General features: G+C 33.7%; 102 protein-coding genes and 1 tRNA gene (1 of these 103 running past the window's edge). 28 read left to right on the top strand and 75 right to left on the bottom strand.

The window, feature by feature from the left end:
* The 3 genes in view from ACFOWM_RS12320 to ACFOWM_RS12310 are tightly spaced (at most 16 nt apart) and all read right to left on the bottom strand, a layout consistent with a single transcriptional unit that may run on beyond the window.
* Nucleotides 1-1,135, bottom strand: the 5' portion of a protein-coding gene (locus ACFOWM_RS12320) for an MFS transporter (RefSeq protein ID WP_379710578.1). The gene continues 95 nt to the left of window position 1, outside the view; 1,135 of the gene's 1,230 nt are visible here — the first part of the coding sequence; it begins with the start codon at nt 1,133-1,135; its stop codon lies off the left edge, out of view.
* Between the two features lie 3 nt (nt 1,136-1,138).
* Nucleotides 1,139-1,837 (bottom strand): DedA family protein, encoded by a 699-nt coding sequence (locus ACFOWM_RS12315; protein WP_379710576.1) that lies wholly within the window; start codon nt 1,835-1,837, stop codon nt 1,139-1,141.
* A gap of 16 nt (nt 1,838-1,853) precedes the next feature.
* Nucleotides 1,854-3,443, bottom strand: a complete 1,590-nt coding sequence (locus ACFOWM_RS12310) for a dicarboxylate/amino acid:cation symporter (RefSeq protein WP_379710574.1) — start codon at nt 3,441-3,443, stop codon at nt 1,854-1,856.
* Between the two features lie 136 nt (nt 3,444-3,579).
* Between ACFOWM_RS12310 and ACFOWM_RS12305 the strand changes: the two genes are divergently transcribed.
* Complete coding sequence (locus tag ACFOWM_RS12305; protein WP_379710572.1) at nt 3,580-5,076, top strand: amino acid permease; 1,497 nt, start codon at nt 3,580-3,582, stop codon at nt 5,074-5,076.
* A 162-nt stretch (nt 5,077-5,238) separates the two neighbouring features.
* Here the strand turns inward: ACFOWM_RS12305 and ACFOWM_RS12300 are convergent, their stop codons facing one another.
* The 3 genes from ACFOWM_RS12300 to ACFOWM_RS12290 all read right to left on the bottom strand — a co-directional run bounded on the left by ACFOWM_RS12300 (nt 5,239) and on the right by ACFOWM_RS12290 (nt 9,591).
* Nucleotides 5,239-8,193: a GH92 family glycosyl hydrolase gene (locus ACFOWM_RS12300; RefSeq protein ID WP_379710570.1), complete on the bottom strand. Its 2,955-nt coding sequence runs from the start codon at nt 8,191-8,193 to the stop codon at nt 5,239-5,241.
* Nucleotides 8,194-8,259: 66 nt separating this feature from the next.
* Nucleotides 8,260-8,730, bottom strand: a complete 471-nt coding sequence (locus ACFOWM_RS12295) for a single-stranded DNA-binding protein (RefSeq protein ID WP_379710568.1) — start codon at nt 8,728-8,730, stop codon at nt 8,260-8,262.
* Nucleotides 8,731-8,835: 105 nt separating this feature from the next.
* The gene (locus ACFOWM_RS12290; RefSeq protein ID WP_379710566.1) at nt 8,836-9,591 is read right to left on the bottom strand and encodes a helix-turn-helix domain-containing protein; all 756 of its coding nucleotides are present in this window, start codon (nt 9,589-9,591) and stop codon (nt 8,836-8,838) included.
* A 290-nt stretch (nt 9,592-9,881) separates the two neighbouring features.
* Between ACFOWM_RS12290 and ACFOWM_RS12285 the strand changes: the two genes are divergently transcribed.
* The 4 genes from ACFOWM_RS12285 (at nt 9,882) to ACFOWM_RS12270 (ending at nt 11,999) form a co-directional block, all read left to right on the top strand.
* Nucleotides 9,882-10,445 carry a DUF4256 domain-containing protein gene (locus ACFOWM_RS12285; protein WP_379710564.1) on the top strand — a complete coding sequence of 188 codons (564 nt, stop codon included), beginning with the start codon at nt 9,882-9,884 and terminating at the stop codon, nt 10,443-10,445.
* Between the two features lie 191 nt (nt 10,446-10,636).
* A complete protein-coding gene (locus ACFOWM_RS12280) occupies nt 10,637-11,539 on the top strand; it encodes a hypothetical protein (protein ID WP_379710561.1) in 903 nt (300 codons plus the stop codon).
* Nucleotides 11,540-11,571: 32 nt separating this feature from the next.
* Complete coding sequence (locus tag ACFOWM_RS12275) at nt 11,572-11,811, top strand: hypothetical protein (protein ID WP_379710558.1); 240 nt, start codon at nt 11,572-11,574, stop codon at nt 11,809-11,811.
* Nucleotides 11,812-11,867: 56 nt separating this feature from the next.
* The gene (locus ACFOWM_RS12270) at nt 11,868-11,999 is read left to right on the top strand and encodes a hypothetical protein (RefSeq protein WP_379710555.1); all 132 of its coding nucleotides are present in this window, start codon (nt 11,868-11,870) and stop codon (nt 11,997-11,999) included.
* A gap of 96 nt (nt 12,000-12,095) precedes the next feature.
* Here the strand turns inward: ACFOWM_RS12270 and ACFOWM_RS12265 are convergent, their stop codons facing one another.
* Complete coding sequence (locus ACFOWM_RS12265; protein WP_379710552.1) at nt 12,096-12,455, bottom strand: hypothetical protein; 360 nt, start codon at nt 12,453-12,455, stop codon at nt 12,096-12,098.
* Nucleotides 12,456-12,748: 293 nt separating this feature from the next.
* On the opposite strand from ACFOWM_RS12265, the gene ACFOWM_RS12260 reads away from it, so the two are divergent.
* Together ACFOWM_RS12260 and ACFOWM_RS12255 are read left to right on the top strand one after the other, a co-directional pair.
* Nucleotides 12,749-14,017 carry a competence/damage-inducible protein A gene (locus ACFOWM_RS12260; protein ID WP_379710549.1) on the top strand — a complete coding sequence of 423 codons (1,269 nt, stop codon included), beginning with the start codon at nt 12,749-12,751 and terminating at the stop codon, nt 14,015-14,017.
* Between the two features lie 128 nt (nt 14,018-14,145).
* Complete coding sequence (locus ACFOWM_RS12255; protein ID WP_379710546.1) at nt 14,146-14,553, top strand: acyl-CoA thioesterase; 408 nt, start codon at nt 14,146-14,148, stop codon at nt 14,551-14,553.
* Here ACFOWM_RS12255 and ACFOWM_RS12250 read toward each other — a convergent pair whose 3' ends face one another.
* The 6 genes from ACFOWM_RS12250 to ACFOWM_RS12225 form a co-directional block, all read right to left on the bottom strand.
* Nucleotides 14,554-14,988, bottom strand: coding sequence for a DUF6526 family protein (locus ACFOWM_RS12250; RefSeq protein WP_379710543.1), 435 nt, complete (start codon nt 14,986-14,988; stop codon nt 14,554-14,556).
* Nucleotides 14,989-15,073: 85 nt separating this feature from the next.
* Nucleotides 15,074-16,033, bottom strand: coding sequence for a sodium-dependent bicarbonate transport family permease (locus ACFOWM_RS12245; protein WP_379710540.1), 960 nt, complete (start codon nt 16,031-16,033; stop codon nt 15,074-15,076).
* Between the two features lie 68 nt (nt 16,034-16,101).
* Nucleotides 16,102-17,055 (bottom strand): L-threonylcarbamoyladenylate synthase, encoded by a 954-nt coding sequence (locus ACFOWM_RS12240; protein WP_379710537.1) that lies wholly within the window; start codon nt 17,053-17,055, stop codon nt 16,102-16,104.
* 76 nt (nt 17,056-17,131) lie between these two features.
* Nucleotides 17,132-17,422 carry a hypothetical protein gene (locus ACFOWM_RS12235; protein ID WP_379710534.1) on the bottom strand — a complete coding sequence of 97 codons (291 nt, stop codon included), beginning with the start codon at nt 17,420-17,422 and terminating at the stop codon, nt 17,132-17,134.
* Nucleotides 17,391-17,666 (bottom strand): hypothetical protein, encoded by a 276-nt coding sequence (locus ACFOWM_RS12230; RefSeq protein WP_379710531.1) that lies wholly within the window; start codon nt 17,664-17,666, stop codon nt 17,391-17,393. The genes ACFOWM_RS12235 and ACFOWM_RS12230 overlap by 32 nt, the downstream gene beginning before the upstream one ends.
* Nucleotides 17,667-17,676: 10 nt before the next feature.
* Nucleotides 17,677-19,113: an NADP-dependent isocitrate dehydrogenase gene (locus ACFOWM_RS12225; protein ID WP_379710528.1), complete on the bottom strand. Its 1,437-nt coding sequence runs from the start codon at nt 19,111-19,113 to the stop codon at nt 17,677-17,679.
* Nucleotides 19,114-19,200: 87 nt separating this feature from the next.
* Between ACFOWM_RS12225 and ACFOWM_RS12220 the strand changes: the two genes are divergently transcribed.
* Nucleotides 19,201-20,124, top strand: coding sequence for a LysR family transcriptional regulator (locus ACFOWM_RS12220; RefSeq protein WP_379710525.1), 924 nt, complete (start codon nt 19,201-19,203; stop codon nt 20,122-20,124).
* 209 nt (nt 20,125-20,333) lie between these two features.
* On the opposite strand, the gene ACFOWM_RS12215 is transcribed toward ACFOWM_RS12220, so the two are convergent.
* From ACFOWM_RS12215 to ACFOWM_RS12170, 10 genes are all read right to left on the bottom strand, one after another.
* A complete protein-coding gene (locus tag ACFOWM_RS12215) occupies nt 20,334-22,766 on the bottom strand; it encodes a T9SS type A sorting domain-containing protein (protein WP_379710522.1) in 2,433 nt (810 codons plus the stop codon).
* Between the two features lie 2,167 nt (nt 22,767-24,933).
* The gene (locus tag ACFOWM_RS12210; protein WP_379710519.1) at nt 24,934-25,623 is read right to left on the bottom strand and encodes a hypothetical protein; all 690 of its coding nucleotides are present in this window, start codon (nt 25,621-25,623) and stop codon (nt 24,934-24,936) included.
* 806 nt (nt 25,624-26,429) lie between these two features.
* Nucleotides 26,430-27,125, bottom strand: coding sequence for a LytR/AlgR family response regulator transcription factor (locus ACFOWM_RS12205; RefSeq protein WP_379710516.1), 696 nt, complete (start codon nt 27,123-27,125; stop codon nt 26,430-26,432).
* 306 nt (nt 27,126-27,431) lie between these two features.
* Nucleotides 27,432-30,524, bottom strand: a complete 3,093-nt coding sequence (locus tag ACFOWM_RS12200) for a triple tyrosine motif-containing protein (RefSeq protein ID WP_379710513.1) — start codon at nt 30,522-30,524, stop codon at nt 27,432-27,434.
* Nucleotides 30,525-31,183: 659 nt separating this feature from the next.
* A complete protein-coding gene (locus ACFOWM_RS12195; RefSeq protein WP_379710510.1) occupies nt 31,184-34,078 on the bottom strand; it encodes a hypothetical protein in 2,895 nt (964 codons plus the stop codon).
* 4 nt (nt 34,079-34,082) lie between these two features.
* A complete protein-coding gene (locus tag ACFOWM_RS12190) occupies nt 34,083-35,369 on the bottom strand; it encodes a hypothetical protein (protein WP_379710507.1) in 1,287 nt (428 codons plus the stop codon).
* A gap of 230 nt (nt 35,370-35,599) precedes the next feature.
* Nucleotides 35,600-38,065, bottom strand: coding sequence for a hypothetical protein (locus ACFOWM_RS12185; RefSeq protein WP_379710504.1), 2,466 nt, complete (start codon nt 38,063-38,065; stop codon nt 35,600-35,602).
* A gap of 160 nt (nt 38,066-38,225) precedes the next feature.
* On the bottom strand, nt 38,226-40,259 hold the full coding sequence (locus tag ACFOWM_RS12180; RefSeq protein ID WP_379710501.1) for a hypothetical protein: 2,034 nt from the start codon (nt 40,257-40,259) through the stop codon (nt 38,226-38,228).
* 27 nt (nt 40,260-40,286) lie between these two features.
* Nucleotides 40,287-41,369: a T9SS type A sorting domain-containing protein gene (locus ACFOWM_RS12175; protein ID WP_379710498.1), complete on the bottom strand. Its 1,083-nt coding sequence runs from the start codon at nt 41,367-41,369 to the stop codon at nt 40,287-40,289.
* Between the two features lie 11 nt (nt 41,370-41,380).
* Nucleotides 41,381-42,472: a hypothetical protein gene (locus tag ACFOWM_RS12170; protein WP_379710495.1), complete on the bottom strand. Its 1,092-nt coding sequence runs from the start codon at nt 42,470-42,472 to the stop codon at nt 41,381-41,383.
* Nucleotides 42,473-43,721: 1,249 nt separating this feature from the next.
* On the opposite strand from ACFOWM_RS12170, the gene ACFOWM_RS12165 reads away from it, so the two are divergent.
* From ACFOWM_RS12165 to ACFOWM_RS12145, 5 genes are all read left to right on the top strand, one after another.
* The gene (locus ACFOWM_RS12165; protein ID WP_379710492.1) at nt 43,722-44,288 is read left to right on the top strand and encodes an OmpH family outer membrane protein; all 567 of its coding nucleotides are present in this window, start codon (nt 43,722-43,724) and stop codon (nt 44,286-44,288) included.
* Nucleotides 44,289-44,967: 679 nt separating this feature from the next.
* Nucleotides 44,968-45,411: a hypothetical protein gene (locus ACFOWM_RS12160; protein ID WP_379710489.1), complete on the top strand. Its 444-nt coding sequence runs from the start codon at nt 44,968-44,970 to the stop codon at nt 45,409-45,411.
* Nucleotides 45,412-47,314: 1,903 nt separating this feature from the next.
* Entirely contained in the window at nt 47,315-47,779 is a 465-nt protein-coding gene (locus ACFOWM_RS12155; protein ID WP_379710487.1) for a hypothetical protein, read from the top strand.
* A gap of 20 nt (nt 47,780-47,799) precedes the next feature.
* Nucleotides 47,800-48,597 (top strand): 5'/3'-nucleotidase SurE, encoded by a 798-nt coding sequence (gene surE, locus ACFOWM_RS12150; protein ID WP_379710484.1) that lies wholly within the window; start codon nt 47,800-47,802, stop codon nt 48,595-48,597.
* Nucleotides 48,597-48,896 (top strand): hypothetical protein, encoded by a 300-nt coding sequence (locus tag ACFOWM_RS12145; RefSeq protein ID WP_379710481.1) that lies wholly within the window; start codon nt 48,597-48,599, stop codon nt 48,894-48,896. The genes surE and ACFOWM_RS12145 overlap by 1 nt, the downstream gene beginning before the upstream one ends.
* A 27-nt stretch (nt 48,897-48,923) precedes the next feature.
* Here ACFOWM_RS12145 and ftsY read toward each other — a convergent pair whose 3' ends face one another.
* From ftsY to rpmB, 4 genes are all read right to left on the bottom strand, one after another.
* Nucleotides 48,924-49,913 (bottom strand): signal recognition particle-docking protein FtsY, encoded by a 990-nt coding sequence (ftsY, locus tag ACFOWM_RS12140; RefSeq protein WP_379710478.1) that lies wholly within the window; start codon nt 49,911-49,913, stop codon nt 48,924-48,926.
* Nucleotides 49,914-50,021: 108 nt separating this feature from the next.
* The gene (locus ACFOWM_RS12135) at nt 50,022-50,192 is read right to left on the bottom strand and encodes a DUF4295 family protein (RefSeq protein WP_379710476.1); all 171 of its coding nucleotides are present in this window, start codon (nt 50,190-50,192) and stop codon (nt 50,022-50,024) included.
* Nucleotides 50,193-50,250: 58 nt separating this feature from the next.
* Nucleotides 50,251-50,433 (bottom strand): 50S ribosomal protein L33, encoded by a 183-nt coding sequence (rpmG, locus tag ACFOWM_RS12130; RefSeq protein WP_379710474.1) that lies wholly within the window; start codon nt 50,431-50,433, stop codon nt 50,251-50,253.
* Nucleotides 50,434-50,510: 77 nt separating this feature from the next.
* On the bottom strand, nt 50,511-50,747 hold the full coding sequence (rpmB, locus tag ACFOWM_RS12125; protein ID WP_379710472.1) for a 50S ribosomal protein L28: 237 nt from the start codon (nt 50,745-50,747) through the stop codon (nt 50,511-50,513).
* A 118-nt stretch (nt 50,748-50,865) separates the two neighbouring features.
* Between rpmB and ACFOWM_RS12120 the strand changes: the two genes are divergently transcribed.
* The gene (locus tag ACFOWM_RS12120) at nt 50,866-51,282 is read left to right on the top strand and encodes an OsmC family protein (RefSeq protein ID WP_379710470.1); all 417 of its coding nucleotides are present in this window, start codon (nt 50,866-50,868) and stop codon (nt 51,280-51,282) included.
* On the opposite strand, the gene ACFOWM_RS12115 is transcribed toward ACFOWM_RS12120, so the two are convergent.
* A complete protein-coding gene (locus ACFOWM_RS12115; protein ID WP_379710468.1) occupies nt 51,277-52,152 on the bottom strand; it encodes a DMT family transporter in 876 nt (291 codons plus the stop codon). The genes ACFOWM_RS12120 and ACFOWM_RS12115 overlap by 6 nt on opposite strands.
* Nucleotides 52,153-52,335: 183 nt before the next feature.
* Between ACFOWM_RS12115 and ACFOWM_RS12110 the strand changes: the two genes are divergently transcribed.
* The 3 genes from ACFOWM_RS12110 (at nt 52,336) to ACFOWM_RS12100 (ending at nt 58,225) form a co-directional block, all read left to right on the top strand.
* Nucleotides 52,336-55,407, top strand: coding sequence for a glycosyltransferase family 117 protein (locus ACFOWM_RS12110; protein WP_379710466.1), 3,072 nt, complete (start codon nt 52,336-52,338; stop codon nt 55,405-55,407).
* Nucleotides 55,408-55,549: 142 nt separating this feature from the next.
* Nucleotides 55,550-56,647, top strand: a complete 1,098-nt coding sequence (locus tag ACFOWM_RS12105; protein ID WP_379710464.1) for a vWA domain-containing protein — start codon at nt 55,550-55,552, stop codon at nt 56,645-56,647.
* Between the two features lie 48 nt (nt 56,648-56,695).
* The gene (locus tag ACFOWM_RS12100) at nt 56,696-58,225 is read left to right on the top strand and encodes a magnesium chelatase (RefSeq protein WP_379710462.1); all 1,530 of its coding nucleotides are present in this window, start codon (nt 56,696-56,698) and stop codon (nt 58,223-58,225) included.
* A gap of 39 nt (nt 58,226-58,264) precedes the next feature.
* Here the strand turns inward: ACFOWM_RS12100 and murB are convergent, their stop codons facing one another.
* Genes murB through ACFOWM_RS12085 form a run of 3 tightly spaced genes read right to left on the bottom strand, consistent with a single transcriptional unit; the run spans nt 58,265 to nt 62,529 of the window.
* Nucleotides 58,265-59,272 carry a UDP-N-acetylmuramate dehydrogenase gene (gene murB, locus ACFOWM_RS12095; RefSeq protein WP_379710460.1) on the bottom strand — a complete coding sequence of 336 codons (1,008 nt, stop codon included), beginning with the start codon at nt 59,270-59,272 and terminating at the stop codon, nt 58,265-58,267.
* 33 nt (nt 59,273-59,305) lie between these two features.
* Entirely contained in the window at nt 59,306-61,783 is a 2,478-nt protein-coding gene (gene priA, locus ACFOWM_RS12090) for a replication restart helicase PriA (protein WP_379710458.1), read from the bottom strand.
* A 5-nt stretch (nt 61,784-61,788) separates the two neighbouring features.
* Nucleotides 61,789-62,529, bottom strand: coding sequence for a lysophospholipid acyltransferase family protein (locus tag ACFOWM_RS12085; protein WP_379710456.1), 741 nt, complete (start codon nt 62,527-62,529; stop codon nt 61,789-61,791).
* Nucleotides 62,530-62,888: 359 nt separating this feature from the next.
* Here ACFOWM_RS12085 and rplU point away from each other — a divergent pair, with 359 nt between their 5' ends.
* The 4 genes from rplU to ACFOWM_RS12065 all read left to right on the top strand — a co-directional run bounded on the left by rplU (nt 62,889) and on the right by ACFOWM_RS12065 (nt 65,627).
* The gene (gene rplU, locus ACFOWM_RS12080; protein WP_379710454.1) at nt 62,889-63,194 is read left to right on the top strand and encodes a 50S ribosomal protein L21; all 306 of its coding nucleotides are present in this window, start codon (nt 62,889-62,891) and stop codon (nt 63,192-63,194) included.
* 49 nt (nt 63,195-63,243) lie between these two features.
* Nucleotides 63,244-63,510, top strand: coding sequence for a 50S ribosomal protein L27 (rpmA, locus tag ACFOWM_RS12075; RefSeq protein WP_379710452.1), 267 nt, complete (start codon nt 63,244-63,246; stop codon nt 63,508-63,510).
* A gap of 83 nt (nt 63,511-63,593) precedes the next feature.
* A complete protein-coding gene (locus ACFOWM_RS12070) occupies nt 63,594-63,878 on the top strand; it encodes a hypothetical protein (protein ID WP_379710450.1) in 285 nt (94 codons plus the stop codon).
* A 78-nt stretch (nt 63,879-63,956) separates the two neighbouring features.
* Nucleotides 63,957-65,627, top strand: coding sequence for a helix-hairpin-helix domain-containing protein (locus ACFOWM_RS12065; RefSeq protein ID WP_379710448.1), 1,671 nt, complete (start codon nt 63,957-63,959; stop codon nt 65,625-65,627).
* Here the strand turns inward: ACFOWM_RS12065 and ACFOWM_RS12060 are convergent.
* Genes ACFOWM_RS12060 through ACFOWM_RS12050 form a run of 3 tightly spaced genes read right to left on the bottom strand, consistent with a single transcriptional unit; the run spans nt 65,624 to nt 71,140 of the window.
* A complete protein-coding gene (locus tag ACFOWM_RS12060; RefSeq protein ID WP_379710446.1) occupies nt 65,624-69,355 on the bottom strand; it encodes a sensor histidine kinase in 3,732 nt (1,243 codons plus the stop codon). The two genes, ACFOWM_RS12065 and ACFOWM_RS12060, sit on opposite strands and share 4 nt — an antisense overlap.
* A gap of 3 nt (nt 69,356-69,358) precedes the next feature.
* A complete protein-coding gene (mazG, locus tag ACFOWM_RS12055) occupies nt 69,359-70,165 on the bottom strand; it encodes a nucleoside triphosphate pyrophosphohydrolase (protein ID WP_379710444.1) in 807 nt (268 codons plus the stop codon).
* 6 nt (nt 70,166-70,171) lie between these two features.
* Nucleotides 70,172-71,140 carry a DUF3667 domain-containing protein gene (locus ACFOWM_RS12050; RefSeq protein WP_379710442.1) on the bottom strand — a complete coding sequence of 323 codons (969 nt, stop codon included), beginning with the start codon at nt 71,138-71,140 and terminating at the stop codon, nt 70,172-70,174.
* A gap of 92 nt (nt 71,141-71,232) precedes the next feature.
* On the opposite strand from ACFOWM_RS12050, the gene ACFOWM_RS12045 reads away from it, so the two are divergent.
* Nucleotides 71,233-72,060, top strand: coding sequence for a hypothetical protein (locus ACFOWM_RS12045; RefSeq protein ID WP_379710440.1), 828 nt, complete (start codon nt 71,233-71,235; stop codon nt 72,058-72,060).
* A 71-nt stretch (nt 72,061-72,131) separates the two neighbouring features.
* Here the strand turns inward: ACFOWM_RS12045 and ACFOWM_RS12040 are convergent, their stop codons facing one another.
* The 3 genes from ACFOWM_RS12040 to ACFOWM_RS12030 all read right to left on the bottom strand — a co-directional run bounded on the left by ACFOWM_RS12040 (nt 72,132) and on the right by ACFOWM_RS12030 (nt 75,753).
* The gene (locus ACFOWM_RS12040; protein ID WP_379710438.1) at nt 72,132-73,541 is read right to left on the bottom strand and encodes an OmpA family protein; all 1,410 of its coding nucleotides are present in this window, start codon (nt 73,539-73,541) and stop codon (nt 72,132-72,134) included.
* Nucleotides 73,542-73,575: 34 nt separating this feature from the next.
* The gene (locus ACFOWM_RS12035) at nt 73,576-73,938 is read right to left on the bottom strand and encodes a septal ring lytic transglycosylase RlpA family protein (protein ID WP_379710436.1); all 363 of its coding nucleotides are present in this window, start codon (nt 73,936-73,938) and stop codon (nt 73,576-73,578) included.
* A gap of 78 nt (nt 73,939-74,016) precedes the next feature.
* Nucleotides 74,017-75,753, bottom strand: a complete 1,737-nt coding sequence (locus ACFOWM_RS12030; protein WP_379710434.1) for a L,D-transpeptidase family protein — start codon at nt 75,751-75,753, stop codon at nt 74,017-74,019.
* Nucleotides 75,754-75,793: 40 nt separating this feature from the next.
* Between ACFOWM_RS12030 and lpxB the strand changes: the two genes are divergently transcribed.
* Entirely contained in the window at nt 75,794-76,894 is a 1,101-nt protein-coding gene (gene lpxB / locus ACFOWM_RS12025) for a lipid-A-disaccharide synthase (protein ID WP_379710431.1), read from the top strand.
* Here lpxB and ACFOWM_RS12020 read toward each other — a convergent pair.
* A complete protein-coding gene (locus ACFOWM_RS12020; protein WP_379710429.1) occupies nt 76,891-77,055 on the bottom strand; it encodes a DUF6728 family protein in 165 nt (54 codons plus the stop codon). The two genes, lpxB and ACFOWM_RS12020, sit on opposite strands and share 4 nt — an antisense overlap.
* Before the next feature lie 92 nt (nt 77,056-77,147).
* Here ACFOWM_RS12020 and msrB point away from each other — a divergent pair, with 92 nt between their 5' ends.
* Both msrB and ACFOWM_RS12010 read left to right on the top strand, forming a co-directional pair.
* On the top strand, nt 77,148-77,621 hold the full coding sequence (msrB, locus tag ACFOWM_RS12015; RefSeq protein WP_379710427.1) for a peptide-methionine (R)-S-oxide reductase MsrB: 474 nt from the start codon (nt 77,148-77,150) through the stop codon (nt 77,619-77,621).
* Between the two features lie 34 nt (nt 77,622-77,655).
* Nucleotides 77,656-78,153 carry a nucleoside deaminase gene (locus ACFOWM_RS12010; protein WP_379710424.1) on the top strand — a complete coding sequence of 166 codons (498 nt, stop codon included), beginning with the start codon at nt 77,656-77,658 and terminating at the stop codon, nt 78,151-78,153.
* Nucleotides 78,154-78,228: 75 nt separating this feature from the next.
* Here the strand turns inward: ACFOWM_RS12010 and ACFOWM_RS12005 are convergent, their stop codons facing one another.
* The 7 genes from ACFOWM_RS12005 to ACFOWM_RS11975 all read right to left on the bottom strand — a co-directional run bounded on the left by ACFOWM_RS12005 (nt 78,229) and on the right by ACFOWM_RS11975 (nt 89,874).
* Nucleotides 78,229-78,942 carry an LOG family protein gene (locus ACFOWM_RS12005; RefSeq protein WP_379710421.1) on the bottom strand — a complete coding sequence of 238 codons (714 nt, stop codon included), beginning with the start codon at nt 78,940-78,942 and terminating at the stop codon, nt 78,229-78,231.
* A 76-nt stretch (nt 78,943-79,018) separates the two neighbouring features.
* Nucleotides 79,019-80,461, bottom strand: coding sequence for an amino acid permease (locus ACFOWM_RS12000; protein WP_379710419.1), 1,443 nt, complete (start codon nt 80,459-80,461; stop codon nt 79,019-79,021).
* 97 nt (nt 80,462-80,558) lie between these two features.
* On the bottom strand, nt 80,559-82,826 hold the full coding sequence (bglX, locus tag ACFOWM_RS11995; RefSeq protein WP_379710416.1) for a beta-glucosidase BglX: 2,268 nt from the start codon (nt 82,824-82,826) through the stop codon (nt 80,559-80,561).
* A 115-nt stretch (nt 82,827-82,941) separates the two neighbouring features.
* Nucleotides 82,942-83,793 carry a glycoside hydrolase family 16 protein gene (locus ACFOWM_RS11990; RefSeq protein ID WP_379710413.1) on the bottom strand — a complete coding sequence of 284 codons (852 nt, stop codon included), beginning with the start codon at nt 83,791-83,793 and terminating at the stop codon, nt 82,942-82,944.
* A gap of 61 nt (nt 83,794-83,854) precedes the next feature.
* On the bottom strand, nt 83,855-85,159 hold the full coding sequence (locus ACFOWM_RS11985; protein WP_379710411.1) for a PKD domain-containing protein: 1,305 nt from the start codon (nt 85,157-85,159) through the stop codon (nt 83,855-83,857).
* A 73-nt stretch (nt 85,160-85,232) separates the two neighbouring features.
* Complete coding sequence (locus ACFOWM_RS11980) at nt 85,233-86,750, bottom strand: RagB/SusD family nutrient uptake outer membrane protein (RefSeq protein WP_379710409.1); 1,518 nt, start codon at nt 86,748-86,750, stop codon at nt 85,233-85,235.
* A 28-nt stretch (nt 86,751-86,778) separates the two neighbouring features.
* Complete coding sequence (locus ACFOWM_RS11975; RefSeq protein ID WP_379710406.1) at nt 86,779-89,874, bottom strand: SusC/RagA family TonB-linked outer membrane protein; 3,096 nt, start codon at nt 89,872-89,874, stop codon at nt 86,779-86,781.
* A gap of 201 nt (nt 89,875-90,075) precedes the next feature.
* Here ACFOWM_RS11975 and ACFOWM_RS11970 point away from each other — a divergent pair, with 201 nt between their 5' ends.
* Nucleotides 90,076-92,976, top strand: coding sequence for a ligand-binding sensor domain-containing protein (locus tag ACFOWM_RS11970; RefSeq protein WP_379710404.1), 2,901 nt, complete (start codon nt 90,076-90,078; stop codon nt 92,974-92,976).
* On the opposite strand, the gene ACFOWM_RS11965 is transcribed toward ACFOWM_RS11970, so the two are convergent.
* From ACFOWM_RS11965 to ACFOWM_RS11820, 30 genes are all read right to left on the bottom strand, one after another.
* Entirely contained in the window at nt 92,967-93,185 is a 219-nt protein-coding gene (locus ACFOWM_RS11965) for a VF530 family protein (protein ID WP_379710402.1), read from the bottom strand. The genes ACFOWM_RS11970 and ACFOWM_RS11965 overlap by 10 nt on opposite strands.
* Before the next feature lies 1 nt (nt 93,186).
* The gene (locus ACFOWM_RS11960; protein WP_379710400.1) at nt 93,187-93,714 is read right to left on the bottom strand and encodes a DinB family protein; all 528 of its coding nucleotides are present in this window, start codon (nt 93,712-93,714) and stop codon (nt 93,187-93,189) included.
* Nucleotides 93,715-93,771: 57 nt separating this feature from the next.
* Nucleotides 93,772-93,844 (bottom strand) — tRNA-Ala (locus ACFOWM_RS11955).
* Nucleotides 93,845-93,932: 88 nt separating this feature from the next.
* The gene (locus ACFOWM_RS11950; protein ID WP_379710398.1) at nt 93,933-95,258 is read right to left on the bottom strand and encodes a citrate (Si)-synthase, eukaryotic; all 1,326 of its coding nucleotides are present in this window, start codon (nt 95,256-95,258) and stop codon (nt 93,933-93,935) included.
* A gap of 224 nt (nt 95,259-95,482) precedes the next feature.
* Complete coding sequence (locus ACFOWM_RS11945) at nt 95,483-96,577, bottom strand: LptF/LptG family permease (protein WP_379710396.1); 1,095 nt, start codon at nt 96,575-96,577, stop codon at nt 95,483-95,485.
* Between the two features lie 64 nt (nt 96,578-96,641).
* Complete coding sequence (locus tag ACFOWM_RS11940) at nt 96,642-97,868, bottom strand: BaiN/RdsA family NAD(P)/FAD-dependent oxidoreductase (protein WP_379710393.1); 1,227 nt, start codon at nt 97,866-97,868, stop codon at nt 96,642-96,644.
* An 8-nt stretch (nt 97,869-97,876) separates the two neighbouring features.
* Nucleotides 97,877-98,680 carry a type I methionyl aminopeptidase gene (gene map / locus ACFOWM_RS11935; protein WP_379710391.1) on the bottom strand — a complete coding sequence of 268 codons (804 nt, stop codon included), beginning with the start codon at nt 98,678-98,680 and terminating at the stop codon, nt 97,877-97,879.
* Between the two features lie 70 nt (nt 98,681-98,750).
* Nucleotides 98,751-100,085 carry a preprotein translocase subunit SecY gene (gene secY, locus ACFOWM_RS11930; protein ID WP_379710389.1) on the bottom strand — a complete coding sequence of 445 codons (1,335 nt, stop codon included), beginning with the start codon at nt 100,083-100,085 and terminating at the stop codon, nt 98,751-98,753.
* A 76-nt stretch (nt 100,086-100,161) separates the two neighbouring features.
* On the bottom strand, nt 100,162-100,611 hold the full coding sequence (rplO, locus tag ACFOWM_RS11925; RefSeq protein WP_379710387.1) for a 50S ribosomal protein L15: 450 nt from the start codon (nt 100,609-100,611) through the stop codon (nt 100,162-100,164).
* A gap of 75 nt (nt 100,612-100,686) precedes the next feature.
* Nucleotides 100,687-100,866 carry a 50S ribosomal protein L30 gene (gene rpmD / locus ACFOWM_RS11920; RefSeq protein ID WP_379710385.1) on the bottom strand — a complete coding sequence of 60 codons (180 nt, stop codon included), beginning with the start codon at nt 100,864-100,866 and terminating at the stop codon, nt 100,687-100,689.
* A 57-nt stretch (nt 100,867-100,923) separates the two neighbouring features.
* The gene (gene rpsE / locus ACFOWM_RS11915) at nt 100,924-101,442 is read right to left on the bottom strand and encodes a 30S ribosomal protein S5 (RefSeq protein ID WP_379710383.1); all 519 of its coding nucleotides are present in this window, start codon (nt 101,440-101,442) and stop codon (nt 100,924-100,926) included.
* Between the two features lie 38 nt (nt 101,443-101,480).
* The gene (rplR, locus tag ACFOWM_RS11910) at nt 101,481-101,834 is read right to left on the bottom strand and encodes a 50S ribosomal protein L18 (protein WP_379710380.1); all 354 of its coding nucleotides are present in this window, start codon (nt 101,832-101,834) and stop codon (nt 101,481-101,483) included.
* A 98-nt stretch (nt 101,835-101,932) separates the two neighbouring features.
* Nucleotides 101,933-102,487: a 50S ribosomal protein L6 gene (gene rplF, locus ACFOWM_RS11905; RefSeq protein WP_379710377.1), complete on the bottom strand. Its 555-nt coding sequence runs from the start codon at nt 102,485-102,487 to the stop codon at nt 101,933-101,935.
* A 105-nt stretch (nt 102,488-102,592) separates the two neighbouring features.
* Nucleotides 102,593-102,991, bottom strand: coding sequence for a 30S ribosomal protein S8 (rpsH, locus tag ACFOWM_RS11900; RefSeq protein ID WP_379710374.1), 399 nt, complete (start codon nt 102,989-102,991; stop codon nt 102,593-102,595).
* Between the two features lie 85 nt (nt 102,992-103,076).
* Nucleotides 103,077-103,346 carry a 30S ribosomal protein S14 gene (rpsN, locus tag ACFOWM_RS11895; RefSeq protein WP_379710372.1) on the bottom strand — a complete coding sequence of 90 codons (270 nt, stop codon included), beginning with the start codon at nt 103,344-103,346 and terminating at the stop codon, nt 103,077-103,079.
* Nucleotides 103,347-103,425: 79 nt separating this feature from the next.
* On the bottom strand, nt 103,426-104,001 hold the full coding sequence (gene rplE / locus ACFOWM_RS11890) for a 50S ribosomal protein L5 (RefSeq protein ID WP_379710370.1): 576 nt from the start codon (nt 103,999-104,001) through the stop codon (nt 103,426-103,428).
* Entirely contained in the window at nt 104,001-104,339 is a 339-nt protein-coding gene (rplX, locus tag ACFOWM_RS11885) for a 50S ribosomal protein L24 (RefSeq protein WP_379710368.1), read from the bottom strand. The genes rplE and rplX overlap by 1 nt, the downstream gene beginning before the upstream one ends.
* 103 nt (nt 104,340-104,442) lie before the next feature.
* Nucleotides 104,443-104,811, bottom strand: coding sequence for a 50S ribosomal protein L14 (gene rplN, locus ACFOWM_RS11880; protein WP_379710366.1), 369 nt, complete (start codon nt 104,809-104,811; stop codon nt 104,443-104,445).
* A gap of 88 nt (nt 104,812-104,899) precedes the next feature.
* Nucleotides 104,900-105,160 (bottom strand): 30S ribosomal protein S17, encoded by a 261-nt coding sequence (gene rpsQ / locus ACFOWM_RS11875; protein ID WP_379710364.1) that lies wholly within the window; start codon nt 105,158-105,160, stop codon nt 104,900-104,902.
* 21 nt (nt 105,161-105,181) lie between these two features.
* Nucleotides 105,182-105,391, bottom strand: coding sequence for a 50S ribosomal protein L29 (gene rpmC / locus ACFOWM_RS11870; RefSeq protein ID WP_379710362.1), 210 nt, complete (start codon nt 105,389-105,391; stop codon nt 105,182-105,184).
* Between the two features lie 64 nt (nt 105,392-105,455).
* The gene (gene rplP / locus ACFOWM_RS11865; RefSeq protein ID WP_379710359.1) at nt 105,456-105,875 is read right to left on the bottom strand and encodes a 50S ribosomal protein L16; all 420 of its coding nucleotides are present in this window, start codon (nt 105,873-105,875) and stop codon (nt 105,456-105,458) included.
* An 82-nt stretch (nt 105,876-105,957) separates the two neighbouring features.
* On the bottom strand, nt 105,958-106,743 hold the full coding sequence (gene rpsC, locus ACFOWM_RS11860) for a 30S ribosomal protein S3 (RefSeq protein WP_379710356.1): 786 nt from the start codon (nt 106,741-106,743) through the stop codon (nt 105,958-105,960).
* A 44-nt stretch (nt 106,744-106,787) separates the two neighbouring features.
* Nucleotides 106,788-107,243 carry a 50S ribosomal protein L22 gene (rplV, locus tag ACFOWM_RS11855; protein ID WP_379710354.1) on the bottom strand — a complete coding sequence of 152 codons (456 nt, stop codon included), beginning with the start codon at nt 107,241-107,243 and terminating at the stop codon, nt 106,788-106,790.
* Nucleotides 107,244-107,305: 62 nt separating this feature from the next.
* The gene (gene rpsS, locus ACFOWM_RS11850) at nt 107,306-107,575 is read right to left on the bottom strand and encodes a 30S ribosomal protein S19 (protein WP_379710352.1); all 270 of its coding nucleotides are present in this window, start codon (nt 107,573-107,575) and stop codon (nt 107,306-107,308) included.
* A gap of 53 nt (nt 107,576-107,628) precedes the next feature.
* Nucleotides 107,629-108,468, bottom strand: a complete 840-nt coding sequence (gene rplB / locus ACFOWM_RS11845; protein WP_379710350.1) for a 50S ribosomal protein L2 — start codon at nt 108,466-108,468, stop codon at nt 107,629-107,631.
* Nucleotides 108,469-108,532: 64 nt separating this feature from the next.
* Nucleotides 108,533-108,832, bottom strand: coding sequence for a 50S ribosomal protein L23 (rplW, locus tag ACFOWM_RS11840; RefSeq protein ID WP_379710348.1), 300 nt, complete (start codon nt 108,830-108,832; stop codon nt 108,533-108,535).
* A 31-nt stretch (nt 108,833-108,863) separates the two neighbouring features.
* A complete protein-coding gene (gene rplD / locus ACFOWM_RS11835; RefSeq protein WP_379710345.1) occupies nt 108,864-109,496 on the bottom strand; it encodes a 50S ribosomal protein L4 in 633 nt (210 codons plus the stop codon).
* A 2-nt stretch (nt 109,497-109,498) separates the two neighbouring features.
* Nucleotides 109,499-110,116 carry a 50S ribosomal protein L3 gene (rplC, locus tag ACFOWM_RS11830; protein ID WP_379710343.1) on the bottom strand — a complete coding sequence of 206 codons (618 nt, stop codon included), beginning with the start codon at nt 110,114-110,116 and terminating at the stop codon, nt 109,499-109,501.
* 102 nt (nt 110,117-110,218) lie between these two features.
* Entirely contained in the window at nt 110,219-110,524 is a 306-nt protein-coding gene (rpsJ, locus tag ACFOWM_RS11825; RefSeq protein ID WP_379710341.1) for a 30S ribosomal protein S10, read from the bottom strand.
* A 132-nt stretch (nt 110,525-110,656) separates the two neighbouring features.
* A complete protein-coding gene (locus tag ACFOWM_RS11820; protein WP_379710338.1) occupies nt 110,657-111,364 on the bottom strand; it encodes a head GIN domain-containing protein in 708 nt (235 codons plus the stop codon).
* 232 nt (nt 111,365-111,596) lie between these two features.
* Here ACFOWM_RS11820 and guaA point away from each other — a divergent pair, with 232 nt between their 5' ends.
* Both guaA and ACFOWM_RS11810 read left to right on the top strand, forming a co-directional pair.
* Complete coding sequence (gene guaA, locus ACFOWM_RS11815) at nt 111,597-113,132, top strand: glutamine-hydrolyzing GMP synthase (RefSeq protein WP_379710336.1); 1,536 nt, start codon at nt 111,597-111,599, stop codon at nt 113,130-113,132.
* 113 nt (nt 113,133-113,245) lie between these two features.
* Nucleotides 113,246-114,424 (top strand): ABC transporter substrate-binding protein, encoded by a 1,179-nt coding sequence (locus tag ACFOWM_RS11810; RefSeq protein ID WP_379710334.1) that lies wholly within the window; start codon nt 113,246-113,248, stop codon nt 114,422-114,424.
* The last annotated feature ends 919 nt before the right edge of the window (nt 114,425-115,343 follow it).

Here is a 115,343-nt window from a genome sequence, read left to right as displayed (position 1 = left end):
AACCAGCTTTTACATAGGTAGTAAAATGTTGTAACCCGTTAAAAATTAAAAGCAATAATGGTAGTGCACCCCTCACCATATTTGGGATAGTTGTAGCAGCAGTTGCTCGTAAGTTAGTGCCAAATTGCTCTGCTGCCATAGTAACAAATATGGCCCAAAAGCCAGTACCAAAGCCTAACGCAGCACATATCGCATACATTTGTGCGGCAGAACCACCCTCTTGTGTAAAGTAAAAACCTATAGCGATGATGGTGAAAATATAGAAAATGTACAATGCTTTTTTTCTACTTTGTAACCAATGACTTACCAAGCCAATAAGCACATCAGCCACTGCAATAGCCACATAGGCATACATGGTTGATTTTTTGGGTAAAATAGGTTCATCAATACCCATTTGTTCACCAAAATTATTTGAAAACGCTACTAAAATACCAATAACATACCAAGTTGGTAAGCCTATTAAAATAGCCAATATATATTTTTTAAAACGAGCTTTATTAGTAAAAAACATACTAAAATCACCTTTAGCAATGTGCATTGTTTTTACTTTTTCGTACATACCACTTTCAAATACAGCAATGCGTAAGAGTAACAAACAAAAGCCCAAACCACCCCCAATAAAATAACAAGTACGCCAATCAAAACACTGCGAAATAAAATAAGCCACTACAGCACCTGTTAAGCCAACGCCTGCCACTAAAGAAGTACTCAAGCCCCTTTTTTCTTTTGATGTTATTTCGCTTACCAAAGTAATACCTGCACCAAGCTCACCAGCCAAACCTAAACCTGCTACAAAACGAACCAACGCATATTGATGAGATGTTTGTACAAAGCCATTGATAATATTGGCTACACTGTATAAAATAATGGAACCAAAAAGTACACTCAACCGCCCCTTTTTATCGCCCATAATACCCCAAATTATACCTCCCACCAACAAACCCAACATTTGAATACTGATGATAAATTCACCTTCCGTTTTTATAGCATTGGCATCTAAACCAATACTCTTTAAACTATCTACCCGTACAATATTGAAAAGTAGTAGATCGTATATATCTACAAAATAACCCAAGGCTGCCACTAAAACAGCCATACTAAAAATACTATTAGTAGTAGTGTTTTGTTGGTTCATAAATTAATCTTGTGGAGGAGTGGCTTGTTTTGATTTACCAAATACCAATTTTAAAATAACGGGTGCAGTGGTGACTAATACAATACCAATTACAATAACTTCTAAATGTTCTTTTAAATCGAATTGATAGGTACTTAAAAAAAACTGTTGCAAATAATGCCCTGCAAATAACATTGTGAATACCCAAGCAAAACACCCTACTACATTATAAAAGCCAAACTTCGTTTTATTCATACCTACTATGCCTGCTACAATTGGGGCAAATGTGCGTACAATTGGTAAAAAACGAGCCATTACAATTGCACCACCACCATGCTTTTCATAAAAATCTTTCGCTTGGTGTAAATATTTTTTTCTAAAGAAAAAGGTATCTTTTCTTTCAAATAAAAATGGACCACTTTTGCGACCGAACCAATACCCAACATAGTTACCGATAATACCTGCCGCTGATATAAGTACACCTAAAATAACCAAGCTTAAAAATGAACCTGTGTTGTTAATGTGTAAACCTTTTGCCACTAAATCTTCGCTATAAATACCTGTTACAAATAATAAAGAATCGCCTGGTAAAAAAAAGCCAGCAAATAAACCCGTTTCAGCAAATACTACAAAAACAATAAACCACAAACCCCCATTTTCAATATACCATTGAGGTTGTAATAATTGTGTCCAATGAAAATCTAATAAAGCAACATCTATCATGTAAAAAAAATTAAAATTAAATATCGGATGGTGGTTGAGCTTCTGTTAAAGCACCTTCCATTTTACTTACTACTGCGGTAGCGATACTGTTACCAACTACATTGGTAGCGCTACGACCCATATCTAACAACGGATCAATACCCAATAACAACGCCAAACCAGCTTCTGGAATATTAAAAGTAGCCAACGTACCTGCAATAACTACCAACGATGCCCTCGGTACACCTGCAATACCTTTACTGGTAAGCATGAGCACCAATAACATACTTATTTGTGTAGCAATATCTAAATGAATTCCATAACTCTGTGCAATAAATAGCGATGCAAAAGTCATGTACATCATACTACCATCTAAATTAAAAGAATAACCCAGTGGCAATACAAAACTTACAATATTGTTTTTGCAACCAAAGCGTTCCAATTCTAACATCGTTTTAGGAAAAGCTGCTTCGCTGCTAGCCGTACTAAAAGCAATTAATGCAGGCTCTTTTATGCGTTTCACTAAATTCAACACACGTTTACCTATAAATAAACCGCCTGCTACAATTAACACTACCCAAAGCAATGCCAAACCAAAATAAAATTCACCAATAAAAATAGAGTAGGTTTTTAAAATTCCTATGCCTTGTTTAGCAATAATAGCAGCCATAGCACCAAACACCGCAAGTGGTGCAAATTTCATAACATAGCCTGTTACTTTTAAAATAATATGTGCAATAGCATCTAAAGCTCTTACAACAGGTGCTGCTACATCGCCCAATGCTGCTGCAGCTACACCAAAAAATAAAGCGAACACTACAATTTGCAAAATTTCATTTTTGGCCATAGCATCAACCGCACTTGCCGGAAATACATGATAGAAAAATTCTTTAATGCTTAATGCGGCTTTATCTACACCTGAGCTTGCGCCAACATCTGGCAACGGCAAATGCATGGCAATACCGGGTTGAAATATGTTTACCAATATTAAACCTAATAATAAACTCACTAATGATGCGGTGATAAACCATAACAGCGTTTTACCACCAATTCTACCCACAGCACTTATATCGCCTAACTTTGCAACACCCACTACCAATGTGGTAAATACCAATGGAGCTACAATCATTTTTATGAGTCGTAAAAATATATCTGCTAAAATGGTGAACCAATCAAGCTTTTTATCTCTTTCTTTTAAAACAATGGCTTTTTGTGCACTCAATAATGTTTGTTGCTTTACCAATGATTTGTAGGTAGGGTTGGTTGTATCTACCAACATCGCTATACTCGATTCAATTTTTTTGATTGAATCAGCCCATTTATTTACTGTAGCAAAATTGGCAGTTCCATTATCAGATTGTGTAATGCTTTTTTCAGCTGCTACTTTTTGTACGATAGCGGCTGTTTTTAAAGCTTGTAATTTATTGTAAGCAATGGTATCTGTTGGTGTTTCGTATTTTTTTAATTGGTCGTGCAAAAACTTTTGTTGTGCTTCGGCATTTGCTAGTTGCGTATTTTCATTACCTACATAATAAGTATTTAAAATAAAGCCCACCACAATACCGAGTACCAATGCAATACCAATGTAAAGCGTTAAATGATTACGTTTCGTTTCTTTTACCTGCATGCGCTATAGTTATATTTTGCAATATAGTATTTAATGCTTGTTGTACGAAAGTGAATTACAATTTTATATGTGGTATGATTTTATAAAGATTTATTACTTAATTTACCGTTTCATTTCACAAAAACTAAAAAACTTTATGAGTTTATTTGCTAAAAAATCGCTTGATCAAATGCTGTTGCAAGCAGCAGATGATGAAAAGGGTTTGAAAAGAACCCTTGGAGCTGGCAACTTAATAGCACTAGGTATTGGCGCTATCATTGGTGCCGGTTTGTTTGTAAGAACCGCTGCAGCTGCCGGACAAGCCGCTGGACCAGCCGTTACCATTTCATTTATTATTGCAGCTATTGGTTGTGCATTTGCTGGCCTTTGTTATGCTGAGTTTGCAGCAATGATTCCGATTGCCGGTAGTGCTTATGCTTACAGCTATGTAACCATGGGTGAAATTGTAGCTTGGATTATTGGTTGGGCACTTATAATGGAATATGCATTGGGTGCTGCTACCGTTTCTATTGCATGGAGCGAATATTTAAATAAACTTTTTGATAATCGAATACCGTACGAATGGTGCCACAGCCCGTTTGAAAGTTTTACCGACAGTGCTGGTATTTTACATTCAGGCATTGTAAATGCGCCTGCGTTATTAATATTGCTCTTAATTACGTTGTTACTTATTAAGGGTACACAAGAGAGTGCTATTTTTAATGCAATCATTGTATTTGTAAAAGTGGCAATCGTATTAATATTCATAGCTATTGGATGGCAGTTTATAAAGCCAGAAAACCATACACCATATTTTATACCTGCTGATACTGCATCGGTAACTGATAATGCTGGTAAAGTAATTGCAGATTATAGTGGATGGAACAAGCATGGTTGGGGTGGTGTATTAGGCGGTGCTGCAATTGTGTTTTTTGCATTTATTGGTTTTGATGCCGTAAGTACAGCAGCGCAAGAAGCAAAAAACCCTAAAAGAGATATGCCAATTGGTATTTTAGGTTCATTAGTAGTGTGTACCATTTTATACATTTTGTTTGGTCACGTACTTACAGGTGTAGCCAATTGGAAAGATTTTGTTGATCCAGAAAAAGGTAGAGAAGCATCAGTAGCTTATGCTATTAGTAACTTTATGACCGGTTATGGTTGGTTGGCTCAAGCCGTTACAGTTGCAATTTTAGCAGGATTTAGTTCTGTTATATTGGTAATGTTAATGGGACAAAGCCGTATTTTTTACACCATGAGTAATGATGGTTTAATACCAAAAGTATTTGGCGACTTACACCCTAAATTTAAAACGCCTTACAAAGCCAATTGGATATTATTCATTTTTGTTGGTTTGTTCGCAGGTTTTGTACCAGGCCATGTGGCAGGTGATTTAACCAGCTTTGGAACACTGTTCGCCTTCGTATTAGTAAGCTTAGGTGTTTGGATTTTAAGGGTTAAAGCGCCGCATATTGAACGTCCGTTCAGGGTACCGTTTGCACCTGTTGTATCAATATTAGGTGCATTAATTTGTTTAGCAATGATTGTTGGGCTTGATGTTCAAACCCTTACCGTTGCTTTCGCATGGATGATTTTAGGTATCATAGTTTACTTCTTATACAGTAAGAAACACAGTAAACTCAATCATAAATAAATAATTAAATATGAAAAGCCCCATCAAAAATGATGGGGCTTTTTTATTGGCGTAATTTACAGTACTATTTAACGAAGGTTCATTGTAACAATAAATTTACAATCCATACTACCTAAAATCAATCAACACAATGCTCTTTCAATTTTCAACACGATGAACGGCTTATTTTATTTCTATTTCATCAACAAAAATATGGGTATCACCTCCTGCACCTTCGTGCCAACTTGGTAACTTACCATATTGCAAAGCAGTTACCCGTACATACCTTGCCGAAGTAGGGTTACATTTTATTACTGCTGATTTTAATTGTGCCTCCAAATCTTCAATGGGTAATATATTTTGTAATGAACCTATGGTGGTAAATTGTTGTCCATCTAACGAAACCTCAACCTTTATTGCTTTTGGCATTACAATCCAAGCCCTAGTATCTTGCATAAAACCAATGGTTACTTCACTAATGTTAGTAGCCGTTTTTAAATCTACCATTGCACTAAAATCAGTTTTTTGATAACCCTGCCAATTACCTTTACGCCAATTGGTACTACCTCTTATACCATCAACCAAACCTTCAGCACCACCGGCATCATACATTTGTTCATATTTACTATTCAAAGTAACCGTCCAATTATTATCTATCTTCTTATAAATGGCTGTGGTTATTGCACTCGAATTGCCTTTATCATCAACAGCAATAGCTTTTAACGCCAAGCTCTTATTAATAATCAACTCATTTTTATAAACATCACTTTTTGTAGTAGGTACAGTTCCATCTTCTGTATAATAAATTGTACAATTAGGTTGTACAGTAGTAATAGCAACATTTTTATTACCTCTAAAACTTGTTCCTGCCCCCTCAATAATTGGGTTTATAACAAAACCATCCTCTTTAATGGTTGGTACCATGGTATTGGTAAAAATATTTGCTGACGCAGGCTTATCCGTCATACCAAAAACTAAAGTTGCACCCTTCATCATGTCTTTATAATCTATTTGCAAGTTATTAGTAGCAATGGTTTGGTTGGCGTTGTTTAATTTTATTTGCCCAACATAATAATTATTACCACTCAAATTATTGGCTTTAATAGTAAACGTTTTACCATTTTCTAAATGCACCAATACTTGCTCAAATGCAGGTGTTCCGATGTTATATAATGTTGTACCGGGTGTTACTTGGTAAAAACCCATAGCACTCAATACATACCAAGCACTCATTTGTCCACAATCTTCATTACCTATTAAACCATCTGGTGTGTTTTTATAAAACTCCGAACAAATTTGATGTACCAATTGTTGCGTTTTATTGGGCGCATTACAATAATTATACAAATAAGCGATATGATGACTCGGTTCATTTCCGTGTGCGTACTGACCAATTAACCCCGTAATATCACTTTGCTCCCTACCTGTAGTAGCAGTGGTAGTGGTAAATAATGTATTGAGTTGTTGCGCCATTTTATCAACACCACCCAACATTTTTATGTACGTACCAACATCTTGAGGCATATAAAATGAGTATTGCCAGCTGTTGGCTTCTGTATAATTATTGTTGACTTCTTTAGGGTCAAACGGACTTAACCAATCGCCATTTTTACGTGGGCGCATATAACCCAATTTACTATCAAATACATTTTTATAGTTTTGTGCTCTTTTTATAAAAGTGTTGTAAATACTGGTATTGCCCAATAACTTTGCTGTTTGTGCAATGCACCAATCATCATACGCATACTCTAAAGTTTTGCTCACACTCTCTTGCTCATCATCGCTTTGAATAACAGCTTGCTGCTTCAAAAAAGATAAACCAAAATGGTCCAAATTAGCACTATGTTGCATGGCTTGTAATGCCATGGCTGGGTTACCAATGTTAATACCCTTTGCATATGCATCAGCAATAACGGGTACACTATGATAACCAATCATACATTCCGTTTCGTTTGATGCTAGTTCCCAAACTGGTAACCTTCCACCCTCTTTATATTGCGTTAAAAATGTTTTGATATAATCTGTCGTTCGTTGTTGATCAACAATGGTATACAATGGATGTGCCCCACGGTAAGTATCCCACAATGAAAAAACAGAATAATATGTAAACCCAACAGCTTTATGAATATTATTATCCATGCCCTTATATTGCCCATCAACATCCATATTAATATTGGGTACTACTTCGGTATGGTATAAAGCAGTATAAAATATTTTCAATTTCTCCTTATCACCTTTCACTTCAATTTTACCAAGGGCTTTATTCCATTTTGCCATGGCGGCTAGTGTTGTTTTTTGAAAATCCCAGCCCGGTAATTCCGCATTTAAATTTCGTTTAGCACCTTCAACACTCACTGGCGATAAAGCTACTTTTACATAAATGTTTTTATCTTTTTTTAGATCAAATTGAAAAAATGCTTTGATATTTTTTGAATCAATTTCGTTGTTTACAGCAAGCGTTGTTAATTGCTCATTATTCCATAATCCTTTATTGATAATAGGTTTCGAAAACTTAATAACAAAATAAACGTACTGATTTTGTGCCCACGATTTACTGCGACGCATACCACTTACCGTATAGGCATCTTCAAGTTTGAGGGTTGAGGCTAAAACTTCATCTCTATGTTTTAAATCAATAATAATGGTGTTATCATCATCACTACTAAAAGTATAATGGTGCATACCTACCCTTTCAGTAGCTGTAAATTCTGTTTTAATATTGCCTTTGTTCAGCAATACGCTGTAGTAACCAGCCCAAGCTTGTTCGTTTTGGTGAGAAAAACTAGAACCATACACTTTATTGTCAGCACTTGGTTTGCCAGCCATAGGCATTAATAAAATATCACAATAGTCTGGTATGCCCGTACCGCTTAAATGGGTATGTGTAAACCCATAAATATATTGATCATCGTAATGGTAACCACCGCAACCATCCCAACCTTCTAAACGAGTATCAGGGCTTAACTGTACCATACCATGTGGTAAAGTTGCACCGGGGTAGGTATGCCCGTGCCCACCTGTACCCACAAAAGGGTTTACTAGTTTTGCATAATTTACTTGGGCAATTGCTGTGCAAGTAATAGCCACCAAACAACTTACCGTTACTAAACATTTTCTACAAAAAGTTGATATTATCATAATCATAAAAATAAAAAAGCTCCTCAAATTGAGGAGCTAAAGATAATTTATAAACTGACTTATTGATTAAAAAGGTAAATCATCATCTAAAGGCATATTTGCCGCAGGCGATGGTGCTTTATACGTTGGCGAAGCTGTACCACCAGCATTATTTACATTACCAGCATTTGAATTAGCGTAACTATTTTGGCTTTGCGTACCGCCACCACCTTGGTTTTCATTTCTACCTCCTAATAATTGTATATTTTGAACCCTCATGCGTAAAGTAGCCGCCACGTTTCCTTCTCTATTGGTATAACCTTCAGCCTCTGGAGCACCTTCAGCGTATACCATTTGTCCTTTCATTAAATAAGGTGCAATAGCGGTTCTTTCTGTCCAATAAGCACATTCAACCCAAGTTGTTTTTTCTTTTTGGTTGCCTTGGGCATCTTTATAACGCTCTGTATGCGCTACACTAAAATTGATAACGTTTTTACCGTTAACATTGTTAACAATGCAATCTTTACCAAGGTTTCCTACAATTTGTAATTTTACCATAACTGTGTTTTTTTAAAGTGTTGTATCTGTTTAATTGTTGTATTGAAATGCTTTAAGCGTTTAACGCCAGTTGAACTTGCGACAAATATAATTATATCATTAACATCAATTCATTTTCTTTTTAAGGGTACTTACTTGATCTTGTAGGTTGCTCACCAAATTAGCTAACGAGTTTACATCCCAACGTTGTTGCGAAGCCACTTTACCTATTACTACTTGTGCAGCCCACAACTCTACCACATCTTCAGCATTTACCAAATATGGTTGGTACGATGGGTTATCACTCACCAAATTCAACTTACCTTTTTGTTTAGGGTTACGCACTATACGTTTATAAACAATACCCTCATGTTTGCTTACCACTATGTAAGCGTTGTTGTTTTTTATATCATCTAACCCATTTACTTTTTCGCCAACAATTATGCTACCACTTGGTGTAGGCAACATACTATCACCAATAATTTCAAATGCCCTGTAATTACCGCCAGCTAGCATTGGTAAGGTAAACGTATTAAGCTCATCAATAAACTCTGCATCAGCATAGCCAGCTAAATAACCTGCTGCTGCTTTTACTGGTACAAAGTGAATCACATTACGTTCTTCTGCCGCCATCATTTTTTGGCGACGACGCTTCATCAAATAACTGCCCGATTCATTGCTCAGATCTTTCAAAAAAAGTTCATCTAAACTCAATTTAAACATATCAGCAATAATTTCTAATACGTCTAAACGAGGGTCAGCCCTTTCTTCTTCATAGGCGCCCACCAACGAACGCTTAATGCCCACTTTATTTGCAAATTCCTCTTGTGTCCACCCACGCAATTTGCGTAAATACTTCAGATTTAATCCTGCTTGTGACATAACAACTAATTTGATTAGCACAAATATACTAATTTATTTAGTTTTCCAAATTTTATTTTTAGGTCGTTTGTAAAGCCTTTTTTTCAAATAATAAATAATGGTAAGTTGAATGTGGGGCTGTCAACAACATAACCTATGGCAGCAGTTGTTCCGGCTATTCGCTGTACCTCCGCCGCTTGAGCGGCTTTGGTGCCGCTTCTATCCGGCAGCCTTTTGACAGTTGAACTAAACCTATAAGGTTTTTAAAACCTTATAGGTTTACATTTGTTATATAATTTCAATAAAACAACATGCCGCAACAACAAACCATTACAAAGCAACAAAAAGAGGCTTTACTACAAACGCTACAACAACGATTTCAAAAAAATATGCATCGACATAAAAATATCAACTGGACAAATGTTGAAGCAAAGCTAATAACCAATCCTACAGCATTATGGTCTATTTATCAAATGGAATTAACCGATGGCGAACCCGATGTTATTGATTACGATAAAAAGAACGATCGTTATTTATGGGTAGATGCTGCAACGGAAACGCCCAAAAGCAGGTGTAGCCTATGCTACGATAAAGCTGCGTGGGATGCACGTAAAGAAAATAAGCCCAAAGGCAATGCTGTTGATGCTGCAACGGCATTAGGTATTACATTAATAGATGAAACCACTTATAAAAAACTACAGCAATGCCAACCTGTTGATACTAAAACATCGAGTTGGTTGTTATCACCACCAGCCATCAGAAAATTAGGTGGTGCTATTTTTGGCGATAATAGGTACCAACAAGTATTTATTTACCACAATGGCGTACAATCATATTACGCTGGCAGAGGTTTTAGGGGGATGTTGTGGGTGTAGAGAATTGTGTAATACACTGTTTTATAAATTTTAAAAAATAATTCCTTCGAAAGTAAACACTAAAAATATTTTTTAAAATGTTACCATATGTAAAGGGTAGTTAGCATATTATCATATAAATTTAATTAATGAAATTAAAATCGTACCTCTTTCTTACATACATAAACATATCATATAAAATAGTTACAGTTGTGCTAACTTTTATATTGTTTTTATTAGCTACTAAACTGAAAGCACAAAAAAGCTGGACAAATAAATATACAGTAAATAAAAACTTTAAAGTAGGTGCTGTACAAGTATATGATGTAAATGAATTTTACAAAGTTGATAATATATTCTTTGGTAGAAAAGAAAATGTAAAATCAACAGTTTTTATCCAAGTAGTTGATACATTTCGAGGAGGGTATTTCATGCAATATCATACATTAATGAAGCAAAAAGATATTCAAAATGATTCAACCGCTTACATCATGAGTTTACTTATGAATAAAGTAAATTTTATTATGTATTTTAAAAATGGTGATTTTATTGTAGATTCTACTAGTTATTATAGAAATAATGAAAGTATAAAATCAATATGCGACTCTTTAAATAAATCGCCATTTTTTGGAGAAACTAATAAAGCTTTTATAAAAGAAATACAATTTGAAATAAAAAGAAATGATGGAATTCAATTTTTTTTAGGACCGCTTATATTGATACAACAATACTTTTCTAATTTTGAATATAAGGAGTTCCCGATCTATAGTTTTGTTTCAAATAATAACATTTTCAACAAAAAATTGTATACAGGAAAACTTACTACAATCTGGAAAAACACAAAAAAAGATGGTACAATTGTTTTACAAAATGAATTTACAGGTGACCCGGCTACCACAGCACAACATTATCAAAAAAAATATGAACAAGTACTGATTGATAAAAATATAAAATACCGTAAAAAAGATTTCCCTGATTTTATGCGGTACGAATCAACTACCATTTATAATACAAAAACACAAAATGCCTTTCCTATAAGGATATATAATAAAACTACTGGTGAATATTTATTTAGATTTGTCGAAAGAACAGAAATGAATGCATTGATTGAATAACTACTTCATACACTAAATATGATATACCCAAAATGAACGTTTATAATTATATCGATAAAAATAAAACAAGGGAATTACATTATTCTTACACTGAATTTAATAGCATCATTGAAAATGCTGGTTACAAACAAGAAAAAAATGGATTTTTACATCTTTTTTTTGATTGGTCAGTAATAAAACATTGGTCATTTGAATATGAATTATATAATGAAAATCAATTAACATCATATTTTAAAAATACTGACCCTGTAGTGAAAATACAAACTTTATAGTACGTCTTTCCGCAAATGAAAAGCTTGTTGAAATTAGTGCTTTGAACATAGCCTTTATGTTGGATGATTTAAACTACGAAACTGGTATGGGCTGGGAAGCAATCAGCACAGATGGTGCATACATAATGGAATTTTCAGATAGTTTCCAGAGGAGGGCAATTAGTAATTTTCAAATTATACCAAGCTAACTTACTGCCTAGTTATATTTCGTTACTTTACGAAACAACACAAATACTTATTTGTTTTTTGTAAAATGTTAGCCAATGTAACAGTAATACAAAAAATTATTCTTTTAATATAGTATCGATTTGTTTTAAAGTATTATCTAACTTTTCAATTATTTTTTTTGCTTTATTACCATCTATCGTAAATTTATTTACCTTATTGTAAATAATGATGGTATCGCCACTTCTATATTCTAAAGTTGTATTTTTTACATAGTTTGTTTTAACTACATCAAAGTAAACAGTACCCAAGGGATTTTTTTTAATAAAAACACTATCCGTTTTAAATAGTGTATTTTTTTTATCTAGCAGTAATATAGTCCCCACTTGTTCATTGGTAACCCTGCCAGCGACTTCGCCATTAATATATAAATTGGAAGATTGAAAATAATCATCTTGGTTAACATTTTTATACTTCAAAAAGAATTTAATTTTATTATTTTCAAAAAGACATCCACTTGTTGTGCTAATGAAGACACTAACAAAAAATATATGTACCAATTGATTAAAATTCATAGTTTAAAAAATCAGATCGTTTTTAAAATATATTTATAAAATTTAGCTCCGCTCACTCAAATCAAAAAAAGTCATTCAAAAAATTACCATCTATTTTTTATTTGAAGATAATATTTTGTGGAGCATTTCAAGTAAACTAGAATATTAATTTCGTTTTATACCTCGTTACCGTAGCTTTGTACCTCAACTTTCAAAGCATGATCAAAGCAGCTATCATCACCATTGGCGATGAGTTATTAATAGGACAAGTAATTGATACCAACAGCGCCTTTATTGCCCAACAACTCAACCTTGCAGGCTTTAGCGTAGCTAAAAGAGTAGCAGTTGGCGATGTGTACAATGATATTAAAAATGCCCTTGATCAAACAAAGCAAGAAGCCGATATCATTTTAATTACAGGTGGCCTCGGCCCTACTGCTGATGATATTACCAAACCTTTACTTTGCGATTATTTTGGTGGTAAAATGGTTGTAAACCAAGAGGCATTGACTTTTATTGAACACTTATTTGCAAATGTTTTTAAACGCCCTTTTACTGAACGTAATAAAAAACAAGCTGAAGTACCCGATGTGTGTACCGTTATTCAGAATAAAAAAGGTACGGCCCCAGGCATGGCTTTTTTTGAAGAAGTGAATGGTCGTAAAAAAATATTCATCAGCATGCCGGGTGTGCCTTTTGAAATGATGGCGATGATGACAGATGATGTGATCCCTCTTTTAAAGGAAACCTTTAACCCTTCAAAAATTGAACACCGTACGTTACTAACTGCAGGTATTGGTGAAAGCATGTTGGCAGATATGATTGAAGATTTTGAAACTGCCTTACCCACACATATTAAATTGGCCTACTTACCTAACTATGGTATGGTGCGTTTACGCCTATCAGCAACTTATAACGAAACCCCTAACGATACTACCGAAGTAGATACGCTGTTTAACACTTTACAAAACTTGGTGCATGTATATTTAGTGACGAATGTTGATGAAACCATGGAACAAACCGTTGCCAAATTATTAATAGCCAATAACAAAACGGTAAGCACCGCCGAAAGCTGTACTGGTGGCTATATTGCTCACTTACTTACTACCAAAGCAGGCGCATCAGCCTATTTTGAAGGCAGCGTAGTAAGTTATAGTTACCATGCTAAAGAAGCTTTGTTACAAGTAAACAACGATACTTTATTAACCCATGGTGCTGTAAGCGAAGCCGTAGTAATTGAAATGGCCAAAGGCACTTTGAAAAATTTGGGTACCCATTACACCATTGCTGTATCAGGCATTATGGGGCCAGGTGGCGGCATGCCCGATAAGCCTGTTGGTACCGTATGGGTTTGTGTTGGCAGCCAACAAAAATTAATACAACGTAAATTTGAATTTAGGTTTGATAGAGATCGTAATATTAAACTAACAGCACTCTATGCTTTAAATATGTTACGACAGTTTATATTAACAGATGATAGCAATTAAAAAGTTGATGGGCTCCGGGATAGCAGCGGCACCGCATCCGCCCCTGCGGTGCAGGTACAGCGAATAGCCCGAACAAATGTTGATGAACGCTCCTACAACCACAGCACCAAAAAATAAAAAAATATATTTTGTTTGTAACTGAAACACACATTAGAATTCACTACGCATTAACCGATCAAATGGGGGTAGTGTACCATGGACATTATGCCCAGTTTTATGAAATTGGCAGAGCCGAAGCCATAAGACAATTAGGCTATACCTATAAAGATATTGAAGCCATGGGCATTATTATGCCAGTGGTAAGCATGAGTAGTAAATTTTTACGTCCGGCTAAGTACGATGATTTAATTACCGTAAAAACGATATTGAATGCACTACCAACCGATCATAGCATAACCTTTAATTTTGAAATTTATAACAACGCTGACCAATTGCTGAATACAGGTGTAGTTACTTTATATTTTATGGAGGCAGCTACCATGCGTAGAACAAGTATGCCTACAGCATTATCAGAAAAACTGAGTGGATACTTTTAATTACACTCGGTAGTAATCACCCTTCCATTGCTGAATAGCAGCTTTAATTTCTTTAGGCGATAAATTTTCGGTAACGGCACGTTGTGCCAATGCTACCAACTCTTCATTAGGTGCAAACCGCAATGCTATAACTTGGCGAAGCGATAAACGATGGTCGTATAACTTTCCTGTAAGTACAAAATAGCGAAGGTTTTCTTCTGCACGTATGGCCCTATCTTGTGCTTTTAGTGCAAATGACCTTGATAAAAAAGCAACTAAAAACAACACCACACTTCCTAACAATGCAATGCTTGGTAACATAAGTCCTAAGCCTGCACTATAATGCCTATACAAACTAATAGTTGAACAAGTTATCATTGCCAATACCGGTATGAGTACACCATAATGAAAAATAGGCACTATTTGACTGTGGTTGCTAAAGTTTTGTTGTTTCATAATTGCTTTGGTAAAATGTAAACACTAATGTAAGTGTTAATTATGAAAGATAATAATGCTGATACAAGTTTGTTATGTACCAAAACTAAATATGCTGTACTACATACATATACAAAGGCATACCAATAGTGATGTTTACAGGAAAGCTAACAGCCAAAGCCATTGGTAAAAACAAACCAGGGTTTGCTTTGGGTACAGATATTTTCATGGCTGCCGGTACTGCAATATATGAAGCACTTGCTGCAAGTATAGCAAATATGAATCTATTTGAAACATCATCAGTTACAAAAGAACTTAAGAAAGCAAATACACAGCCGTTTAATAAGGGCATAAAAAATGCAAATAAAAATGGAAACCAACCAAATGAAAAAAATGCTTTTAAATGTTTGCCACTTGTAATACCCATATCTAATAAAAAAATGGCTAAGAACCCTTTGAATAAATCATTGGTAAAGGGTTTTATACCTTCTGCTTGTTTTGCATTTGCAAAAAAGCCTATTACCAAACTACCTAAAATCAGCAATACGCTACCGTTGGTAAATGAATGATGCAGTACTTGCTTTTTATTTGTTGTGGAAGAATCAATACTATATAAAGAAATTAATAACAAACCCATTATAATGGCTGGTGATTCCATCAATGCCATTACAGCTACCATGTGGCCATGCAAAACCATTTGTTGAGTTTCAATATAGGCAGCAGCTGTTACAAATGTTACGGCACTCACAGAACCATAAGCAGCTGCAATGGCACCTGCATTATAAATACCAACTGATTTTTTAACGATAAAAAAAGTATACAGTGGTATTACGATCGCTGCAAATAAACCAAATAGCATCGTATACAAAATGGTAGTATTAAAAGTTTCATGCGATAGTGCTTGTCCGCCTTTAAAACCAATAGCAAACAGTAAATACAATGAAATAAATTTTGAAGAATGTGCTGGAATTTCTAAATCACTTTTTACATAAACTGCTATTATACCTAATACAAAAAAAAGTAAGGCAGGGTTCGTTAAGTTTTCTGTTAACAAATGAAAATCCATAAATAAAATTTAAATCAATGTATAATAGAAGTGATTGTATTTGAAAATGACTTTTAAATGATATTATTTTAGGAGCGATAAGAAGCTCGTTCTAAGCGATCATTTACAGTAATACCTACACCATAGTTAGGTAAACGCTCTGCAATAATTACATCATAGTTTGCTGCATCTAATCGGTGCATGGCAGCATATAAATGATGGGCAGCTTCTTCTAACGAACCGTTTTTAGAAAGTACTTCACCACAAACATGAGCAAGGTTAGGCAATTGCCGAAATACCAATAAGCCTACTTTTAAATGTGTATATAATGAAAGTCCATAGGCCACATCTTCCATTAATACTAAAGGTGTTTTAGGTGCATAATGCGATGCTAACATCCCTGGCGCTTCAATACTCGTAGTATGTTTAGGAAGCATTGTAATATCACCTACAACTGCAGCTAAGGCCTCCATTGAAATGGCACCATGCCGGTATAAAACAGGTTGTTCATGTTGAAACCCAATTATGGTTGACTCAACACCCGCCGTACATTCACCGCCATCTAATATAATTGGAACACGTTCTTCAAAATAATGATATACATGCTGTGCGGTGGTTGGACTAATACTTCCAAATGGATTTGCACTAGGTGCTGCTAAAGGAAAATCAAGTTGTTGTAAAAGCTGCTGTGTTAAACCATGCTGCGGTACCCTCACAGCAATGGTTTGTTTGGATGCAGTTACGAACGATGAAATATTTGTTTGCTTTTGTAATACCAATGTTAAGGGACCAGGCCAAAACGCATTTGCCAAAGCATATGCAGTAGCTGGTATATTAGTGGCAACAGTTGTAAGTTGTGTAGCTGATGCTAAGTGTACAATTAAAGGGTTAAAAGTTGGTCTATTTTTTAATGTAAATATTTTTTGTACTGCCTCATCATCAAAAGCATTAGCAGCTAAACCATACACCGTTTCAGTAGGTATGGCTACAACACCTTTATGCTGAAGTACCTGTATAGCTTTATTAATATCAGTTGTAATCACTCATGTAATTTTTTAAGATGATGAAGTTATATTTCGCTTTATCATGCGCTTCATAAATGAATAGATTAATGCACTACTATGATATTGATGTTGGTTCAAATGAAATATCAATGGTAGCTTGAATGTTCACCGTACTTTGAGCAGCCTCAGCCTCATCCATCAGCTGCTTAATAGTTGCTAATGTTTCTTTTAACGCAGGCAACTTAGTAACTGCCATTGCATCATCAGTACCATAGCGCTCTTGTGCACTAAATTGTTTCATTGCATGAAAATCAATTTTTGCAGTGTACATGCTTGTTAAAATTGCTTTTGCTTCAGCTGCTGTAAATTGGTTGTTAATTAAGGTGTATACCGCTTGCTTTTTCATATTTGTTGCTTGTTTTTTTATGATGATGTAAAAATGAAATGACTGTTATAAAACTCAATGCTTCACATAAATGGGCAATAACTACATCTGTAAACATAAATGAAGCAATAAAAAAAGCACCTGCTACTATAACCTTAATTATCATAAAAAACCGCTTCAAAAACAATTCAGGTGCTTTTTGTTCTTTCGTATGTGTAGTTGTAATACTAAAATATTGATACTGTTTTGGTGCTATTTTTTTCATAACAAAATATTTATTGTCCTTGTCCTAATGAAAAAGCTTGTTTGCCATCAAACGAATACAAGTTTTCAGTTTTGATAATATCGATACCTGCCACCAAGGCTTTTTGTAAAAGACTGATAATATCGACCATTAACATGTTAGCCCCTGCAACAGGCTGTATGCGGCAGCGCCAGTGATCAGTACAAAAAGTTTCAGAAAAACCATTGGGCCATACCTTAATACCACGGTTGGTAATCATCACCAACTGTTGTGTTTGACTAATGATTGCTGCAATTTTCGATGCTAACATAGATGCATCATTACCCGACCAATGCACAAATAAATCAACCCCTTCTAACTGCTTTTTCATTGCTTGCTTACGCTCATATATAGGTAATTGAATGGGTAAGGGTTGATGTACAGATACAGCAGGTAAAACGGTAGGGGTTTGATGGAGATGTGCTATAACTGCTTCTGCAAAGGCTGCTGTTGTTACACATTGTTTACTAACACCTTCTTTATAAATATCAACAGTGTGTATACCTTTTTCAATAGTGGTAAGCCAAGCATGTTGTATGGTGGTAGCCACCTCATACTGACCAACATGATGGAGCATCATTACTGCAGCTTGTAGTAGGCCAGATGGATTTGCTTTATTTTGCATTGCAATATCGGGTGCTGAACCATGTATGGCTTCAAACATAGCACAGGTATTACCAATATTAGCGGAACCTGCCATACCAACAGATCCAGATATTTGTGCTGCAACATCACTCAAAATATCACCATACAAATTGGGCATAACCACTACATCAAATTCCTCAGGTGTTGCTGCTAATTTTGCAGCGCCAATATCAACAATTAAATGCTCTTTAATTATATGAGGGTATTCAACTGCAACTTCATTAAATACTTGGTGAAACAAACCATCAGTTTGTTTCATAATATTATCTTTTGTAAAACAACTTACTTTTTTACGCCCTTGCTGTTGTGCATACTCAAAAGCATAGCGTATAATTTTTTCGCAACCTGGCCTACTTATCAATTTTAAACACTGTACTACTTCATCAGTTTGTTGGTGTTCAATACCTGCATACAAATCTTCTTCATTTTCTCTAATAATCACTACATCCATAGTGGGGTGTTTTGTAAATACAAATGGATGTAAACTTTTGCAAGGACGAATATTTGCATACAACCCTAAAAACTTTCTGGTGGATACGTTTAAGCTTTTATATCCGCCACCTTGTGGGGTTGTAATGGGTGCTTTTAAAAACACTTTATTTTTTATGATAGTTTGCCAGGCATCATCAGCAATACCTGCTTTATTACCGGCTAAGTATACTTTTTCACCAATCGTAATTTCATCATATTGTAACGATGCGCCAGCTGCTTTTAAAATGGTTAATGTAGCGTCCATTATTTCAGGACCGATGCCATCGCCTTTAGCTATTGTGATTGTTGTCATGTATAATTTTTTTTGATGACGCAAAATTGTGGAGATTACATCATAAGTTTTTATTTATCTTTATTATACAATCCATAAAATATATTTATGAACTATACATTAAACCAACTTCAAATATTTTTAAAAATTGTTACAACACAAAGCGTAACAAAGGCTGCAGAAGCATTACACTTAACTCAGCCAGCCGTTTCAATACAACTAAAAAACTTTCAAGATCAATTTGAAATTCCTTTAACAGAAGTAGTTGGGAGAAAAATTTATATCACAGATTTTGGGAAAGAAATTGCAGAAGCAGCAGAAAACATCATTGCACAAGTGCACGAAATCACTAACAAAACCTTAGCTTATAAAGGACAATTAACAGGAAAACTCAAAATATCAGTAGTATCTACGGGTAAATATGTAATGCCTTATTTTTTGGCAGACTTTATAAAAATGCACCCTGGTATTGAATTAAATATGGATGTTACCAATAAAAACAAAGTGATTCAAAGTATTGAAAACAACGAAATTGATTTTGCACTGGTATCCATATTACCAAGTAAGCTACAAGTAGAAAAACTTAACCTGCTACAAAATAAATTGTACTTAGTGGGTAACACCCCTATTACTGCAAAATATAAAAACAATAAAAAAGAATTATTTAAAACACTACCATTAATTTTTAGAGAACAAGGGTCGGGCACTAGGCAAACGATGGAAAATTTTATAAACAGAAACCAACTTTCCATCATCAATAAATTAGAACTTACTTCAAATGAAGCTGTAAAACAAGCCCTGTTAGCCGGTTTAGGTTATTCCATTATGCCATTAATAGGCATCAGAAATGAGTTACATAATAAAGAGCTACACATTACTCCTGTGAAGGGGTTGCCCATTATTACTACCTGGAGTTTAATATGGTTAAAAGGCAAAAAACACAGTCCGGTGGCACAATCTTTTCTACAATATCTAAAAAAAGAAAAATCAAATATTGTACATCAAAAATTTAATTGGTACGAACAATATTAAGTTACATTTCAATAGAATCATTAATTGGTAACAATCCATTCTTTCAAAACAGTTAATTTTGAACTAGGTCAGTATTTTTAAAAAATAAAATAAAAGCAACTCTTCTTAGAAAACATTAAAACTACTCTTAAATTATTAAGCTTAAAAGCAAATAATCGTTTTAGATTGAAATAGTTTTATGAACAGTATTTAATTTGTTTTAATCATATTTATTTAATGTATACTTTGGTCAGTGCTTTGGTATGTTCCCCGTTTATCTGCACAAAATATATACCTGCAACCAATGAAGTGTTCATCGTAAAAGTTTTTATCTCGTTTAAACTATTTATGAACACTTGCTTTTGCATTACTACTTTACCATCCAAACTTATAAGTTTGAAAGTGTAATTGCCAACGCTATTTAAAAAATTTATACTGAGTATTTTATCATTTATAATAGTTGGATGAACACTAATTAAAGGTTTATTTTTTTGTTGCACTATTTTTACAATGTCGCTAAATTGTATTTGTCCATTAATATCAGTAGCCTTTATTCTATAATAGTTATTTGAACTAAGGGGGAAACTATCGATAAATAAATAATTGTAGCTTCCGTTACTATAGTATAAAGGTAATTGACTGTTTATAGGTAAAAAACCAGTTGAATGATCACTTCGTTCTAATTGATAATTTATTATTGAACGTTCATTAGCAATAGTAAAAGGAATGTAATGAGTATTATCTAAATTAACTTGTGCATCTATTTTTACAAAACTAAAAGGCACTATAGTGATTGCTTTAAATACAATCATAAACCTGTCTGCTGCTTTACTTGCAGCGTCAGCTGTAACTACAAAATCAACATTATTTTCATTTATTAAACTCAAAGGTATTCGTGTATTTAAAAATTTATCTACAAAAAAAGCATCAACATTTAAATGCTGTAATAAAATAGGGTTAATTGTGAATACATAACGGCCTAATCTGGTTCCGTTCAGGTTGAGCTTAATTATGTCTGTTTCAACGGGCATAGTTCTAGATTCAACAACTAGATTAATACTATTACTATTAATACAAAGGTTATCGTAGGTATTTGAAATTTTCTTCACATCGTAATTATCGATGTTATTATTAAAAGTATCATCAAATTTCAAAGAAACACCATCAGTAATTACCAGGCTATCATTACTATTTTTTATAAATAAACTAATATCCATAGTTGGTGTTAAAGCATTTTGCCTGCTTTCAACTGCCATTGCCCTACTAACCAAAGCACTTCCATTAATTTTATCTTGCTCTTTTATTGTAATACTACCACCAGTTACTGATTGTATAAAAAAAGCTTCACCGCTCTCAATAAAATTCTTTTTTTTTGCTGAACCGCCTGTTGTTATACCATTAAGCCAATATTCACCTGCAACCTGCACATAGTTTTCATAACCACCAACATTATACAATCCTACATTTTTAGGCTCCCAAATAGTAAACGCATCAACCACAGCAGTTTTTGTAATATTTCTAAAATCAATTCTTGATGCAAAAGGGTTACCTACTGACTGGAACCTATTTGCCAAAGTTGAAAAGCTTTGGTTATTCATACGAACATTACCCGTCATTCTTAAAGTTGTTGGACCAGTAGCAGCCCCTACTCCTACACTCCTATCACCACGTACAAATACAAAATATCCTTTATTGTTAGCAACAGGTATATTGGTAGCACTTATTTCAATCCAATTATTATTTATGTCATCGTAATATTTAAGAGATCCTCTTTGAGTATATGCATCTACCCCATTTACTCCAATAAGCCCAGGGCCGGTTATACGAGTACCATAACCCGTAGATGTTGTTATAGACGAATAATTTTCTCTCCACGATTGTGTTATTGTAGGAGAACTTAAAATTGTTATAGGGGTAGCCAAAAAGCGCCAAGCCAATCTAGGGAAAAGATACCTTTCTATGGTTACATTTCCTGAGATACTGTTTCCAGAAAGTGTATTATTATCAGTTATATCTGCGATTTGCGCCGTAACACTATCAGAAGATTTTATTGTTAAATAGCCACCACTAGATAAAATAGCATTACTTACATTTTTAAAAGCGAAAAAATTGATTAAGTCAACATTTTGAGCTAGTGTTAGTGAGGAAGGCTTGGCCATGATAAAATTATAAAAAACATTTTTTGGGGCAGTACCACTTATAATTGTTGGTGCTGAACCATTGAATAATAATGTTCCTTTCTGGTGATTAAATACGCCATTATTTACCCAATTACCAGCTATATTAATTGTATAATTTTGATCAAGTGGTTGCAAACCACCAATATTGTTATTTATAATAATGCTATTAAACTGTGGAGTATTGGTACCACTTATGAATTGAGTTGTACTGCCATTAAAACTAGTAGTACCGGCACCTGCAGGCATAGCTGACTTATTATTAATGAAGTTACTTGTGGTAAAAAAATTACCATTATTTAAATAATCTGTACCACTTATTGCGCTGTTTGTAAAAGGTATTGCTGTACCTACATTGCCACCTGAAAAAATATACAGGTTTCCAAAATTAGTAATGCCTTGTGCTACACAGGGTGTGATGTAATTTGATATAAATAAAACAAACAAAACAATTTTAATAAAGGGACTCAATATTTTTATTCTCATAACTATTTTATGTGATGGATTGCTATTTATTAAAGCGAACAACTTTTAAAAAATAATATGATGTTTTTATTAGTTTCATAGTAATAGACTTTTCACAAAGCCATAGGTAATTATGCTTTTGGAATATTATAAACATTTTTGCTCATCCACTCACAGGCTTTGTTATACTACAGCACATGTTATTTACAAACAATTTCTTTATACTCCGTTGAAATCAAAAACTATATCTTAACTATATCTGATAGTTCTGTCGATTAATTGTGATCTTTTAACTTTTATTATAATAAAACCAATAAGAACATTTGAATAAAAGATATCAGCAAATCATTTTAAAGTTTTTCTGTTTGATGATATTCGAATACTGAAATTATACAACTTATTTCACTTGGACTTCTTCAACTTGCAAGTTATGGATTAGTGATACTTATTCATATCATAATTATATTAAGAACAAATATACTATTGAGATGTTTTAGTTTGACAATTCAAAATTATTGCTATTTCTACTTTGTTTAGTAAGAATAAAAGTATTCTTTGTAGAGATTACATTTGATTTGTGAAAACACATTTTTTTCATTTTTGGTTTTCAAAAAATCTCAAAGCATATTTGTAGTAACGTACTAAAAACCACTAAAACTTAAATATTATATTCAATAATATAGTACAATTGATGGTAATTAAACTTATTTATCTAAAAGAAAGTAGATACAAATGAAGACATATCAAAATAAATTAAATCAAAAAAATATTTTTTAAATAAATCGCACTTTTCAAAATTTACATAATTATTAGTAATTCCTGGATCAAAATTAATTTTGACTTATAATATAGTTTTACACCACCCTACTTTTTTGCCAATTTTCTTTTCAAAAAGCGCCAACTTATTTAAAAGTTTTTTATCGTAGGCCATGAACATTTGATAATTTTTTTTGTTAGTTTTCATAATCAGTTATAGCCTAAGTAGTAATAAAAATCTTAGTGCTTATTTTGATAATCAGCATGACTATATGAATACTCTAAACTAGTATTATTATAAACATTATAAATACAGCTTCATAAAAAATTATTACTGCAATTATACTGGGAATGTAGAAACATTCCCAGCTTGCCAATTTTCCTATAAGGTTCAAACAAAACCTTGAAAACATGTATAAAATTATACAAATGAGCTACAGCATTTTTTTTATCAAGTAGCAATATCTACAAGTCCTTTATTTTTTTTGTAGAGTTATTAAAATGATTCTTAAACTGTTTATTTATTATTACAAAAAATTTTAAAATCATTATAAATCACTTCAAAATATCTTTTATAATTATTGAGAAATAAAATTATAACTAGGTTTCTGTTTACGTAGGGTGTAAAATAAAAGAATTGAGTTAGTGAGGTTTTTTGATAAATATCTTTAAACACGTACTGTTGGTATATGTCACCTATGTACAACAAATTAAAAAGTTTAATCTCTAGTTTAATTGTTAGTAACTCATTCGGTTGAAACTTGTGTATTGTACATTTTGTTATTCCGAAAAATTTTATTCTTGAAATACAAGTTACACCTTCATAAAAAGAAAATGTTTGATGACTTTCTACATCATTTAAAAAACCATTTTTTAAGTACAACAAAAAATTGTGAAATGCCGCTTCTCTCTCAGTATATAAAATTAATGTGCGAACTAATTTGTACTTTTTGTGCTTATTTTCATTCATGTATTGTAATAAAAAATAAATTTAAAAACCTAAAATAACGAGCACAGTAGTGCAAGTGATAAAAATAATATGGTAATAAAAAAAAACAATAACTCTTCAATGTTTACAAAACAACTGTGGTATTCTTTATTAATAAACATTTTCAATTTATTACTCAAAATATTAAACAAGCCTATCAGAATTTTAATCCCATTATATAATTATTATGTTCTTTAATTTTATTATTGCGATCAAACAGTAGCGTTTATTCAGCAATGCGTATACTTTAATTTTTAGAAAAATTAAGTTTACAATTTTAAATGCACCATATTATTGAACAGTGAAAATTTAGCGCCTATTTTAGTTATTAACATGAAGCATTTATTATCTAATAGTCAAAATGGTAATTATAAAAACAAGCCCTCATTGCTTTATAATTTACAATGAGGGCTTGTATTAAATCTAATTTTTAAACTTATAACATTATAATGTTTGGAAATACAATCTATATGCATTTTGACCAAACAACATGGCAAAAGCTGCAAGATTACTGTTTGCGGGCGTATTTACAAGATTTAATACAGGAATAGAATTGTATGCATATTGGTATGTTGAAGTAGCTGCATTAAAGGATCCCTGCAACAATTGTGTATTACTGCCTAATTGCATCGCATAAATTCTATAAGCTGTGCCATCATGAAGCATACTCCACCTCGACCAATCAGTATTTGCAGGAAAACCAGTAATAGCAATAGATGGAATTGACTGATAACCGAATTGATAGTTGGTACTGCCCGGTACATAAGCTGCCTGATATAATGTAGTTGGAAAACCCAACCGTTTTACATATAAACGGTAGTTGGCACCATCCCATAGCATAGCAAAACTATCCATATCTGCATCAGCTGGTATATTTATTAATGTTAAAACTGGTATTGAATTATGCCCATAAGCATAAGACGTTCCATCAAAACCAAACTGATAAAGGGTATTATTTGTACTACCTTTAAAGAAATATAAACGGTATGTGGTACCATCATTTAGCATGGCCCATCGGGTCCAATTAGTGTCAGCTGGGGCGCCTGTGATGGGAATATTTGGAATAGCCCCACCATAACCCCATTGATAATTGGTTGATCCCGGTACATAAGCAAATTGATTAAGACTTGGCATATTTAAAATTTTTAAGTTTTATTACCTACTCTTTTATGGCTTTTCGGTAACCGCCCATTTTAAAAATTATAAAGTGTAAAAAGAAATGAATTATTTAATTAAAATGAATAAGGCATTTTAATAATTAAGTAGACGAAAAGAACTAACCAGTTTTCTTAACTCCTAAATATTACCTTTTTGTTTTATGTAATATAGTTTTATAAGGAATAAAGTAAAACGCTCAATTTTTAAAAAGCCATTTTAATTTGTAAACTTTTTATTTAAGGTTTTTAAATAGATATGAAAAGGTTGTTAGACAAATAAATATTTACTACTTACTAAAATGCTTGATCAACTTTTTAGTATCACATTTTTAAAAATGCGATGAAGTATACTACAATTCAATGTTAAAAAAATGATTTTTTATTAAAAGGAGAAATATGGTGTACAGCATCATTCGTTTATTAGAAATTGAAATGATTGATAATTAGAACATCAGCACTTAATACAAAAATAAAGAGCTCTATTATTTTCTGAAATGCTTTAATGGAGATAAAGGCAGTGTTGCTTTTTGAAAACTTTATAATTATTAAGGTAGTTCTTGAACTTGTAAATCTTTAAAATAGGTAGATTATAATGGAAGTATAATTGAAAAAAATTAGCCTACTTAAATGAACATTAAGTATTATAAATACCAACAATTACTATGAAACTGCATGTATTTTACAAATCAGTTTCATTCATACATTTTAGAAGGTAAAACATTATTACTACCAGCTATCCAGCCTTTTATAAACAGTATTTAAAAATACTAAACAACATTTATGTTAAATGTATTTATCCATCCAGTCGTCTTTCTTAAATGTTGCCATATTGATGGTCATATCATTTTTAAATACAAAACTTGCATCTAAATATTTTTTATTGATACTAACCAAATTGGCTTGATTGATAATATATGTACGGTGTATTTTTACAAAATCAGGATTAGCAAGAAGAGTACCTGTATAAGTTTTTAAATTTTTACCACTAATAATGACTTTTTTATTAAGAAGAAAAAATTTTGTGTATGACCCGTCTGCCTCAACATAAACAATATCTTCCATTTGAATTACGTTAACTTGCTTTTGTGTATTTACAAAAATTCGCTTAGGAATTTCATGTAATAACGGAGCCTCTTCTTTCCTTTTTTTAAATCTATTTACTACTTCTCTGATGGCCAAAGTATCAAGTGGCTTTGTAATAAAATGCAACGCTTCAACATCAAAGGCATTAATAGCAAATTCTGAATGGCTACTTAAAAAAACAATTGTAATACCCATATTTTTAATTTGCTGTGCAAACCAAATACCATCTTTACCCTTCATTTCAACATCCACAAAAGCAATATCAGGCAAATTCATTGCACAGTAATCTAAAGCAATTTCTGCATTGTTAAAAACACCTAGTAGTTCTATTTCACTAAATTTAGCAGTTTCAACCTTAAAAATAGTCTGATCAATCTTTGAATCTTCTACATACATTACACGGATCATATTCAACAATTAAAGTTTTAAAACCAAGACGATTTGCACTATGAATTTGCAAAAGACCAATTTTATGCGTAATCATCACATATAATTTACTAAATGCAATTTGTGTTCAAGTTAGTTATTCATTTCTTGATTTTACTATTTACAAAAAAAAATAATATGCCAAATTTGTAAATATTAATTTTATATAATGAATATGCATTTTATCAAAACAAATTCATAAATAATAATAAATTTTATAGCATCATAACTCGTAACATATAAATTACTAATATTATTTTTATTGAGTTTTCTAATTTAAATTGTGATAGCGTTACGGATTTTTGTTGTGAATACAACAAAATTTTCTTCATAACTTAACTGTAGCTCTCCATTTATTATTTTAAGATAACGATTAACCATATATAAACCTAAGCCCATACCATCTCTTCCAGGCTCCCATTTTTCTTTTTGTGATAGTTTATCTGACAAGAATTTTAGTTTTATTAGATCAAGTTTTTTTGCAAAATTTTTAAATTCTATAATCAGGTCATCATTATCGCTTTTTATTACAATATCAATAGTAGTGTTTTGATCAGCATTTTTTATGCTATTATCTAAAAGGTTACGTATTATTAATCCAAGCATATCCTTATCAGATTTTATATCACTAATTACATCGTTAGTTAAATTTAATTTCAAATTAGATTGAGTGATAAAATCTGAATACGTCGCTGTAACCTCATTAAACAGAAAACGCACATCAAATTTTTTATAATCAGGTTTCATTCCCTTTGCCTGTAGTACAATACCCCATTGCAATAAATTAGTCAATAAAAAAGAGAGCCTTTTACCAGTAGCTGTAATTTCAAGCCCTATTTCTTCAATTGCTTTGTAATCACCTTGCTTGTACAAAAAAGTAATTGACTCTGCAATTTTTTGATAACTGTTAATAGGGCTCCTTAAATCATGTGCAATAATGCGTAATAACTCTTCACGGCTTTCCCGTACTCGGTTAGTTATATATATTTTTTGTCGTTGAAGAATATAAGCTATTAGTAATGATAACACTAAACCACTCAATAATAACCATATGAGTGTTGCCCACCAAGTTTTATACCATGGTTGTAAAATGGTAAAACTAAATGAAGCAGGTGTACACCAACCTGATCCATTTGATGAGGCGGCACAATAAAAAATATAATCTCCAGGGCTTAGGTTGTTGTAGGATACAGAATTTTGTTCTGTTGATGGTAGCCAGTCTTTATCAATTCCTTTAAGCCAATACCTATAACGTACACTCATACCATCAGGTTGTATACCTTCAAAATTAAAAGTGATAAAATTCTCATCATATTTTAACAAAACTGCATCAGGAAGAAATGAGTGTTTATTTTCATAACCTCGGCTCATCCAGTCAATATCTTGATTATAGAGTTGCACTTTTCTTAAAAGTATTGAAGGTTTTTTTAACGCCCATTTTTTTAAATCATCTTTATCAAATTCAAGCTTTAAACTGTCAAAAATAATCATGCCTCTACCGTCTGAATATAATTCCATCACTTCTGAATCTGTTAGCTTTAAACTCTGTATTACATCGTTTGAAATGGGAAAAATATTAGACTCAGCTGGTAACCATGGGTGATATATATAAACAAAAGAATTTAACCCACACCACATCAGTAGATTACCTTCATTATCAATTTTCATTAAATAAACTTCTCCTTCAGGTAAGCCATCTTCATGTTTATAGTGATGTACCATTTCTGCTACACCGAGTTTTGGGGTATATAAAATAAATAGTTCCCCTTGATCAGTTGCTAAATAGATGTATTTATCCCAAATTATTAATTGTGTTATTGTTAAGTCTAATTGTGGTATCAATGTTTCAAGTTGAATCACTTTGTTCTGAAATTCATAAGTAACTCCTTTCAACCCAGAAGACCACACTCCTCCCCACTTATCTATAGAAATACAATTGTGAGGAGAAAAAGATTTATTAGACAATGGTGTAATAATACCTTTATTATTTAAATAACAAGTACCATGACTCATGGTTGTAAAATACGTCTGTTTACCCGGTGGCTCAGATACATTTACTAAACGAATACTAGTATCACTCGTCGGAATGGGTGTGATTTTATTATTACTAATCCAGCCAGCCCCAATGGTTTTACCCTCCCTCCTTATAAAAACTATAAAACGACCATCTTCCCTTCCAGTTAATCCAAACAATTGTTCCTTTGGAAATTTGTTATTTTTAAAAAAAATTTTTTTTACTCTCGTTACAGGATCAATTGAAATAATATTTCCTGTAACTGCTTCTACATAGTATATGTGGCCTGTTTTATCTGTATAGGTGCCTATATATAAATTATTAAGTCTTTCGAATTTTTTTAACCGAAAAGGTTGCATAGTATATCGCCTGAATGTCGTTTCATCAGCATATTGCACCCAAAAATGATCATAAGAATCTAAATAAAATTCTTTTATACTAAGGTTGTTATAATTAACATTTATGGAGTCAATTATTTTATTGTTTTGTAAAGCATAAATATGATTACCACTAGCTACGTAAGCTTCATTTTTACTATTATAAAATACTCTTGAAAAAATGGATGTTGCTGTTGATAATTTATCGACAATCTCAAAATTTATTCCATTAAAAAAATAAATTTTATCTAGGCTTAACCAAAATCCGCTTTTTCCATTAGTGCCTTTACTAAACCTGTTTATTAAATTACTGGTCTTAATTGTTATAGGCCATTTTTTCAAAAACTTTTTTAAATCTGTTTCAAATATGCCTTCATTTGTACACAGAAAATAATGCTCTTTACATGAAATAATATCATAAATGTTTAATTCAAAAAGATGATTTAAAACTGAATCGTGAGGTAAAATTTTTAATTGCTCACCAGTTTTATAAAAATATAACCCTTTAGATGTTCCAAGTAAATAAGAAGCGCTATCCATTTCATATAATTCATGGACTCTAAAATTTTTAGGCTGATTCTTTATTTTAGAGAGATAACTCAACGTATCTCCTGTTAATTTGTAAAGCTGATTTTCAGTACTTACAACCAACAATTTTTTTGTGGTAGTAAGTAAAGCACTATTAATTGGAAAAGTAAGATTATCATTCAACAAGCGTAATCTTCTAAAAGTTTTACCATTAAATTCGTAAATTCCTGAATTACCCCAAATTAATGTTAACCCATCGGGTGTTTCAATTATATCTTTACATCCAGGAATTTGAAACTCTTTATAATCATAAAAATTGCGGAACCTATCACCAACTTGAGCTGTTCCCAAAAAAGGGAAAAACAAAAAACAAAAAAAATAAAAAATAAACTTATAATGTTTATCTAAACAAAATGTTTTACAACTAATTATTTTTCGAAAAGTTTTCATAATAAAGTTTTCTTTACTAAAATGAGTTAAAGTTTATTGTAGTAAATGCAAAAAGTATAATTAACCTGAATGAATAAATAGTTACAACACATGAAATACTTTTTCTTTATAAATAAAATTGAACGAATCTATTTTTACATATTACATTGGTATTCTTTTTTTGTCCGTTAAGGTTAAAAATTTTTAATTAAAAAGCTTTTTTTTCTGAATAATTTTATAGTGAAAGGCATGCCTTTATGAATATATGCTTTTATAATAGATAAACGCATATTTGTACTTCGATTGTTTTTGTAATAGTGATTTATAAAAACCAAACTTTATTATGATATAGCAATGTAGCTGGCTATTATAAGATAAATTTGATTCGCCAATGTATGTAAACATGTTGCACAATTGAATCTTAAATATTAATTCATTTAACTGCATTTATACTTAACTGCTTATTGGAATCAGTATTTTTAAATGTTTACTTGTACTTATTTACATGTATTACCTATCGTTATAAATTAAAATCATTTTTTTGATTGTTAATAGTTGGAAAGCTATTACTAATGTATCATTATATCTATATTTTATTGCTTACACTATATTGCGAATTATGAAGAAATTAGTTTCGTATTATTTTCCTTTAAACAGCAAATAAAAATGTTGATATTGAGCTATTCAACGTTATAGTATTTAGCTTGATTTCGCTCTAAAATAAGTCTCTCTACATTTGTTAAAGCAGTTTTAAATACCATTATTTCAGAAGTTGTTCCATAATCTAATATCCCATTAGCATCTGCAAATACGCTAAATCGATTCGATGTTCTTGTATCTATTGCTTTGGTTTTACTAGCCGCTAAATATCCGTTCACATAAATTTGTAACTTATTTTCAGAACTAGATGATCGAAATCCATTTATAGCAAACCCTGAATTTGCAATAGTAGGATTGTGAATTTTAAAGTTTTCTGAATTAAGCCAAACTAATTCAGATCTTACATTTACTGAGAACCTAAATCCTGGAGCACTACCAAGATCTAATACACCACCTACTGTAGCTCCTGTGTGTTCCTTCACCACATTCAAATAACAATCATCTATAAGTACTGGTGGGGATAATGCAGTACCGTCTAATCTTGATGTCCCATTTACAAAAATTCCTGGTTTACCATTTTTCTTTATAATAACACCATTTATTACAATAGCTGGTTGCATTGTTAAAGTGTTCATTACTAAATTATTACTTGAGCTTTGATTGTACCAGGTTTGTATATAACCATTACTTGATCCTACAAAGTTTAATAATGCAACTTCATCAAGAAAACCATTTGCTGTGAAATTAATATCCATTATTGCATTATCTGTACTACGCCTAACTTTTATAGCTGGTCCAATGTAATTTGAACGAAGTTTTCTTAATGAAAATGATGCGATAGGTTCAGTTGTTAATTTGTCTAATACAAACGTATTTTTTTCTAAACTCACCCACTGATTATTACTATATCCTTCAAACTCATAATTGGTTGAATTAAATCGAATAAATCCATTTTCAGCCATCACACTGTTGTTGCTATAAAGGCGTTTGCTTACTCTTCCATCATCAACATAAACTTTTATTTCATAATAGTTAACATCAATATTAAATGGCAATTGAATTTTAGGTTTTGCAACAAAAGGATTTGTATTATTCAAAAAAATACTACCCTCAGGTACAATCCAGTGATAGGTAGGAGAAGCAATTGCAGTTGAAAGGTTTAAAGCATTACCTGCAGGTTGCAACACAATTGAATTTTGAGAAGGTTGGTCTTTTATTAATGTTTCTACCACTACTCCATTAGATTTTATCTGAAGTTGGTTACTGTTATAATCTTGGTAAGCACAAATATCATCTGTTATTTGGCTTGTAATTGAATCCGTAACTCCATTTATTATAAATTGATTGGTGTAGGTAACATTTGGATCAAAATAAGTGATATCTAAAATATCCCCTTGTAGTGATTTGTATTTTAACCTGGGGTTACTTGAGGAATAATTTATGGTAATAATATTTGTATTTGCTTGTAAGGCATTAACATATTGGTTCATTTGTGAGGCAAAATCACCACTCCAAGCTGATGAAAGTTCAGTAGTTTCTAATATCCAGCCACCCTTCCGATTGTCTACCCATTGAAGATTGTGTATTGCATGTGAAGTAGTGTCCCATGTGTATGGTTCAATAGTTTTTATGGCAAACATCATGCTACCGGTATGGCAAACAATCCAACCATTTTTTTGCAATATACCTTTAAAAGCGTTTTTCGGAAAAGCATTGTATAACTTATAAAAAGTGTAATCTAAAGGCACATTCCATATACCAATTGCTGTACCCTTATATTGCATTACCCGTTGATAAGGATTGTCGCCACATCCAAAGCAATTAGGAATTGTTGGTTCACTTGGTCTACGTGGATTTTCTTGGCTTATGGTGAAATGGCAGTCTATGGTATCCGATTGCCAAGCTAAATAAGTGCGTTTTGATTCTTTCCAATTATAACTCTCATTAGGATCGCCGGCAGGCGTATCCCAGTTAGCCAAACCATAATTCAACGATTGGTAGGTCCGTTTAAAACCTAATCCCTTTTTAAAATAAGGATAAGTTTTGTTTTTACTACTTTCAATGATACTTGCCTTGGGTTGGGTATACCCTTGGTAATATAACCAAAAATTCATCACCTCAAGTCCTTTACCTTCATTAAATCCCTCGTAGTAAAATGGTTCATTTATTGTGCCAAATAAAACCCAGGCAAATGATCCTAGGCCTGATGCTCTCTTGAGTCCATCGCCAAGGTTATTCCAACTTTTTGAACGGGTAGGGTTAGCTATATATAATCCTTTATTGTACCCGGCATTAATTAATGCTAAACATGCTTGATAGGTTGAAAAAGCTTTTCTTTGTAAAAAATCATCTTTAGTATGATCCGATAACATTCTAAAAGGTCCTAAATTAGTCATGTAATAGATAGGCGCATCAATTTCTTGATTATTTAATAGAAATGCTTCATCTAGCATTCTGGCAAGTATACGCTTAGAAAAAAGTTGAATTTCATCATGGGTCCTTCCAGAAGCATCAACATAATCAGGCCATTCTTCACAGGCCAAATAGGCTGCGGCATGTGGCATAAGTGTTAGGTTATAGGTATAACCTCTTTCAAAATTAAAATCGATGCTTTGCATAAACAAACGAATTTTTAATTTTAAAGCATTATTGAGTTTTGGTTTACAAAGCAGATAGGTTTGCATAACTTGAAAAGTTGTAAAACCAGTATCAGCGTCACCTGCAATAGCTCTGTCTAAAAGTATGTTTAATTGGCTGTCAGCATAAGCTAGGTCTATATTTTTATAATAACGTGCTGCACAATAAACAAAGCCAGCCCTAGTTTCAATAGTATTTGCATTAAATACTCTAATTGAGGTTTGACTAATAATTGCCTCGGCACGTTCTTTATAAGTTGCGCCAGTTAAAACAGCAGTATTTTGGCTATAGGAAATTCTAAAACCGAAGAAAATAAAAAATAAAAATATATATTTCATGCTTTTAATTAAATATTACCCAAGTACTACCGTTGTAACCTTCATATTTTTGAAGGGTGCCATTATACCTAATCATGCCTACTTCAGGTGTAACAGGCCGTTCAGCCGAAGTACCAACAGGAACTTTCATTGCCGCTGTGCCACCAACATCTAAGGTTGTCTTTGGCTCGGGTGTGCCTATTCCAATTCTTCCATTATCAGCAATAATAAACTCTTTACCCACAGTTCTAGCAGTAACACCATCTGAAAGAGTTGAGAGTATAGTTTTTGAACCAACAAATTGCCACTTACTTTTGTCTGTTTTGTTGGCATTTTCTAGCCAGTTAGTACCGTTATAAACCCATATAGAATTTGTAGTGCTGTTGTATATTTGTAAGCCTGTAGCTGGAGCTATAATAGCTATCATTTGTGCTGTTGTGATTCTTGGGAAAAGTATTCCTTTATTGGTTGAATTAATATCCAAAATTGCTGTTGCATTCGGTGTACTTGTTCCTATACCCACGTTACCTTCCGAGCCAATCCTCATTTTTTCAGAAAAATTAGCAGCGTTATTAGAAGTTGCCCCTTTTTTTACAGTATAAAAGGCTAAACTTGTTCCATTTGCTGTTGATGAAAATGATTCTTCTGCTACAGCAGCAACTGCTGCTGAAGAACCAAGGAACGCAGTACCATCATGACCTGAAAAACGAAAAGAACCTAAAATTTCTCCGGCTGCTTGCGCAATAGGCTTTGTGATTGAACCACGGGCGCCTCTTACCCTAAGTGTTGAGCCAGAACCATTACCTGATCCATAATTATCAACATCAACAGTAATACCAGTTGCAGTTTGATTCACTACATTTAATTTTGCGTTAGATGTTGTGGATTCTGATCCTATTAATGTGTTTGCATTAACAATAAATTTTCCAGTACCTGTGAATGTTAAATCATATGATGCTTGCGTAACATTTCTATTTCCCGTTAATGTACCATCAGCATTATAAAATGTTTCTGGTGTAGCACTTGTTTTTACCCAAGTTGTGCCATTCCAATTCCAAAATCCAGTGCTAGTAATAAAATCATGTATACTGGTTGCATATACTAATGTACCTGCTTTAAGTCCATTTGTATTCATTGAAACAATTTGAAGCCCTGTTTGTTGAGTAACGGCAATACCAGCCTTTTCACCTACGGCATATGACAATTTATTAACGTCTAAGGTTGCTTTTGGATCATTATTTCCAATTCCAATTTGTGCATTTATAAAATTTGACACGAATAGCGCAAAAGCAAAAAAAAATATTTTCTTCATAAACATGTTTTAAGGAAATTGCTGAACATTGAATTTGTAAAATAATTTTTCAATGTGTGGTTTACTATTTTATGTAAAGTGGGTTGTTATTAAAAAAATAACTACACTGAAATAACAAACATTATTTGAAATGTTTAGGAATTGACTAGCAAGTTTTTGTTATAAAACCTTGATCATTTTTTAAACCTATAATGTTCAAAGGTTGTAAACATTGTTTATTAAAACTGTTTTTATATACGATACCAACTGCTGCCATCGCTAATAATTATGATACAACCTAATACTGGCGTTAAAGTAAAAATTGTTGGTGTATTGGTTTGATGATTAATGACGTTATCAATAATAACATTGTTCGTTGTTGACGTATTTCGAATGATGTACATGCGTCCAGGGTATAAACTTGCTGCTGGTGGAGAAAAATTACCTCCAGCCAACAATAATACAGAACTCTCATAATTATAGCTCGGAATACCTGTTGGTATTGGATTTTGAGGTGGTACATTAGATTCCGAAATTCTTATTTTATCTAAAATAGCACCAGAACTATTTTTTGCTATTGAGAGGCGGTGTGTACCTCTTGTAAAAAAACTTGTGAAAGAATTATTACCCCTGTTTAAAAAATTCCAAGCATATTGGTTAGAAACTCCCATGCTCCAAATGGTATACGGACTGTTATCAATACTCACCAAAAAAGAGTTTGACGAACTGCTAGTAAATAAACCCAATCCAAAAATTGAAAAATTACCGTCGAAAGGAATATTAAAGTCAAAATTTAATATATTTTCAGCTGCTGTCGCGTTAATGATGTTACCATTAGGGATCACAAATGAACCTGCAGAAGCATTAGAAGAATTACCTATAATCCAGTTAGGATTAACAACACTTTCTGCTTCTATATCAAGGTCTAAAATTTCGAAATTAATTACTAAATCCTCATACCCTGGATAGCTAACATTAGCAATATAAGAATCACCCATTCCATTTAAATAAGGAGAATTAAAAGTATTTGGTAAATTAAAATTTACGGCAGTTCCATTTTTAATAGGTACAATTGTACTGTTTGGTTTTACTTGAAACGTTTCATTAGACTCTGAAAAGTATTTGATGCTGCCATCTGCTAAAACTGAAACTACATTTAAAGCAATTGCATCTTTAAACGCCTGAAAACTTGAATAATCTGTTATGTTTGCAGTTTCAATAATTACAGGACTCCACATATCAGATAATGTATAATATTTACCATAACTTGTAACACTTTCTGTCAAAGTTCCTGATGCTACCCTAAATCCCACATAAGCTGTTGATGTTTTGCTGAACCACCAACCGTTTTGAAGCGATTTATTATTGTCAAGCTCACCACTTGAAACAAAAATACGAGTTCCTGTGCTATTAGAAGCCTTTTGATCTCTCCAGATTACGCTACAATTAATTCCGCCAAAACCATTAATTTCTGCATAACCAGTTTCTCTTCCTTGTGCTGTTCCAATACCATGTACTTTTATTTTAGCTTTATCTGTAGTATTAAAATCTACACCCATCACCCTATTTTGTGTTGCAATAGCTATAAAAGTTTGCGTAGGGTCATAACAGTGAGTACCGTGTGCATAATTATCAGTTATATAGGAAAACCTGAGCATACCACCGTTGCCACTAGAATTAAAACCAACATTATAAGCACCTGAAAAATTGCTGGGTAAATTTATGCCCCATGATGCTTGTACAGATGTAAAAGCAGGCTTGGTATTGAGTGCTATTGCTGATGTTATTTCAGGTGCAAAATAATTTGAAGTAGCAACAATTACTTGTGTAGGATGATTGCCACCCAAGGCTGTTGACCATCCCAAATTACAGTCAAAAGAATTTTTTGATTTACCATATTTCATATCTTTATCCTTGTAACATCGGGTTGCACCGCCCCCAACATCATTGGCAGTTTTAAGAAAACTAATTGCATTTTCTGCAGTGTATAAATCCAAATAATTTTTTGCCAAGCGTTTAACTATAAGATCACTAGACAAATCAAAAACATTAAGGTAACATGCTAAGGTATATTTTACATAGTTATCAGAATTTATTTCTACATCTAACCCTTTTTTTGCATGCTCCCTAAAATAATTTATAAAATATAAAACATAAGCGTCGTAATGTGCTCTAACAGTATTACCATCGGACAATATCAAACTCTCATTAGCAGGATTTTCTAAGAGCTTTTGACATATCAAATAGCAACATGATTTTTGAAACAAATTATGATTTTCACTATCCTTTATATACCACACTCCCGCCGTGGTTAAAGCTAAATTGGCATATGTATTCAAAAATAAAAGTTCCTTTTGAGCTAAACTCTGCTGAGCAGCACTTGACATTCTACTGTAATAAGTAGAATTTAAGTAGATACGTACAAGACTTAAATTCCAGAAATAACAATCACTTGTAAAAGTAGCATTAGCCTGATTTAAAATATAATTATCTGCTGTTTGCGTATTCTGATTAAGATAGTAACTAGATAAACAATAGGCTGAGTAACCTGGGCAGCCTGCATTAGGATCTGGATAAGGGTTGGCTAAATTATAAACAACAGTTGCATTTCGTTTGGCTGCTACACTTGCTTGTGACGGTATTTGTTGCGCTATCGTACAAGAGCAAATTAACAATCCAATAATGACACACAATAATTGGCTTAATTTACAATTCATACCTAAAAATGATGAAAAAATTGATTCTGTAAAAACGTACTGTACAAATAATAAATACCGATCACTTAAAATTTAAAGCACTGTTTTAATTTTATAAAAGAATAAAATATAGAGAAAGGCTTTTACTTAATAAAAGCCTTTCTTTTATTTGAACTAAAAGTTATTGTATTCTGTACCAGTTTGTACCATCACTTATGATCATTACAGAACCAATAGTTGGAGTGAGTATAAAATTAGCTGCTGTTGCGGCTGCAAAATCAATAATATTACTTACTATAACGTTTGCAGCAGTTGCTGTATTGCGAATAATATACATACGACCAGATACCGTGTTGGCTGCTGGCGGAGTAAATGTACCTGTAGCTAATAATATTACAGAACTATTTACACCTGTAGTTGCAGTAGATAATGCAAACGTTCCGTTTGTTTGTAGTGTACTTGATGGAGTTGTTGTTCCAATACCTACAGCACCACCATCAGTAACCATAGTTATTTTGTTAAACGCTAATGTGTTATCTGTATCAAAATTGATCATAACATCATTATTAGCACCCATAATTTTAAAATCTTTACCACCAAAAGTTGGTCTGAAAATTAAATTTGAATTTGCCCCAGTATTTTCTTGCACAAAATCCCAAGCACGTTCTATTCCTAAACGCAGAACGGTATTACCAGCACCACTCGATCTTACTTCTAAAGAAGGTGTTGCGGAAGTTCCGTCGGCAGGCACTACACCAATACCTACTTTACCTTCAAAGTAATTTCTTTTGGTACTGCCTTGCACATAAACCCCATACAAATTGGTAACGTTAGCAGTAGGGTTAAATGTTGAACGGAAATCATAATAATTTGAAATAGTACCGGTATAACCAGCGTTTAAAGTGGTAGCTGCATTAAACTGTGCAAAGTTGGTTATATTAGTAGTACTAGTATTAAATATTGAATTAGCATCAAAAGGATAATAATTTGTTATCGCACCACTGCCTGCAAAAGTAGCATAATTACTATATCCAGTAACTCCACCAATATTTGCAGGACCTGATACAGAAATATTGTTACCATAAACACCAATTCCAGAAATATTACCTGTTTGTGCAGAACCCACGAAAAGCTCATTAAAAACCCCATTGAGATTTGTAATACCGCCAGTCGAACCTAAATTTGTTTGAACGTTAACGCTACGAAGAAAGTTTGCACGAGAGGCATTATTCATTCTAGTCACAAACCTACCTGCTGCAAGATTGTTTACTATACCAGATCCGTTATGTATAACTTCTCCCCTTATAGTATAAAGTTGTGATAAACTTGTTGTGTGGTTTGGGTCTACTCTTAAAAGGCCCGCTACAGCTCCTAGTGCCCTGTTACCCGTTTCAGCTGCATCAACATATACCGTTGATGATAACAGATTGTTAAAGGTACTTTGAGAGGAAGAGTGCCTATAAAACTCATTGATTCTTGAATTATCTCCAAATAAATTAGCTGCATCTGTTGAAACATCAGGTGAATTAATACCTTTTACTTTTATACCGCCCCTATTAAAAAATACACTATCTAAATCAGGGCTTGTTAAAACAACTTCATTTGAACTGCTTGATTTGTTTTTCCAAATATTGTTATTTATGTTAGTTGTTTCTACCCAGGCTGTGCCATTAAAATACCAAAATGAATTGGTTGTTGTATTATAAATTTGTAAGCCTGTTGCAGGTGCTGCAATTAAATCACGTTGTGCACTAGTCATTCTTGGAAATAAAATACCTTTAGCAGTGTCTGCAATTTCAAATGCAGCAGACGATTCTGCCGCACCAGCTCCGGCTCCGGCTATTTGTAAACTTTTACCATTAGAACTGATTACTCTATTTGATTGTAACGTACCATTGCTATTGTAAATATTTGTGTTGGCAGCAGCATCTGCAATGCGAACCCACTTTGCACCATCGTTATAGTAATAACCAGGTGTTACATCCCCGGCAGTGGCCGTGTTATAAACCGTCATACCAGCTACATGGGCTGTTAACGGGGCAATGTTTGCCGTACCGGTAAGTGCAACCCTAGGAAGTAACAAGCCTTTATTAGAACTTTCAATTTCTAAAACGCTGCTTGGGCTTATAGTGGTTGGATTATCCCCAATTTTTACCTGCGCAGTAACAGATAAACATGAGGCAATTATTGAGCATAATAATATTATTTTTTTCATGTTGCTTTTTTTTGTCGTTTATTATTTTTAATTTTTTATGATTTTTTGGGTATCACCAATGGTATTGCCTAAAGCATCTACTACAGTTATGTAATACGCACCTTTCAAATAGGTATCTGTATTAATTAGTTTATTGTTCACACCTTTGTTGACAGCTATTGGTGTAGTAGAAATTAATTGACCAACTGAATTGGTAACCCTAATTGTACCCAAGCCTTTGTAACTAGTGTAGAAAGAAATGGTTGTATTCGCTTGCCTACTAACAGGATTCGGGTATACGAACATATAGTCACCTGGTTGACAGCTAATATTTAAAGGTACAATTGCACTATAGGAAAATGTTCCATCCAAGTCAATACATTTTATTCTGTAATAAGCCGTACGGTTGTTTTGTGAAACAATTATACTGTAATCGCTGTTAGTACCTTTTGCAGTGATATTTTCAACCGTTGTAAATTCAATCCCATCTTTACTAGATTCTATTTCAAAGTTTTTTGTATTTACTTCGTTTGAAGTTTTCCATGCAATAATTGCGTTACAGTTTTTCTCTGTAGCGGTAAACGATGTTAAACTTAAAGGAAGTGGTGCAAAACCTGTAGTACTAAAAGGGAATACGGAATTATCATTACCAACTAAATTATTAGTTGTTTGTGGCCCACTTGCTGAGCCCGGTGCAACTCCGGTTGAAAAAGCTACAGTAGCAGTAGGGCTATAAGTATTATTTGCTGTAACAGTAACATTAATTCTGAATTCAACAGCACTAGCTTCAGGTATCAAATCGGTACCATTACTAAAACGAATCGATTGTCCGGGCAATTGATTTGCCTGCCCCGGTGCATTAAAAACTAAATTCCACCCTGCTGGTAAATTGGGTTGTGCTGCGTTAAAACTAACCCCCGGCCCCACAGAAACGAATGGGCGAATTCGCCATGCACTCAAATCTCCTGGACCGTTATTACTGATGGTTACAACAATCTGGTGCAAATGACCAGGTGTCCAAGCGCTATTTTGTACACCATCTTGCATAGGCTGTACATCTATACCAATATCTTGTGCAAATGAGCAAAAGGTTAACAAAAAGCTACTTAAAGTTATTACGATATATTTCATGTTTATTTATATTAATTGGCGGTTAAAGTTTGAATTATAACATTGTTTGTTGTTAATAAATCACCACCACGAGTGGAAGTTGAAATGGAAGCTGTTAATGATTGAGAAGTATTAGCAGTAGTAGCTGGTTTTCTGGTGGCAATTAAACCTATTGTTAAAAGTCCGTTTGGAGTAACTGTTTGTGGACTTGGTATAGTAACAGTTATAAACGAGCCAGCCGAACGGAACAAATAGTCGCCATTATTGTGTGTTGTACCGCCACCCACGTTAGATATACCACTAACACCAAATTGATTCGTACCAGTTAATGTGATACCAGGTACTGTAATATTCCAACCACTTGGAACATTTATATTAATTTGGATAGGGGTTGCATCAGAAGGATTATTTGCAATTTCAAAAAGCGAAATAATTAAATCGTTGGTTTGGTTAGCACTAAAAGTTGAATTATCAACATCGATTGAAGGGGTTAATTCTGGAAAACCATCAGCAATACTACCAATACCTATGGCATCAATACCTGATTTCATAGTACCTATAATACTAGTGTTTTCAACATTTGATGAACTACCCATATTACCAAGTGCTATCCACTTATTTGTTGCTGCATCCCAACCCACCAATCTTAAATGCCCAGCAGGTGCAAAAGTGCTCAAGTTTGGCATACTAGCGGTTATCGCTAAACCATTACCACTGCCACTTATAGCTTGCCAATCCCATTGGCCAATAGTAGCAACTCTTTTGATTGAACCAGCTACAGCAGTAACATTGTGCAATGCATTACTATTTGTAGGGTCAGGTGTGGTACTAGGGTTACCTAAAATCCATGCAGTAGCATATACATCGGTGCTAGCGGTTGGGGCGCTTATTGATAAGCTACGTAAGTCGGTTCCACTACCCACTGGGAAAGTGAATGCTTCGTTACCATACTTTTTCATGTAACCATTAATATTCGCTGCATCTGATGCAGCTGTATATACAGCTCCGGGAAAATAAGCGCTGAAATAGCCAGGTGTAGCCGTACGAGCAGTATTCCAAGATTGGTTTGCTGATGACGCTAAATTAATTGTTCCAAAGTTCATGAACTCTGATACTGGAGCCACATAAGTACTTTGTGCAAACGTCAAAGTACTTACCCAAATTAAAATTAAAAAAAATAGTAGTTTTTTTATCATACTAAATGATTGTTTAAAAGTGAACGAATTTTTAAATTTTAAAAGACATTGGATTACTTTAAATGCATTAAAAATTAAATAACACATGAAAGATAGAGAGAGAAAAATGTAGGGGAATGTATGGTTTTGTAAAGATTTGATTTGATTTGTAAAAACCTCATTTATCTTAAATAAAATGCGCTAAGAATTTTATTTAAGATGAAGAGTGATGAAAAAAAATAAAGAAGTGAAAAATAAATGTAATGTTGAACGAATAAAATCTATTTCATACGTATAAAGTCTAAGTGAAATGATTTCAAAACTGCTTCAAAAAAAATATTCGGCCTATCAAACTAATACACTAGGTAACAAACTAAACAAAGCAGCATAAAATAGATAATATAAACATCTGTATCAACCGAATTAAAACTACAGTTCAAAAGCCTAAAAATAAATAGTGTATTAAAATAAATAGTTGTGTAGACGAACAAAAAAAAGAATCCAATTTAAAAAAGTTAACAACAATAATCTATTAAAATGAACATGTAAATACAACCGTACAATTAATTTGGTTACCAACACAAACGTATTGCTCAAGTTGATGTAACAAAAACTCTATGTAAAAAAATGACCTCAAGTAATGTAAAATGAATTTAGAAACTGAAATTCAAGAAAATTACTCACCAAAAAATAATTAAAATTCAAGTGTCGATTAATTCATTAAAATAAAAAAAAACGATTTTTAAGAACTAAAATAAAACTTCATGCAATAAAGAGTACTTGATTGATTTTATTATTATAGTTTCCATCACTAACACAAAATTGTACTAGTTACAATTTATATATCGTAAAATTTAAATTTTATGAAGGAACTTTTTTATATCAGTTAAAAAAAATAAAAAATTTAAAATGGGATATCTCATTTTTAAAACAATCAAAAAACTTTTAGTTTAAAAATCTTTTAAACTAAAAGTTTTAATCAGGAGCATACACAATAAGGAAGGAAGGGATAATTGTAATAACCCAATCAATAATTTTCAGTAAAAAACCAATAAAAATGAAAGTAAATCAAATAATTTTTAGGTAGTCTCCTATACAACACAATTATTTAAAAATTAATCACTATATAAATACTGGCAAAAGCTTGAAAAAAACAACAAAAGAATTGTAATCATCGCTCATTTATAAAAAAGTAAAAATGCACCTTAAACAAAATTTCTTATTGTTATTGATAATAGTTCCTTTATTAGCTAAATCGCAAAAAAATAAACCTGCAACGCCAAAAACAATTGCTTATATCGTTCAAACAGAAATATTAAAATCAGTTAAAGATTTTGAGAAAAATACGAAGGAAATAGATAGCCTAAAAAAATTATATGCTAGTGAAATTCAAGAAAGTGCAAATAAATTAGATGTAAAAATTACACTGCTTTTAAAGCCTTATGAAATTAGTAACAAAGAAACTATTGAAGCAATAAAATTAAAATTAAATCAAAACGATTCTGCAAAATTTGAATTGTACATTAAAGAGAATGAACTAATTCAAAATGCTTCAAAAAATTACGATTTAATGATTAAAACAATTTACGAACAAAAAGTGCAAACAATAATTAACAAAGTAAATGCGGCAATAGAAGCATATGCTAAAACAAATAAAATTGCGGTGGTATATATTTTAGAAAATATATCAGCAGGTTTGGCTTTTATCGACAAAGGCATCAATATCACTGATAACATAATTACAATCTTAGCATCGAAAAATTAAATTCTTATTTACACAATACACTTAATAATTATTACGATTTGTTTTTTACATAATTGAAAGGTTATTGTTTAATCAAATTGCTTAAATAATAAAAACTAATTAATATTTATAAAACCCAGCTTGATTGTATTTTGTAAATGACCCATTATCTAAATAAAAATTAGTTGAAACTGAAATCTATTTAACTGAACACACACATAATCAAGGCTATTCTCTTTAATCACTAAAAAAAGAATTAATACCTTCTCAATAAATATGGTCAACATAAATTATCCATTTAGTTATATGTAAAACTATATACTTACTATTTATGGTTTTTATTGTAATATTTTAATGAAATAGCCAATGTTTAAAATAGAGCAACAATAAAATTAAAATTGAAAAAATGATTTTTTTATGATTATATAAAACAAAACGCAGCTGATTACGACTTTATTTTATTTTTAAAATATAGAAAGTACTGTTTAGATAAGCTAAATCTATAAATTTTTAACACTTTTGAAAAGTAAAACAATACTTTACAAATCATATTTATGATTCATGAAACTTGGTGTAATTGCTGTAAAATACATCTAAATCATAGCTTAACTTGTAGTAAATATTACACAATATTTTAGTTTAATAATCAGTAAAAAGGGATGTAGTTACATCCCTTTTTAAAATTAAAAATCAAACCATTATGAACATAAAAAAATATGATATAGCAGTTACTATTTTTGATCAAAACTATATTTACAAAGTAGGGCTACAGTCAATTTTGTACGATAAGTACCTTAATAAAATAAAAGTAAAATTTAAACATACTGATGAGCTCTATGCAAAAGTTATTCTAACCAATATCGATGTCGCATTTGTGCACATCCCCCAAAAACATTCTTTCGAATGTATACAAAAATACCTACTCAACTTTAAAAAGTTAAATAAAAAAGTTAAGCTCATTGGCTACCTCGATAGTTATAAATTTGAAGTGGTAGAATATGCCCATGTTTTGTGTCTAGATGGCATCTTTTTGTTAAGCGACACTAAAGAAAAAATCTATTCATTACTACACCAATGTACCGCACATTTAAGAAATAATAAACCCAATAAAATTGACCTCATTGCAAAAATCAACAATAATTAAATACAAATTAGGACCATATGATTTTAAATGAATCACTATCAAAAGTAGCTATTATTGTATGCACAAATGCTACTTAAAATAAAATAGCGATATAAAATATAAGCTACTCAAAGCGTTCTTTCTCAAATAAGAAATATTTGTATGAATGCTATTAATATAATATATACAAAACCGAACTAAAAACTATGTTGCATGCATATTTAAGTATACAACCCGTAAATAGCATCACCGTGTTTAATGCAGGCATAGTGCTCACCTAAGGGTTTATAAGTGTATTATTAAAGCACGTTGGTATACATGTAACAAACAATTTCCCTAATGAAATTGCACAGCAATATGCAACACAATGCCTTTAATATATTGCTACAAGTATAAATAAAGTAGAAGAACCTTCATCCGCTTTATGCAAAGTATTATACGGTATAACATTATCTACACCAATACCTAGTAGTATACAAAATTGGGGATATAACCAACAATAAATAACCAGCTTTGAAAATACTATTATACAACAGCGGCCAATAATAGGTAATATAACGGTAGATACATTTATGGCCAGTTGGCTTATTATAAGAGGCCAACTAGCTGAAAAACATGATGGATAAGTATTGCAGATAGATAAGCATCCGTATGATGTGATGTTGAACAGTTATCCTATGTCATTTTCAATCATCAATTACTCTGCCATTTACAATCAAGTTTATTTCTAATTAAAACACTTGTAAAAGTTGCTTCACAATGCTTTTTATGCATAACATAAAAAAAGTGGTAACACATAGGTTTGTTACCACTTTCAAATCAAAATAATACGGTTTTTCATAGAGATAGCATTTAGAGCTATAATATCTGTTTGAAACCTAAAAAATACTGGATTAATATTCTTTTAACAGTATAAAATTAACGCATTTTTACACCTGTAAATCTTTAAAAAAAGATGCTTTTGTGAAGCACGCTATTTGTTTGTGAATCATAATTTTAGTTTTTGAAACAACTTTAATTACTATTTATAAAATTGATTAAAACTAGTTTTATGTAAAAAATCAAGCATTTTCTTACATACGAAATACAGTAACTTACACATTCGTTTGATTACACAATTAATGAAAGTAATTAAAGCTTCGGCTACCAGCTCCTGTGGCTTTTGTAATGTAATGTATAGCGACACAAAAAATTAACCAGGCATAGCTTACAGCTTTAATGCACAAATTACCAATACATTATACATGATCGATACGCCTACGAACAACAGCGTAATAGGTTGTTAGAAAATTAGAAGCCTTCTTTCATTACAGCTGATGCTATCATCGCTATTATAAGTGCTATACACTATAAATTATAATGGCAGCCAATACTGAAATTAATTTTGAAGCAGTCAACTTCTTTGCTATTAACTTATTAAGTGCTATTATGTACTATAAATAATAAAAGGTTTTACAAAGCATAAACAGCTTTTTAAAAACTAAGTTGCACACTTACATAACATGCTTATAAGCTACAATTTATCCATCATATTTTAATTTATTTTTATGTTTTCATATGGGATATATGAAACAATTAATTGACAAAACGGGGGATGTTTCTACATCTCCTTATTATGTTACTGATAGGTTTAAAAGGGTTTTTAGAGAATTTGGATTTAGAAGGGTTATGTCTATAACCCTTCTTCTTAAAAAAAGTTTTAATTATCAATCATAGTTTTTCATGCTGAAATTTTAGACAAATCAGCCAAAGGGGTTGTTTCTACTTCCCCTTTTTTTTTACAAAACAGCATTCAAAATTAACTACATCAAATAGGCAGGTTACTGCTGAGTGCTCCTTAATATTTCCAAAGTATTAATTTTTCTATCATTGAATTATTCAATGTTATCTTACCCACTTCACGTACTTTTGTAAAAATTTTTTTATGAATCATACTTTAATTACACACAGTATTTTACGTTGGGCAGTTTTAGTGTTAGGCTTGTGGACCATCATCAACGCTATTGCAGGTATTACAGGCAAAAAAGCATATACCAATAAGGATAATAAAGTGAACTTATTTTTTATGATCAGTTGCGATATCCAATTGCTATTAGGGCTTATTTTATATTTCAAAGGTGTATGGTTCAATGCATTGAAAGAAAATACAGCAGTCGTAATGAAAGATGCATCACTACGCTTTTTTGCAGTAGAACACATTACCATGATGTTGATGGCTTGGGTATTGGTACACGTAGCTCGAGTTATGGCGAAAAAAGCACCAACCGATGCACAAAAACACAAACGCAGTTTAATATTGTTTGGCGTAGCGTTAATAATAATTTTGGCAATGATTCCTTGGCCGTTTAAGCAACCTGGTATTGCTAGGGCATTGTTTCCTCAATTTTAATAAAAGCAATTTTTTATAGGATGGCAAAACAAAAAAAAGTGGTGGCTAAAGAGCAACCTATTATACTTATTACCAATGATGATGATATTACATCACCCGGTATTAAAGCCTTGGTTGAGGCGGTGAAAGATATGGGCCGAGTAGTGGTAGTAGCGCCTGATAAGCCACAAAGCGGTATGGGGCATGCCATTACCATTGGTTCACCATTGCGTATGCGTAAAATGGATTTATTTGGTGATATTGAAAGTTGGCAAACCAGTGGTACCCCAGTTGATTGTGTAAAATTAGCAGTAGATAAAGTATTGCACCGCAAACCAGATATTTGCTTAAGCGGTATCAACCACGGCGCTAACCACAGCATTAATGTAATTTATAGTGGTACCATGAGTGCTGCTATGGAAGCTAGTATTGAAGGCATACCAAGTATTGGTTTTTCAATGATGGATTATAGTTACGAAGCAGATTTAACTGCCGCAAAAGAAATTGTAAGAAAGATTGTAAAATCGGTCATCAAGAAAAAACTCGACAAGCACCTATTGCTGAACGTGAATATTCCGGGTGGACCATTAGAAAAAATAAAAGGTATCAAAATCTGTAAACAAGCCTATGCTAAATATGAAGAAGAGTTTGCAGAACGCATGGACCCACACAAAAAGAAATACTATTGGTTAACAGGTGAGTTTAAAAACTTTGATAAATCAAAAGATACCGATGTTTGGGCCTTGCAAAACAATTACGTTAGTGTAGTACCTGTGCAGTTTGATTTAACCAACTATAAATTAAAAGCACAATTAGAAAAAGCAAACCTCTTTAAATAATGTTTAAGAAAGATAATTTTATATACGGTTGTATATTAGGTATGCTAGCACCTATTGTAGGCTTACTCTTATTAAAATACTACAAATTTGGGATGCTTAGTTTTAAAGAGGTATTGCAATTTATATATTATCAACCAGGGCATGGTTTAATGACGGCTGGCTTAAGTGTTGCACTAATGATGAATGCACTCTTTTTCACCATCTATGTTAACGGTAAAAAAGATCAAACAGGTAAAGGCTTATTTGTATCAACCGTAGTGTACGGTGTAGTTATATTATTGATTAAATATTTGAGTTGATGCCGTTGGCACCAACTCAAATATTTTTTATAAAGAAAATAAGCCGTTTACAAACTGCTTACCATCAAACACTAATAAATCCTGGGCTTTTTCTCCTACCCCAATAAATTTTACGGGTATTTTAAATTGATCTGCAATAGCGATCACTACACCACCTTTTGCGGTACCATCTAACTTTGTAATGGTTAAAGCGGTTACTTCAGTTGCTGCTGTAAAATGCTTGGCTTGTTCCAAAGCATTTTGCCCAGTACTACCATCTAACACCAACATCACCTCATGCGGCGCTGCAGGTATTACTTTTTGAATCACTTTTTTAATTTTACTCAGTTCATCCATCAAATGAGCTTTATTATGCAACCTACCTGCTGTATCAATCAAAATAACATCAGCATTTCGAGCTACGCCACTTACTACAGTATCATATGCTACAGAAGCAGGGTCGCTACCTTGTTCACGTTTTACAATTGGTACACCTGTGCGTTCGCTCCAAATAGTGAGTTGCTCAACAGCAGCCGCCCTAAAAGTATCTGCCGCACCTAACAATACTGATTTTCCTGCTAATGAAAAGTTATGAGCCAATTTACCAATGGTAGTGGTTTTACCTACACCATTTACCCCTACTACTAAAATAACATGTGGATGATGGCCTTTCGGCAGTTCATAATTTTCATAAGTAGCATCAGCATCGCCCTTTACTAATAAAGCCTCAATTTCAGCCTTTAATATACCATTGAGTTCGGCGGTATTCAGATACTTATCTTTTGCTACCCTTAGTTCAATATTTTCAATAATTTTTACCGTCGTTTCAATACCCACATCAGCACTTACCAACGCATCTTCTAAGTTATCAAGCACATCTACATCAACTGTACTTTTGCCTGCAATGGCCTTGGTAATTTTCCCAAAAAAACCTTCTCTGGTTTTTTGTAAACCAGCATCAAGCGTTTCTTGTTGCTGTTTTTTACCGAATAATTTATCAAATAAGCCCATAATTGTTTGTTCAAATAATTGCTGCAAAAGTAGTTGTAAATTTTACAACTTTAAAACCATTTTGCAATAATGTAAACTAAAAAAGCCATTCCGATTGAAGGAACAGCTTTCTATAAAAATTTAAAGACGTGTATATTACTGAGCTAAATGCTCTTGAATTTTATCTTTGTGTACAATCGTTTCTTTGAAAGTATACGCACCAGTTTTAGGACTACGAACTGTACGAATTACTTTTGTCCAGTTTTTTGCATCTGCTGCTGCTTTTGCATCCTTGATTTTAGCGTTTTTTGAAGCTGCTTTTGCCATGGTATTTTAATTTAAAAAATTTGTAATGTTGATAATGCAGGGATTTAACCCAATAACATTATTTAATTTCTTTGTGTACAGTTACTTTTTTAAGAATAGGATTAAATTTCTTTAATTCCATACGCTCTGGAGTATTCTTTTTGTTTTTCGTTGTAATATAACGACTTGTACCAGGTTGACCACTAGTTTTGTGCTCTGTACACTCCATAATAACCTGTACTCTGTTTCCTTTCTTTGCCATTGTGCTTATTTGAAAATTTGAAAACTGAAGATTTGAAATACCAAACTCCGAATCTTCTCATTTACTGAATTAATTAGTTATATTTTAGAACCAGCTAAACGCATTTCTTTTACAGTTGCGTACAAACCATTTTTATTGATAGTACGAATTGCTTCTGAAGATACTTTAATGGTAATCCATTTGTCTTCTTCCGCTAAGAAATAACGCTTGGTTTGTAAATTTGGTAAAAATCTACGCTTTGTTTTAATATTAGAGTGAGAAACCTTATTACCGGTAATTGGTTTCTTTCCTGTAAGTTCACATACTCTTGCCATTGTCCTTAAATTTTGGACGGCAAAAGTAATGAATTTTATTGAATACCACACTGTAATTTTATTTTTTTTTAATTTTATCTGAAAATTACACTTAAATCATCTTCAAAAACTAAAAATAATGCAACAACATACAGTAAATACACACTTTAATGGTGGTATGCAATTTACGGCAAATGTGAGCAACCATGATGTATTGATGGACGCCACAGCTGAAGATGGTGGTAATGATAGTGGCGCTAGCCCAAAAAGATTAATGCTGGCGGCGCTTGCTGGTTGCACGGGTATTGATATTGTTTCTATTCTAAACAAAATGAAGGTAAGTTTTACTGATTTTGACATTCACATCGATGCCAACCTAACTGAAGAACACCCTAAAACCTATAACAAAGTCAATATTTTATACAGTATAAAACTAGCCGAAGCCGATCAACCAAAAATGGAGAAAGCCGTTACCCTATCGCAAGAAAAATACTGCGGCGTAAGTGCCATGTTTAAAAAATTCGCTACTGTAAATTGGCAAATAAAGTATTTATAAACGGGGCTTTTTTGGGGTTAATCGTACCATTTGCAACACAATCGCCATCATAATCAATAATACACCTATGTAAAAGGCGCCGTGAAAATTTTTGCTTTCCCCAAAAAATAAAAAAGCCAGTATAATACCATACAATGGCTCAAGGTTGTACATTAAGTTAATAGTAAAGGCCGATATTTTTTGTAATGCTTTCAACTGCAAATCAAAGCACAATACGGTACATATTACTGCTAACACCAATAACCATATGGTATCGGTTATCGTAGGTATGTAATAAGGCGCATCCGTTACTTGTAAATAAAAAGGTAACAAAACAGATAAAATCACAAAACCACCCAACAGTTCATAAAAGGTGAGCGTACGAGGACTGTACACCGTAACCAATTGCTTATTAAAAATGGGGAAAATAGCACTGCCTATAGCAGCCAATATACCATACACAATGCCCTGTGCAAATTGTGGGTGAAAATCAAAAATAATGTAAATGCCTATAATAGCCAGTAAGCCCAACAACAACTCCTGCCACACAAATGGTTTGCGTAAAATAAATGGTTCAAGCAAAGCCGAAAAAAAACCAGCAGCTGATAAACAAACCAATGCAACTGATATGTTGCCATATTTTACACTCCCATAAAACATTACCCAATGAAAAGCAATAATGCCTCCCACACCTGTCATTTTTAATAATGCTTTAGTAGGTAAAGCCACAAACTCTTTTTTGTAATACAACATGCCTGCTAATACCAATACAGTAATGAGCAGTCGGTACCAAACCAACAACCCTTCGTTTAACTGAATTAACCTCCCTAAAACGGCTGTAAATCCTGCTAAAAAAACAGCAATATGAAGTTGTATAAAAGCCTTTTTCATGCTAAAAAGTTACAAATATACTGTGCTGTTCATCAAGCCATTGCAAAAAATAATAAAATGGAATGTGCTATTCAAAAATGAGCAGTACTGTATTCAATAAAAAATTTTGCAAAAAAACCTTCCCATTTACCGCTCAACAGTAAACATACTTATATTTGCGACCTTATAACTAACTATTAAAACATGAATTTTAAACGCATCAACAACATTACAGGGTGGCTAATTTGCATTATTGCTTGTTCTGTTTACATCATGACTATGGAAGCTACCGGAAGCCTTTGGGATTGCGGTGAATTTGCTTCAAGTGCATACAAATTACAAATACCTCACCCGCCTGGTGCTCCTTTGTTTGTTTTAATAGGTAGAATTTTTATGTCGCCCTTCGACCCTGCCCATGCCGCAACAGGTATCAACCTTATGAGTGCATTGGCTAGTGGATTTACCATTTTATTTTTATTTTGGAGCATTACCCACTTTGCAAAAAAGTTGATATTGAAAGATGGTCAGCCATTAGACAATGGTAAAATTGTAGCCATAATGGGTGCTGGTATTGTAGGGGCGTTAGCTTATACCTTCTCAGATTCGTTTTGGTACTCAGCAGTTGAAGGCGAAGTATATGCTTTGTCATCTTTCTTTACAGCCTTGGTTTTTTGGGCGATGGTAAAGTGGGATCAAAACGTTACCGAAGAGCAAGAAGCTGGCGTTAAAGGCCGCTTTACCAAAGCTGATAGATGGCTTATTTTAATATTTTACCTCATGGGCTTATCAATTGGGGTGCATTTATTAAACTTACTTACCATACCTGCAATTGTAGTAATGTACTTTTATAGAAGGTATGAAGTAACGGCTTGGAAAACCTTTTTTGCTTTTATCATCGGTTGTATTATCACAGGTTTGGTACAAAAAGCGGTTATTCAATGGAGCATTAAAGGTGCTGGTAATATGGATATCCTTTTTGTAAATGATTTTGGTTTACCATTTTTCACTGGCTTTGCTTTCTTCTTCGTATTAGTAGCCGTACTCATTTATTTTGGATTACGTATTGCTGTTAAAAATAATTGGCAGTTTTTAAAATTAGGTTTGTGGAGCTTTGCCTTTATGTTATTAGGTTACTCTACTTACTTCACTACCATGGTACGTAGCAGTGCTGACCCATCGGTTGACATGTTCAACGTTGATAACCCTGTAAACTTAGTAGGTTATGTGAGCCGTGAACAATATGGCGATTGGCCAATTTTATACGGACAAGATTTTACTGCCCAAGTACAAGATTCAAAAGTTACCGATACTTACATTAAGAGCAACGGTAAATACGAAAAAAGTGGTCGTAAAGTAGAATATGTTTATGCACCTGAAGATATGCACTTCTTCCCTCGTATGTGGGATCAAAGCAACGACCAAGGCCATGCTGATTACTATGCTGATTTTGCAGGTATTGGAAAAGATAAACAAGGTCAATACGAACGACCACCAACCATGGGTGAAAACATTAGTTTCTTCATGAACTACCAAATTAATTGGATGTACTGGCGTTACTTCATGTGGAATTTTGCTGGTAAGCAAAACGATATTCAAGGGGTGATGATGGGCAATGTAAGAGATGGTAACTGGAAAACCGGTATCGGCTTTTATGACAACCTTCGTTTGGGCGATCAAGATAAAATGCCTGATAGTGTAAAGTACAACAAGGCCAATAACAAATTATTTATGTTGCCTTTAATTTTAGGCATTATGGGCCTCATTTATCAAATTAAAAAAGATAAAAGAGATGCATTGGTAGTGGGGCTTTTATTCTTCTTCACCGGTTTTGCCATTTGCTTGTATTTAAACCAAGCTGGTAACCAGCCACGTGAAAGGGATTACGCTTATGTAGGTTCATTTTATGCATTCGCCTTCTGGATTGGCTTGGGCGTTTTATATGTAAGAGAATTATTAATGGGTGCTATTAAAGATGGTAGAAACGCCGCTATTGCCGCTACCCTATTGTGTACATTAGCTGTACCTGTAATTATGGCTAACCAAGAGTGGGATGATCATGATAGAAGTCAAAAAACCATTGCCCGTGATTTGGCGATTGATTACCTCGAAAGTTGTGCTCCAAACGCTATTTTATTTTCATTTGGCGATAACGATACTTACCCGTTATGGTATGCGCAAGAAGTACAAGGTATTCGTAACGATGTAAGGGTAATTAACGCTAGCTTATTGGGTACAGATTGGTACATCAACCAAATGCGCTACAAAGTAAACCAAAGCGACCCTATTGATGTAATTTGGACCACAGCACAAATTGAAGGTTCAAATAGAGATGTATTGGTAAATGCTCCACAAAACGGCATCGACCCAAATAAACCAATGGATTTATATACAATGATGAAAGATTATGCAGGGAGTGATGATCCATCAAAACTATACAACGGGCAATACAATGTGTTCCCTACCACCAAAGTATTTATTCCGGTAGATACTAATTTGGTAAGAAAAAATGGAACATTAAATGCCAATGATGTGGCAGTACCTGCAGTAGCTTTTGAAATTCCTAAACGTCAGTTATACAAAAACGATGCTGCTATTTTAAACATCATTGCAGCCAATAAATGGAACCGCCCAATTTATTTCACCAACCCGTATGGTGAGCTAGGTTTCCAAAATTATTTACGTTTAGATGGTTTAACCTATCGCTTGGTGCCTTATGCTAATGGTAGCGGTAATGATGTAAACAATAGTTGGGTGGCTGATAAAATGATGACCAAATTTGCCTTTGGCGGTGCTGAAAAAAATGGAACTTATTTTGATGAAGAAAACCGCAGGCACTTAAACTCAATACGTTTAGCTTATGCACAAGCAGCTGGTAGTTTAGCTGATGCTGGTAGAAAAGATGAAGCTAAAAAAATGTTGAACAAATGCGACCAAATGATGTTAGAAAGTAACATGAGTTATGGTATGGTGAGCAGAAGCCAACAACAAAATCAAATTTCATTACAGTTTTTAATTGCTGCTTACAAAGCAGGTGATGATGCCCTAATTAAAAAAGTAACAGCAAGTTTAAAGAAAGATATGGAACAACAAGCTGCATACTACGAAGCATTACCTGATGAAAAGAGAGCAGCCATTAGCTACGAAGAAGAAAGAAATATGAATTTGTTGAGGGGTATGTTACAAATGGAACAACAGTTTAAAAATGTACCACAAGTAAATGAAAAACCCACCACCATTACAACACAACCCACAGAGACAACGCAACAAAAAAAATAAATTAAAAAGCCTTCGTAACTGAAGGCTTTTTTGTTAACAATACATGAGCAATTGTAACGAATGAAAATCGTAATTCGTAAAATAAAGCCACCTTTTATACAGACCTTTATACCGATTCAACTTCACAAAAAACAACAGCATTATGTTAGGATATCAATTTAAGAAGTTTGATGCCAGCGCTGATGAACCATCAGGCTTTGATAAACTTATGAAGATTTTTACGCAGTTGTTAACGTACACCAGCGGCGATTTCAATGAAGCTATGCAATGGCTCAACGAGTTAGATAAAGAGTATAAACTTACCGATGATAATTATGGTATAGGCGATTTTTTAGAAGACCTTAAAAACAAAGGCTACATTTCTGAAAACCCTCAAAATGGTGAAATAAAAATTACTGCCAAAACAGAACAAACCATTCGTAAAAGCAGTTTAGAAGAAATTTTCGGTAAACTCAAAAAAACCAAACAAGGCAACCACACTACTTTTAAACCTGGTGGTGCAGATGAAATTAATACCGATACAAGGCCTTACCAGTTTGGCGATACCATGGAGCAAATTGATTTTACCAGCTCTATACGCAATGCCCAAATAAACCACGGTATTGATAGCTTTCGTATGCAAGAAGATGATTTAGAAATTAGAGAAGCTGATTTTAAATCACAAACATCAACTGTATTAATGATTGATATTTCTCACTCCATGATTTTGTATGGAGAAGATAGAATTACACCTGCCAAAAAAGTAGCCATGGCATTGAGCGAATTAATCAAAACAAAATACCCAAAAGACACGTTGGATATTGTAGTGTTTGGTAACGATGCTTGGCCTATTGAAGTGAAAGATTTACCCTATTTACAAGTTGGGCCATACCACACCAATACCGTTGCAGGCTTGGAGTTAGCGATGGATATTTTACGCAGACGACGCAACCCCAATAAACAAATTTTTATGATTACTGATGGTAAACCTACTTGTTTAAAAGTAGGTAAACAGTATTATAAAAACAGCTTTGGTATCGATAGAAAAATTTTAACCCGTTGCATGAGCTTAGCCACCCAATGCAAAAAATTAAAAATTCCTATTACTACCTTTATGATTGCCAGCGACCCTTACCTTCAAAAATTTGTACAAGAGTTTACTGAAACCAATAATGGTAAAGCATTTTTTGCATCGTTAGATAAATTAGGCGCCTTCATTTTTAAAGATTTTGAAAGCGGAAAAAGAAAAACAGTATTTTAAAAACAGTTGTACATAACAAAAAATCATTTAAAAAAAGTAGTTATTATAATGAGTAATATCACAAGTATAAAAACACTCGGAGCATTAAAAAAAGCAGGGTACCAACCTAAATCAATTAAAGATGAAATAAGGGAGAATCTCATCAAAAAAATACAAGCAAAAGAAAATCCTTTTCCGGGTATTTTGGGTTATGAAGATACCGTAATACCTGATACAGAAAGAGCGTTATTGAGTAAGCACAATATGCTGTTTTTAGGCTTACGTGGACAAGCAAAAACCCGTATGGCAAGGCAAATGACTGATTTGTTAGATGAATATATACCCGTTGTTGCAGGGAGTGAAATTAACGATGATCCCTTACAACCTATTTCTCGTTACGCCATTGATTTAATTGAAAAAGAAGGCGACAATACGCCAATTGATTGGCTACATAAAAGCCAACGTTATGGTGAAAAATTAGCAACGCCAGATGTAAGTGTGGCTGATTTAATTGGCGATATTGACCCAATTAAAGCCGCTAATTTAAAACTCAATTTTGCTGATGAAAGGGTGCTACATTATGGTATTATTCCACGTAGTAACCGTTGCATTTTTGTAATTAATGAATTACCCGATTTACAAGCACGTATTCAAGTATCATTGTTTAATATTTTAGAAGAAGGTGATTTACAGATAAGAGGTTTTAAACTACGTTTACCGCTTGATATTGTTTTTGTATTTACGGCCAACCCCGAAGATTATACCAACCGTGGTAGCATTGTTACGCCGTTAAAAGATAGAATTGAAAGTCAAATTTTAACGCATTACCCTAAATCAATTGAAACGGCTTTACAAATTACAGCGCAAGAGGCCCGTATTAATGATGCTCAAAAAGCCATGGTATCAGTGAGTGATTTAATTAAACGCCTTATTGAACAAGTTGCTTTTGAAGCCAGGGATAGTGAATACGTTGATAAAAAAAGTGGAGTGAGTGCAAGGCTTACTATTGCCGCTTTTGAAAATGCGGTGAGTGCAGCTGAACGTCGTGGCATCATCAACAACGAAACCAATACACATGTATGGCTCAGTGATTTAACGGGTATTATACCCTCTATAACAGGTAAAATTGAATTGGTGTATGAAGGTGAACAAGAAGGCCCATACCAAGTATCGTACAACTTGTTAGAAAAAGCCATTAGAACACAGTTTAAACAATATTTTCCTGACCCAGAAACACTCAAGAAAAAGAGAAACAGCAAAGCACCTGCACTAGAAAACCCTTACAAAGCCATTATTAGTTGGTTTGATGCAGGTAATGCACTCAACCTATTTTTAGAAACTAAAGATGATGATAAAGTACAACTATTGTACAAAGTAAGTGGCTTGCATGCACTCGTTAAAAAACATTACAATAACCTCACCGAAAAAGAAACAGCTTTGTTGATGGAGTTGGTATTACACGGACTTTCTGCACACTCACTCATTAGTAAAAAAGTAATTGATGGTATAATTGAGTTTAAAGATTTGATGGGCAGTATGCTTAATTTAAGCAACGAACATTTTAATGAAGACGATTTTAATGAAGATGATTTTAATTAATAATAACAAAAAAGGCATCAATTATTGATGCCTTTTTTGTTAAACAATATTTACTTCTCGTTGTAGCATTACACCAAATTTTTGTGCTACCGATTCAATAATTTTTTCACTCAATTGCAAAATAGCATTGCCATCAGCATGGCCATAATTTACCAATACCAAGGCTTGTTGTGCATGGCAACCTGCATCACCCTCTCTATAGCCTTTAAAACCGCATTGCTCAATTAACCAACCAGCCGCTAATTTGGTTTGTTGATCATCTACCTTATACCCTACTATTGCAGGGAAAGTAGTTTTTAAACTTTCAAATTGCGCTGTTGGTACCGTTGGGTTTTTAAAGAAGCTGCCTGCGTTGCCTATCACCTGTGGGTCAGGCAATTTACTTTTTCGTATGCCAATAACGGCATCACTAATGGCTTTAATGCTCAAAGTTGTAACACCCATAGTTTGTAACGCTGTTTCAATAGCACCATAAGATGTATTGAAAATAGGCTGCTTGCGTAACCTGTACGTAACGGTTGTAATTACAAATTGATGCTTATATTTATTTTTAAAAACACTTTCTCTGTAACCAAATGCACAAGCTGCATTATTAAATGTTACCATCGTTTTATCGTGTAAGTGATACGCTTCTAAACTTTCGAATACATCTTTAATTTCAACGCCATACGCTCCTATATTTTGCATAGGTGATGCACCTACACTTCCTGGTATGAGTGATAAATTTTCAACACCAGCTAAACCATGCGCTATACAATACAACACAAACGCATGCCAACTAACACCAGCACCTGCTTTTACCCATACAAAATCATCATCTTCCTTCACCCTTTCAATACCAGCTATTTCATTCTTTAATACCAACCCATCAAAATGTTGGGTAAATAAAATGTTGCTACCACCACCCAATACCAATATATTGTTTGAATATGCTTCAAGTGCTGCTTGTAGCGTAGTTACACTATCAAATGCTGCAAAATATTTTGCTGTTACATCAATACCAAAACTGTTGTATTTTTTTAAAGAAAAATGTTGTTGCAACATCATGATTATATTTTTTAGACGATAGTATTTGATACTTTAAACAGGGTCAACATCTACCACCACCTGTACATTTTTAAAAGTTGTTTCGCTGTGTAAAAGGTTGATGTGGTTTCGAATAACTTTACGATACACACCACTTTTACCTGCTTCTTTTGGTAATTTAATCATAATTTCCATGAGGTATAAATTACGCAACCTGCCCACAATTGGTGCTGCTGGGCCTGTTATAAATTCTTTTAAATCTTGCGACAGCAACAGCGCCAAACGGTTTGCGGCACCATCAACAATAGTTTTATCTTTATGCTTTAAAGTGAGCATTACCACCCTACTAAATGGCGGATAAAAAAACTCTTTGCGTTTTTCAATTTCAATTTTAAAAAACTGTTCATAATTGTGTTGCTGTACTAAGGCTAAAATAGGGTGCTTCACATTTACAGCTTGTATCATTACTTTTCCTTGAGCTTCTTTTCTACCAGCCCTACCACTTACTTGTTCCATTAATTGAAAAGCTCTTTCATTGGCTCTAAAATCAGCAAAACTTAATAACCCATCAGCATCTAAAATACCCACCAAACCTACTTTATCAAAGTCGAGCCCCTTTACCACCATTTGTGTGCCTACTAAAATATCTAAACGTTGCTGTTCAAATAATTGAATTAAATTATCATGAGCTGTTTTTCCTCTAACACTATCAACATCCATTCGAGCAATTTTAAAATGAGTAAAATCATTTTCAAGCTGCTCCTCAATTTTTTCTGTACCAAAGTTTTTTTCTAACCAAGTGTTAGTGCCACAAGCCGGACAAGTAACCAACTTCGGATAAATACTTGCACAGTAATGGCAATGCATTTTGTTGCTATACTTATGCAAGGTTAACGACACATCGCAATGCGTACACTGCGGCAAATAACCGCATGTGCCACAAATAATATAAGGATTGTACCCACGCCTGTTTTGAAATAAAATGACCTGTTTATCGGCCTCAACCGTTTTTTGTATGGCCTCTTTCAACTGCGGACTAATCATTACCTTACCCTTTTGAACCACTTGAGTTGTATTGATTATTTCTATAGCAGGTAATTGTATACCACCAAAGCGCTCACTCAAAGTAACCAAGCCATACTTTTGTTGTTGGGCATTATAATAAGTTTCTAAAGATGGTGTGGCACTACCCAATAAAATTTTTGCGTTAAATAAAGAGCCGTAGTAAATAGCTGCATCTCTAGCATTGTAACGTGGTGCAGGGTCTTGTTGTTTATATGAAGCATCATGCTCCTCATCAACCAATACCAACCCTAAATTTTTAAATGGTAAAAAAAGGGCACTTCTTGCACCCAATACTATTTTTACTTCGCCGGTTCGTATTTTATTCCATAATTCAATACGCTCTTGGTTATTAAACTTACTATGATAAATGGTGATGTTACCACCAAAATGTTTTTGTAACCTTCTTATAATTTGTGCAGTTAAAGCAATTTCTGGCAGCAGGTACAACACTTGTTGACCAGCATTAAAATATTGCTCCATCAACTTAATGTAGAGTTGTGTTTTACCACTACCTGTAACACCATGTAACAAACAAACACTTTTTTGAGTAAATACTTGTTGCACTTCGGCAAGGGCTAACTGTTGCGCCGTACTCAGTTCAAAATCAATAAAAATATCTTTTGGTAAAGATTTAATTCTATCTACACTTCTACTTTCAACTACCAAAATGTGCTTTTCAACTAACCCTTTTAATTGTGCTGTGGTGGCTTGTGCTTTTTTAAGTAATGTTGATTGTACCACATCGCCTTCGGTTTTACTAAGGTGCAAATAAGCCAACAGTAATTCCATTTGTTTGTGAGCCCCTTTCCATTCGTTTAACAAAGGAGCAAGCTGTTGTTCGTTTGCATATTGTGGATGCAATAAAACGTAGTTTTCTTTCTTTATTTTGTATTTCTCATTCAGTTCTTCTCGTATAAAACAAACTTGTTTATCAATTAATTTTTTTATGGTAGGGTATACATGAGTAGCATCCATTATTTGCTGTACTTCTGTAATACTGAGCTCTAGCTTAAGTTGTAGGGCTTCTGCTATTAAATACTCTTCATCGCCAAGTGCACTAAAATCATCGCCAAAATCAGTGTTATATAGTAACACCGTTTCACTACTTAATTTAAAATTGGCTGGCAATGCCGCTGCCATTACTTCACCCTCTGTACACATATAGTAGTCGCTAAGCCATTGCCACAACTGCAACTGCTGTGGGTAAATTAATGGGGCATCATCTAAAATATTTAAAAGTGGTTTTGTTTTATAAGTAGGAGCATCGGTAACAATTGCTTTGATGATGCCTGCGTATTTTTTATTTTTTCCGAAACTCACTTCTGCCCTACTACCAACGGTAGCTATTGGTAATAAATGAAGGGGTATTTCGTAGGTATAAACAGTAGGTAATGCTAAAGGTAAAATAACCAATGCCCAATAACCAGATGTTTTATCAGCAAAATCAAATTCAGTGTTTGGTTGCATGGTTATTATTTTATCCAACTTGCTTGGTATTTTATTAAAGCATTTTCCATTGCAATATACACTTGTTGTTTGAGTGCTTCAACATCATTACCTGGTTGTATAGGTTCAAGAAAAACGGCTCTTGAAATACCGGGTGTCATTGAAAAAATACTATTGTAATGCAACCGATCGTATGCATCTAAAAATAACACTGGTTGAATAACGGTATTGGTTTCAACGGCAATTTTAAAGGCTCCATTGTAAAACGATTTGAGCGGTAGGTGGCTCATATTAAAAGTACCTTCGGGTGCTAGCACTACAGATATATTTTGTGCCAATACTTTTTTTAAGATGGCTACACTTTGTTGACGGGCAGCTTCGCTACTACGATCAACCATTACCGTTGCCTTTTTGTAAATGTAACCGAATATAGGTACTTTAGCCATTTCGGCTTTTGCCAAAATACGTATGGGTTGTTTACGAAAAGCCTTGAGTAAAAAAGGAATATCTATATATGAACAATGGTTAAAAACAAATATGGCAGCAGTGTTGGTAACTTTAGGTGCTTCAAAAATATTTTTGTGTGATATGCCCCAACAAAACAAAGCAACATCGGCCCATAACCTGCAAAGTGTATATATAATATTACCTCCTGTTATTTTACCAAATAAAGAAGCAATTATTACAAAAGGAAAAATAGCCAACATTACTATTATAAAAATGAGCAACACATATAAGCTATATAAATATTGAACAACTTTTTTCATGCACAAATGCCTTACTTTTAAAAGATTGTAAGCAGCGCAAATTTATGGGTGAATGGGTTGTAAATAAAAAGAAATGAATGAAGTAAAAATGATGCTTAATGATGCAAATGTTGGGTAAAATACGCCTGATTGAAGTGAATACCCCGGTGAGGCCGTGCAGCCTAGCTTTGTGCCGGTATAGCAACGAAAAGCAGGACCCATGGTGACAAATGATAAAAAGTTGGCGTACAAATCATTGATTTTGAACTTAAAATGAAATATTTTGGTGTTATATTTGGCAATATTTACAAGAAAGTTAAAAAACTTGTACCATTTTCTATAAAAACCCTTACCTTTGCCGTCCTAAATTCGGGTTAGATATGTTAGCAATAGTAAAAATAGCAGGTCAGCAATTTAAAGTAAAAGCAGGTGACAGCTTGTATGTACCGCACATTGCAGGTAAAGCTGGAGATTCAGTAGAATTTTCAGATGTACTTTTAACTTCTAACGGCAGTGATGTTGTTAGTGGTGCAGGTGTAAAAGCAGTTGTAAAAGCTGAAATCATTAACGACCTTGTTAAAGGCGAAAAAGTGATCGCTTTTAAAATGAAAAGAAGAAAAGGTTTCCGTAAAAAGCACGGTCACCGTACGCAGTACACTCATTTAAAAGTAACTGCAATTGCTTAATTGTTTTTGAAAAATTATTTCAAAACACAACATTAAAATTTTTTAAGAAATGGCACATAAGAAAGGTGAAGGTTCCGTAAAAAACGGTCGTGATTCACAAAGTAAAAGATTAGGCGTTAAAATATTTGGTGGCCAACCAGCATTAGCAGGTAACATCATTTTACGTCAACGTGGTACACAATACCATCCTGGTAAAAATGTAGGAGTTGGTAGAGACTTTACCATTTTTGCAATGACTGATGGATTGGTAGAATTTAAGAAATCAAAAGGTGATAAAACTTTTGTTTCTGTAACTGCTGTAGAAGCTACTGCTTAATTTTTTGTAAGTTTTTTTTGGTAGTAACAAAATAGTATTTATTTTTAAGTATTATTTACTAACCATATTTAAATTCAAAAAAAATGGCAACAGCAAAAAAAGCGGCTCCTGCAAAAAAAGCAGCGCCAGCTAAAAAAGCAGCACCTGCAAAGAAAGCGGCTCCTGCAAAAAAAGCAGCACCTGCAAAGAAAGCAGCTCCAGCTAAAAAAGCGGCTCCTGCAAAGAAAGCAGCTCCAGCTAAAAAAGCAGCACCTGCAAAAAAAGCGGCTCCTGCAAAGAAAGCAGCACCTGCGAAAAAAGCGGCACCTGCAAAAAAAGCAGCTCCAGCTAAAAAAGCACCTGCAAAAAAAGCAGCAGCAAAAAAATAATAATTTGCTCTTTATTGAAAAAGGTTCCGATAGTATCGGAACCTTTTTTATTTTGCACCTACTATAATTTTAATAAAAATGACCAATTACGAAATAGCCGATGCGTTTACATTGTTAGCTAAATTGATGGATATACATGGTGAAAATAGTTTTAAATCAAAATCGTATGCAAGTGCTGCCTTTGCCATTGAAAAATTACAAACACCATTAGCTGGGTTAGATGAAGCGGTAATAGCAGGCATAAAAGGTATTGGTGCATCATCAGCAAAAAAAATAATTGAGTTGCTACAAACCGGGCAATTATCGCAGTTAACGGCTTTAATTGCTCAAACACCTGAGGGCATCATTGAAATGATGCAGATAAAAGGTATTGGACCTAAAAAAATACACAGTATATGGAAAGAGATGGAAATAGAAACGATTGGCGAACTGCTATATGCTTGTAAAGAAAATAGGTTAAAACTATACAAAGGGTTTGGTGAAAAAACACAACAAAATGTATTAGAAACCATCACGTATTATTTAAACAATAAAGGCAGCTTTTTATACAGCCAAACCAAACAAGCGGTTCATGAAGTAACGCAGTATTTAAACCAACGTTTTAATGGTATACAAGTAACAATTACGGGTGATGTTGCCAGACAAATGGAAATTATTACTGCACTTGAGTTTGTTATTGAAAGCACTATTGATGTGATAAATGAACGTATTACTGTTGATCCAAAATTTAGTTTGGTTGAAACTACTGAACATTATAGTTTATGGAACACCCAAGCTGGCATACAACTAAAGTTTTACGCTGCTGCAAATAATTTTACTGAAACTTGTATTAAAACAAGCAGTAGTACTCATTTTTACGAGGCACTACAACATATTCATTCAAATGATCAACTCGTAACAAATGAAGCGACTTATTTTGAAAATAAGGGTTTGCCATTTATACCAAGTTTTGCTAGAGAAGATGCTCGAATATTAACCAACAAATCGCTTGAGTTTCAAAATATTGTTACTACTAAAAATATAAAAGGGCTCATACATTGTCACAGCAATTGGAGTGATGGCAATAATACCATTGAAGAAATGGCTTTAGCAGCCTTACAAAAAAATATGGAATATATGGTTATAACTGACCATAGTAAAAGTGCATTTTATGCACAAGGCTTACAAGAAGACCGTATTAAAGCACAGCACCAACAGATAGATGAACTCAATAAAAAATTACATCCATTCAAAATATATAAAAGTATTGAAAGTGATATTTTAAACGATGGAAGTTTAGACTATAGTGACGCCATACTTAGTACGTTTGATGTAGTGATAGCCTCAGTACATAGCAATTTAAAAATGCAGCAAGAGAAAGCTATGGAACGCCTTTTAAAAGCCATAGAAAACCCTTATACAACCATTTTAGGCCATATGACAGGCCGCTTATTATTAAGTAGACCAGGTTACCCACTCGACTTTAAAAAAATTATTGATGCCTGTGCTGCTAATAATGTAGTAATTGAATTAAACGCCAACCCTAACCGATTAGATATTGATTGGAGAGAAATACCATACGCTTTAGAAAAAAATGTATTGATTTCTATAAACCCAGATGCCCATAGTACAGATGGTATTGATGATGTGGAATATGGTGTATACGTTGCACAAAAAGCATTGGTTAATAATTCTCAAAATTTAAGTAGTTATAATGCTGCTGCTTTTGATGCCTTTGTAAACAATAGAAAAAGTTTGAAAAATATTTAAACAGCTGTAACAATGGGCAGTTGTACAAAAAAACTAGTACCCATTGCTGAAGTTTGGTAGTAAATAGAACCGCCAGCTTGCTCTACCATTCTTTTACACATAGCAAGCCCTAAGCCAGTACCTGAAGTTTTAGTAGTAAAGTTGGGTGTAAAAATTTTATGTTGTACAGCTTCACTAATACCAATGCCGTTATCGGTTATTTTTATTTGAACATTACTACCAATGATGGTTTCAGCAACATTTATTTGTGGTGTTGTACCTTGGGGAACGGCTTGTATGGCATTTAAAATTAAATTGGTTAAAATGCGATTTACATGCGTTTTATCTGCATAAACCATTACTTGCTGCTCAAGTATCATCCAACTAAAATGAACCTTACTATCGCCATTATACAGCTGCTTAATTGACGTTAAGGCTTCGTTTAGGTCAAAATATTCAGGATTGGCATTTTCAATATTTGCAAACCTGCTAAACTCTCCTGCTATTTGGCTTAAATGATCAATTTGTTCTACAAGTGTTCGAGCAACTTTAGCACCTAATTCCTTAATATTTGGTGCACCATTTTCAATTGCATTTTGCAGAAATTGCATGCTCAACTTCATTGGAGTGAGTGGATTTTTAATTTCGTGTGCTACTTGTTTTGCCATTTCTTGCCATGCACTCTCCCTTTCACTTTTAGCTAATGCCGCTGCACTCTTATCAAGATTAGCCAACATTTTATTATACTCTTTTACTAAAGCGCCAATTTCATCTTCTCTATGCCACTCAATAATTTCATTGCGTTTACCCAAATTAATACTTTTCATTTTTTCACTTATAAATGAAAATGAATTGGTGATACGATTGGTGATGATTAAAGAAACCAACCCTGCAATTAAAAATATAAAGGCATTAAGGTTGATGATGGTTACCAAAAAGTTTGAAATTTCTTCTTTTAATTTTGTTTGAGATGTGAAATAAGGAATATTCAAATACCCAACATCTTTACCAAACTGATTGGTTAATGGCATATAATCACTCACATAAGTTAACTGCCCAATATGCTCTTGCTGGTAAAATTGAATTTCTTTTTTATGATGCAAATGTGCATACGCCGTTGGGTTCATTTTAATACTAGCAATCCCTTTTTTGTAAGGCACTACAAATGATGATGCTTTTAAATCGCCATTTAAATCATAAATATTGATGTCAAGTCCGTATAAGTTAGCGATTGATGTAGCAATGGTATCTAATGCAGTACTATTATTATTATGATCACTATTGAAACGATTCAGTTGTAACATATCGAAACTAACTGTTCCAGACAATTTTTCTTCCATCTTTTTAATAGTACGACTTAAAGTTTCTTTGTTGTTGGTTTGATATCTATTTACAAAAAATAAAATAGTGGCGATACCAATAATTAAAAATGAAATTATACTAAAAAAGATAATGGTTCCGTGTATTTGATGCTTAATTGAAAGCTGTATTATCTTTTTAAAATTGATGAGCTTAAACCTTGTTTTCAATAACAATGCAACAAGCCATACAAATGCAGTTAATAATAAAAATGAAAGAAACAAATATGAAAATAACGTTATTAACTCAATTAATTGATTGTTTTGTTTAACGATGACTACATATTTATCGGCCCCAGCATTATACCATAATTCGTTATAATTACTATTGCTAAGCATTAAAAATTGCTTACCAGCAAAATGTTGATCTTGATACCTCGATGTAAATGCGTAATCGTTGTGACTGGCTATAAGCTTGCCTTTATCATAAATTGCGTAAGCATAAGTTGTGGAACTTTCAATTGAATTTATTTGTCCATTTGTAAACAGTTCTGGGTACAATACATCTGCATTGGTATTTCTTGGACTTATAACAATAAAAATATAACCCATTAAATTTCCATTATCATCCTTTATAATTTTTTGTGCGATGTAATTAAGTTTATCGTAACCAGCATCGTAATAATTTAACCCTTCAACTGCTGTGGGTTTTGATTGTGCTAAAAAAATACCTTCAATACTATTAAACAAAATTGGATCGTTGTTGTAAAGGGGCTTTCCTAATGCATCGTACACAAGTACTTTGGTATCATACGTATCGTTGTAGCCAGCAATATTATTTTGAATAATACTATCTCTAAACTTGTACGCTGTTTGTTCATTTTGCAATAAATAAAATTTAGTAGCCATTACATCCGCTCTAAATTCTGTTAAAATGGTATTGAGCAATACATCATTAATGGGATTTGCCTTTGCTGCAATAAGTTCTGCATAATGTTGGCGACGGTTTAATTCTTTTCTACCGTTTTCAGAAATAATTACCAATGAAATAGTAATTGAAAAAAAGAATAACCAAAACAACAATTTTGAAATAATTCTTTCGATTGACACACTACCAGTCAATTCAATTTTTAGCAACAATAAAAACAAAAGCAACCAAAAAAGTTCAAAAAATTCAAAGGCATCTGTAAGTGTACCTATCATACAACTCAGTAAAATCAACGCTTGTACAACTAATAATAAAAATACTTGAATATTGATAGTTGATAATTGTTGTATAAAAAACAATATTACTTTACAAGTAAAAAAGTAGGTGATGGCAATAAAACAGAGTACTAAAAAACCTATAACACTGTAAACATCAAGGCTGAAAAAATTAATGACATCAAATGAAATTTGAGAATCGGCCACCATGGAGCGGATGGTGTTTGAAACAAAGTAAGTAATGGCTAACAATAAAAAAGTAAATATGGATAATGCAATCCATTTTTGAACAACTGTTGTTGTTACAATTTTTATAGGATGTTTGGGTAAGTTATTTTGAATAAAATTGATGATAACAAAAAACAACAAAGCATTTATAAGCAAATCACCTAACGAACGTAAAATAAAACCGGCACCATAAATAGTAGGATCAAACAATTCAAAATAACGCCACATAAAAAAATCTACCAGTACATATGTAAGTACCCTTAAGCCGAGTAATGATGCAATTAAAAAACCAGTTGCTTGTAAAAAATTTTTATGTTGTAAAATATGATTTGTAATAAAATAAATAAAAATCAATAACGGTATTAATGCTAACAACCGCAACCAAACGGTGAGTTCATTGTTTTGTGTTTGAATGTTGGTATTACTATTTTTAACTGAAAACAAATACGTTCCTTTTGAAGTGGTAACGTTAGCTCCATCTTTATTTTCATTAATTTGAAATGATGCCCCACTTAAATGGGGTATTACAAAATCGTTTCTTAAATAATTGTTAGGAATACTGTATTGCCATTGCACCAATGATAAACCAATAATAATATTGCTACCTAAAGTTTGCTTTTGTACAAAGTAATAGCCATTACTTAAGAGTGCAAAAGTGTTTCCGTCAGCGCCATTAATAATAGTTGGTGTTGGTAATACTGTTTGCGTATTCCAAAAACGTAATTGTTTTTCATCTCCAATTTTAGCATAAACAAACAGTTTTGGTGTTGCTTTACTTTCGGGAATAGTTTTGTACCAACTTACAGCATTGTTAAATGCGGTTGAATCATTTAATAATGTTTGAAATGATTGCTCTTGTTTGTTGATATACTTTTGCAATGCAACTGCAAAATCGTGGTTAATAGTAGCGGCAGGTTGGGTTCGGTTGGTAAAAATAGATATACTCAGTAGCAACAGCGAAGCTAGCAACAGGTAAATATTATCCTTTACAATTTTATGTTTAAATATGGCTATACCCAATTTTTAAAATTGATTTGTACTTTTTTCCTTCAACTTTATTTCATTCCATAAAGCATCCATTTCACCTAAAGTCATATCATGTAATGCTTTATTTTGTGCAGCTGCGGCGGTTTCAATGGCTTTAAAACGTTTTATAAATTTTTGATTGGTACCTTCCAGCGCTGCATCAGCATCTACCTGCAAAAACCTTGCAAAATTTACTAATGAGAAAAAAACATCACCCATTTCATCAGCAATAGCATGTTGGTTTCCTGTTTGTATGGCTTCTTGTAACTCTGCCATTTCTTCGTTAACCTTTGCTAAAACTTGTTCCGTATTTTCCCATTCAAAGCCTACTGTTTTTGATTTTTCTTGTAAACGAATAGCTTTCACCATTGACGGTAATGAATTTGGTACACCTCCTAAAATAGATGTTTTACCTTCTTTCAATTTTAATTTTTCCCAGTTTTCTTTAACATCCGCATCAGTAACAACTTTTTTCAAATCTGCATCGGCTGATACATCACCATAAATATGAGGGTGCCTACTAACGAGTTTATCGCAAATACCATTAATCATTTCATCTAAACTAAACTGTTGTTGCTCATTACCAATTTTTGCGTAGAATACAATGTGCAACAATAAATCACCTAACTCTTCTTTAATACCTTTCCAATCGTTTTGATCAATAGCATCAACCAACTCGTAGGTTTCTTCAATAGTGAGGTGCCTAAGCGTTTGTATGGTTTGCTTTTTATCCCAAGGGCATTGCTCCCTTAGCTCATTCATTATAGTAACCAAACGCTCAAATGCTGTGCTATATGTATTCATTAATTATTATAATTTTAAGTATGATATGGCTCCGAAAACTATCATCATCAATGTTAAAATAATCATTAAGTAAAAAACTACTAAAATGATTTTAATGATTGTTTTAAAACGAGATTGTCCATAAAAGTTTCGTACTGCTTTATAGGTGTAGTAAAAAATCCAAAAGGTTGCAGCAATTTTTATGTAATGCAGCCAATGTAAATAATTATACCCTTCAACTTTTGATATTAGCATTATTACCAAAAAAATAATGTAGGCAAATACATACAAATGCACAGCAAAAATAGCATGTGCTACATAGTACCATTGTTTATTACGCCAATAAATTAGTTTTAAAAATAGGGCTAAAAAAGGCAGTGTAAAAATAAATAGCTGCGGCAGCGAATGGATAAAATTATCACTTAATTTTTCTGAATAACCACCTTCAACATTTTTATATTTCTCATCAAGCTGCAATTGCCTTCTTGTAATGAATTTATCAATTAAGCCATCATCTACTTTGCCTAGAGCATTCAATGAATCAAATTCAGCAAGATTTTTGTACTTTTTTTTACCATAAAAATTTATCCATTCAACATCATTGTTTTCTTTTTGAATACTGTCTATTATTTGTTGCTGTTGTGGTGGTACTTTGTTGTTGTTTTTAATTTCAAATGTCGGTATTATAAAAGTGTACAATATTAAAAAGAATAGGAAAGATGTAAATACGTATAACCTTATAGGATTAAGGTATGATTGTCGCCGCCCTGCAACATACTCACTCGATAAAAAACCTGGTTTAAATAATATATACTTGAGTGATATAAAAAACTTACCATCAAAATGGGTAATATCATTAAAGAAATGGGTGACTAAATGCCAAGCCGACTCTTGTGGCACCACATTTTCTTGTCCGCATACACTACAAAACCTGCCATGTACTTGGGCATTACAATTTAAGCAGTTCTTTTCTTTTCGTTCTTTTAAATGGCTCACAAAGTAATTTTGTTAAAAATAATAAACTTTATGTTGATGTTGTGAATAAACAAATATTGACTTTGTATTTTTACTTGAATAAAATTTATTAGATGTATAAAAGTATCATTATTGTAGGGCTATCATTGGGCTTTTCAAGCTTTGCGATGGGCCAATATTATTATAAAGATTTGTTGAGTAACAAACAAGTAGTTGCCGATTTAAAAGCTTACAAAGAAAACAAGGTTAAAAAAATTATCATTAAAAGTTATGAAGATGATGGTAGTGAAAGTGAGGGCTTTTTCTGCGAAAAAAAAATTACAAAAAATTACCAACAAACTGAATTATTTACCCGTGCAAACATAGCAGCTGCCTCTTTATTTACCTCTACTTTTAATGCTGATGGAGCATTACTTAGTACAAAAGATAGTTCTGATTTTGTTGTTTCATCCATATCTTATACCTACAATAGCGCAGGCCAAATTGAAACAATTACTTCAAATATTCAATCTAAAGATGATGATTTTGAAAGTACCATAACCGAAGTTCATAGGTATACTTACAATAACAATGTGCCTACTAAAATGACCATCATTAAAAACGGTAAAGACTATAACGAAATATATTTTGCTTTAGATGAAAAAGGAAATGTAGCTATAGAAAAAGATACTAAACTAGGAACTAAATTTTATTACTATTATGATAGTAAAAATAGACTTACAGATATTGTACAATCTACCGAATACACTAAAAAATTAAAACCAGATTATGTATTTGAATATAATAGTGCCGGACAAATAACTCAAATGACAGCAGTAGAAGAAGGTGGCACTAACTATTATGTATGGAAATATAATTATGAAAATGGTTTACGCACTAAAGAACGTTGTTATACTGATGAACGTAAACTAATGGGTAGTATTGAATATGAATATAAATAATGATTAAAAATTGTGATTAATAAAAAAGCCCTCGTTATAAAACGAGGGCTTTAAGTATTATTGAATAATTATTAGAAGTTTCTAACAGTCATTTCAGTTCTTCTGTTTTTAGCACGACCAGCAGCAGTTTTATTATCAGCTACAGGCTTTGTTTCACCATAACCAGTTGCTTTTAAACGGCTTTCAGCAATACCTTTGCTAACTAAGTAATTTTTTACTGCAGCAGCACGGTTTTCAGATAAAGTTTGGTTTTTATCATCAGCACCTTGAGCATCAGTATGTCCATCAACATCAATCAATAAACTTACATCAGCCTTTAATAAAGTTACTACTTCATCTAAAGATTTGAAAGACTTAGGTAATAATTTGAAGCTACCAGTCGAAAAGAATACATTTTTAGCCGCATAATTGATTTTTTCAACTACTTCTTTTGCAATTTCAGGACAACCTTGGTTGCTAGCAGGCCCTTTACGGGTAGGGCATTTATCTTCTTCATCGTTTACACCATCACCATCAGTATCAGGTATTGGGCAACCTTGGTAACGAGCCAAACCTTTCACTGTAGGGCATTTATCTTGTTCGTCGTTGATACCATCACCATCAGTATCAGGTATTGGGCAACCTTGGTATTTAGCTAAACCTGCAACTGTAGGGCATTTGTCATCACCATCAGCAATACCATCACCATCACGATCTGGGCAACCATTTAAAGCAGCTAAACCAGCAACATCAGGGCATTTGTCATCAGCATCTAAAACACCATCACCATCACGATCTAACACAACCGGTGCTGCAACAGGTAACTCTACAACTTTTGGTGCTTTTGCATCCGTAATATTTGAGGCTATACCAATTGAATGGTAAAAATGATACGCTCCATTTTCCGTAATTGGAATACGATATTGAGAATTAACCAATACAAAAACACCTGGATTTATTTTTAATTGAACCCCAGCACCAACTGGCGTAAAAGCACTAAAATAACTACTCCAACTTGTAGCACCTACACCCAAAGTTAAAAAAGGTGTAAACCTACTAGCGTCTGATAATAATTTGAAATTAGCAGTTGCAGCAGCTTCTACCAAAACTTTATCTTCACCTGAAATATTTTTAACAGTAGCTGATGTAGGATGCTTAAGCACAGCACCAGTAATGGTTGCAGCGAAATCAATTTTATCAGTAAAGCCTTGTAAATAGCTTAATGATAATGCTGCATTCATTTCTTTAATTTTAAATAATTGACTTTGGTTAATAACCGTTTCAAGGCTTTTTGTTCTGACGTTTGCAGCACCTTTATAATCAATTAAGCTAAAATGAGCAGCTAAGCTTGGCAATTTCTTATTATTGGTTTGAGCAAAACTAATCGCAGAAACGATTGTTGCTAAAACCAAAAGCATACTTTTCTTCATAATATCAGTTGTTTTATTAGAAGCCGCAAAAATAGCCGCTTTGTTTGAAATACTAAAATAAATTACACACATATTTAACGTTTAAGTGCATTAGTTGTGAATTACTTTAATTATAAGTATCAATCACTTCTACTTTAACTCTTGTTAAGCCAGCATTCACAAAATTGAGTGCAGTTGCAGCTTTTTTGGTTAAATCTATTAAACGTGTTGTTTTAGGGTGTAATCGATCATTAATAACAACTGTAATAACTTTACCATTCCGCAAATTTGTAACTCTTACTGTGGTGCCCAATGGCAAACTATTACATGCTGCTGTAAGTTGAGCATGCTTAAATTTTTGGCCAGATGCTGTTTTTCGTTCTTCAAATTTGGAGGCATAATAACTGGCCTCACCATATAATGTAGTAGAAGCTGTCGTTATTTTTAAAGTATCTGCTAAAATTTTGCTTTGTGGTACAACTTGCCCCATACAAGGTAACTGGATATAAAATAAAAACAATATAGAAAACGAGGATATAATCTGTAAGTTCATACAATACAACAGTATTTATTTGTTGGCAAAATATTTCTGTATGAGCTTTTTATCTTCTCCGTATATATCATCATAAAATTTTAAACTGCCTTTCAAATTTTCGCAGCTAAAATATTTTATAAATAGGGGGATTTTATTTTTTACATCAATGCGGTGTTTTTGTTTGGCGGCAATCCAATTACTAATAGAATCTGTATTATAACGAAGTGTATCACCTTTGGGCAACAACATACTATCATTTCTAACAATATAATTTGCTAGTTTTTGCCACTCCTGCACCCTTACACAACCGTGGCTTAACGAACGCATACCATTTTTAAATAAATAACGCTGATTGGTATCATGTAAATAAACCGAAAATGGGTTGCTAAAATTAAATTTAATAACGCCCAAAGCATTATCATCACCACTGCCTTGTTGTATTAAATATGGAATACCCTTGGTATATTTTGACCAATTTATATTTTCAGGGTTAATACGTTCGCCTTTGTTATTGAGTAAATACATGCCTTTTCTAGCAAGGTAATTTGGGTTGCGTTTTAAGCCCGGTAGCATATCTTTTGTGATAATGCTTGTGGGCACTGTCCATGTTGGGTAAATGATAATATCAGTTATTGCACTATTTAATAAAGGCGTTGGCGTTGTAGGTTTTCCACAAATTACTTTCGATTCAAATACTAATGTATCAGTGTCCCATACTTTTAAGTTATAGCTAGGTAAGTTTACCCAAATGTATTTAGTTGGCAACTTTTCGGGTAACATTTTATACTTATCTAAGGTAACGGCCAAGGTTTTAAACTTATACGCATCAGTTAAGTTTAGTTGCTTAACCACAGCATTACCAATTTTACCATCAACGGTTAACCCCTTTAATTGTTGGTACTTTTTTACTGTATTTGCCAATGCAGTTGAATCAGTTGGTGTTGCAATAGGCATGTTGGCTTCTGCCATGCGTTTTTTAAATTGTTGTAAAAAAGCCAGTGAATCTTTATAAGGGTAATTTAAAAAAGTATACGATTTTGTATCCATACTATCCACAAATTGCTTGATGCTATTTTTTAATAGTTTATAATCGGCAAGTTGTGGTTGTACATACGCTAACACAGTATCAACTGGGCTTCCAGCAATTATTTTATTAAAGTTAATAAGAAAAAAACTGGTATATGTTGATGTATCTTTTTTATAAGAAATACTATCTGGTACCAACCTACCTTGTTTTAAATCTTTCAAAATAGTGGCTAATGCATCACTTATTAACAAATCGGCATTTGCCCAAAGCACCGCATTGGTTCGCTGTACCGAATCTGCATCTAACCTATTTTTAAGCTGCATTATTTTTGTAAAAGAATAATCATTTTTAAATAAGCCTTGTAAAGCTGCTTGGTCAATATAACGTAATAATGCAGGTACTTGTGGTTGCCATTTTTCTTTGTTTGACCAAATGGGCGCATAGTCGTTTTTAGCGTAAATATGTTGCAATACTTGGTAGTAATTTAGTGTAGTGCTGTCAGATAATTGAACAATTGAGTCCGTAACATCTTCTAACAAATTTTTAATTTGCTGTTGCACCGCAACATTCATTTCATTTGGGTTAATTACAATATTTTCTTTGGGAGGCAATTTTTTACATTTACAAGCTACAGTACCAACGGTAGTTATTAGCAAAAAACTAAGTAATAATTTAGATAAAGGGTTCATAATATCAGTAATATTATTACATGAAGTTATATTTTCAAAACGAAATTCACACATTTAATAATTACTTTGCAACTAAATAGATGGGGCACCAATTATGAAATATTACATCATTGCAGGAGAGGCCAGCGGCGACCTACATGGCAGCAATTTAATTAAAGCATTGTTGGTGAATGATCCACAGGCTGAAATACGTTGTTGGGGTGGCGATAAAATGCAAGCTTCTGGTGCTACATTGGTGAAGCATTATAAAGATTTGGCTTTCATGGGTTTTATTGAGGTAGTTAAAAACTTACCCACCATTTTAAAAAACCTCTCTGCATGTAAAAAAGATATTGAAGTATTTTCACCTGATTTACTCATTTTAATTGATTACCCTGGCTTTAATATGCGAATTGCAAAGTGGGCTCACCTTAAAAATATAAAAGTAGCCTACTATATTTCACCACAAATTTGGGCCTGGAAAGAAAACCGGGTACATGCCATTAAAAGAGATGTGGACCGTATGATGGTAATATTACCTTTTGAAAAAGATTTTTATAAAAAATACAATATGGAGGTTGACTATGTAGGTCATCCTTTAGCGGAAGTAATTAATCAATGGAAAGCAGCCAACCCAAACATAAAAAAAGAAAATATTGTTGCCTTATTACCGGGTAGTAGAAAACAAGAGATTTTAGTTAAACTACCCATCATGCTTTCAGTCGCAGCGCATTTTCCTGATTATAAATTTGTAGTAGCAAAAGCACCAGGACAAACAGATGCTTTTTATGAAGCCCTTTTAAAACCGTACAGTAATGTTGATGCTGTAGCAAATAAAACCTATGAATTGCTTGCTACTGCAAAAGCAGCGTTGGTTACCAGCGGTACAGCTACATTAGAAACAGCGCTTTTTGGGGTGCCAGAAGTTATTTGTTATAAAGGAAGCTACATCTCATACCAAATTGCTAAACGTTTAATTAAAATTAAATTTATTGGTTTGGTAAACTTAATCATGAATAAAGAAGTGGTGAAAGAGCTTATACAACAAGATTTAAATGAACAAAATTTAGTAACTGAACTACAAACTTTGTTGCATAATGATGAACGTAAGCAACAATTACAACATGATTATGCATCGCTTTCACAATTGCTTAATGCCGGTGGACATGCATCATCCAACGCAGCAGCTATTATGTACAATATGGTAAAAAATTAGTGACGCAATAATTTTATTGCCAATACCACCATTGCAAACAAAAACAGCAAAATAGAAATTCTGTTAATGCCATGCATATATTTCATCCACTGGGTTGGATTGTCGTTGGGATCTTTTTTTACTAAAAATAAATACTGCCCTATCTGTCTCAAAATACTCATGTTATGTTGTATTAATTTTTTAGAAATAATGTTGCCGTAATTAAGTGAAACTATACACAGCTACAAAGCGTAAATTTACAAAAAGCCATAACATGAAGTTTTATTTAGCTACTATTTTACTAATCTCTATTAGTTTTTTCTGTAATGCGCAAGTAAATGAGCCCAATAAATCAAGCTATGCAGTTGTAAAAACAGCTGCTGAATGGAAAAAGCAATTAACGCCTTTACAATTTCAGGTTACACGTAAAAAAGATACAGAACGGGCTTTTAGTGGCAGTTATTGGAACAACCATGCCGCAGGTGTTTATAATTGTATTTGTTGCGATAAACCATTGTTTAATGCAGATACAAAATTTGATAGCGGTACAGGTTGGCCGAGTTTTTGGGCGCCTATCAGTTCTCAAAATATAGAATTGTTGAATGATAAAAGCTATGGCATGGTGCGAACTGAAGTTAACTGTAGTAATTGTGGTGCACATTTAGGCCATGTGTTTGATGATGGTCCCAAACCAACTGGTTTACGCTATTGTATTAATTCTGCATCATTACTATTTATTAAAAAGTAAGTAATAGGTATTTTTCCACAAAAGCTGATGCAGCATGCGTTATACGTACTTTCGCAGCATGAACAGTAAAGAAAAATTTATGATGGCTGCTGTTGAGCTATCAAAAAAAGCAATTGATAATAACGAAGGTGGCCCATTTGGTTGTGTGATTGTAAAAAATGGTGAAATTGTAGGCAGTGGCTACAACAAAGTAACCTCAACCAACGACCCAACTGCACATGCAGAAGTAGTAGCTATTAGAGATGCTTGTAAAAACCTACAAAGTTTTCAGTTAGATGATTGTGAAGTGTACACTTCATGTGAACCATGCCCTATGTGTTTAGGTGCTATTTATTGGGCAAGACCAAAAGCAATTTACTACGCCAATTCGAGGAAAGATGCTGCTGCTGCAGGTTTTGATGATTCAATGTTGTACGATGAAATTGCTAAAGATTATGATGAACGAAAAATACCCATTATGCAAATTTCAAATGAAAAAGCTTTGGCCATTTTTGAAGAGTGGAATATGATGGAACATAAAAAACAATATTAAAACATTTTAGAAAAGAAAAAGGGCGTAATAATTCAATAAACAAATCATTACACCCTTTTTTAATTTGAGTAATTTTTATTTCTCAAAAAACCACCATTGTCTTTTTTGTTTCACTTGTTTTAAGCCAAACTTTTCAATAGTATTTTCTTTTATATGCTGCACTGCTTCTTCAATTGAATCAGTAAACAAACACAAATCTAAATCTTCAGGTGAAATGGTTTTTTCGTTTTTCATCAATTCAATATGCGCTATAATTTCTTTATGGTAGGCTTTATCAAAAATAACCATAGGAAATTGGCTTACAGTTTTTGTTTGAATAAGGGTTAAGGCTTCAAAATATTCATCTAACGTACCAAAGCCGCCAGGCATTACTACAAATGCATACGAATACTTCATCAACAAATTTTTACGCACAAAAAAGTATTTGATGTTTACCCACTTATCTAAGTAAGGATTGTGGTGTTGTTCAAACGGCAACACAATATTGCAGCCCACACTTTTACCACCAACTTCTTTTGCACCACGGTTACCTGCTTCCATAATGCCAGGGCCTCCACCTGTCATAATTGTAAAACCCAATTTGGCTATTTCACCAGCTAATTGTTGTGCTTGCTTGTAATAAGGATGTTCTTCAGTAAACCTTGCACTACCAAAAATGGTTACACAAGGGCCTGCAAAATGGAGTGCCCTAAACCCCTTTATGAACTCTTTTAAAACACTCAACGCAAACTTAAAATCCTTCCACCTATTTTGAGGACCTTCTAAAAACTTTATTTCAGATTTAGCCATATATACCTTTTAAAAATGCTAAGGTAAGTATGCATTTGTTAATGATACATAAAAACCATGTTTTTGAAACTGTTTACTAGCTATTATTCTGACGCAATTTGCTGTGTTTTTTTCCGTATCCAAAATAAATTACAAAGCCAATGAATAACCAAACAAACAAACGTAACCAAGTATCAAATGGTAGTGAAATCATCATTGCCACACAGGTCACAATTCCTAAAATAGGCACTAAAGGCACAAATGGGGTTTTAAATGGTCGTGGCAAATTGGGTTCTTTTTTTCTTAAAATTAAAATACCAACACATACCATTACAAATGCTAGTAAGGTACCAATACTCGTCATTTCACCTACAACACTTATTGGTACAAAGCCTGCAAACAAACTAATGAAAATACTCAACAATATATTTGACTTGAAAGGTGTTTGAAACTTTGGGTGAAGGTTTGAAAATACAGGTGGTAACAACCCATCTTTACTCATAGAATAAAAAACCCTCGATTGCCCCATTAAATCAACCAATATAACAGATGTATATCCTATTAAAATAGCCACAATTACTGCTTGCGATAACCAAACGTATGGGGTATGTTGAATAGCGATGGCCACAGGTGCTGCACTATTTTTAAATTCAGTGTAATTGGCTAAACCCGTCATTACGTGAGCAAACAATACAAATAATAACGTACAAACTAATAAAGAACCTATAATACCTATAGGCATGTTGCGTTTAGGGTTTTTAGTTTCTTGCGCCATAGTTGCCACAATATCAAAACCAATAAATACAAAAAATACAACACCAGCTCCTCTAAAAATGCCACTCACACCAAATTCACCAAAGTTGCCTGTATTTGTTGGCACATATGGATGATAGTTTGCCGGATTGATATACTGCCAGCCCAAGCAAATAAAAATTATTACTACACCTACTTTCAATGAAACCACCAATAAATTAAATAATGCAGAGCCTTTGGTACCCCTTACAATAATGGCCGTAATTAAACTGATGATTAAAATAGCTGGCAGGTTTACAATACCATGTATAACAGAACCATCAGCTAACGTAATAGTTTCAAAAGGTGATTTTAGTAGTTGTGCAGGTAAATGAATATTGAATTTATCTAAAAACTTAACAAGGTATTGCGACCAACTGATGCCAACAGTAGCAGCGCCAACTGAGTACTCCAGCACTAAATCCCACCCTATTATCCAAGCAAATAATTCACCAATAGTGGCATAAGCATACGTATATGCACTACCCGATACAGGTACCATAGCAGCAAACTCTGCATAACACAATGCACTAAAGGCACAACCTACAGCAGCCACAATAAATGAAATGGTTACTGCCGGACCAGCATTATTGGCCGCAGCAATACCAGTGAGTGAAAACAAGCCTGCACCTATTATAACACCAATACCAATGGCCACTAAATTTACTGCTCCTAAACTACGTTTTAATGTATTAGCCCCAGTTGCTGCTGCCTCTTGTTGTAGTAATTGAATTGATTTTTTGAGCATAAAAAAAGTATACTTAATCTGTAAAAATTTAGTGGCAAAAGTAGCCATTTAAAGTCTACAAAATAAGTATACTATTGTAAAACTTAGTAAAGTTTAATTATTGAATAGTAAAGCTTGCTGTTAATCCTTTGTTAGATGAACCGCCTACCATAATATTAAAAGCCCCTGGTTCAACAACGAAGTTTCCTTCATTATTGTAAAAACCTAGCTCATTATTCGTTAATGTAAATTCAATGTTGGTTGATTGTCCGGCTTCTAAAGCAAACTTTTTAAAACCTTTTAATTCCTTTATTGGTCGTGCCACACTTGCTACAGGATCATTCAAATACAATTGTGCCACTTCTTCACCAGCAACAGTACCCGTATTTTTTACAGTAACTATTACCTTTATTTGTTGAGGGTTACTAGCATCAACTTTTAAATTACTATAATCAAAAGTGGTATAACTTAAACCAAAGCCAAATGGGTATAAAGGTGCGTTGCTTTCATCGGTATAATGCGACCAAAATACATCTGGCTTAACAGCTCCCCTACCAGTTGGTAATTGATTGTAATAAATAGGTAGTTGCCCTACACTACGTGGAAACGACATAGGTAATTTACCTGAAGGATTGTATGCACCAAATAATACTTGTGCAACAGCATTACCCGTTTGTGAACCTAATTGCCAAGCCTCTACAATAGCAGGTATATTGGCTGCACTCCATGGTAAAGCTAACGGACGACCATTCATTAATACCAAAACTATGTTTTTATTTACCTTATAAACTTCTTCTAGCAGGGCTTGCTGAACACCAGGTAAACCTATTTGTGTTCTACTTCTGCCCTCACCACTTTGAAAACCATGTTCACCTAAAACCATCACAACTACTTCGGCTGTTTTTGCCATTGCGATCGCTTCTTTAAAACCAGATTTATCTGTTTCATTTATTTTAACTTCCTCCGTAAAAGAAGCTTTGCCAACAATTACATCGGCCCCTTTAGCATATTTAAAATTATTGGTAAACCCTTTTAAACCTTCCAATACCGAAACTGCGGTATTATCATCAGAACCCAAGCGCCAGCTGCCTAACGGACTATTTTTATCGTTTGCCAGCGCACCAATAACCACTATATTTTTTTGTGATTTTTTGAGTGGTAACAAATTATTTTCATTCTTTAATAATACTATAGAACGCTTGGCCATATCTAATGAAGCAGCAATGTGTGCAGGGTTATAAATCATTTCTTTCTCCCTAGCAGCATTACAGTATTTGTAAGGATCATCAAACAAACCTAACTCATACTTTACAGTTAAAATACGACCAACTGCTTCATCAATCACTTTCATATCTACCTTACCAGCTTCTACCAATTCTTTGAGGTATGTTACATATGCGTATGATTCCATATCCATATCAGAACCGGCATTGGCAGCTAACATAGCGGCATCTTTTAAATCACTAGCAAAACCATGCGCTACCATTTCGCCTGCAGAGCCCCAATCAGACACAACGAACCCTTTATACTGCCAAGCACCTTTTAAAATATCTCTTTGTAAAAAACGGTTACCTGTTGCAGGTATACCGTTTACAGTGTTAAAAGAGTTCATAAACGATTTTACATCAGCATTGGCAACGGCTTTAAATGGTGGAAACACAACGTTATACATGGTGTTTGTACCTAATTCAATAGCATTATACTCTCTACCAGCTTCAGCAAAACCATAACCTGCAAAATGTTTAGCACAAGCAGCAATGGTATTATTGGCAGCTAAATCATCGCCCTGAAAACCTTTTACACGGGCAACACCAATTAATGAACCAAGGTATGGATCTTCACCAGCTCCTTCCATACAACGGCCCCAACGAGCATCTCTTGTAATATCAACCATAGGTGCAAAAGTCCAGTTAATACCCATTGCCGATGCTTCTGTTGCTGCTACTCTTGCGGATTGCTGAATAGCAATTAAATCCCAACTTGCAGCTTCAGCCAAAGGAATGGGACTTACTGTTTTCATACCATGTATAACATCAAACCCAAAAAGTAACGGAATACCAAGGCGACTTTCTTTCACAACAATTTCTTGTAACTTTCTTACATCTTCATTGCCTTTTACATTAAGCACAGCACCTACCAAACCCTTACGTAAATGATCATACTTTTGTTTGGCATTACCTTCTTTAGGTGTAGGGCCTGTTACATCCCAAAAGCCATTATATTGGTTCATTTGACCTACTTTTTCTTCGAGGGTCATTTTTTGGAGTAGGGCTTGTACCTTTTCTTTTATTACATTGGCTGGCGCCTGCGCATTTACATTAGAAAAAAAACTACCTCCTATTGCGAAAACAACAAGGCTATATTTTTTCAGCATAGATAACATCATAACTAATATTTTGAAAAAAATGTGACATTAAAAAGCGGAGGTATTCACTTAAAAAGAAAATACCATCCGCAATTTTAGACTATTGACTTATTAAAACCTAGCTCGGAACAATTAATTATTGCTCAATAAGTTTAAACACTTTAACATAATCAACCACCATACTTGTTGGGAATGCAGTGTTATCAATACCTTGAGCACCACCCCAATCGCCACCAACAGCTACATTTAATATCAAGAAAAATCTTTTATTAAATGGCCATGTAGTAAAACCGGTATTACCATTTACAAATTCAAAATATTGAACGTCATCAATATAACCTCTTACAGCATATGGAGTCCAATCAATTCTGTATTTATGAAAATCATCAGTAGCAGTAGGTATTACTTTTGATGCTGTTTTTTGAGTACCTCTCAAGTGGTTGTAGGCAGAAGTGTGTACACTTGCATGAATTTTATTAGGATCGAAACCTACATGCTCCATAATATCAATTTCGCCAGATGCAGGCCAGTTACCATAGGCAGCATCGCTATGCAACATCCAAATTGCAGGCCATGTACCTCTGCCTTTTGGTAATTTTGCTCTTACTTCAAAACGACCATATAAAAAGTCGCCCTTACCCTTAGTGATCATTCTAGTAGATGTATAATCTCTACCACCAAATGCTTCTTTTTTTGCAGTGATTACTAAGTTACCACCTGTAACACTAGCATTTGCGCCACTTGTGTAGTATTGTAACTCATTATTACCCCAACCGCTGCCACCGGTTTCGTAAGTCCATTTTGATAAATCAGGAGCAGTTCCTGTGTTAAAATTATCTTCCCACATAGGGGTAGTTTCAAACTGCCAGTTTTTATCAACAATTAATTCAGCTGGTTTTGCTGTTGGAATATCTTTTTTATCAGTACATGCAATAAGCACTACAGCTGATAACAAGAAAGTTGAAAAACGACCTGTGATTTTTTTCATGATTATATTTTTTATGATGTTTGCTTGAACTACATCTGTTAACAAATTAAACGCTATAAAATTATTGTGGTATTAATTTAAATTGAAATACAGTACCAGCACCATTACCTGCTCTCAACACCATTTTATTGGCACTTATTTCAATGATACGATATACGTTTTCGTTTGGTACATCAGTAGTACCAATAAATACAGTTGGAGGCGTATTAGGTAATTGCAAAGTAGCTAAACCAGCTACACCACCTGTTGTTGCCCCAAATGTGTAACTAATGTTGCTGTATGAACGATCACTACCACAACTATAATTAGGCGCTACGTTACCGCCATTAAATGTTGAACCATTTGAGTTGTATGTAATTTTATCAGCTGCGGTGAAAGTGTAGGTATCATCAGATTGGCAATTGCCATCTAACGGACCACCACCAAAATATTGTGCAGGATTAGCTTCAGTACCAACAATGATAGCATTTGCACCAGGTGTAGGATCAAGCTTCCAAGTTTTTGAACCACCACCAGTTAACAAGTTTTTAATATCGGCTAAAGTTAATACTGTTACTTTTCTAAATTTGAACTCCACCAATACGCCACCGTTGTTTTCTAACACTGCTCTCAACGTTAAAGTAGTAGGAGTATAATTTTGAACTGTGTAAGTATTGTTCTCAACGATATCAGTTGTACCAATAAAGGGCCTACCGTTACCAGTAGCTAACGGTGCTAAAATAATTTTTGGTAATTGATTTGGTTTAACAACTACTTTATATGAAGGTGCATTAGGCTTTGGAGCTTGGCAGCTGTAACCAGATTGTACATCAAAAGTTTGTCCGTTTGCTTCATAACCAAAAGTACCATCAGCATTAAATTTAAAAATATCATCTGCTTGGCAATTGGCTGCACCACCAGCGAAATAAACCTGTGTTGCATCTGGCGATAATACTTTGATAGCATCACCATCAGAGCTCCATGTCCATTCACCTAAAGAACAGTTGGTCAATTTGCTAAAAAAATCATTTGAACATGCATCTGTAACACCAACAACTTTTGTAATTGAATTATTACCATTTGTACCAACGGTAGTAAGTGTAACATTATAAGCACCGCCTATTCTAAATTGGTGAGTAGGACTTTTCTCTGCTGATAATGGTGTGTTATCACCAAAGTTCCATTGGTATAAAAACTCTTCTGAACTAGTATTTGTAAAACGAACCGTGTATGGATAAGGCAATGTATCGCTGGCAGGTGTTTGTAAAAAAGTAAACCCTGCTGTAGAAGCTGAACCTGATAATTCTAAATCAGATTTTTTACATTGTACCAACAACAACACCACTGCAATAGCTAGTGATGATAGTGTAAACAATTGCTTTTTCATTTTAATATTTTTTTTGTGAATGAAAAGTACAAGGTTTTTGATGCGATGTACTTTTCATAAGTTAATGTTGGTTTTAGTATCCGGTATTTTGTGTAAGGTTAGGATTTTTATCTCTTTCACCTTGAGGAATTGGCATAAAGCGGTGTTTTTGAGCACAATTGGTTTTACCTGCCGCTTGCATTACAGTAACGAAATAATTAGGATCTGGATGACGTAATAGATCGTACCAACGATGCATTTCAAAACCTAATTCTAATCTTCTTTCTTTATAAATAGCTGCTAACCACTGAGCATCACTTAAACCTGTAGGTAGTGCAGCAAGCCCTGCACGTGCCCTTATTAAATCAGCAGCAGGCTTACCTAAAGCAGGACCAGCAGCTTCAGCATAAATTAATAAAATTTCGGCATAACGCATAATAGGCACATTTAAAGCACTACGCCATTGGCCTGCATCGCCAGTTGTATTTTCAACAGGAACAAAGTATTTTCTAACATTAAACCCATTTGGAGAACCAATTAATGAAGCAGGCTGCGTATAAGCGTTATAGGTATCACCCGGTATCCAAATAGAACGATTTCTACGCTTATCAATAATGGTACTGTATGCTGGGCCTGTTTTTTCGTATTGATCAACAAAGTTTCTGGTTGGTACCGTAAAGCCATAGCCACCTTCTGGCACTATACCTTGTGAACGAGGGCCGTAAAAAGTGTTGATACAAGTACCTACACCATAAATAGTGAATGTACCGCCATCAGCTCTATATTGTACTTCAAAAACAGACTCTTTACCATTTTCATTTTCTAACTTAAAGTTATCAGCATAATCTGTCCATAAATCGTAACCGTACAAAGCTTTATTGTCAATTACTTCTTTAGCTTTTGTAGCTGCATTTGTTTTATCTCCTAATGTTAAATAAACATTGGCTAATAAACCTTTTGCTGCACCAGCAGTTGCCCGGCCTTTATCATTAGCACCATAAGTATTAGGTAATAATGTTTCGGCATCTTTTAAATCAGCAATGATTTGGTTGTATACAGCTGCACGTGGCGAACGTGCAATGGTTGAAGCTTCTGCAACAGTAATGGCAGTAGTATATAAAGGTACATCACCAAATAAACGTACTAAATGGAAATAGTACAAGGCTCTTAAAAATTTACCTTCACCTATACTCCTGGTTCTAATTGCAGGTGTCATTACAGGTACTTGAGGCACCCTCTCAATAACCAAATTGGCTCTTAACACACCATAGTAGCATTGAGCCCACATAATGTTAACAATAGGGTTAAATGATGTTAAGCTAAAATTATCAAGCTCAGCCGTTTCAGCACCATCGCCACCGCCGCCACCACCAAGGTCGGCATCGTCGCTCATAATATCACCTAAGTGCCATGCAGCACCACTGTAAATAGCTGAAAGTGGTGTATAGGTTGCATTTACAGCATTAATTGCATCTGATTCGGTTTTATAATAATTATCAACCGTTACGATTGGAATAGTTGGATCAATTTCCAACAAACTCTTTTTACATTGGGTAAATAGTATTACTACAACCAGCAATGTTATTAGTCGTTTTAAAAATATATGTGTCATTTTATAACTTTTTTAGTAAGATGATTGTTTAGAAATCAACAGTAATACCTGCAATAAATGTTCTTGCTTGTGGGTAGAAACCAATATCAACACCACCACCTACTTCTGGGTCGAGGCCCGAATAATTGGTTAATGTAACTAAGTTTTGCGAACTCACATATACTTGGGTACGTTTTAAGTTAGCTCTTTGTGTAAACTTAGCAGGTATATTGTAGGCTAAACGAATATTTTTTAAACGTACATACGTAGCATCTTCAACAAAGCGATCAGACACACGATTGTTTTGGTTTGGATCGTTAAGCGTAACCCTTGGCATGCTATTGCTTGTACCAGGGCCTGTCCAACGGCCAATAATATCGTTTGAATAATTACCATTACTTACGCCACCTTCAGTATACCAACGTGTAAAGTTCAACACTTTATTTCCTTGCGAACCTTGAATAAATACTGTTAATTCAAAATTTTTGTAATTGATAGTGTTGGTAAAACCAAAAGTAAAATTAGGGTTAGCATTACCAATATTAGTACGATCAGCATCGTTAATTACACCATCACCGTTTATATCTTTGAATTTAATATCGCCAGGTGCGGTACTTGTGGTAGGGTCAGTACCTGCAGTTTGTACGGCATGTGCTTTAATTTCATCATAGTTTTGGAAAATACCTTCTGTAACGAAACCATAGAAGAAACCAGCTGGTGCACCTTGGATGGTACGTAAACTACCACCGGTAATTCTAGCAAAACCTCCATCTAAAGGAGCCGATAACCCTAAAGATGTTACTTTATTTTTATAATAACTTACAACAGCACTTGAGTTCCAAGTAATTTTTTTTGTTGAAATAACATTTGCATTGAGCGTTAAATCAATACCCCTGTTTTGCAAAGTACCAGTATTGAATGGTACTGATTCATACGTACCAGATAAAAAAGGAGGTGCTACATATAATATTAAATCTTTTGAGCGACGTTGGTATACATCTAATGCAACATTAAGTTTTCCTTTAAAAATACCTGCATCAATACCTACGTTAAGTTGTTCATTTTTTTCCCATTTAATATCTGGGTTAAATGACCTACTAGGTGCTGCCCCAGTTACTAAGCCGCCAGAACCTGAAGAATTACCAAATGTATATTGAAACCCTTGGTTAATGCCTTGTAAATAAGTAAAAGGTAGTACGTTAGGGTTACCAGTATAACCAAAGCTAGCCCTTACTTTTAAATCATCAACCCATTTTACATTACGCATAAAAGGCTCTTGCGTTAAACGCCAAGCGGCAGATACTGATGCGAAAGTGGCAAATTTATTTTTGGGTGCAAAATTAGAGGAACCATCCCTCCTTAAAGAAATAGCAAAAAAACCTCTGTTGTCATAATCATAGTTAAGTCTACTTATATATGAGATTAAGCGATTACCAACACCATCTTCAGCACTATTACTAATTTGAGCAATAGTAGTTGGGTTAAATACTTGCCCGTTTAAAACTGGTATTTGTTGTGTAAAATTGCCTGCTCTGCTGGCATTCACATATGAATACCTATTTTCTTGAAAAGTATAACCTCCCAACGCAGTTACTTTATGTTTATTGGCAAAGTTTTTTTCATAAGTAAGTGTATATTCGGCTAAATAATCAGGATTAAAAGATTTACCTACACTATAACTTGTTTCTAGGAAAGGGCGACCACCTGATGAAGGTGTAGCTGGACGAAAATTATTATTTTCTTGATAACCGAAATCGCCACCAAATATAGCTTTAAACTTCAAACTTTTTACGATATCTATTTCAGCAAAAATATTACCCGAAACACGATATTTTACAAATTTGTTTTTAGGTACTTCTAACTGATATATTGGGTTAGGTTCGCTAAAACCATCAATATTACCATTACCACCTGCATAGCTACCATCCGCATTACGAGGTGAAACTGTTGGTGGTGTTGTTAGGGCTAGTAATACAACGCTATTAAATGGGTTATAAGTATCTGCACCATATTCAATAAACTTGTTCATGGTAAGAGAGTTACCCACTTTGATACGGTTGTTTACTTTAATGTCGCCATTGAAGCGAAGGTTAAAACGTTCAACATCAGTTTTGTAAATAATACCATCTTGCTTAAAATAACCTGCAGTAAAGTAGTAATTAGCTTTATCAGATCCGCCATTGGCAGATAAAGTAACACTTTGCATCGCAGCTTTTCTGAATATTTCGTTTAGCCAATTTGTACCTTGTCCATATTGACGCTCAACAGCATCAGGATCAGCTAATTTTGGTATAATTGGACGGCCACTAGCAATATTAGCTTCACTATTAATGATGGCGTATTGTTTTGCATTTAACATGGTTGGTAACTGCCATGCATCTTGAATACCTCTGTAAACATCAACCGTTAAGCCTGATCTTCCGGCTTTACCTCTTTTTGTAGTGATAATAACAACACCATTTGCCCCCCTTACACCATAAATAGAAGCAGCGGCTGCATCTTTCAATACATCTATTGATTCAATATCTCCTGTACCAAAGGAGTTTAAAATATTATCAGCACCTTGGTCTGGTAAGGGATAACCATCTAACACAATTAAAGGGTTGTTGGTACCTGTTAAAGAAGAAATACCTCTGATACGGATGGCCGTACCACCTGTACCACCTGGAGCACCACTGTTTTGAACAATGGTTACACCAGCTACTTTACCTTGCAATGCTTGGGCAGCATCAGCAACTGGTAATTTTGCAATTTCTTTTGCTCCAACTGTTGATATTGAAGTTGAAATTTCTTTACGTCTTTTAGAACCGTACCCTATTACTACTACTTCATCTAAGCCTTTACCTTGCTCATCCATCAGTGCATTAATGGTCGTTTCTTTTGAAATTCGATACGTTAATGGTGAAAATCCGGTAAAAGAGATTGAGATTGTGGTTCCTTTTGGAACACTTAGGGAGAAATTACCCTTGGCATCGGCCAGCGTAGATGTGGTTGTTTTTTCTGCAATTACAGTTGCGCCGGCTAGTGGTTCACCGGTGGCCTTATTTTTTACACTTCCGGTAACAGCTACATTTTGTGCTACGGCTTGGGTAATAAAACTTGCCAGAAAGATACTCACACATAATAATGTGAATTTAAATTTCATAAATCGTGTTTTGGTTAGTGAATAAATACCTTGGTCTTGGAAACATAAAAGTATTTCTTAATAAACCCACCAACAAATAATGTAGCACTACAATACTACATCATACAACACAAAAACTAGCTATTTAAGCTTAAAACCACTACATCAATACTACATCAATTAAAAATTTATTACCTTCAAACTCGAATTAACAAAAACATAATGAGGTTATTGATATTACTTTTAGTCGCACCTTTTGTTTCTTTCAGCCAAAACACTATTGGCTTACCAGATGTACTAAATTACTCCAAACAAACCTATGGAGCTGGGCTCCAAAATTGGGATATTCAACAAGATAAAAATGGGATCATTTATATCGCAAACAATGAAGGATTACTCACTTTTGATGGTAAATATTGGAATAATTATGCTTTACCTCAAAAAAGTAACGTACGTTCTGTTGCGATAGGTGTCGACAATAAAATATATGTTGGTGGGCAAGATGAGTTCGGCTATTTCTCTCCCGATAGTGCTCATTTACTTAAATTTCACTCACTTACGCATTTAATTCCAAATAAAGATCGCTCTTTTGGTGATGTTTGGGATATTGTGAACTACCAAAAAGGCATTTATTTTAGAACAATCAATAAAATATTTAAAATTGAAAACCAACGTTGTGAAGTATTTGAAGCGCCTTACGAATGGGCTTATTTAGGCGTTTGTAATGGCAAACTGTATGCACATGATTTTCAAAAAGGACTTTTACAATTTGAAAATTACCAATGGAAAACGCTGGCCACAATTAACATACTCCCTACCAATAACCCTGTAACTGCTATTTTAAGTTTACCAAATAACGAGGCAATAATAACTACCCTAAAAGGCGGCTTTTTTAAATTGAATAGTTTTAACAGCATTAGCCAAACTAACTTTAATAATAGTAATTTATTTGCAAGTGAAAGGGTGTATAACGCAACCAAAATAAATGATAAATGGATTGCTTTAGCTACCAATAATAGTGGTATTTACATTACGGATCATCAAGGCAATATTATTCAAAGTTTTTCAAAAAAAGAAGGGCTTCAAAACAACAACGTTCTCAGCATTTTTCTTGATAACCAACAAAATATTTGGTTGGGGTTAGATAATGGTATTGATTTAATATCATACAACAGCGCTATTAAACAAATTAATCCTTCAACTCAAGATGGATCTGGCTATGCCGCTAGTATTTTTAATAATAACTTATACATAGGTACATCAAACGGTTTATACCAAGTTACTTTACAATCCCTCACAGATTTAAGTTTTAGTAAAGGTAATTTTAGTGAAGTTACCTCAGTAAAAGGACAAGTTTGGGCCATTAACAATATCAATAATCAATTATTATTAGGCCACCACGAAGGAGCATTTACTGTTAATGCCAATACAGCGTTACCTATTACAAACAGCTATGGTTTTTGGAATTTTATACCAGCCAGCAATAATACCAATAGTAATATAATTGCTGCAGGTAATTATAAAGGGGTTGATTTTTTTGAAAACCAACAAGGCCGTTTTGTACCTATAGGTAAGGTTAACAATTTCAATGAATCATCTCGTTACATTGCAATTGATAAAAATGATGACATTTGGGTATCGCATCCCTACCATGGCATTTACAAACTCATTAAAAACTACAATTATAAGGTTGAAAGTTTTACAACTAAAAATGGTTTACCATCTAACCTCAACAATTTTATATTTAAAATTAAGAATGAAATTGTGGTAGCTACTGAAAAAGGTATTTTTCAAATAAATAGCCAAAATTTGTTTGAACCACACACCTATTTTCAAAAAATACTAGGCAACCAAAGCATTCGTTATTTAAAAGAAGATAATAATGGCAATATTTGGTTTATTCATGAAAAAACTTTGGGGGTAATAGATGTTAATGGCAAACAACCACAGGTTATTTATATACCAGAGTTAAACAACAAGTTATTGAGTGGCTTTGAGTGTATTTATCCTGTTAATGAAAACAATATTTTTTTAGGTAGCGAAAAAGGTTTCATTCATTTAAACTATCAAAAATACAAACAAAATACGCCTGCCTTACAAGTTCAAATAAGAAAAGTAAAAGTAACATCTACAGAAGAAACATTGCTATTTGGTGGTTTTTTTAATGACATCAATGCACTACAATTACAAGATGAAAACGATATACCTACCATAAAAGATGGATGGAAAGCCATGCAAATTCAATACACGGCAACGCTATTTGGCAACCAATCAAATTTGCAATATAGTTATCGTTTAAAGGGGTTCGACAATAGCTGGTCTGAATGGCTCAATCGTACAGAAAAGGAGTATACCAATTTACCTGCAGGCTCATATACATTTGAAGTAAAAGTTCGTAACAACTTAGGTAAAGAAAGTGATATTGCTAGCTACAGGTTCAAAATATTACCACCATGGTACCAAACTATTTGGGCAAGGTTATTTTATTTGTCATTATTTTTTGGTGCAGTTTACTTACTATTTAAATGGCAAAATAAAAAGTTTAAACAGCAACAATTAAAGTTTGAAGAAGAGCAAAAAAAATTATTATATATACACGAGCTTGAACTTAGTAAAACAGAAAGTGAACTAGTAGCCTTACGTAATGCAAAATTAGAAGCTGAAATAAATTTTAAAAATGCTGAGTTAGCATCATCAGCAATGCATTTGGTAAAAAAAGGTGAACTATTATCAAAAAGCAAAATTGAATTGGCTAGTGTAATGAAAACTGTTGATAACCCTCAAGCTGTTGCAGAATTGAAGCGAATGATAAAAACTTTGAGTGATGACGATAAAATAGATAAAGAATGGGAAAGCTTTGCCAAACATTTTGATAAAGTACACAGCGATTTTTTAGTGGCTTTAAAACAAAAGCATCAAAATATTACTCCAAATGAGTTGAAGTTATGTGCCTACTTAAGAATGAATTTAACAACCAAAGAAATTGCACAATTATCAAACATATCAGTAAGGGGTGTTGAAATTGGTAGATATCGTTTGCGAAAGAAATTACAAATACCTACAGAATTGAGTTTGTTCGATTACCTCATGAGTATAAAAATTAATGATATGCCTCAATCGTAATTGCCTAAAGCGTTAATATATAAGTCTTTTACTTTTTTACGAGCCCAAGGTGTTTTTCGTAAAAACTTGAGTGACGAATTAATACTTGGGTTTATTTTAAAACAATTGATATTGATGATTTGCCCCAACTCATCCCAACCAAAATGATGTACTAAAGCAGTTACAATAGCTTCTAGTGTTTTGCCGTGAAGTGGGTTATTTGGTTGCATATTAATTAATGTTATTTTTTTGATGTTCAATAATTTTTACTGTAACCCTAAGTTGCCCTAAATGACGCATGGTGTGCTCTGCCCCATGTACCAATAAACCAATAACAGTTGAAGGTAATTGCTGCCTACCCACACCTCTTGCTTCAGTTAAGGTATCAATATCAGTTTGTTTTAATTGAGCAATTGCTAGGTCAACTTGCTTATAAAATCTTTCTAACAATAGCATGGTTGTAACACCAGCTTGAGGTGCAATATCTTCATCGTATAATTGTTGAAATTGCTCATCTGATAATGGTAAGCCTTTAGCATAAGTAAATACCCTATCTAACACACCAGCTAAATGTTGTAAATGAAAAGCTGGCGATGCTACATTTGCAGGCCGTTTCCACAACCATGCATCATCGAAGTTTATAAAAAGTTCTTTTAATTCTTCTCTTGCTTGTAGTAATGCATGTGCAACTGGTTGCAATAAGGCTGGTACTTCAGCAATAGGACCACGTTGCCAAACTTCTAAAGGGTTATTCATCATAAAAATTTTTGAACATAGTAAAGGCTTTCAATGAATGAAAGCCTTTACTAAATATTGTGGAGAATAGCGGGTTCGAACCGCTGGCCTCTTGCATGCCATGCAAGCGCTCTACCAACTGAGCTAATTCCCCTTGTAAAATCTATTACAAATATATGGTGTAACAATACATAAAAAAATACCCTGAAATTGATCAGGGTATTTTTTGAATTTTATTAAATTTAATCACCCCACACTTCATCCTTACCTTCTAACCATTTTTTTACTAAATCGTTGGTGATTGATTTTGGACGTTCTAATGGGAAACCAAAGGCTCTATCCCAACACAAACTAGCCAATACACCTAGTGCTCTTGATACACCAAAAAGTACTGTATAAAACTCATACTCCACCATACCATAGTGTACTAATAATGCACCACTGTGAGCATCAACATTAGGCCAAGGATTTTTAATTTTTGCTTTGCTACCTAAAATAGGTGGCACAGCTTCGTAAATATTCCATACGGTTTGTACCAATGTATCATCAGCCATATGTTTTTTACCAAATTCCATTTGTGCTGTAAAACGTGGATCTGTTTTTCTCAAAACGGCATGTCCGTAACCTGGTACTACTTTACCTTCACTTAATGTTTTTTCAACATAAGCTGTAATTTGCTCTTTGGTAGGCGAATCAGTTCCAATTTGTTCACGTAATTCAAAAATCCACTTTATTACTTCTTGGTTAGCTAAACCGTGTAATGGACCAGCCAAACCGTTCATACCAGCTGCAAAACTTAAGTAAGGGTCACTCAATGCAGAACCAACTAAGTGTGTAGTGTGTGCCGATACGTTACCACCTTCATGGTCAGCATGTATGGTCATATACAAACGCATCAATTCTTTAAACCCTTCATCTTCATAACCCATCATATGAGCAAAATTACCTGCCCAATCTAGCAATCCATTTGGTTGAATGTGATCACCATTTTTATATTTTCTTCTGTATATGTATGCAGCAATACGTGGTAGTCGGGCAATTAAATCCATTGAATCATCAAAGGTTGCTTCCCAATAATCTTTTTTGTTCATGCCTTTTGCATAACGCTTTGCAAACTCACTCTCTGTTTGTAATGCCATAATAGCCACTACAAATTGGGTCATTGGGTGCGTACTAGCAGGTAAAGCTTCAATGGTTGCAAATACATGGTTAGGCACATGGCTGCGACGTTGCCATACACTGGTTAAATGATGTACATCATCTTCAGTTGGTAAATCACCTACTAACATTAAATAGAACAACCCTTCTGGCAAAGGCTCTGAACCGCCTGGTGCTTTTGGTAGTTTTTCTTGTAACTCTGGTATGGAGTAACCTCTAAAACGAATACCTTCTTGTGCATCTAACAATGAAGTTTCAGTAACCAAACCAGTAATCCCCCTCATGCCTTGATAAACTTGCGCTAAGGTTACTTCACCAATTTTTTTATCGCCATGCTCTTTGAGCATTTCTTTCATTTCAGCACCAACTTTGTCTGATTTTTCTTTGAACCTGTCTTTTATAATACCCATTTGTTATAGAATTATGTATGTAAAAGAATTTTTGAAGTTGAATTATTTAATAATTGAAATGACTCACAATTGTAGAAAAGTGAACCAATGCATTAATAAAAAACTCAATGCCTTAAAATTACGATGCTAATTTTTGGTAAACAAATCATTTGAAAAATAAAATAAAATTTTTCGTAAATGATAACATTTAATTTTATGGAGCTATGTTGTTGGTTGTTTCAATATTACTTTGCAGCACGTCTGTACAATACAAAAGCTAATATACCAAACAAAATATTGGGTAACCAAGCAGCTAAAAATGGGGTAAAATTTCCTTTGGTGGCAAACACCACTGAAAAGCGACTGAACAAAATATATGTCATACTTAATACCACACCAATAGCAATATGGGCACCACTACCCCCTCTAACTTTTCGTGATGCTAGTGTTGCGCCAATAATGGTTAAAATGATTACAGAGGCCGGTATAGCATCTCTATTATAACGCTCAACTAATAATGTACTGAGCATATCTGAACCTCTCACTTTTTCTCTTTTAATAAACTCATTGAGGTCGCTTGTAACCATTTGATCTTTCAAATAATTATCCCTACGTAAATCAATAGGTTTAAAATTATAATTGGCAAACTTTTCAGGTGTATTTACAACAAGCTCATCAATTGGTTGTATGGTACGTTCTGTAACTTCAACCAAGCGCCATTTATTTTTAGCCGTATCCCAATTAAAATTAGCAGCCCTTAAATTGAACAATAACTGATTGCCTTTGAATTTTTGATAGAAGAAACCGTTTCCTGTTTTTGAAATGGTATCATAACCACGTATACCTACATAACTATCTTTATCAATTTTAAAATATAAATTTTGTTTGTAAGATGTATTTTTTAAACCTTCAGCAGTATTTACATCAATGTATTTTTTTTCAAAATCGCCCCATTTTTTATTAGCATTAGGCACCACGTATTGATAGCCTAGCCATAGCAAACTTGCCAAAATAAAACCGCCAGCTAAAAACGGCATCAAAAACCTACGAAATGTTACACCACTGCTTAAAATGGCAATAACTTCGGAACGACCAGCCATTTTTGATGTAAAAAATATAACTGAAATAAATACAAATAATGGAAATAGCAATGCATCAATTCGAGGAATAAAACCAAAATAGTAATCAACCATTATACGATAGGCCGATAGTTGTGATTTGGTGAAGTCATCTGTTTTTTCGCTAATATCAACCACTACCACAATTGCAGTAAACAAAATAATACAGAAGAAAAATGTAGTAAGGTATTTACTTAGTATATACTTATCAAGTAGCTTCATAAAGTGCGAAAGTTACAACTGATTTTTATAAATTTTGATAGGTATTTCGTTAATTATTGTAATACTATTCTTTTGCGATGGCTTGGGCTGCAATCCAACTGGTTGTCCATGCGTTTTGAAAATTGAAACCACCAGTTACACCATCTATATTAATAACTTCCCCAGCAAAAAACAACCCTGTATGTAACTTACTCTGCATTGTATTTACATCTATTTCATCAGTAATTACACCACCTGCTGTAACAAACTCTTCTTTAAAAGTAGTTTTACCTTTCACTGCAAATTCATGTGCACATAAATTTTTTATGAGTTTGTTTTGTTCTTTCGATGGTAAATCTGCCCAGCGAATATCATCTTTAATAGCTGTTGTTTTTAATAGATATTCCCATAACCTCGATGGTAACCCAAATGGATTTCTATTTTGAATTTTTTGGGTTGCTAATTCAAAACGTAATTTCAAAAATTGATCTCTTAATGTATTTTCATTGTACGAAGGCAACCAATTAACGATAGCAGTGAAATCATAATTTTTTTCTGCCAATAATAAAGCGGCATGTGCTGATAATTTTAATATTGCAGGGCCACTCATACCCCAATGTGTAATAAGTAAAGGGCCATCACTTATATATTTTTCGCCAATAATTTTTACCTGAACTTGTTCTACCGTTAAACCCATTAAAGCAGTAATGGCATTACCTGGCATATTAAATGTAAATAAAGATGGTACAGGTGGAGCAATGGTATGCCCGAGTTTAGACAACCAATTAGTTTGTGACAATTTGGGAGCACCACCGGCTGCTACGCAAACATAATCTGTGGTAATATTTTGTGATGTGGTGGTTTCAATAACCCATTGTGTATCAACTTTACGAATAGCTGCAACATCGCAATTCATTTGTATTTGAACTTTATACTTAATGGCTTCATCTAGCAAACAATCAATAATAGTTTGCGAATTATTGGTGGTAGGAAACATGCGACCATCAGCTTCGGTTTTTAACTGTACACCCCTGTGTTCAAACCATTGAATAGTATCTGTAGTAAAAAAATGATGAAAAGCTTTTTTCAGAAAACTAGCACCTCTTGGATATTTCTTCACCATATCTGCAATGCTAAAACAAGCATGCGTAACATTGCAACGGCCACCGCCACTTACTTTTACTTTACTTAAAAGCTTCGATGATTTTTCTACGATGGTAACCTGTAGCTGAGGATTCAGCCTTGCAGCATTTACTGCACAAAAAAAGCCTGCAGCACCTCCTCCTATTACAACCAGTTTTTTTTGCTGCATATGCTAGTTTATGAATGACTCCAAAATAAATTAGGGTTAGCTTTTTCTGCTGCCTCAATAGCTTCGAATGAACTCAAAATATCAGGACCATTTTTAGTAACATGTACATCATGCTCAAAATGGGCTGAAGGTTTACCATCTTTTGTCAAAATGGTCCAACCATCTTCTAAGTGAACTACTTCTTTTACACCCATATTTATCATCGGCTCAATTGCCAACACCATTCCTTCTTTTAATTTTTCTTTTGTACCTCGTTTACCATAATTAGGCACTTGAGGATCTTCATGCATACTTCTACCCAAACCATGGCCCACTAAATCTCTTACCACACCATATCCATGCTTCTTTTCAGTATACTCTTGAATAGCAGCACCAATATCACCAATACGATTGCCTGCTCTTGCTTTTTCTATACCGATGTATAACGACTCTTTAGTAACCCTTAGCAATTGCTGAACATCAGCAGCAATAGATCCAATAGCGTAGGTATATGCACTATCACCATGAAAGCCATTTTTATAAATACCAATATCTAATGAAATAATGTCACCATCTTTAAGCGGTACATCAGTTGGGAAACCGTGTACCACTGCAGCATTAACTGATATACAAGTTGCGTATGGGTACCCATGGTAGTTTTTGAAAGACGGTGTGCCGCCATTATCTAGTATAAAGGTTTCAACAACTTTATTAATGTAATGCGGCGTTATACCTGCTTTTAATTCTTTAGCTATAACAGCATGCGCTTCGCCAACTAATAAGCAGCTATGGCGCATGATTTCAATTTCTTCTTTAGATTTTATATGAATCATAAAATGGTTAATTAAAACAAACCCTGACGTTTGTGACGCCAGGGCTGTTAATCATTTAATTAGTTTTATACTACATTCCTGATGGAACAGCTTGTCTGCCCTGCATTCTACCACTACTCATTAAGCCATCATATTGACGCATTAGTAATTGCGTTTCTATTTGTTGTAATGTATCTAAAACAACCCCAACCATAATTAGTAATGATGTACCACCAAAGAAGGTAGAGAAGTTTAATTGCATTTTGAATACTAATTGGAACAAACCTGGTAAAATACCTACCAATGCTAATAAAATAGCACCTGGCAAAGTAATTCTATCCATAATAGTACCAATATAATCAGCAGTTGGTTGACCAGGCTTAACACCAGGAATAAAACCATTGTTACGCTTTAATTCATCAGCCATTTGCTTAGGGTTGAAAATTAAAGCCGTGTATAAGAAAGTAAAGGCAATAACCGCAACTGAATAAATAATCATATACCAAACGTTGGTATGATCACTTAAAAATGCTTTTGAAGAACTGTTACCTAAACCAACTATAAAACCGATAAAGAATAAAATAGCTTGAGCAAAAATGATAGGCATTACACCTGCTGCATTCACTTTTAAAGGTAAAAAGTTACGAGCGCCACCAAACTGACGATTGCCTACAATTTGCTTTGCATAATTTACAGGAACTTTACGTGTACCTTGTACCAACATAATTAATCCCATAATAATAGCAATCAAGAAAACAAATTCAATTAATAACAATAACAAACCACCTGCACCCATGGTAATACGAGAATTAAATTCTTCTCTGATAGCTTGTGGGAGACGAGCTAAAATACCAACCATGATGATGATTGAAGTACCATTACCTAAACCTTTGTCAGTAATTTTTTCACCTAACCACATTACGAATAATGTACCTACTGTTAAAATAACTACTGTAGAAATCCAGAAGAAGCTACCATAAGCAGGTATTAAAGCTTCTGCATTTCCTGGGCTCTTTAAATAACCAATGTATGCTGCCGCTTGAAAAGCTGTTACAGCAACAGTTAAGTAACGAGTCCATTGATTGATTTTTTTTCTACCACTTTCACCTTCTTTTTGCACTTTAGCCATTTGAGGTACTAAAATGGTCATCAATTGCATAAAAATTGAAGCTGAAATATAAGGCATAATACCTAATGCGAATATAGAAGCTTTAGAAAAAGCGCCCCCCACAAAAGCATCTAACAAACCTAGCATACCACCTTTAGAGTTGTTACTTAAGTTTGCTAATTGGTTAGGATCAATACCAGGTAATACGATAAAAGAGCCAAGTCTGTAAATAAATAACAAGCCTAGTGTGAAAACTATTTTGCTACGTAATTCCTCTATGCTCCAAATATTTTTAAGTGTAGTTATAAACTTCTTCACTGAATTAATGTCGGTTTTTGTGATGCACTAAAAAGAAAAAAACGCATATTTAAATGCGTTAACAAATATCGGTAAATTATTTCACTATTTCAACAGTACCGCCTGCTGCTTCAATAGCAGCTTTAGCTTTTTCGCTAACTGCGTTTACTTTAAAAGTGTATTTACCAGTAATTTCGCCATTTGCTAAAATTTTCACTAAATCATTTTGGCCTATTAAACCATTGATGTATAAATTTTGCAAACTAAATTCAGTGATACCATATTTTTCTGCATAGTGATCAATTTTACCTAAGTTGATAGCTTTGTATTCTACACGATTAATATTTTTGAAACCACGTTTTGGTATTCTACGTTGAATAGGCATTTGACCACCTTCAAAAGCTTTTTTGCTTTTGTAACCAGCTCTACTTTGACCACCTTTGTTACCTTTTGTAGAGGTACCACCTTTACCACTAGCTTCACCACGACCAATTCTTTTTTCTTTATGCGTTGCGCCTTTTGCAGGCTTTAGAGTATGTAAATTCATGTTGCTTTTATTTTAAACTTACGCCCCGAAAGCATTCGGGGCTCGCTTTTGTTAATGTATAATTTGTTGAGACTATTAAGCTTCTTCTACTTTTACAAGGTGGCTCACTTTTGTGATCATACCTAAAATTTGAGGAGTAGCTTCTTTTTCTACTGTGCTATGCATTTTTTTTAAACCCAATGCTTCCATCGTTCTTTTTTGGCGTTCAGAACGGTCGATTACACTTTTTACTTGGGTTACTTTAATTTTTTTCATCACTAAGAATTTATATTGTTATCCAGCGGATAAATGTTTCTATAATGTGGTAATTGATTACCCGTTAAATACTTTCTTTAAAGAGATGTTACGAGTTCTAGAAACCTGCACTGGTTCTCTCAAACTTGCTAAAGCTTTTACAGTTGCTTTAACTACGTTTTGCGGATTTGCAGAACCTAAGTTTTTAGCTAAAACGTCAGTAATACCAGCACTTTCTAAAACGGCACGCATGCTACCACCGGCAATTACACCAGTACCATGAGCAGCTGGCTTTATTAAAACCTTTGCAGCACCTTCTTTACTTAATTGATCATGAGGAATTGTACCATGCATTACCGGAACTTTAATTAAATTCTTTTTTGCATCTTCAATACCTTTTGTAATAGCTTCTTGTACTTCTTTAGCTTTACCTAAACCATGACCTACAACACCTGCACCATTTCCTACAACAACAAGTGCAGAAAAGCTGAAAGCACGACCACCTTTAGTAGTCTTTACCACACGGTTAATAGCAACAACCTTTTCTTTTAATTCAAGGTCGCCAGCTTTCATTTTATTTACAATTACGTTTGACATTATTTCAATTTACTTATTTAGAATTTCGATACAGAAGATTAGAATTTCAATCCACCTTCCCTTGCACCTTCAGCAACAGCTTTAATACGACCATGGTAAATATAACCACTACGATCAAAAACAACTTTTTCGATACCTAATTCAATTGCTTTTCTTGCAATAGCTTCACCTACCATTTTACTTTTAGCAGTTTTAGCTACTTTTTGAGCACTGATATCTTTTTGTAAAGATGAAGCTCCTGTAATAGTAACACCTGTTGCGTCATCAATTAATTGAGCATAAATTTCAACGTTACTTCTGAATACAGATAAACGTGGAACAGATGAAGTACCACTAACTTTTTTACGAATGCGGTAACGTATCTTTTGTCTTGCTTGTGACTTATTGTTCATTATTCTTTAATTTATATTTCCGATACTGCCGGAAAAGATTTCTATTTTAAAATACTCGTTATAAATACAATACTTTTAAAAGTTTTGCAAAGTTACAACTATTTACCTGCAGATTTACCAGCTTTTCTTCTTAAAACTTCACCTACAAACTTAACACCTTTACCTTTGTATGGTTCTGGCTTACGTAAGCTTCTAATTTTAGCACAAACGGCACCTAAAAGTTGTTTATCAGTACTTTCTAAAGTGATAATTGGGTTTTTACCTTTTTCAGTAACAGTAGCTACTTTCAATTCACTTGGTACTTCTAATACAATATTGTGAGAATAACCTAAGGCTAAATCTAACAAATTACCAGTGTTAACAGCTTTGTAACCAACACCAACTAATTCTAATTCTTTTTTGAAGCCTTCAGTAACACCTTTAACCATGTTACTGATTAATGAACGATATAAACCGTGCATTGCTCTATGACGAATTTGTTCAGTAGGACGCTTTAATTCAAGTGTATTACCTTGTATATCTACAATGATATCTCTATCAATGGTTTGTTTTAATTCACCTTTTGGACCCTTAACAACTACTTCGTTGTCTTTTCCAACTGTGATAGTAACGCCTGCTGGAATTTCAACTGGCTTTTTTCCTATACGACTCATAATTTATAAATTGTGTGGTTACTTTTAATTGTTATTGACCGATTTCAGCCTGTATAGATGGCTTAATATTCAATCAACCACTATAATCAAAAACGAATAATTAGTTTAGTAAATATTGCAAAGCACTTCGCCACCTACATTTTGAATCTTTGCTTCTTTATCAGTCATTACACCTTTTGAGGTTGAAATGATTGCAACGCCTAAACCATTTTTAACTCTTCTAAATTCATCTGGTTTTGCGTAAGTACGTAAACCCGGACGACTAATTCTTTCTAAACTTTTAATAGCCGGTTGTTTCGTAACTGCATCATATTTTAATGCAATTTTGATGATACCTTGTTTATTATCTTCTTCAAATTTATATTTAAGGATATAACCTTTATCGTATAAAATTTCAGTGATACGCTTTTTCAAATTGCTAGCAGGTATCTCTACAATACGGTGATTAGCCATTTGAGCATTTCTAATTCTTGTTAAATAATCTGCTATCGGATCAGTAACCATTGTTTTCTTTGTTAAGTTTTTTAATAATATTTTACAATGCGATATCCTACTTCGTATATGTTATAATGAAGTTGGATGAGTAAAACTACCAGCTTGCTTTTGTTACACCTGGAATTTTACCTGCCAAAGCCATATCTCTAAAAGTAATACGGTTAACACCAAAGTGGCGCATGTAACCACGAGGACGACCAGTTAATTGACAACGATTTCTCAAGCGTACTGGAGAAGCATTTTTTGGTAAAGCATCTAATGCCGCATAATCACCAGCTTCTTTCAAAGCGGCTCTTTTTTCAGCAAATTTCGCTACAATGGCTTCTCTTTTTCTTTGCCTGGCTTCAATTGATTTTTTTGCCATATTATTTATTGTTTACGACTTTCAAATAAAGGCTAACTTCATTATTAACCACTACTGAAATAATCTATTCGTAATATTTTTAGTTAGAATTATTTTTGATGTTTTTGAAAGGCATACCTAATTCTTTCAACAATTCATATGCTTCTTCGTTAGTAGTAGCAGTAGTTACGAAAGTGATATCTAAACCAGTAATTTTATTTACTTTATCAATATCAATTTCTGGGAAAATGATTTGCTCCGTTACACCTAAAGTGTAGTTACCTCTACCATCAAAAGCTTTGTCATTGATACCTTTAAAATCACGAACACGAGGTAATGAAACTGCAACTAATCTGTCAAGAAACTCATACATTTTTTCACCACGTAAAGTAACTCTTGCACCAATTGGCATGTTCTTACGCAATTTAAAGTTTGAGATATCTTTTTTAGAATAAGTAGCTACTGCTTTTTGACCAGTGATGTTTGTTAATTCATCAATAGCTACATCGATTAATTTTTTGTCATTTACTGCGCCATTAACACCACGGTTTAAACAAATTTTGGTTAATTTAGGTGCTTGCATTACAGTTTTATAACTGAATTTCTTCATCAAAGCAGGTATAACTTCGTTTTTATACTTAGCTGCTAATCTTTGGGTTGTTGCTGTTGTGCTCATTAGTTAATTACCTCCCCTGATTTTTTTGTTACACGTATCAGTTTACCGTTTTCACGGGTGCGTTTAATTTTTGTTGCAGCACCAGCTTTTGCATCCCATAGCATTACATTACTAATAGCTATTGGCGCTTCCACTTTAACAATACCACCTTTGGTATTTTGTGCTGTTGGTTTAGTGTGTTTGGTTACGATGTTTACACCTTCTACCAAAACACGTCCTTTATCCAATATAACTTCCAACACTTTACGAGGCTTCTTTAAATCCTTATCATCACCTGTAATTACTACTACAGTGTCACCTTTTTTTATGCTGAACTTTGGTTTGAATCTTGTACTCATTTTATTATGTCGCTTTGCAGCTTTTTTTCTTTTGTTATACAGATGTTATGCACCTGCTAATAAATATTGAAAGTAATTATTGAAAACTCAATAATTAAGTGGCTTACAATACTTCAGGAGCTAAAGAAATAATTTTCATATATCCTTTATCTCTCAATTCACGAGCAACTGGGCCAAAAATACGTGTACCTCTTGGCTCGTCAGAATTGTTTAACAATACAACTGCATTGTCATCAAAACGAATATAAGAACCATCTTTACGACGTAATTTATTTACAGTACGAACGATAACTGCTTTAGTTACAGTACCTTTTTTGATACCACCTGCAGGCATAGCATCTTTTACAGTAACTACGATTTTATCGCCGATTTTAGCGTAATCTTGACCGCTATTTCCCAATACACGAATACAAAGTACTTCTTTAGCACCACTGTTATCCGCTACGTTTAGTCTGCTTTCTTGCTGAATCATTTTTTTATTTTTTAGTACTACGTACTTAGTATTTAGATGAATGTTTTGTTGTTATAAATGACGTATGTCCATTTACACGATACCAACATTACTTTACTTTCTCAATTACTTCAACCAATCTCCAACGCTTTGTTTTACTTAATGGACGAGTTTCCATTATTTTAACAGTATCACCTATACTGCACTCATTTTTTTCATCATGAGCATGTAATTTGGTAGTTTTTTTAAGGAACTTACCATACAAAGGGTGCTTTACTTTTCTTTCAACATTAACAGTAATGGTTTTATCCATTTTGTTGCTAGATACAACACCTGTTCTTGTTTTTCTTATATTTCTTACTATCTCCATTATTATGCGTTTTAAGGGTTATTATGCCCCGATCTGAGTTTTTCTAAGTTGCGTTTTAAGACGAGCAATATCTCTTCTCAATGCACGTATGCTTTGAGGATTTTCTAGAGGTGCAATTGCATGAGCAAAAGTTAATTTCTTCATGCGCATTTCATCTTCCTTAATTTTTACCTTAAGATCTGCTTCAGATAAACCTTGAAGGCTTTGAGCGAAATCGTGTTTTTTTGACATCATCTATTATTTGAACATTCACAATTATTGTTCTATACTGTATTGCTTACAGTAAACTTTGTTATTATCCTGAGTAATCTCTACTAACGATAAATTTCGTTAAAATAGGAAGCTTTTGTGCAGCTAAAGCAAATGCATTTTTTGCAATTTCTTCTGATACACCATCAGCCTCAAATAAGATACGACCTGGTTGTACAATTGCAGCCCAACCTTCTGGGTTACCTTTACCTTTACCCATCCTTACTTCAGCTGGCTTTGCAGTAATTGGTTTGTCAGGGAAAACTCTGATCCAAACATTACCTTCTCTTTTCATTGCACGTGTCATTGCTTGACGAGCACTTTCAATTTGTCTGTTTGTAAGCCAAACACTATCTAAAGCTTTTAAGCCAAATGTACCGAAAGCTAAGGTTGCACCACGTTTGGTATCACCTTTCATGCGACCCTTTTGCGTTTTTCTGTGTAAGGTTCTTTTTGGTTGTAACATCGTAATTCTATTTTTGATTTAAGATTGAAACATTGTTCAATCTAGTTCAACTGTTAATGTGTTATTTAATTTTACCGCAGTATTATCTTCTGCCACCGCCTCTTCTATCATCACCACCTCTTCCACCGCCACGTCTATCATCACCACCTCTTCTGTCATCTCTTCTTTCAAAACCACCTTGTCTTTCTTGACCATCATTTTTAGCACCCGCTAAAACATTCGGGTTTAAATCTCTCTTACCTAATACTTCACCTTTACAGATCCATACTTTGATACCGATTTTACCATAAACCGTTAAAGCAAATACGTTTGCATAATCAATATCCATACGTAAAGTGTGTAATGGCGTACGACCTTGCTTAATTTCTTCGCTACGAGCAATTTCAGCACCACCTAAACGACCACCTACTTTTACTTTGATACCTTCAGCACCCATTCTTAAAGCTGAGGCAATAGCCATTTTGATAGCACGTTTGTAACTAATACGGTTTTCTAATTGACGAGCAATTGTATCAGCAACAATAGCTGCATCTAACTCAGGACGACGTATTTCTAAAATATTGATTTGAACATCTTCTTTACCACATAATTTTTTCAACTCTTCCTTAATTCTATCAACCTCACCACCACCTTTACCGATGATGATACCTGGCTTAGAAGTATGAATGGTAACGATTAGTTTGTTTAATGTACGCTCAATAACAATTTTAGCAATACCACCTTTATTGATACGTGCATTTAAGTAATTTCTGATACGATCATCTTCAATTAACTTTTTTGCATAATCTTTTTTGTGAGCATACCAATTGCTATCCCATCCACGTGTGATTCCTAACCTTGCACCTATCGGATTTGTTTTCTGACCCATAGTATTTATTTAGTCCAACTGATTAAACAGAAGGTTCATTTATTTTATTCGGTTTCTGAATTTGCTTTTTTCTTAGTTGCTGTTTTTTTTGCAGCTGGCTTTTTAACAGCTACTGCTTTCTCTTCAGCTACGGCTACTTTTTTTGCTGGCTTTGCAGTTACTTCAGCAACTGTATCAACAAAAACAGTTACATGGTTGCTACGCTTACGTACTCTGTAACCACGACCTTGTGGTGCAGGGCGCATACGCTTGATAACTCTTGCACCATCTACATAAATAGTTTTAACTATTAAACCACTTTCATCAGCACCTTCGTTTTTAGCTTTCCAGTTGCTTATTGCAGAAAGAATAAGCTTACGTAAAGGAACAGACGAGTGTTTTGGATTGTGCTCTAAAACAGCTAAAGCCTTTTCTACCTTCATACCACGTACTAGATCAGCCAATAAGCGCATCTTTCTTGGTGATGTTGGTTCATTATTTAATTTTGCTACTGCTTCCATTTTTTTATAATTATTAGTTTTAAGTATGTGCTGATGTTATTAGCTTTTACTCAAAACCGCTTTTATCCTTTTTTGTTTGAGTGACCTCTAAAATTTCTTGTTGGTGCAAATTCACCTAATTTATGACCTACCATAAATTCTGTTACATAAACTGGAATAAATTTATTACCGTTATGTACTGCGAAAGTTTGACCTACGAAATCTGGAGAAATTGTACTTCTACGGCTCCAAGTTTTAATCACTCCTTTCTTTGTTTTACCTTCAGCCATTGCTATGATTTTTGCTTCTAGCTTAGCTTCGATATAAGGACCTTTTTTTAATGAACGACTCATGATATATATTTTTGTTTATTTCTCTATTACTAGAGCATTTTAACAATTAAAAATTACTTACTTAATTTCTTTCCGTTTTTACGTTGGATAATCATTTTATCTGATCCTTTACCACGAGTACGAGTAATTTGACCTTTTGCGTATTTACCTTTACGGCTACGTGGGTGACCACCTGAAGCTCTACCTTCACCACCACCCATTGGGTGATCTACTGGGTTCATCGCTACAGCTCTTGTACGTGGACGAATACCTTTCCAACGGTTACGACCAGCTTTACCTGCACTTTCCAAACTATGATCGCTGTTAGAAACAACACCTACAGTTGCATAGCAATTGATCAATACTCTTCTTAATTCACCACTTGGCATTTTAAGAATGGCATATTTTTCTTCCTTGTTACTCAATTGTGCTGATGTACCTGCACTTCTTACTAAAATACCACCTTGACCAGGTTGCATTTCAATATTGTGAACGTTGGTACCTAATGGCATGTTTTTGAACATTAATGCATTACCTAATTCTGGTACTGCAGCATCGCCACTAATTACAGTTTGTCCAACTTGTAAACCTGCTGGAGCAATGATGTAACGTTTTTCACCATCAGCATACGCTAATAAAGCGATAAATGCTGTACGGTTTGGATCGTACTCAATTGTTTTAACAGTAGCTGGTATATCTTTCTTATTTCTTTTAAAATCAATAATACGATACATGGTTTTGTTACCACCACCCATATAACGCATGCTTCTACGACCTTGTGAGTTACGACCAGCAGTATTTTTTTGCTTTTCTAATAAACTTTTTTCTGGAGTATTTGTGGTAATTTCAGCATAAGCATTACCTATTCTCCATCTTGTACCTGCTGTGGTCGGTTTGTATTTTCTAAGTGCCATTTTTAATTACTTTTTTGTCAAAACTTTGCGGTGTTGACCACCATTCATTTAAAATTATTGGTTATTAACCTGCGCTGTATACATCGATAGTTTCACCTTCTGCAACAGTTACAATTGCTTTTTTCTTTGCTGGTTTACGACCAACAATAAAACCTGCTTTTGTGTATTTTGCTTTTAATTTAGAAGGAACAATTGAAGTATTTACTTCTTCAACTTGTACACCGTAAAATTGTTCTACAGCTTTCTTTATTTCAAGTTTATTAGCCTTTCTATCAACTACAAAAGTGTAGCGATTCATTTTTTCTGACTGCTTGTTAGCTTTTTCAGATAAAACTGGCTTAATTAAAACGTTTGATAAGTTCATGATTTTGTCAATTTGCTTATGAGCTAATTTATTATTCTGCTACTGCTTCTTCAGTGAACAATTTTGCTGCACTTTCAGATAAAACCAACACATTAGCATTTAAAATATCGTATGTGTTCATATCACTAATAACAGTTCCATTTACACCTGGTACATTACGCAAGCTTAGGTAGAAGTTATCATTGTATTCAGGTATAACAAACAAAGATTTTTTACGACCCATGTTTAAACTCTTCAATACACCTGTAAATGTTTTAGTTTTAGGGGCATCCATATGCAAATCTTCTAAAACTACAATGTTATTTTCTTTTGCTTTATAGGCCAAAGCACTCATTTTAGCCAAATCTTTCACCTTACGGTTTAATTTGATATCATATTTGTGCGGCTTAGGGCCAAAGATACTACCACCACCTTTGTAAATAGGGTTACGTAAGTTACCCTTACGAGCACCACCAGTACCTTTTTGCTTGTGCAATTTTTTAGAAGAACCTTTAACTTCCATTCTTGTTTTTACCTTGTGCGTACCTTGACGTTGAGCGCCCATGTATTGCTTTACTGCAAGATAAATTACGTGATCGTTAGGTTCGATTCCGAAAATTGCTTCCGGTAATTCAACTGTTCTTCCAGTTTTTTCCCCTTTTGAGTTTATTATATCGAGTTGCATAATTATTTCTGTATTAAAACGATTGAACCATTATGGCCCGGAACCGAACCACTTACCAATATGTAATTTTTCTCAGCGAAAATCTTAACTATTTTAAGGCCTTTCATTTTCACTTTATCGCCGCCCATACGACCAGCCATACGCATACCTTTAAATACACGACTAGCATCTGATGAGTTACCGATTGAACCTGGTGCTCTTTGACGATCATGCTGACCATGAGATTGCTCACCCACACCACTAAAGCCATGGCGTTTTACAACACCTTGGAAACCTTTACCTTTGGTAGTACCAACAACTTCAATTTTGTCGCCTTCAGCAAAAATGTCAACTGTGATTTCATCACCAACATTTTTATCGATTTCGCTATCGCGGATTTCTTTAACTACTTTTTTCGGAGCGGTATTAGCTTTTGCGAAGTGTGCAATTTCCGATTTGAGAGAGTGCTTTTCTTTTTTATCGCCGAATGCGATTTGTAGAGCGTTGTAACCGTCTGTTTCAACAGTTTTCTTTTGTGTTACCACACATGGTCCAGCTTCAATGATAGTAACGGCAGTTTGCTTGCCTGTTGTATCAAAGATACTGGTCATACCAATTTTCTTTCCAATAATACTTTTCATTGTATCTGTTTATTACCCAGCGCTCCATTTATGAGGAGATAGGTGTTTTAATTTTCTTTTAAGAACTTACCTTTTGCCTTTCCTGATTAACAGGAAGGTTCATTAGGCCTTTATTTCAACATCCACACCACTTGGTAAATCTAATTTACTAAGTGCATCTACCGTACGACTACTACTGGTGTAGATATCTAACAAACGCTTGTGCGTACACAATTGGAACTGCTCACGAGCTTTCTTGTTTACGTGAGGAGAACGCAATACAGTAAAAATTTTCTTTTGAGTAGGTAAAGGAATAGGTCCTGTTACTACTGCGCCTGTACTGCGTACTGTTTTTACAATCTTCTCAGCCGATTTATCAACTAAATTGTGGTCGTAAGACTGTAATTTTATTCTGATTCGTTGTGACATATATAAAGAACTTTAAAATTCCATTTTTTATTTGGAGTGCAAAAGTAAGCGATGTATTTTAAATGGCAAAGTTTTTTGAAAAGAATTTTCAAAAAACTTTGCCATTAACGCTTTGCTACCATAGAAATACTATTATTCTTCATTTACCGACCCACCACTACTCTCATTTTTTACAATTTCCTTGGCGCCTCCCCTATACGATATATTTCCGCCACTACTAGCCGTTGCATTTACCTTTATACTTGCAAAAATATTAATGGTTGCACCGCTACTTACGTTTGCCGATGCTGTTTCTGCTTTTAAGTCAGCAAAGTTGATGTTGCTACCGCTTGAGGCACTTGTAATTGCATTTTTAGTAAAGCCAGCAGTATTTATTTCTGCACCACTACTTGCATCAGCCTTTATAGTTGGTGCGTCTAAATTCACGGTAATTTTAGAACCACTACTAGCTTTTAAATCAACCTCATTATTTCCTTTCATAATTGTTTTTGTGGTAACGGTGGCTGATGCTGATGTACTAATACCTTCAACGTATGGCATTGTAATATGTACAAACATGGTTGTATTTCTAAAACTGGTATATTTTTCAATTGCGATTGATAATTTGCCACCAACAACTTTTGTTTCAATGTAAGGCTCTAAATTATCATCTGCCTCTACAACCACAGAGGTTTGCGGCCCATATTGAATATCAACAGTAATACCACCGCTTGCACTAATGCTTGTAAATGAATTTAACTGCCTTGTTTTTGTAATTATATTGCCACTGCCCGTTATTCTTCGCATTTTACATGATGCAAGTATCGAAATGGAAATAATTACGAATAAAAAATATTTCATTTAGTTTCTATTTTATGTTAAAATGATAAAAATTGAAATTAACATCTTTTAAATGGATCATTTATTTTATTTTGATGAATGGCTTTATAGGCTTTTATGAAATAATTTGTCAATGTATTTTTTATAGTTTAGCAGCATTATTAAATAAATGTAATATTTCTCAAATCAAACAATCTTATTTCAACATTCTCAACCCTAACATCTAAAGAAATATTTACATTTGCACACATTTATGACAGATAAAATTTTAATACTCGACTTTGGTTCGCAATACACCCAATTAATTGCCCGTGTAGTAAGAGAAGCGAACGTATTTTGTGAAATTATACCATATAACAAAACTTTTGAATTTGATGCAAATTTAAAAGGTATCATATTATCCGGATCGCCTTGCAGTGTAAATGAACCTGATGCTCCCAATGTAGATATTGCAACAATTGCTGATAAAGTGCCTGTACTAGGTATTTGTTATGGTGCTCAACTCACCGCTAAACTTTTTGGTGGCACTGTTGCTAAAAGTAATAAAAGAGAATATGGAAGGGCATTTTTAAATATAATTAATCAACACATTCTTTTTGATGGTATAAATAAATCTACCCAAGTGTGGATGAGCCATAGCGATACCATTAAAATGTTACCTGATGGCTTTGTGCTGCTTGGCGACACTGAAAATATACCAGTAGCAGCTTTTGAAAGCAACAATACAACTAAAAACCCCGTAGTGGGTTTACAGTTTCACCCAGAGGTTTACCACTCAACCGAGGGTAAAAAAATCATTGATAACTTTTTAGTAAAAATATGTGGTTGCAAAAAAGATTGGACGGCAGCCCATTTCATTTCCGAAACAGTTGCCGCATTAAAAATTCAATTAGGTGATAGTAAAGTGGTAATGGGCCTCAGTGGTGGAGTGGATAGTACGGTAGCCGCTACATTATTACACAAAGCTATTGGCAGCAACCTATACGGCATATTTGTAAATAATGGCGTACTACGTAAAAATGAATTTGAAGAAGTACTTGAAATTTATAAAAAGTTAGGCCTAAATGTTAAAGGAGTTGATGCATCGGAACTATTTTACAATAGATTAGCTGGTAAAACTGATCCTGAGGAGAAAAGAAAAGCAATTGGAACAAGTTTTATTGATGTTTTCGATGAAGAAGCCACAAAATTAACAGGTATTTCATACCTAGGCCAAGGTACCATTTACCCTGACGTAATTGAATCTGCTGCCGTTCATGGCCCAGCAGTTACAATTAAATCGCATCATAATGTTGGTGGCCTTCCTGAAAAAATGAAACTGAAAATAGTTGAACCACTTCGTTCATTATTTAAAGATGAAGTACGAAAAATTGGAGCAGAATTAGGTATACCTGCAAGTATGTTAGGTAGGCACCCGTTTCCTGGTCCTGGCTTAGCCATCAGAATTTTAGGAGAAGTTACACCAGAAAAGGTACAGTTATTGCAAGATGCTGATGCAGTTTATTCAGATTTATTAAAAAAACACCAATTGTACGATAAAGTTTGGCAAGCTGGTACTATTTTACTTCCTGTTAAAAGTGTTGGTGTAATGGGCGATGAACGAACGTATGAATTTACCGTTGCATTAAGGGCAGTAACTTCGGTTGATGGTATGACGGCAGATTGGGCCCACTTACCTTACGAATTTTTAGCAGAAGTTAGTAACGAAATTATTAACAATGTTAAAGGAATCAACAGGGTTGTGTACGATATTAGCAGCAAACCACCTGCAACCATTGAGTGGGAGTAACAAGTAATAACAATGCATTTTTAATAAAATTGTAAAATAATCCGCAATAAATAAAAAACTTTGTGATGTGTTTTTTGAAGAATTACATGTGAAAGTTGTTAAATTATAAACACATGAAAAAAAATATAATATTATTAGTAGGAATTATTTTATGTTTTCAATTTTTTGCAAATGCACAAACCAGTGCAATTAATTTTAAAACAACCAAAGTTGCCATTTTTGCACCACTATATTTAGATTCTGTTTTTAATGAAAATGGTAATTATAAATACAATAAAAACTTCCCAAAATTCATTCAACAAGGTTTAGATTTTGTACAAGGTGCTCAAATAGCTTTAGATAGTATTCCGTTACCAAACGGCAACATTCAATCATACATTTATGATTCAAAAGCTTATGTACAAAATGTAGGTTGGTTAATACAAAATCATAAATTAGATAGTATCGATGTTATTATTGGCGCAGTAAAAGATGCAGAATTTACTGACCTTGCTAACTTTGCAAAGGGTAAAAATATACCTTTTATTTCTGCAACCTATCCTAATGATGGAGGCATAACTGCAAACCCCTTTCTTGTAATCCTTAATTCAACACTAAAAACACATTGCGAAGCTATTTATAGCTACGTTTTGCAAAATCATGGCAACGATAAAATTTATCTATGCAGAAAAAAAGGTGCACAAGAAGATAAAATAGCAAACTATATAAAACAAATAAATGAAGTTGATGGAAAACCACTTTTAAATATACAAACATTAAATTTTGAAGATGACTTTACTACCCTTCAAAACAAGTTGGACAGTAATAAAAAATCCATCATAATCGCTGCTAGCTTAAATGAAGATTTTGGGCAGGCCATCTCAGAAGCAGCATATTCATTAAAAAAATCATACGCAATTCAACTTATAGGTATGCCCAATTGGGATGGATTTGCGGCATTGAAAAAAGCGAATTTAAAAGATTTTGCAATACTTTATACTACACCATACACCAACACCAAAACAGATGATTTTAGTAAACGTGTACAAAATATTTATAGCAAAAAATTTAAAGGTGTACCGTCAGATATGACCTATAAAGGGTACGAAACCGCTTATCTATTTAGTCGTTTAATCTCAAGGTATCCTAACGATTTTATGAGCCATCTAAACGAATATGCTTACAAAGTATTTAATGATTATAATTTTCAACCAATATACCTTTCAAAAAAGTCATCTATACCTGATTATTTTGAAAACAAACATTTGTATTTCATGAAAATTATAAATGGTAAAATATTAAAAGCTTGGTAACTTTTATTTGCTTTGAAGCAATAACAGCATTACAGTATCAACAATCTTAAGCCTGCTATTCGCTATTACGCTTCGCCACAAAGCCCCCACACAAAGGCTTCAGCTGCAGGGTACCCGCTACTATCAGGGCTAGATCAGCATGGTACGGTTTTTCAACTTTTTAAATATACTTTTCATAATAGTAACGAGTTACTATCATGAAAAGCCCGTGTTATTATATATAGCACAACAACATTTATAGTTAATTACAGTCGTTATTACAGAATAAATAAAAGCGTTAAGTTGAAAAAAGTTGTGATAGCTCTATAAAGCTGTTACTCAGAATTAAATAAGCTGGTATTTTATTAGAATAAATGATAAAGTGTCATTTTCCTTATAAATTTTAATCCTCTTCGAAAAGCAACATACCAATACTTAAAAATAGATAATCAACTATTTCAAGTGGATGCATAAGAAACATTTGCACAGAAGAAGGCTTATCCGCCGCGGCGGATCGGTATGGTCTGCATAATAAAATGTTTATGATTTCAGGGGGGGTAGAGTGATTGGAGTTAGATGGATGATCAACTATTTCAAGTAGATACATAAAAAAGCCTCTCATTACTGAAAGGCTTTTCTTAAATAAATATGGCTGCTACCTACTCTCCCACATTATTTTGCAGTAACACCATAACATGAGGGGCTTATCCGCCGGGGCGGATCGGTATGGGCTACATAATAAAATGTGTATGATTTCAGGGGGAGGTAGAGTGGATTGGAGTTAGATGGATGATCAACTATTTCAAGTAGGTACATAAAAAAAGCCTCTCATTACTGAAAGGCTTTTATTAAATAAATATGGCGGCTACCTACTCTCCCACATTGTTGTGCAGTACCACCATAACATGAGGGGCTTATCCGCCGCGGCGGATCGGTATGG

This window comes from Ferruginibacter yonginensis, assembly GCF_042651465.1.
GTDB lineage: Bacteria > Bacteroidota > Bacteroidia > Chitinophagales > Chitinophagaceae > Ferruginibacter > Ferruginibacter yonginensis.
The sequence above is the reverse complement of the archived record's forward strand: the minus strand, read 5'-3'. Positions and strand labels throughout refer to the sequence as shown.

Bases quoted from the DNA above. Each gene is read 5' to 3' on its own strand.
- ACFOWM_RS12040 (WP_379710438.1), bottom strand. From the start codon at position 73,541: ATGTGTGTAATTTATTTTAGTATTTCAAACAAAGCGGCTATTTTTGCG.
- murB (WP_379710460.1), bottom strand. From the start codon at position 59,272: ATGATGTTGCAACAACATTTTTCTTTAAAAAAATACAACAGTTTTGGT.
- surE (WP_379710484.1), top strand. From the start codon at position 47,800: ATGGCAAAACAAAAAAAAGTGGTGGCTAAAGAGCAACCTATTATACTT.
- rplU (WP_379710454.1), top strand. From the start codon at position 62,889: ATGTTAGCAATAGTAAAAATAGCAGGTCAGCAATTTAAAGTAAAAGCA.
- ACFOWM_RS12100 (WP_379710462.1), top strand. From the start codon at position 56,696: ATGAGTAATATCACAAGTATAAAAACACTCGGAGCATTAAAAAAAGCA.
- rplV (WP_379710354.1), bottom strand. From the start codon at position 107,243: ATGGAAGCAGTAGCAAAATTAAATAATGAACCAACATCACCAAGAAAG.
- rpmB (WP_379710472.1), bottom strand. From the start codon at position 50,747: ATGGCAAGAGTATGTGAACTTACAGGAAAGAAACCAATTACCGGTAAT.
- ACFOWM_RS12185 (WP_379710504.1), bottom strand. From the start codon at position 38,065: ATGAATTGTAAATTAAGCCAATTATTGTGTGTCATTATTGGATTGTTA.
- bglX (WP_379710416.1), bottom strand. From the start codon at position 82,826: ATGATGTTATCTATGCTGAAAAAATATAGCCTTGTTGTTTTCGCAATA.
- rplW (WP_379710348.1), bottom strand. From the start codon at position 108,832: ATGAACTTATCAAACGTTTTAATTAAGCCAGTTTTATCTGAAAAAGCT.
- ACFOWM_RS12260 (WP_379710549.1), top strand. From the start codon at position 12,749: ATGATCAAAGCAGCTATCATCACCATTGGCGATGAGTTATTAATAGGA.
- ACFOWM_RS12070 (WP_379710450.1), top strand. From the start codon at position 63,594: ATGGCAACAGCAAAAAAAGCGGCTCCTGCAAAAAAAGCAGCGCCAGCT.
- ACFOWM_RS11945 (WP_379710396.1), bottom strand. From the start codon at position 96,577: ATGAAGCTACTTGATAAGTATATACTAAGTAAATACCTTACTACATTT.
- ACFOWM_RS12065 (WP_379710448.1), top strand. From the start codon at position 63,957: ATGACCAATTACGAAATAGCCGATGCGTTTACATTGTTAGCTAAATTG.
- ACFOWM_RS11965 (WP_379710402.1), bottom strand. From the start codon at position 93,185: ATGCAACCAAATAACCCACTTCACGGCAAAACACTAGAAGCTATTGTA.
- guaA (WP_379710336.1), top strand. From the start codon at position 111,597: ATGACAGATAAAATTTTAATACTCGACTTTGGTTCGCAATACACCCAA.
- rplC (WP_379710343.1), bottom strand. From the start codon at position 110,116: ATGAAAAGTATTATTGGAAAGAAAATTGGTATGACCAGTATCTTTGAT.
- ACFOWM_RS12210 (WP_379710519.1), bottom strand. From the start codon at position 25,623: ATGCCAAGTCTTAATCAATTTGCTTATGTACCGGGATCAACCAATTAT.
- rplP (WP_379710359.1), bottom strand. From the start codon at position 105,875: ATGTTACAACCAAAAAGAACCTTACACAGAAAAACGCAAAAGGGTCGC.
- ACFOWM_RS12235 (WP_379710534.1), bottom strand. From the start codon at position 17,422: ATGAAAAAGCAAGCGGTATACACCTTAATTAACAACCAATTTACAGCA.
- lpxB (WP_379710431.1), top strand. From the start codon at position 75,794: ATGAAATATTACATCATTGCAGGAGAGGCCAGCGGCGACCTACATGGC.
- rpmD (WP_379710385.1), bottom strand. From the start codon at position 100,866: ATGAAAAAAATTAAAGTAACCCAAGTAAAAAGTGTAATCGACCGTTCT.
- rpsJ (WP_379710341.1), bottom strand. From the start codon at position 110,524: ATGTCACAACGAATCAGAATAAAATTACAGTCTTACGACCACAATTTA.
- rplO (WP_379710387.1), bottom strand. From the start codon at position 100,611: ATGAATTTACATACTCTAAAGCCTGCAAAAGGCGCAACGCATAAAGAA.
- ACFOWM_RS12295 (WP_379710568.1), bottom strand. From the start codon at position 8,730: ATGGTAAAATTACAAATTGTAGGAAACCTTGGTAAAGATTGCATTGTT.
- ACFOWM_RS12105 (WP_379710464.1), top strand. From the start codon at position 55,550: ATGTTAGGATATCAATTTAAGAAGTTTGATGCCAGCGCTGATGAACCA.
- map (WP_379710391.1), bottom strand. From the start codon at position 98,680: ATGATTCATATAAAATCTAAAGAAGAAATTGAAATCATGCGCCATAGC.
- ACFOWM_RS12160 (WP_379710489.1), top strand. From the start codon at position 44,968: ATGAACATAAAAAAATATGATATAGCAGTTACTATTTTTGATCAAAAC.
- ACFOWM_RS12285 (WP_379710564.1), top strand. From the start codon at position 9,882: ATGCCGCAACAACAAACCATTACAAAGCAACAAAAAGAGGCTTTACTA.
- ACFOWM_RS12250 (WP_379710543.1), bottom strand. From the start codon at position 14,988: ATGAAACAACAAAACTTTAGCAACCACAGTCAAATAGTGCCTATTTTT.
- ACFOWM_RS12290 (WP_379710566.1), bottom strand. From the start codon at position 9,591: ATGTCACAAGCAGGATTAAATCTGAAGTATTTACGCAAATTGCGTGGG.
- ACFOWM_RS11960 (WP_379710400.1), bottom strand. From the start codon at position 93,714: ATGATGAATAACCCTTTAGAAGTTTGGCAACGTGGTCCTATTGCTGAA.
- mazG (WP_379710444.1), bottom strand. From the start codon at position 70,165: ATGAATACATATAGCACAGCATTTGAGCGTTTGGTTACTATAATGAAT.
- ACFOWM_RS12215 (WP_379710522.1), bottom strand. From the start codon at position 22,766: ATGAGAATAAAAATATTGAGTCCCTTTATTAAAATTGTTTTGTTTGTT.
- rpsC (WP_379710356.1), bottom strand. From the start codon at position 106,743: ATGGGTCAGAAAACAAATCCGATAGGTGCAAGGTTAGGAATCACACGT.
- ACFOWM_RS12200 (WP_379710513.1), bottom strand. From the start codon at position 30,524: ATGAAAACTTTTCGAAAAATAATTAGTTGTAAAACATTTTGTTTAGAT.
- ACFOWM_RS11980 (WP_379710409.1), bottom strand. From the start codon at position 86,750: ATGACACATATATTTTTAAAACGACTAATAACATTGCTGGTTGTAGTA.
- ACFOWM_RS11975 (WP_379710406.1), bottom strand. From the start codon at position 89,874: ATGAAATTTAAATTCACATTATTATGTGTGAGTATCTTTCTGGCAAGT.
- ACFOWM_RS12175 (WP_379710498.1), bottom strand. From the start codon at position 41,369: ATGAAATATATCGTAATAACTTTAAGTAGCTTTTTGTTAACCTTTTGC.
- ACFOWM_RS12035 (WP_379710436.1), bottom strand. From the start codon at position 73,938: ATGGGGCAAGTTGTACCACAAAGCAAAATTTTAGCAGATACTTTAAAA.
- ACFOWM_RS12315 (WP_379710576.1), bottom strand. From the start codon at position 1,837: ATGATAGATGTTGCTTTATTAGATTTTCATTGGACACAATTATTACAA.
- ACFOWM_RS12115 (WP_379710468.1), bottom strand. From the start codon at position 52,152: ATGAAAAAGGCTTTTATACAACTTCATATTGCTGTTTTTTTAGCAGGA.
- rpsH (WP_379710374.1), bottom strand. From the start codon at position 102,991: ATGGTTACTGATCCGATAGCAGATTATTTAACAAGAATTAGAAATGCT.
- rplX (WP_379710368.1), bottom strand. From the start codon at position 104,339: ATGAGTACAAGATTCAAACCAAAGTTCAGCATAAAAAAAGGTGACACT.
- ACFOWM_RS11985 (WP_379710411.1), bottom strand. From the start codon at position 85,159: ATGAAAAAGCAATTGTTTACACTATCATCACTAGCTATTGCAGTGGTG.
- ACFOWM_RS12045 (WP_379710440.1), top strand. From the start codon at position 71,233: ATGTATAAAAGTATCATTATTGTAGGGCTATCATTGGGCTTTTCAAGC.
- ACFOWM_RS12275 (WP_379710558.1), top strand. From the start codon at position 11,572: ATGAACGTTTATAATTATATCGATAAAAATAAAACAAGGGAATTACAT.
- msrB (WP_379710427.1), top strand. From the start codon at position 77,148: ATGAAGTTTTATTTAGCTACTATTTTACTAATCTCTATTAGTTTTTTC.
- ACFOWM_RS12030 (WP_379710434.1), bottom strand. From the start codon at position 75,753: ATGTGTGAATTTCGTTTTGAAAATATAACTTCATGTAATAATATTACT.
- rpsE (WP_379710383.1), bottom strand. From the start codon at position 101,442: ATGTCAAACGTAATTGTAAATAAAATGAAAGCTGGCGACCTTGAATTA.
- ACFOWM_RS12310 (WP_379710574.1), bottom strand. From the start codon at position 3,443: ATGCAGGTAAAAGAAACGAAACGTAATCATTTAACGCTTTACATTGGT.
- ACFOWM_RS12110 (WP_379710466.1), top strand. From the start codon at position 52,336: ATGAATTTTAAACGCATCAACAACATTACAGGGTGGCTAATTTGCATT.
- ACFOWM_RS11940 (WP_379710393.1), bottom strand. From the start codon at position 97,868: ATGCAGCAAAAAAAACTGGTTGTAATAGGAGGAGGTGCTGCAGGCTTT.
- rplB (WP_379710350.1), bottom strand. From the start codon at position 108,468: ATGGCACTTAGAAAATACAAACCGACCACAGCAGGTACAAGATGGAGA.
- ACFOWM_RS11970 (WP_379710404.1), top strand. From the start codon at position 90,076: ATGAGGTTATTGATATTACTTTTAGTCGCACCTTTTGTTTCTTTCAGC.
- ACFOWM_RS12005 (WP_379710421.1), bottom strand. From the start codon at position 78,942: ATGGCTAAATCTGAAATAAAGTTTTTAGAAGGTCCTCAAAATAGGTGG.
- rplR (WP_379710380.1), bottom strand. From the start codon at position 101,834: ATGAACAATAAGTCACAAGCAAGACAAAAGATACGTTACCGCATTCGT.
- ACFOWM_RS12165 (WP_379710492.1), top strand. From the start codon at position 43,722: ATGCACCTTAAACAAAATTTCTTATTGTTATTGATAATAGTTCCTTTA.
- rpsS (WP_379710352.1), bottom strand. From the start codon at position 107,575: ATGAGTCGTTCATTAAAAAAAGGTCCTTATATCGAAGCTAAGCTAGAA.
- ACFOWM_RS12180 (WP_379710501.1), bottom strand. From the start codon at position 40,259: ATGAAAAAAATAATATTATTATGCTCAATAATTGCCTCATGTTTATCT.
- ACFOWM_RS12000 (WP_379710419.1), bottom strand. From the start codon at position 80,461: ATGCTCAAAAAATCAATTCAATTACTACAACAAGAGGCAGCAGCAACT.
- priA (WP_379710458.1), bottom strand. From the start codon at position 61,783: ATGCAACCAAACACTGAATTTGATTTTGCTGATAAAACATCTGGTTAT.
- ACFOWM_RS12010 (WP_379710424.1), top strand. From the start codon at position 77,656: ATGCGTTATACGTACTTTCGCAGCATGAACAGTAAAGAAAAATTTATG.
- ACFOWM_RS12225 (WP_379710528.1), bottom strand. From the start codon at position 19,113: ATGACAACAATCACAATAGCTAAAGGCGATGGCATCGGTCCTGAAATA.
- ACFOWM_RS11820 (WP_379710338.1), bottom strand. From the start codon at position 111,364: ATGAAATATTTTTTATTCGTAATTATTTCCATTTCGATACTTGCATCA.
- ACFOWM_RS12145 (WP_379710481.1), top strand. From the start codon at position 48,597: ATGTTTAAGAAAGATAATTTTATATACGGTTGTATATTAGGTATGCTA.
- rplF (WP_379710377.1), bottom strand. From the start codon at position 102,487: ATGAGTCGTATAGGAAAAAAGCCAGTTGAAATTCCAGCAGGCGTTACT.
- ACFOWM_RS12245 (WP_379710540.1), bottom strand. From the start codon at position 16,033: ATGGATTTTCATTTGTTAACAGAAAACTTAACGAACCCTGCCTTACTT.
- ACFOWM_RS12205 (WP_379710516.1), bottom strand. From the start codon at position 27,125: ATGTATGTAGAAGATTCAAAGATTGATCAGACTATTTTTAAGGTTGAA.
- ACFOWM_RS12135 (WP_379710476.1), bottom strand. From the start codon at position 50,192: ATGGCAAAAGCAGCTTCAAAAAACGCTAAAATCAAGGATGCAAAAGCA.
- ACFOWM_RS12085 (WP_379710456.1), bottom strand. From the start codon at position 62,529: ATGAAAAAAGTTGTTCAATATTTATATAGCTTATATGTGTTGCTCATT.
- rplD (WP_379710345.1), bottom strand. From the start codon at position 109,496: ATGCAACTCGATATAATAAACTCAAAAGGGGAAAAAACTGGAAGAACA.
- rplE (WP_379710370.1), bottom strand. From the start codon at position 104,001: ATGAGCACAACAGCAACAACCCAAAGATTAGCAGCTAAGTATAAAAAC.
- ACFOWM_RS12155 (WP_379710487.1), top strand. From the start codon at position 47,315: ATGAATCATACTTTAATTACACACAGTATTTTACGTTGGGCAGTTTTA.
- ACFOWM_RS12195 (WP_379710510.1), bottom strand. From the start codon at position 34,078: ATGAAATATATATTTTTATTTTTTATTTTCTTCGGTTTTAGAATTTCC.
- ACFOWM_RS12020 (WP_379710429.1), bottom strand. From the start codon at position 77,055: ATGAGTATTTTGAGACAGATAGGGCAGTATTTATTTTTAGTAAAAAAA.
- ACFOWM_RS12230 (WP_379710531.1), bottom strand. From the start codon at position 17,666: ATGAAAAAAATAGCACCAAAACAGTATCAATATTTTAGTATTACAACT.
- rpsN (WP_379710372.1), bottom strand. From the start codon at position 103,346: ATGGCAAAAAAATCAATTGAAGCCAGGCAAAGAAAAAGAGAAGCCATT.
- ACFOWM_RS12190 (WP_379710507.1), bottom strand. From the start codon at position 35,369: ATGAAGAAAATATTTTTTTTTGCTTTTGCGCTATTCGTGTCAAATTTT.
- rplN (WP_379710366.1), bottom strand. From the start codon at position 104,811: ATGATTCAGCAAGAAAGCAGACTAAACGTAGCGGATAACAGTGGTGCT.
- rpmA (WP_379710452.1), top strand. From the start codon at position 63,244: ATGGCACATAAGAAAGGTGAAGGTTCCGTAAAAAACGGTCGTGATTCA.
- ACFOWM_RS12220 (WP_379710525.1), top strand. From the start codon at position 19,201: ATGAACTATACATTAAACCAACTTCAAATATTTTTAAAAATTGTTACA.
- rpmG (WP_379710474.1), bottom strand. From the start codon at position 50,433: ATGGCAAAGAAAGGAAACAGAGTACAGGTTATTATGGAGTGTACAGAG.
- ACFOWM_RS12270 (WP_379710555.1), top strand. From the start codon at position 11,868: ATGTTGGATGATTTAAACTACGAAACTGGTATGGGCTGGGAAGCAATC.
- ACFOWM_RS11990 (WP_379710413.1), bottom strand. From the start codon at position 83,793: ATGAAAAAAATCACAGGTCGTTTTTCAACTTTCTTGTTATCAGCTGTA.
- rpsQ (WP_379710364.1), bottom strand. From the start codon at position 105,160: ATGGAGATAGTAAGAAATATAAGAAAAACAAGAACAGGTGTTGTATCT.
- ACFOWM_RS12305 (WP_379710572.1), top strand. From the start codon at position 3,580: ATGAGTTTATTTGCTAAAAAATCGCTTGATCAAATGCTGTTGCAAGCA.
- ACFOWM_RS12300 (WP_379710570.1), bottom strand. From the start codon at position 8,193: ATGATAATATCAACTTTTTGTAGAAAATGTTTAGTAACGGTAAGTTGT.
- ACFOWM_RS12120 (WP_379710470.1), top strand. From the start codon at position 50,866: ATGCAACAACATACAGTAAATACACACTTTAATGGTGGTATGCAATTT.
- ACFOWM_RS11950 (WP_379710398.1), bottom strand. From the start codon at position 95,258: ATGGGTATTATAAAAGACAGGTTCAAAGAAAAATCAGACAAAGTTGGT.
- ACFOWM_RS11810 (WP_379710334.1), top strand. From the start codon at position 113,246: ATGAAAAAAAATATAATATTATTAGTAGGAATTATTTTATGTTTTCAA.
- rpmC (WP_379710362.1), bottom strand. From the start codon at position 105,391: ATGTCAAAAAAACACGATTTCGCTCAAAGCCTTCAAGGTTTATCTGAA.